The sequence below is a fragment of the Tropicibacter oceani genome (genome assembly GCF_029958925.1).
Lineage (GTDB): Bacteria > Pseudomonadota > Alphaproteobacteria > Rhodobacterales > Rhodobacteraceae > Pacificoceanicola > Pacificoceanicola oceani.
In genome coordinates this window covers 1465451-1579578 of record NZ_CP124616.1, presented here as the reverse complement: position 1 = coordinate 1579578, position 114128 = coordinate 1465451, and the positions used below count along the sequence as shown (strand labels likewise).

General features: G+C 62.5%; 108 protein-coding genes and 1 riboswitch (2 of these 109 running past the window's edge). Of the genes, 52 read left to right on the top strand and 56 right to left on the bottom strand.

Annotated elements, in window-relative coordinates; translation table 11 throughout:
* Positions 1 to 612, bottom strand: partial view of a thiamine ABC transporter substrate binding subunit gene (thiB, locus tag QF118_RS07570; protein WP_282302017.1) — the 5' portion only. 369 nt of this gene lie to the left of the window's left edge; the window shows 612 of its 981 coding nt (coding positions 1-612); its start codon is at positions 610 to 612; its stop codon lies beyond the left edge, outside the window.
* Between the two features lie 40 nt (positions 613 to 652).
* A riboswitch (TPP riboswitch) is annotated at positions 653 to 761 on the bottom strand.
* A gap of 94 nt (positions 762 to 855) precedes the next feature.
* Here thiB and aroC point away from each other — a divergent pair.
* Positions 856 to 1965 (top strand): chorismate synthase, encoded by a 1110-nt coding sequence (gene aroC / locus QF118_RS07565; RefSeq protein WP_282302016.1) that lies wholly within the window; start codon positions 856 to 858, stop codon positions 1963 to 1965.
* Between the two features lie 4 nt (positions 1966 to 1969).
* Here the strand turns inward: aroC and QF118_RS07560 are convergent, their stop codons facing one another.
* Both QF118_RS07560 and QF118_RS07555 read right to left on the bottom strand, forming a co-directional pair.
* Complete coding sequence (locus QF118_RS07560; protein WP_282302015.1) at positions 1970 to 3934, bottom strand: methyl-accepting chemotaxis protein; 1965 nt, start codon at positions 3932 to 3934, stop codon at positions 1970 to 1972.
* Positions 3935 to 4039: 105 nt separating this feature from the next.
* Positions 4040 to 4933, bottom strand: a complete 894-nt coding sequence (locus tag QF118_RS07555; protein WP_282302014.1) for a DMT family transporter — start codon at positions 4931 to 4933, stop codon at positions 4040 to 4042.
* Positions 4934 to 5039: 106 nt separating this feature from the next.
* On the opposite strand from QF118_RS07555, the gene QF118_RS07550 reads away from it, so the two are divergent.
* A complete protein-coding gene (locus tag QF118_RS07550; protein WP_282302013.1) occupies positions 5040 to 5495 on the top strand; it encodes a YbjN domain-containing protein in 456 nt (151 codons plus the stop codon).
* Between the two features lie 139 nt (positions 5496 to 5634).
* On the opposite strand, the gene QF118_RS07545 is transcribed toward QF118_RS07550, so the two are convergent.
* The 4 genes from QF118_RS07545 to QF118_RS07530 all read right to left on the bottom strand — a co-directional run bounded on the left by QF118_RS07545 (position 5635) and on the right by QF118_RS07530 (position 9676).
* Positions 5635 to 6750: a site-specific DNA-methyltransferase gene (locus tag QF118_RS07545; protein ID WP_282302012.1), complete on the bottom strand. Its 1116-nt coding sequence runs from the start codon at positions 6748 to 6750 to the stop codon at positions 5635 to 5637.
* 104 nt (positions 6751 to 6854) lie between these two features.
* Positions 6855 to 7469 (bottom strand): ribonuclease HII, encoded by a 615-nt coding sequence (locus QF118_RS07540; RefSeq protein ID WP_282302011.1) that lies wholly within the window; start codon positions 7467 to 7469, stop codon positions 6855 to 6857.
* Between the two features lie 209 nt (positions 7470 to 7678).
* Positions 7679 to 9325, bottom strand: a complete 1647-nt coding sequence (gene groL, locus QF118_RS07535; RefSeq protein ID WP_282302010.1) for a chaperonin GroEL — start codon at positions 9323 to 9325, stop codon at positions 7679 to 7681.
* 63 nt (positions 9326 to 9388) lie between these two features.
* Positions 9389 to 9676 carry a co-chaperone GroES gene (locus tag QF118_RS07530; protein ID WP_282302009.1) on the bottom strand — a complete coding sequence of 96 codons (288 nt, stop codon included), beginning with the start codon at positions 9674 to 9676 and terminating at the stop codon, positions 9389 to 9391.
* A 265-nt stretch (positions 9677 to 9941) separates the two neighbouring features.
* On the opposite strand from QF118_RS07530, the gene QF118_RS07525 reads away from it, so the two are divergent.
* On the top strand, positions 9942 to 10859 hold the full coding sequence (locus tag QF118_RS07525; RefSeq protein WP_282302008.1) for a DMT family transporter: 918 nt from the start codon (positions 9942 to 9944) through the stop codon (positions 10857 to 10859).
* Here QF118_RS07525 and QF118_RS07520 read toward each other — a convergent pair.
* Positions 10856 to 11527 carry a DUF2161 domain-containing phosphodiesterase gene (locus QF118_RS07520; RefSeq protein ID WP_282302007.1) on the bottom strand — a complete coding sequence of 224 codons (672 nt, stop codon included), beginning with the start codon at positions 11525 to 11527 and terminating at the stop codon, positions 10856 to 10858. The two genes, QF118_RS07525 and QF118_RS07520, sit on opposite strands and share 4 nt — an antisense overlap.
* A gap of 63 nt (positions 11528 to 11590) precedes the next feature.
* On the opposite strand from QF118_RS07520, the gene QF118_RS07515 reads away from it, so the two are divergent.
* Positions 11591 to 12583, top strand: a complete 993-nt coding sequence (locus tag QF118_RS07515; RefSeq protein ID WP_282302006.1) for a TraB/GumN family protein — start codon at positions 11591 to 11593, stop codon at positions 12581 to 12583.
* Positions 12584 to 12585: 2 nt separating this feature from the next.
* Here the strand turns inward: QF118_RS07515 and QF118_RS07510 are convergent, their stop codons facing one another.
* The 6 genes from QF118_RS07510 to QF118_RS07485 all read right to left on the bottom strand — a co-directional run bounded on the left by QF118_RS07510 (position 12586) and on the right by QF118_RS07485 (position 19292).
* Positions 12586 to 14607: a M3 family metallopeptidase gene (locus tag QF118_RS07510; RefSeq protein WP_282302005.1), complete on the bottom strand. Its 2022-nt coding sequence runs from the start codon at positions 14605 to 14607 to the stop codon at positions 12586 to 12588.
* Positions 14608 to 14802: 195 nt separating this feature from the next.
* Positions 14803 to 15840 carry a HesA/MoeB/ThiF family protein gene (locus QF118_RS07505; RefSeq protein ID WP_282302004.1) on the bottom strand — a complete coding sequence of 346 codons (1038 nt, stop codon included), beginning with the start codon at positions 15838 to 15840 and terminating at the stop codon, positions 14803 to 14805.
* Positions 15840 to 16301: a dUTP diphosphatase gene (gene dut, locus QF118_RS07500; RefSeq protein WP_282302003.1), complete on the bottom strand. Its 462-nt coding sequence runs from the start codon at positions 16299 to 16301 to the stop codon at positions 15840 to 15842. Before dut ends, QF118_RS07505 begins: the two co-directional genes overlap by 1 nt.
* Positions 16302 to 16364: 63 nt before the next feature.
* Positions 16365 to 17558 (bottom strand): bifunctional phosphopantothenoylcysteine decarboxylase/phosphopantothenate--cysteine ligase CoaBC, encoded by a 1194-nt coding sequence (coaBC, locus tag QF118_RS07495; RefSeq protein ID WP_282302430.1) that lies wholly within the window; start codon positions 17556 to 17558, stop codon positions 16365 to 16367.
* Between the two features lie 55 nt (positions 17559 to 17613).
* Complete coding sequence (locus tag QF118_RS07490) at positions 17614 to 18417, bottom strand: ChaN family lipoprotein (protein ID WP_282302002.1); 804 nt, start codon at positions 18415 to 18417, stop codon at positions 17614 to 17616.
* Entirely contained in the window at positions 18414 to 19292 is an 879-nt protein-coding gene (locus QF118_RS07485) for an RNA polymerase factor sigma-32 (protein WP_282302001.1), read from the bottom strand. The genes QF118_RS07490 and QF118_RS07485 overlap by 4 nt, the downstream gene beginning before the upstream one ends.
* Positions 19293 to 19516: 224 nt before the next feature.
* Here QF118_RS07485 and QF118_RS07480 point away from each other — a divergent pair, with 224 nt between their 5' ends.
* The 3 genes from QF118_RS07480 to QF118_RS07470 all read left to right on the top strand — a co-directional run bounded on the left by QF118_RS07480 (position 19517) and on the right by QF118_RS07470 (position 23178).
* The gene (locus QF118_RS07480; protein ID WP_282302000.1) at positions 19517 to 20380 is read left to right on the top strand and encodes a glutathione S-transferase; all 864 of its coding nucleotides are present in this window, start codon (positions 19517 to 19519) and stop codon (positions 20378 to 20380) included.
* A 134-nt stretch (positions 20381 to 20514) separates the two neighbouring features.
* The gene (gene arsB, locus QF118_RS07475) at positions 20515 to 21558 is read left to right on the top strand and encodes an ACR3 family arsenite efflux transporter (RefSeq protein ID WP_282301999.1); all 1044 of its coding nucleotides are present in this window, start codon (positions 20515 to 20517) and stop codon (positions 21556 to 21558) included.
* Positions 21559 to 21663: 105 nt separating this feature from the next.
* Positions 21664 to 23178, top strand: a complete 1515-nt coding sequence (locus QF118_RS07470; protein WP_282301998.1) for a YifB family Mg chelatase-like AAA ATPase — start codon at positions 21664 to 21666, stop codon at positions 23176 to 23178.
* Here the strand turns inward: QF118_RS07470 and QF118_RS07465 are convergent.
* From QF118_RS07465 to rsmI, 4 genes are read right to left on the bottom strand one after another with little or no spacing between them, the layout of a single operon-like run.
* Entirely contained in the window at positions 23148 to 24047 is a 900-nt protein-coding gene (locus QF118_RS07465) for an alpha/beta hydrolase (protein WP_282301997.1), read from the bottom strand. The two genes, QF118_RS07470 and QF118_RS07465, sit on opposite strands and share 31 nt — an antisense overlap.
* A complete protein-coding gene (gene gshB, locus QF118_RS07460; protein ID WP_282301996.1) occupies positions 24044 to 24979 on the bottom strand; it encodes a glutathione synthase in 936 nt (311 codons plus the stop codon). Before gshB ends, QF118_RS07465 begins: the two co-directional genes overlap by 4 nt.
* A gap of 58 nt (positions 24980 to 25037) precedes the next feature.
* Entirely contained in the window at positions 25038 to 25439 is a 402-nt protein-coding gene (locus QF118_RS07455) for a YraN family protein (protein WP_282301995.1), read from the bottom strand.
* Complete coding sequence (gene rsmI / locus QF118_RS07450) at positions 25439 to 26287, bottom strand: 16S rRNA (cytidine(1402)-2'-O)-methyltransferase (RefSeq protein ID WP_282301994.1); 849 nt, start codon at positions 26285 to 26287, stop codon at positions 25439 to 25441. The genes QF118_RS07455 and rsmI overlap by 1 nt, the downstream gene beginning before the upstream one ends.
* Positions 26288 to 26403: 116 nt before the next feature.
* Between rsmI and QF118_RS07445 the strand changes: the two genes are divergently transcribed.
* The 4 genes from QF118_RS07445 (at position 26404) to QF118_RS07430 (ending at position 33575) form a co-directional block, all read left to right on the top strand.
* A complete protein-coding gene (locus QF118_RS07445; protein WP_282301993.1) occupies positions 26404 to 27597 on the top strand; it encodes a penicillin-binding protein activator in 1194 nt (397 codons plus the stop codon).
* Entirely contained in the window at positions 27557 to 30370 is a 2814-nt protein-coding gene (locus QF118_RS07440) for a [protein-PII] uridylyltransferase (RefSeq protein WP_394357077.1), read from the top strand. The genes QF118_RS07445 and QF118_RS07440 overlap by 41 nt, the downstream gene beginning before the upstream one ends.
* A 155-nt stretch (positions 30371 to 30525) precedes the next feature.
* Complete coding sequence (gene murJ, locus QF118_RS07435; protein WP_282301991.1) at positions 30526 to 32091, top strand: murein biosynthesis integral membrane protein MurJ; 1566 nt, start codon at positions 30526 to 30528, stop codon at positions 32089 to 32091.
* Positions 32088 to 33575, top strand: a complete 1488-nt coding sequence (locus tag QF118_RS07430) for a phospholipase D-like domain-containing protein (RefSeq protein ID WP_282301990.1) — start codon at positions 32088 to 32090, stop codon at positions 33573 to 33575. Before murJ ends, QF118_RS07430 begins: the two co-directional genes overlap by 4 nt.
* A gap of 3 nt (positions 33576 to 33578) precedes the next feature.
* Here QF118_RS07430 and QF118_RS07425 read toward each other — a convergent pair whose 3' ends face one another.
* Positions 33579 to 34265: a rhomboid family intramembrane serine protease gene (locus QF118_RS07425; protein WP_282301989.1), complete on the bottom strand. Its 687-nt coding sequence runs from the start codon at positions 34263 to 34265 to the stop codon at positions 33579 to 33581.
* Between the two features lie 74 nt (positions 34266 to 34339).
* Here QF118_RS07425 and trpS point away from each other — a divergent pair, with 74 nt between their 5' ends.
* Positions 34340 to 35365, top strand: a complete 1026-nt coding sequence (gene trpS / locus QF118_RS07420; RefSeq protein WP_282301988.1) for a tryptophan--tRNA ligase — start codon at positions 34340 to 34342, stop codon at positions 35363 to 35365.
* Between the two features lie 46 nt (positions 35366 to 35411).
* On the opposite strand, the gene QF118_RS07415 is transcribed toward trpS, so the two are convergent.
* The 5 genes from QF118_RS07415 to ruvC all read right to left on the bottom strand — a co-directional run bounded on the left by QF118_RS07415 (position 35412) and on the right by ruvC (position 38811).
* Positions 35412 to 35774, bottom strand: coding sequence for a SpoIIAA family protein (locus QF118_RS07415; protein ID WP_282301987.1), 363 nt, complete (start codon positions 35772 to 35774; stop codon positions 35412 to 35414).
* A 119-nt stretch (positions 35775 to 35893) separates the two neighbouring features.
* Complete coding sequence (locus tag QF118_RS07410; protein ID WP_282301986.1) at positions 35894 to 36526, bottom strand: hypothetical protein; 633 nt, start codon at positions 36524 to 36526, stop codon at positions 35894 to 35896.
* 93 nt (positions 36527 to 36619) lie between these two features.
* Positions 36620 to 37648 (bottom strand): Holliday junction branch migration DNA helicase RuvB, encoded by a 1029-nt coding sequence (gene ruvB, locus QF118_RS07405; protein WP_282302429.1) that lies wholly within the window; start codon positions 37646 to 37648, stop codon positions 36620 to 36622.
* A gap of 9 nt (positions 37649 to 37657) precedes the next feature.
* Positions 37658 to 38326, bottom strand: coding sequence for a Holliday junction branch migration protein RuvA (gene ruvA, locus QF118_RS07400; protein ID WP_282301985.1), 669 nt, complete (start codon positions 38324 to 38326; stop codon positions 37658 to 37660).
* Positions 38323 to 38811 carry a crossover junction endodeoxyribonuclease RuvC gene (gene ruvC, locus QF118_RS07395; protein ID WP_282302428.1) on the bottom strand — a complete coding sequence of 163 codons (489 nt, stop codon included), beginning with the start codon at positions 38809 to 38811 and terminating at the stop codon, positions 38323 to 38325. The genes ruvA and ruvC overlap by 4 nt, the downstream gene beginning before the upstream one ends.
* Positions 38812 to 39177: 366 nt before the next feature.
* On the opposite strand from ruvC, the gene QF118_RS07390 reads away from it, so the two are divergent.
* The gene (locus QF118_RS07390) at positions 39178 to 39330 is read left to right on the top strand and encodes a DUF1127 domain-containing protein (RefSeq protein ID WP_282302427.1); all 153 of its coding nucleotides are present in this window, start codon (positions 39178 to 39180) and stop codon (positions 39328 to 39330) included.
* Positions 39331 to 39442: 112 nt separating this feature from the next.
* On the opposite strand, the gene QF118_RS07385 is transcribed toward QF118_RS07390, so the two are convergent.
* Positions 39443 to 39787: a hypothetical protein gene (locus tag QF118_RS07385; protein WP_282301984.1), complete on the bottom strand. Its 345-nt coding sequence runs from the start codon at positions 39785 to 39787 to the stop codon at positions 39443 to 39445.
* Positions 39788 to 39894: 107 nt separating this feature from the next.
* Positions 39895 to 40767, bottom strand: coding sequence for a 50S ribosomal protein L11 methyltransferase (locus tag QF118_RS07380; RefSeq protein WP_282301983.1), 873 nt, complete (start codon positions 40765 to 40767; stop codon positions 39895 to 39897).
* Between the two features lie 159 nt (positions 40768 to 40926).
* Here QF118_RS07380 and QF118_RS07375 point away from each other — a divergent pair, with 159 nt between their 5' ends.
* Positions 40927 to 42249: a ferredoxin reductase family protein gene (locus QF118_RS07375; RefSeq protein WP_282301982.1), complete on the top strand. Its 1323-nt coding sequence runs from the start codon at positions 40927 to 40929 to the stop codon at positions 42247 to 42249.
* Between the two features lie 95 nt (positions 42250 to 42344).
* On the opposite strand, the gene QF118_RS07370 is transcribed toward QF118_RS07375, so the two are convergent.
* Complete coding sequence (locus QF118_RS07370) at positions 42345 to 43574, bottom strand: MFS transporter (RefSeq protein ID WP_282301981.1); 1230 nt, start codon at positions 43572 to 43574, stop codon at positions 42345 to 42347.
* 66 nt (positions 43575 to 43640) lie between these two features.
* On the bottom strand, positions 43641 to 44063 hold the full coding sequence (locus QF118_RS07365; RefSeq protein ID WP_282301980.1) for a cupin domain-containing protein: 423 nt from the start codon (positions 44061 to 44063) through the stop codon (positions 43641 to 43643).
* A 227-nt stretch (positions 44064 to 44290) separates the two neighbouring features.
* On the opposite strand from QF118_RS07365, the gene QF118_RS07360 reads away from it, so the two are divergent.
* The gene (locus QF118_RS07360; protein WP_282301979.1) at positions 44291 to 45352 is read left to right on the top strand and encodes a YeeE/YedE family protein; all 1062 of its coding nucleotides are present in this window, start codon (positions 44291 to 44293) and stop codon (positions 45350 to 45352) included.
* 18 nt (positions 45353 to 45370) lie between these two features.
* Here the strand turns inward: QF118_RS07360 and QF118_RS07355 are convergent, their stop codons facing one another.
* From QF118_RS07355 to QF118_RS07345, 3 genes are read right to left on the bottom strand one after another with little or no spacing between them, the layout of a single operon-like run.
* Positions 45371 to 45991, bottom strand: a complete 621-nt coding sequence (locus QF118_RS07355; protein WP_282301978.1) for a YdeI/OmpD-associated family protein — start codon at positions 45989 to 45991, stop codon at positions 45371 to 45373.
* Positions 45992 to 45995: 4 nt separating this feature from the next.
* Positions 45996 to 46757: an ABC transporter permease gene (locus QF118_RS07350; protein WP_282301977.1), complete on the bottom strand. Its 762-nt coding sequence runs from the start codon at positions 46755 to 46757 to the stop codon at positions 45996 to 45998.
* Positions 46754 to 47689: an ABC transporter ATP-binding protein gene (locus QF118_RS07345; RefSeq protein WP_282301976.1), complete on the bottom strand. Its 936-nt coding sequence runs from the start codon at positions 47687 to 47689 to the stop codon at positions 46754 to 46756. Before QF118_RS07345 ends, QF118_RS07350 begins: the two co-directional genes overlap by 4 nt.
* A gap of 131 nt (positions 47690 to 47820) precedes the next feature.
* Here QF118_RS07345 and QF118_RS07340 point away from each other — a divergent pair, with 131 nt between their 5' ends.
* On the top strand, positions 47821 to 48798 hold the full coding sequence (locus QF118_RS07340) for a DMT family transporter (protein ID WP_282301975.1): 978 nt from the start codon (positions 47821 to 47823) through the stop codon (positions 48796 to 48798).
* Between the two features lie 21 nt (positions 48799 to 48819).
* Here QF118_RS07340 and hemE read toward each other — a convergent pair whose 3' ends face one another.
* Positions 48820 to 49851, bottom strand: a complete 1032-nt coding sequence (gene hemE, locus QF118_RS07335) for a uroporphyrinogen decarboxylase (protein WP_282301974.1) — start codon at positions 49849 to 49851, stop codon at positions 48820 to 48822.
* Between the two features lie 87 nt (positions 49852 to 49938).
* Here hemE and hemC point away from each other — a divergent pair, with 87 nt between their 5' ends.
* A complete protein-coding gene (gene hemC, locus QF118_RS07330; RefSeq protein WP_282301973.1) occupies positions 49939 to 50889 on the top strand; it encodes a hydroxymethylbilane synthase in 951 nt (316 codons plus the stop codon).
* A 44-nt stretch (positions 50890 to 50933) separates the two neighbouring features.
* On the opposite strand, the gene QF118_RS07325 is transcribed toward hemC, so the two are convergent.
* Positions 50934 to 51917, bottom strand: a complete 984-nt coding sequence (locus QF118_RS07325) for an NAD(P)H-quinone oxidoreductase (protein ID WP_282301972.1) — start codon at positions 51915 to 51917, stop codon at positions 50934 to 50936.
* 60 nt (positions 51918 to 51977) lie between these two features.
* Positions 51978 to 52649, bottom strand: coding sequence for a COQ9 family protein (locus tag QF118_RS07320; RefSeq protein WP_282301971.1), 672 nt, complete (start codon positions 52647 to 52649; stop codon positions 51978 to 51980).
* A 161-nt stretch (positions 52650 to 52810) separates the two neighbouring features.
* Between QF118_RS07320 and rpsU the strand changes: the two genes are divergently transcribed.
* Positions 52811 to 53017: a 30S ribosomal protein S21 gene (gene rpsU / locus QF118_RS07315; protein ID WP_066602373.1), complete on the top strand. Its 207-nt coding sequence runs from the start codon at positions 52811 to 52813 to the stop codon at positions 53015 to 53017.
* A gap of 189 nt (positions 53018 to 53206) precedes the next feature.
* Here the strand turns inward: rpsU and QF118_RS07310 are convergent, their stop codons facing one another.
* Positions 53207 to 54631, bottom strand: coding sequence for a D-alanyl-D-alanine carboxypeptidase family protein (locus tag QF118_RS07310; RefSeq protein ID WP_282301970.1), 1425 nt, complete (start codon positions 54629 to 54631; stop codon positions 53207 to 53209).
* Between the two features lie 307 nt (positions 54632 to 54938).
* Complete coding sequence (locus tag QF118_RS07305) at positions 54939 to 55637, bottom strand: HAD family hydrolase (protein ID WP_282301969.1); 699 nt, start codon at positions 55635 to 55637, stop codon at positions 54939 to 54941.
* Positions 55638 to 55763: 126 nt separating this feature from the next.
* Here QF118_RS07305 and clpS point away from each other — a divergent pair, with 126 nt between their 5' ends.
* From clpS to hemF, 4 genes are read left to right on the top strand one after another with little or no spacing between them, the layout of a single operon-like run.
* Entirely contained in the window at positions 55764 to 56093 is a 330-nt protein-coding gene (clpS, locus tag QF118_RS07300; protein ID WP_282302426.1) for an ATP-dependent Clp protease adapter ClpS, read from the top strand.
* A gap of 18 nt (positions 56094 to 56111) precedes the next feature.
* A complete protein-coding gene (locus QF118_RS07295) occupies positions 56112 to 57104 on the top strand; it encodes a class I SAM-dependent methyltransferase (protein ID WP_282301968.1) in 993 nt (330 codons plus the stop codon).
* Between the two features lie 47 nt (positions 57105 to 57151).
* Complete coding sequence (locus tag QF118_RS07290) at positions 57152 to 57952, top strand: SDR family NAD(P)-dependent oxidoreductase (protein ID WP_282301967.1); 801 nt, start codon at positions 57152 to 57154, stop codon at positions 57950 to 57952.
* Between the two features lie 38 nt (positions 57953 to 57990).
* The gene (hemF, locus tag QF118_RS07285) at positions 57991 to 58881 is read left to right on the top strand and encodes an oxygen-dependent coproporphyrinogen oxidase (protein ID WP_282301966.1); all 891 of its coding nucleotides are present in this window, start codon (positions 57991 to 57993) and stop codon (positions 58879 to 58881) included.
* A 58-nt stretch (positions 58882 to 58939) separates the two neighbouring features.
* Here hemF and QF118_RS07280 read toward each other — a convergent pair whose 3' ends face one another.
* Positions 58940 to 59497, bottom strand: a complete 558-nt coding sequence (locus QF118_RS07280) for an rRNA large subunit pseudouridine synthase E (protein WP_282301965.1) — start codon at positions 59495 to 59497, stop codon at positions 58940 to 58942.
* Between the two features lies 1 nt (position 59498).
* Entirely contained in the window at positions 59499 to 59948 is a 450-nt protein-coding gene (locus QF118_RS07275; RefSeq protein ID WP_282301964.1) for a nucleoside deaminase, read from the bottom strand.
* Between the two features lie 87 nt (positions 59949 to 60035).
* Between QF118_RS07275 and QF118_RS07270 the strand changes: the two genes are divergently transcribed.
* From QF118_RS07270 to QF118_RS07240, 7 genes are all read left to right on the top strand, one after another.
* Positions 60036 to 60854, top strand: coding sequence for a pseudouridine synthase (locus tag QF118_RS07270; RefSeq protein WP_282301963.1), 819 nt, complete (start codon positions 60036 to 60038; stop codon positions 60852 to 60854).
* Between the two features lie 87 nt (positions 60855 to 60941).
* On the top strand, positions 60942 to 61139 hold the full coding sequence (locus QF118_RS07265; RefSeq protein WP_282301962.1) for a hypothetical protein: 198 nt from the start codon (positions 60942 to 60944) through the stop codon (positions 61137 to 61139).
* A 12-nt stretch (positions 61140 to 61151) separates the two neighbouring features.
* A complete protein-coding gene (locus QF118_RS07260) occupies positions 61152 to 61982 on the top strand; it encodes a hypothetical protein (RefSeq protein ID WP_282301961.1) in 831 nt (276 codons plus the stop codon).
* A gap of 174 nt (positions 61983 to 62156) precedes the next feature.
* Positions 62157 to 63053 carry a 5-bromo-4-chloroindolyl phosphate hydrolysis family protein gene (locus tag QF118_RS07255; protein ID WP_282301960.1) on the top strand — a complete coding sequence of 299 codons (897 nt, stop codon included), beginning with the start codon at positions 62157 to 62159 and terminating at the stop codon, positions 63051 to 63053.
* A 25-nt stretch (positions 63054 to 63078) separates the two neighbouring features.
* Positions 63079 to 64278 carry a toxic anion resistance protein gene (locus tag QF118_RS07250; protein WP_282301959.1) on the top strand — a complete coding sequence of 400 codons (1200 nt, stop codon included), beginning with the start codon at positions 63079 to 63081 and terminating at the stop codon, positions 64276 to 64278.
* A gap of 2 nt (positions 64279 to 64280) precedes the next feature.
* Complete coding sequence (locus tag QF118_RS07245) at positions 64281 to 65258, top strand: DUF2927 domain-containing protein (protein ID WP_282302425.1); 978 nt, start codon at positions 64281 to 64283, stop codon at positions 65256 to 65258.
* Positions 65259 to 65280: 22 nt separating this feature from the next.
* Complete coding sequence (locus QF118_RS07240; protein WP_282301958.1) at positions 65281 to 66375, top strand: SPFH domain-containing protein; 1095 nt, start codon at positions 65281 to 65283, stop codon at positions 66373 to 66375.
* A gap of 267 nt (positions 66376 to 66642) precedes the next feature.
* Here QF118_RS07240 and QF118_RS07235 read toward each other — a convergent pair whose 3' ends face one another.
* Both QF118_RS07235 and QF118_RS07230 read right to left on the bottom strand, forming a co-directional pair.
* Positions 66643 to 67704 carry an ATP-binding protein gene (locus QF118_RS07235; protein ID WP_282301957.1) on the bottom strand — a complete coding sequence of 354 codons (1062 nt, stop codon included), beginning with the start codon at positions 67702 to 67704 and terminating at the stop codon, positions 66643 to 66645.
* 1121 nt (positions 67705 to 68825) lie between these two features.
* Positions 68826 to 69329, bottom strand: a complete 504-nt coding sequence (locus QF118_RS07230) for a DUF6634 family protein (protein WP_282301956.1) — start codon at positions 69327 to 69329, stop codon at positions 68826 to 68828.
* Positions 69330 to 69924: 595 nt separating this feature from the next.
* Here QF118_RS07230 and QF118_RS07225 point away from each other — a divergent pair.
* Both QF118_RS07225 and QF118_RS07220 read left to right on the top strand, forming a co-directional pair.
* On the top strand, positions 69925 to 70560 hold the full coding sequence (locus QF118_RS07225) for a hypothetical protein (protein WP_282301955.1): 636 nt from the start codon (positions 69925 to 69927) through the stop codon (positions 70558 to 70560).
* A 10-nt stretch (positions 70561 to 70570) separates the two neighbouring features.
* A complete protein-coding gene (locus QF118_RS07220) occupies positions 70571 to 71179 on the top strand; it encodes a hypothetical protein (RefSeq protein WP_282301954.1) in 609 nt (202 codons plus the stop codon).
* Between the two features lie 2 nt (positions 71180 to 71181).
* Here the strand turns inward: QF118_RS07220 and QF118_RS07215 are convergent, their stop codons facing one another.
* Positions 71182 to 72246, bottom strand: coding sequence for a hypothetical protein (locus QF118_RS07215; protein WP_282301953.1), 1065 nt, complete (start codon positions 72244 to 72246; stop codon positions 71182 to 71184).
* A 12-nt stretch (positions 72247 to 72258) separates the two neighbouring features.
* Here QF118_RS07215 and QF118_RS07210 point away from each other — a divergent pair, with 12 nt between their 5' ends.
* From QF118_RS07210 to QF118_RS07190, 5 genes are all read left to right on the top strand, one after another.
* A complete protein-coding gene (locus tag QF118_RS07210) occupies positions 72259 to 72948 on the top strand; it encodes a hypothetical protein (RefSeq protein WP_282301952.1) in 690 nt (229 codons plus the stop codon).
* A 2-nt stretch (positions 72949 to 72950) separates the two neighbouring features.
* Positions 72951 to 73823, top strand: coding sequence for a hypothetical protein (locus QF118_RS07205; RefSeq protein WP_282301951.1), 873 nt, complete (start codon positions 72951 to 72953; stop codon positions 73821 to 73823).
* Between the two features lie 693 nt (positions 73824 to 74516).
* Positions 74517 to 74678: a hypothetical protein gene (locus tag QF118_RS07200; RefSeq protein ID WP_282301950.1), complete on the top strand. Its 162-nt coding sequence runs from the start codon at positions 74517 to 74519 to the stop codon at positions 74676 to 74678.
* 18 nt (positions 74679 to 74696) lie between these two features.
* A complete protein-coding gene (locus QF118_RS07195) occupies positions 74697 to 76583 on the top strand; it encodes an AAA family ATPase (RefSeq protein WP_282301949.1) in 1887 nt (628 codons plus the stop codon).
* A 412-nt stretch (positions 76584 to 76995) separates the two neighbouring features.
* On the top strand, positions 76996 to 77241 hold the full coding sequence (locus QF118_RS07190; RefSeq protein ID WP_282301948.1) for a hypothetical protein: 246 nt from the start codon (positions 76996 to 76998) through the stop codon (positions 77239 to 77241).
* 101 nt (positions 77242 to 77342) lie between these two features.
* Here the strand turns inward: QF118_RS07190 and QF118_RS07185 are convergent, their stop codons facing one another.
* From QF118_RS07185 to QF118_RS19820, 3 genes are all read right to left on the bottom strand, one after another.
* On the bottom strand, positions 77343 to 79553 hold the full coding sequence (locus tag QF118_RS07185; protein WP_282301947.1) for a TnsB C-terminal domain-containing protein: 2211 nt from the start codon (positions 79551 to 79553) through the stop codon (positions 77343 to 77345).
* The gene (locus QF118_RS07180) at positions 79550 to 80338 is read right to left on the bottom strand and encodes a hypothetical protein (RefSeq protein WP_282301946.1); all 789 of its coding nucleotides are present in this window, start codon (positions 80336 to 80338) and stop codon (positions 79550 to 79552) included. The genes QF118_RS07185 and QF118_RS07180 overlap by 4 nt, the downstream gene beginning before the upstream one ends.
* An 813-nt stretch (positions 80339 to 81151) precedes the next feature.
* A complete protein-coding gene (locus QF118_RS19820) occupies positions 81152 to 81523 on the bottom strand; it encodes a transposase (RefSeq protein ID WP_394357086.1) in 372 nt (123 codons plus the stop codon).
* A gap of 93 nt (positions 81524 to 81616) precedes the next feature.
* On the opposite strand from QF118_RS19820, the gene QF118_RS19815 reads away from it, so the two are divergent.
* The 6 genes from QF118_RS19815 (at position 81617) to QF118_RS07150 (ending at position 88076) form a co-directional block, all read left to right on the top strand.
* Positions 81617 to 81799: a hypothetical protein gene (locus QF118_RS19815; protein ID WP_394357076.1), complete on the top strand. Its 183-nt coding sequence runs from the start codon at positions 81617 to 81619 to the stop codon at positions 81797 to 81799.
* Positions 81800 to 82188: 389 nt separating this feature from the next.
* Positions 82189 to 82590 carry a hypothetical protein gene (locus QF118_RS07170; protein WP_282301944.1) on the top strand — a complete coding sequence of 134 codons (402 nt, stop codon included), beginning with the start codon at positions 82189 to 82191 and terminating at the stop codon, positions 82588 to 82590.
* A gap of 47 nt (positions 82591 to 82637) precedes the next feature.
* Positions 82638 to 83390, top strand: coding sequence for a sulfite exporter TauE/SafE family protein (locus tag QF118_RS07165; RefSeq protein ID WP_282301943.1), 753 nt, complete (start codon positions 82638 to 82640; stop codon positions 83388 to 83390).
* A 222-nt stretch (positions 83391 to 83612) separates the two neighbouring features.
* Entirely contained in the window at positions 83613 to 84998 is a 1386-nt protein-coding gene (locus tag QF118_RS07160; RefSeq protein ID WP_282301718.1) for an IS1182 family transposase, read from the top strand.
* 153 nt (positions 84999 to 85151) lie between these two features.
* Entirely contained in the window at positions 85152 to 86537 is a 1386-nt protein-coding gene (locus QF118_RS07155; RefSeq protein WP_282301718.1) for an IS1182 family transposase, read from the top strand.
* 153 nt (positions 86538 to 86690) lie between these two features.
* Positions 86691 to 88076: an IS1182 family transposase gene (locus QF118_RS07150; protein WP_282301718.1), complete on the top strand. Its 1386-nt coding sequence runs from the start codon at positions 86691 to 86693 to the stop codon at positions 88074 to 88076.
* 267 nt (positions 88077 to 88343) lie between these two features.
* Here the strand turns inward: QF118_RS07150 and QF118_RS07145 are convergent, their stop codons facing one another.
* Positions 88344 to 89237 (bottom strand): LysR family transcriptional regulator, encoded by an 894-nt coding sequence (locus QF118_RS07145; protein WP_282301942.1) that lies wholly within the window; start codon positions 89235 to 89237, stop codon positions 88344 to 88346.
* 103 nt (positions 89238 to 89340) lie between these two features.
* Between QF118_RS07145 and QF118_RS07140 the strand changes: the two genes are divergently transcribed.
* From QF118_RS07140 to QF118_RS07125, 4 genes are all read left to right on the top strand, one after another.
* Positions 89341 to 90234, top strand: coding sequence for a pirin family protein (locus tag QF118_RS07140; protein WP_282301941.1), 894 nt, complete (start codon positions 89341 to 89343; stop codon positions 90232 to 90234).
* Positions 90235 to 90270: 36 nt separating this feature from the next.
* Entirely contained in the window at positions 90271 to 91356 is a 1086-nt protein-coding gene (locus QF118_RS07135; protein ID WP_282301940.1) for an NAD(P)/FAD-dependent oxidoreductase, read from the top strand.
* A 40-nt stretch (positions 91357 to 91396) separates the two neighbouring features.
* A complete protein-coding gene (locus QF118_RS07130; protein WP_282301939.1) occupies positions 91397 to 92410 on the top strand; it encodes a hypothetical protein in 1014 nt (337 codons plus the stop codon).
* A 159-nt stretch (positions 92411 to 92569) separates the two neighbouring features.
* Entirely contained in the window at positions 92570 to 93739 is a 1170-nt protein-coding gene (locus tag QF118_RS07125; protein ID WP_282301938.1) for a hypothetical protein, read from the top strand.
* Positions 93740 to 94245: 506 nt separating this feature from the next.
* Here the strand turns inward: QF118_RS07125 and QF118_RS07120 are convergent.
* The 7 genes from QF118_RS07120 to QF118_RS07090 form a co-directional block, all read right to left on the bottom strand.
* Complete coding sequence (locus QF118_RS07120) at positions 94246 to 94773, bottom strand: TRAP transporter small permease (protein ID WP_282301937.1); 528 nt, start codon at positions 94771 to 94773, stop codon at positions 94246 to 94248.
* A gap of 57 nt (positions 94774 to 94830) precedes the next feature.
* On the bottom strand, positions 94831 to 95805 hold the full coding sequence (locus QF118_RS07115; protein ID WP_282301936.1) for a TRAP transporter substrate-binding protein: 975 nt from the start codon (positions 95803 to 95805) through the stop codon (positions 94831 to 94833).
* 28 nt (positions 95806 to 95833) lie between these two features.
* Entirely contained in the window at positions 95834 to 97117 is a 1284-nt protein-coding gene (locus QF118_RS07110) for a TRAP transporter large permease (RefSeq protein ID WP_282301935.1), read from the bottom strand.
* 3 nt (positions 97118 to 97120) lie between these two features.
* Positions 97121 to 98638, bottom strand: coding sequence for an amidase (locus QF118_RS07105; RefSeq protein WP_282301934.1), 1518 nt, complete (start codon positions 98636 to 98638; stop codon positions 97121 to 97123).
* Positions 98639 to 98756: 118 nt separating this feature from the next.
* Entirely contained in the window at positions 98757 to 99704 is a 948-nt protein-coding gene (locus tag QF118_RS07100; RefSeq protein WP_282301933.1) for a LysR substrate-binding domain-containing protein, read from the bottom strand.
* A gap of 113 nt (positions 99705 to 99817) precedes the next feature.
* Positions 99818 to 101434 (bottom strand): thiamine pyrophosphate-dependent enzyme, encoded by a 1617-nt coding sequence (locus QF118_RS07095; RefSeq protein WP_282301932.1) that lies wholly within the window; start codon positions 101432 to 101434, stop codon positions 99818 to 99820.
* Between the two features lie 23 nt (positions 101435 to 101457).
* The gene (locus tag QF118_RS07090; RefSeq protein ID WP_282301931.1) at positions 101458 to 102144 is read right to left on the bottom strand and encodes a GntR family transcriptional regulator; all 687 of its coding nucleotides are present in this window, start codon (positions 102142 to 102144) and stop codon (positions 101458 to 101460) included.
* A gap of 148 nt (positions 102145 to 102292) precedes the next feature.
* On the opposite strand from QF118_RS07090, the gene QF118_RS07085 reads away from it, so the two are divergent.
* On the top strand, positions 102293 to 103756 hold the full coding sequence (locus QF118_RS07085) for an FAD-binding oxidoreductase (RefSeq protein WP_282301930.1): 1464 nt from the start codon (positions 102293 to 102295) through the stop codon (positions 103754 to 103756).
* A gap of 49 nt (positions 103757 to 103805) precedes the next feature.
* A complete protein-coding gene (locus tag QF118_RS07080) occupies positions 103806 to 104021 on the top strand; it encodes a hypothetical protein (protein WP_282301929.1) in 216 nt (71 codons plus the stop codon).
* Positions 104022 to 104166: 145 nt separating this feature from the next.
* Here QF118_RS07080 and QF118_RS07075 read toward each other — a convergent pair whose 3' ends face one another.
* A complete protein-coding gene (locus QF118_RS07075) occupies positions 104167 to 105075 on the bottom strand; it encodes a LysR family transcriptional regulator (protein WP_282301927.1) in 909 nt (302 codons plus the stop codon).
* Positions 105076 to 105170: 95 nt separating this feature from the next.
* Here QF118_RS07075 and QF118_RS07070 point away from each other — a divergent pair, with 95 nt between their 5' ends.
* From QF118_RS07070 to QF118_RS07060, 3 genes are all read left to right on the top strand, one after another.
* Entirely contained in the window at positions 105171 to 105362 is a 192-nt protein-coding gene (locus QF118_RS07070) for a hypothetical protein (RefSeq protein WP_282301926.1), read from the top strand.
* 87 nt (positions 105363 to 105449) lie between these two features.
* Entirely contained in the window at positions 105450 to 105812 is a 363-nt protein-coding gene (locus tag QF118_RS07065) for a hypothetical protein (protein WP_282301925.1), read from the top strand.
* Between the two features lie 27 nt (positions 105813 to 105839).
* Positions 105840 to 106733: an MBL fold metallo-hydrolase gene (locus QF118_RS07060; protein ID WP_282301924.1), complete on the top strand. Its 894-nt coding sequence runs from the start codon at positions 105840 to 105842 to the stop codon at positions 106731 to 106733.
* Positions 106734 to 107481: 748 nt separating this feature from the next.
* On the opposite strand, the gene QF118_RS07055 is transcribed toward QF118_RS07060, so the two are convergent.
* A complete protein-coding gene (locus tag QF118_RS07055) occupies positions 107482 to 108522 on the bottom strand; it encodes a phospholipase D-like domain-containing protein (protein ID WP_282301923.1) in 1041 nt (346 codons plus the stop codon).
* A 494-nt stretch (positions 108523 to 109016) separates the two neighbouring features.
* Between QF118_RS07055 and QF118_RS07050 the strand changes: the two genes are divergently transcribed.
* Complete coding sequence (locus QF118_RS07050; RefSeq protein ID WP_282301922.1) at positions 109017 to 111560, top strand: SEL1-like repeat protein; 2544 nt, start codon at positions 109017 to 109019, stop codon at positions 111558 to 111560.
* A 549-nt stretch (positions 111561 to 112109) separates the two neighbouring features.
* Here the strand turns inward: QF118_RS07050 and QF118_RS07045 are convergent.
* Complete coding sequence (locus QF118_RS07045; protein WP_282301921.1) at positions 112110 to 113399, bottom strand: MFS transporter; 1290 nt, start codon at positions 113397 to 113399, stop codon at positions 112110 to 112112.
* Positions 113400 to 113722: 323 nt separating this feature from the next.
* Positions 113723 to 114128, bottom strand: the 3' end of a protein-coding gene (locus QF118_RS07040; RefSeq protein WP_282301718.1) for an IS1182 family transposase. Its footprint extends 980 nt past the window's final position; 406 of the gene's 1386 nt are visible here — the last part of the coding sequence; its start codon lies off the right edge, out of view — the gene reads right to left on this strand; the stop codon is at positions 113723 to 113725.

The following is a 114128-nucleotide window of genomic DNA, read 5'->3' as shown; positions in this document are numbered from 1 at the left end:
GCCATCGGTGAACAGGCCGTAACTTTCCGACCACCCGCGCGTCACGGTAACAATCTTGGGTGCGAGTTTTTCCCAAGCCGCCTGCGCGCCGTCGCCATAAACCGCCTGCACCCACAGCACCAGGGCCAGCCCGGAAATCGACGACCGCGGGTCCTGAATCACCAGCCGCAGATCGTCCGGCGCGTTCAGCAGTTCGTCAAAGGAGGCGGGCGGGTTGGCCACCTTGGTCGTGTCATAAATGAACGCCGTGTGGCCATAGTTGAACGGCAGGAACGTGTCGTCCGTCCAGTCGATCGGCAGGGTCAGCGGCGAAAGATCCTGCCCATGCGGCGCGAACAGCCCGCTTTCGCGCGCCTTCTTGGTCACATCGGTGTTCAAGCCGATGACAACGTCGGCCTCGGTCTTGTCGCCTTCCAGCAGGATACGCGGCAGCAGATCGCCGGGTTTGAACTGCAGGTCACAGGCGCAGCGCGCCTCGAACAGCTCTTCGATCTTGGGGCCCGGGCCCCATTCGGAAACGAAATAATCCGGTGCATAGACCGTCAGTACGGCATCGTCCGCCAGCGCCGTGCTGGCCGCAAACAATCCCGCTGCAAAAGTGAGTGCCTTCATGGGCCAATCTCCAAATCTGCGGCGAGAGGGCAAGATTGGAGTGTCGCCACCTAACCTTCCCTCCGCCGGTGTTAACCGGTTCAGGTTCAACGGGTTGATGCGATCGCGCAAATCTCAGCAGGTCAGACCCTGCACCCCGAGGTAAGCGCGAACCTAGGGCGCGGCGACAGGGCCTTCAAGAGGGAAATGGCTTGAGGGTGCGGGCGCGCTGGCCTAAGTCAGCAATCAAAGGAGACAACGCCCATGAGCCTTAACACATTTGGTCATCTCTTCCGCGTCACCACATGGGGCGAAAGCCACGGGCCCGCCCTGGGCGCGACGGTGGATGGCTGCCCCCCGGGCGTTGCGATCGACGAGGCGATGATCCAGCAGTGGCTGGACAAGCGCAAGCCGGGGCAGAACAAGTTCACCACCCAGCGTCAGGAACCTGACGCGGTGCGCATCCTGTCGGGCGTCTTCGAAGGCAAGACCACCGGCACCCCGGTGCAGCTGATGATCGAGAACACCGACCAGCGGTCAAAAGACTATGGCGATATCGCCGAGAAATTCCGCCCCGGTCACGCCGATATCACCTATTGGCAGAAATACGGCATTCGCGATTATCGCGGCGGCGGGCGGTCTTCGGCGCGTGAAACGGCGGCGCGGGTTGCGGCGGGCGGCCTGGCCCGCGCGGCGCTGGCAGCGGCTGTGCCTGGGATCGAGATCAAGGGCTACATGGTCCAGATCGGCCCGCACAAGATTGATCGCAGCCGTTTTGACTGGGGCCAGATTGACCAGAACCCGTTCTGGACGCCGGATGCGCAGGCCGCCGAGGATTGGGCCGACTACCTGGGCCAGTTGCGCAAAAGCGGCGACAGCGTCGGCGCGGTGATCGAGGTCGTCGCGCGCGGCGTGCCTGCCGGGCTTGGCGCGCCAGTCTATGGCAAGCTGGATACCGATCTGGCCGCCGCGATGATGTCGATCAACGCCGTCAAGGCGGTCGAGATTGGCGATGGCATGGACAGCGCCGCCCTGACCGGATCGGAAAACGCGGACGAGATCACCATGGGGCCGGATGGCCCGGTCTACAGCTCGAACCACGCGGGCGGCATCCTGGGCGGCATTTCCACCGGGCAGGACGTGGTGCTGCGTTTTGCGGTCAAACCGACTTCGTCGATCCTGAACCCGCGCCGCACCATCACCAAGTCGGGCGAGGAAACGACCATCATCACCAAGGGCCGTCACGATCCCTGCGTCGGCATCCGCGCCGTCCCGGTGGGCGAGGCGATGATGGCCTGTGTCATCCTTGACCACCTGCTGTTGCATCGCGGGCAGATCGGTCAGGCCGGGGGCAAGATCGGCCCCGCATCCTGACCGCCTAGAAATCTTTCCAGATCTCTCCCCCGGTGCCGGTGGACTGAAAGTGACCCGCCGCCGGTTTTGCCACCGCAGGCTCTATCACCGCCTTGTCCCAATCGGATTGGGCTTTGGTCTGGCGTTCCAGGGGTTCAGGCTCGACCTCGAGGTCAGCGGCGCCATGCATGACAACCGAATGCTGCCTGGTCGCCTGCGCCGGTCTGGCGGCCTCGGGCTGTGATGGCGCAAGGTTTGCCCGCGCTTTCCCGCCCGAGAATTGCGCCAGCAGGGCCGACAGGCGCTCGGCCTCTTGGTTCAACTGGCGGCTGGCCGAGGTCGTCTGGTTCACCATCGCGGCGTTCTGTTGCGTGGCCTTGTCCAGCTCTGCCACCCCGACGTTGATTTCCTGCACACCGCTGGCCTGCTCTTTCGCGGAAACCGCGATGTCCGACACCATGACCGAAACCTCGTTCACGCTGTCAACGATGTCTTTCAGCGTGACCGAGGTTTCCTCGACCAGCCGTTCGCCATCCTCGACCTGGGCCGAGCTGTTGGACACCAGTTCCTTGATCTCGCGGGCCGATTCCGACGCCCGCTGCGCAAGCGAGCGGACTTCGGATGCGACGACGGAAAAACCCTTGCCGGATTCGCCGGCGCGCGCGGCCTCGACCCCGGCGTTCAGCGCCAGCAGGTTTGTCTGAAAGGCGATGTCGTCGATGACGCCGATGATCTGGGTGATCTGTTCGGACGACCGGGCGATCGAACCCATGGCCGCCTGCGCCCGGGCCATGACCTCGCCGCCCCGCTCGGCGCGTTCGCGCCCCTTGACCACCATCGCGTCGGCGCTTTGCGCGCGCTCCGAGGCAGATTTTACGCTGCTGGCCAGTTCCTCCAGCGCCGCTGCGCTTTGCTCCAGCGTGGCCGCCTGCATTTCCGCCCGGCGCGACATTTCCGAGGACATGTTGGACAGTTCATGCGAATTCGACTGCACCATTTCGCCGCTGTGCCGAAGCTGCCCCACCAGATCCTGAAGCCCGCTGGCAAGGGCGTTGAAATCGCCGCAAAGGGCGACATAGTCTTGTCCCAGGTCCGACCACTCTGCCGCCGACATGGTCTGCGCCAGGTCACCACCCTTAAGGCGGTTCATTGCCTGCCCCAGTTGGTGGAACAGGGCAGTGCGGCGTTCGCCTGTCTTTTTCTGGGTGGTTGCGGCAGTCTGCGCCAAGGCAAGTTTGGTCTTCAACTCGGCCAGATTGCGGGCAATGCCGCCGATTTCATCGCTGCGCCCGGTGCCTTGGATATCGCTGTCATAGTCCTGTTCAACCAGCTTTTTCACCGAGCGTTCAAGGCTGAGGATAGGCGCCGTCAACAGCCGCCCGAACACAATGGCCACGATCAGGCCGAAGACCAGGGCCGCAAGACCGACACCAAGGAAAACCCTGTCAGCGCGGACCTCGGTGGATCGAACCTGGTCCGCCGCCTGCACGATGGCCCGATCGGCTTGCTTCGTGACCGCCGACAGGTGGAACAAAGCAGTTCTGATCGCCGAATCCGCAATGCCAGAAAGTTCGGCGCGCCGTTCGGGCGTTTGCGCGTCCTTTGCGTCCGCCGCAAGCGGTTCAAGTCCCAAAAGACCCGCCGCGATGCTTTCCAGTTCCTGCGCAAGGTTATCTGTGCCCCAGGGCTGCGCCTTGACCGTTGTCAGCGTTTGCGTGACCGCGTTCAGGGTGTTCTGAACCGCGGCCCAGCCCGCGTCCGGTTGCAACGCAAAATAGGCTGCGTTCCTGCTGGCCGAGGACAGCTCAAGCTCGGCCCGCTTGAGGACGTTGGCTTTTTCGGCGTTTGTGTTCAGTTCGGCGACGCTGGTCGCCATGGAATCCTTGACTGCCCAAGCCATGGCAGTGACCGCAACAAGCGCGACCAGAAGAACCGCAGCGGAAAACAGCACCTGTGTGCGCACGGAAAAGCGACTCAGAAAAACACTCATCTTTGACCCCAAGTTCATTTGGCGGGCGCTTTCTGCACCTATCAATCCCGGGGTGTTCTAAGGGAACAGTGTTAACAACATCAGGACAAGGTCCCGACGAAGTTCCTACAATTTCTGCTGTTTGCTTTGTGTCTGCGCGGGCAGTTTTGACAGTTGGACGGCCAGGATGCCCGCAGCGATCACAGCAACGCCCAAGATATCAAGCAGCCCAAGCGTTTCGCCCAGGATGGCCGCGGCAATCGCCACCCCGAAAAAGGGGTTGAGAAAGTGGAACGTCGCGGCGCGCACGGCACCGATCCGGTTGACCAGAAGGAACCAGACCAGCGTCGCCGCCAGACCGGGAACCACGGTGGTATAAAGGAAGGCAAGGACCAGTTTCGTCGACCAGACAATCTGGACAGTCTCGAACCCCAGCGCAAAGGGCCAAAGCACGACGCTTCCGACCATCATTTGCAGCCCCACGACCATCAACAGGTTGCCCCCCGTCATGGCCCCGCGCAAGGCCAGCGTCGCCACCGCAAGGGCCAGCGCCCCGACCACGCAAAGCGCAACACCGTAGGGATCGAAGGCACCGCCAAACCGCGCGCCCATGATCAGCGCCACCCCGGCCACACCGGCCAGAAGCCCGATCAGGCTGAGCGGGCGCAGCCTGTCGCCCAGGAACAGCCATCCGGCCAGCGCCACCAGCAGCGGCATGGTCGAGGCGATGATCGCCGCCAGCGAGGCTTCGACCGTTTGCATGGCAACGAAATTCAGCCCCAGGTACAAGGCGTTCTGGCAGATCCCGAAGATGATCGTCGCCCGCCATTGCGCCCGCGTCAGGCGCCAGCTTTGCCCCAGCATCCGCGCGATCACGATCGCCAACAGCCCCGAGATCAGGAACCGAAGCGCCAGAGCCGACAACGGCGGCGCCGCCGCGACGATAATCCGGGCCGAGGTGAAAGCCGAGGACCACATGGCCGCAAAGGCGAGTCCCATCAAGAGCGAGCGTATATCCATCCAAAACCAGTAACTGCGGAAATGATCGGTGTGAAGGCTGCGCGTTGCCCGACAAACCGGTTCTTGCTAGGCTTTCACCAGAAAGATCATTTGAGGACTTTTTGAAATGAAGATTTCCCTTATTTCCGCTGCGCTTGTTCTGGTCAGCAGCGCCGCGCTGGCCGAAGTGGACGCGTCCAATCCCGCACGGCTTCTGGACCTCTTGCGCTCAGAAGGCTTTGCCGTCGACTTGGGCGCCGACGGGGTTGGCGACCCCAAGATCACCGGCAAGCACAATGGCACGCAGTTTCAGGTGTTCTTTTACGATTGTTCGGAAAACGTCGATTGCCGGACCTTGCAGTTCCAGGTCGGCTATAACCTGACGGACGGTATGGACTTTGCCCAGGCCAACAAATGGAACGCCGAAATGCGGTATGGCGCGGTCTATCTGGACGACGAGATGGACCCATACCTGCAAATGGACGTGAACATCGACCACGGCGTAAGCGAAGACAACTTTGTCGACAACTACAAGATGTGGACCAAGGTGATGGGCGAGTTCGAAGAGTTCATCGACTGGTAGTCAAAGGCCGCCGTGGACCTGCGCGCCCCGGGGGTGCGAACGCCAAAAAGCCCCGCCTGACACGCAGGCGGGGAAAGTTGATGCCTTGGATGACACTCACAAGGCACCGGCGGTGTAACCTGTTTGAGTGGGGGAGCCCCTAGTTGGGGCGCTCATCCATTTCCGAGCGGATCTGCTGGCGCAGCACGTCGATCGGCACGGTCTTGCCTTCGCGCTTGAAGCACCAGTAGGTCCAACCGTTGCAGCTGGGCGCGCCTTCCAGCGCGGCGCCGACCTGATGAATGCTGCCCTTGACGTCATCGCCGATCAGCGTGCCGTCGGCGCGCACCTTGGCCTTGTGACGGCCGTTCATCGACCACAGCTGTTCGCCCGGGCGCAGCATGCCGCGTTCGACCAGCTGTCCAAAGGGCACACGCGGTTCGGCGCGCTTGGAGGTGCTGACCTGCAGGGCGGATTTGTCAAAGGGACGGATGTCGTCGATGCGCTTGGTCGCCACTTCGCGATAGGCCGCCTCGCGCTCGATGCCGATCCAGTCGCGGCCCAGCATCTTGGCGACGGCGCCGGTGGTGCCGGTGCCAAAGAAGGGGTCAAGCACGACGTCGCCGGGGTTGGTGCTGCCCACCAGGACGCGGTGCAGCAGGCTGGTCGGTTTCTGCGTCGGATGCGCCTTGTCGCCGTTGGCGTCCTTCAGGCGTTCGCCGCCGTTGCAGATCGGCAGAACCCAGTCGCTGCGCATCTGGATGCCTTCGTTCAGCGCCTTGAGCGCCTCGTAGTTGAAGGTGTACTTGGCGCCTTCGGATTTCGAGGCCCAGATCATCGTCTCATGGGCGTTGGTGAACCGCTTGCCGCGAAAGTTCGGCATTGGGTTCGACTTGCGCCAGACCACATCGTTCAGGATCCAGAAGCCTTCGTTCTGAAGCGCCGTTCCGACCCGAAAGATGTTGTGATATGAGCCGATTACCCAGATTGCCCCGTCGGGCTTGAGCAATCGGCGTGCCGCCTTCAACCAGTCTTGGGTAAACTTATCATAGACGGCGAAACTGGAAAATTGGTCCCAATGATCGTCGACGGCGTCGACGCGGGAATTGTCGGGGCGGTGCAGGTCACCCTTGAGCTGAAGATTGTACGGCGGGTCCGCGAAAATCAGGTCCACCGACGCCTCGGGCAGACTGTTCATCACCTCGATGCAGTCCCCGTTCAGGATCGTGTTGAGAGGGAGCGCCTCGGCGCTCTTCAGCTTGGTCATCTTCGTCATTCTCTGCCTCTGTCCCCGGCGCTTGTTGCGCTCTGTGCTTGGCATTGAATCTGAATCTTAACCGATTCGCGGTCAATTTCTTTTTTAAATCAGCGACTTGCGATTTAGTCTTGATACAAGATATTGTGGACCGGTTTGAACGAACGTCTATGGTGTGGGGTTACCCCAAGATTTTGAAGGGCAGATTTGTGACACTTTGTCGGATAACCGGCGTTTGTTTCCCAACCATATCCCGGGAACTGTGTCGCGATCATTTTCATGACATTATCCCGCCACGTTTTGGCCACAATTGAGGCCGCCGCGATGGATGGTGATTTGCTGTCGCCCCTCACAATCGTCGTCGCCGGGCAGGGCAAATCGGGCGGCAGGCGGTTGCCGTCGATCAGCAGATGGTCCGGTTGATGGGGCAGCGCGGCCACGGCGCGGCGCATCGCAAGATAGGTCGCCTGCAGGATGTTGACCTGGTCAATCTCCTCGACTGTCGCCTCTCCGATACCGACCAGCGCCTGCTGGCGGATCAACAGCGTCATGGCTTCGCGCCGCTTGGGCGACACCTTCTTTGAATCGTTCAGCCCGTCAGGAAAGGCCTCGGGGTTCAGGATGACGGCGGCGGCCACCACGGGGCCCGCCAAAGGACCCCTGCCGACCTCGTCAACCCCTGCCACGCGCAGGCCCCGATCCCAGAAGGGCGACTCGTAATTCGTGTTCAATGCGATCATGGGACAGGTGAAACAGCAAACGCCGCCCGTGGGCAAGGGCCAGGCGCGCACAGGCGACGCCCCTGGCCGCAGCCCAGCCCCCTGCCCCGGACATGACAAAGGCGCCCCAAGGGGCGCCTTTGCTGTGGGTCTGTGCGGTGCGGCGTCGGGCCAGTCTTGCCGGGCAATCGGCCCGCCGCCGCCATCACACCTCGCAAAGCGAAGCGTGATTACATCATGCCGCCCATGCCGCCCATGCCGCCCATGTCGGGCATGCCGCCACCGGCGCCTTCCTTGGCGGGCTTGTCGGCAACCATGGCTTCGGTGGTGATCAGCAGACCAGCAACCGAGGACGCGTCTTCCAGTGCGGTACGCACAACCTTGGCCGGGTCAATGACGCCGAACTTGAACATGTCGCCATATTCATCGGTCTGGGCGTTGTAGCCGAACTTGGGGTCGGTCGACTCGCGGACCTTGCCTGCAACGACCGAACCGTCAACACCGGCGTTCTCGGCGATCTGGCGCATCGGAGCTTCGAGCGCGCGGCGCACGATGGCGATACCGGCGTTCTGATCCGAGTTGGCGCCCGTCAGACCTTCGAGAACCTTGGCAGCCTGCACCAGGGCAGTACCACCACCAACAACGATGCCTTCCTGAACGGCAGCGCGGGTTGCGTTCAGAGCGTCGTCGACGCGGTCCTTGCGCTCTTTGACTTCGATTTCGGTCATGCCGCCAACGCGGATGACAGCCACACCGCCGGCCAGTTTGGCGACGCGTTCCTGCAGCTTTTCACGATCGTAGTCGCTGGTGGTTTCTTCGATCTGGGTGCGGATCTGGGCCACACGTGCCTGGATCTCGGCCTTTTCACCGTGACCGTCGACGATGGTGGTTTCGTCCTTGGTGATGTTCACGGTCTTGGCGCTGCCCAGCATGTCCATGGTCACGGACTCGAGCTTCATGCCCAGATCTTCCGAGATCACCTGGCCGCCGGTCAGGATCGCGATGTCCTGCAGCATGGCCTTGCGGCGATCGCCAAAGCCCGGTGCCTTGACGGCAGCAATCTTCAGGCCGCCACGCAGCTTGTTGACCACGAGGGTCGCCAGCGCTTCGCCTTCGACGTCTTCCGCGATGATCAGCAGCGGCTTTTGCGACTGGATCACCTGCTCGAGCAGCGGAACCATCGGCTGAAGCGACGACAGTTTCTTTTCGTGCAGCAGGATCATGCAGTCATCCAGCTCGGCAATCATCTTGTCCGGGTTGGTGACGAAATAGGGCGACAGGTAGCCGCGGTCGAACTGCATGCCTTCGACGACTTCGGTCTCGGTCTCGAGGCCCTTGTTCTCTTCGACGGTGATCACGCCTTCGTTGCCGACTTTCTGCATGGCGTCAGCAATCTGCTGGCCAATCTCGGCTTCGCCGTTGGCGGAAATGGTGCCAACCTGGGCAACTTCTGCGCTGTCGGACACCGGGCGGGCCGCGTCCTTGATCGCCTGCACGACCTTCGAGGTCGCCAGATCGATGCCGCGCTTCAGGTCCATCGGGTTCAGACCGGCTGCAACCTGCTTGAGACCTTCCTTGACGATGGCCTGGGCCAGAACCGTCGCGGTGGTGGTGCCGTCACCGGCTTCGTCGTTGGTGCGGGAAGCAACTTCCTTCACCATCTGGGCGCCCATGTTCTCGAACTTGTCCTCAAGCTCGATCTCTTTGGCAACCGAAACGCCGTCCTTGGTGATGCGCGGTGCGCCAAAGGACTTGTCCAGGATCACGTTGCGGCCTTTGGGGCCAAGGGTGACCTTGACCGCGTCGGCAAGGATGTTCACGCCGCGCAGCATCTTGTTGCGGGCATCGGTATCGAATTTCACGTCTTTTGCGGACATATCGATCTCTCCTGTGAATGGGTTGGGTTAAGAAAGCGTCGGACCGGGTTTCCCCGCCGATCCTCAGGCGATGATGCCGAGGATGTCGCTTTCTTTCATGATCAGCAGCTCTTCGCCGTCGATCGTCACTTCGGTGCCGGACCACTTGCCGAACAGGACTTTGTCGCCCTGCTTGACGGCCATCGCGATCAGCTCGCCGCTGTCCTTGCGCGCGCCTTCACCACAAGCGACAATCTCGCCCTCGGCGGGCTTTTCCTTGGCGCTTTCGGGGATGATCAGACCACCCTTGGTCTTTTCGTCGCTCTCTACGCGGCGAACCAGCACACGGTCATGAAGCGGTTTAAATGCCATCTTCGAGTCTCCTTGCTCAAAGTTACGTCCCTTTGCCTCCTCGTTTCCGAGAGGCGTTATCACTCACCCTGGTCGAGTGCTAACGACGCATAGCTAGGCACCTGCCCGACCCGAGTCAACAGCCCAGTTGCCAAAAAAATTCATCGTCCGGCGGCCCGGCCCCGCGCCTTGGGCAAACAAGGCGCCCGCCCGGCTTGACGCGCCCGCCACAATGCCCCACCCCTTGCAGGGAAGGACCACACGCGTCCGCCATCCGGAACCCGACATGCCCGTACAACCCGCCTCGCCGATCCATTCGGCGCCCGCCCCTTCGCATCCCGACAACACGCGCGGGATCGTGCTGATGGCGCTTGGCTTTGCCTTCTTCGCCGCCGGGGACGTGCAGGCCAAACTGCTGACCGAAAGTTTCAACCCGCTGCAGATCACCTGGATGCGGATGACGGGGCTGTTCCTGGGGGTGATGATCATGCTGTCGTTTCGCGGGCTGCACCTGTTGCGGACCGTCAACCGCCCCGTGCAGATCCTGCGCGGCGTGGCGGCGGCGGGGTCGGCCTCGCTTTTCATCTTTGCCATCCAGCATGTGCCGCTGGCCGATGCGGTGGCGGTGTCCTTTGTCGCGCCCTTCGTCGTGACCGTCTTTGGCGCAATCCTGCTGCGCGAACCGGTCGGGCCACGGCGTTGGGTGGCGGTGGCCATCGGCTTTGGCGGCATGCTGATCGTGATCCGCCCGGGGCTGGGTGTGTTTCACCCGGCGATCCTGCTGGTGGTTCTGGCTGCCTCGCTGTTCGCCTCGCGGCAGATCCTGTCACGGATGCTGGCCGGGACCGATGGCGCCATGACGACCGTCGCCTATACCTCGATCACCGCGACCGGCCTGCTGACGCTGACCTTACCCTTTGTCTGGCAGACCCCGCAGGGCTGGCAGACCTGGGCGCTGATCTTCGGGCTGGCGGGCACCTCGGCAATCGGCGAAGTCCTTGTGATCCGGGCGCTGGACATCGCGCAGGCGGTGGTGCTGGCGCCGCTGCATTATTCGCTGATCCTGTGGGGCACCTTTTATGGATACATCGCCTTTGCGCAGCTGCCCGATGGCTGGACCCTGCTGGGCTGCGGCATCATCATGGCCTCGGGGCTGTATACGCTGCACCGCGAAAGGCTGGCCAACCGCAAGGCGCGCGGCTAGTCCAGCGGCGCGCTGAAGGCCCAGTCCTTCAGGCCCTGCCGCCCGGCCCGGGTCAGGCCATAGACCCCGGTTTCGACCTTTTCGAACCAGCCATAGTGGTTGTCGCGCATGATCGTCGTGGCATTGGCCACCTTGGTCGATTTTGCCACGATCGCCCCCTTTTCAGGCCCGGTGTTGGCCAGGTAGGCGGCGCAGGCCAGCGCGTCCTGCCGGTAGCCCGTGACGATCCCGTGGCGCGTTGCCCCGCCATCGTTGGGATCGCCGCGCAAGCGTTGGAATTCGCGCAGCAGCCGTTCCTGTTTCTTCTTGCTCTTGCGCGGGGCGTAGGGGCCGGGATCGCACTGCACCTCGACCGTGCCATCCTCGCGCACGGTGATAAAGCCCAGCCCGATCCGGCGGCACAGTGCCAGGTTGTCCTTCAGCGCGCGCCGCGCGGTTTTGCCCTTGGGCCTGGGCACGGCAACATAGACGTGGTCCGTCACCGTCAGCCGGGCAATCGCCTGGTGAAACAGCGACAGAGTGATGCGCAATTTCAACTCGATGATCAGCGGCGCCTCGTCTTTGCGCAGGGCAACCACATCGGCGGCGCCCACCTCGCCCTTGACCTCGTACCCCTGAGCCTCAAGGTAGGACTTGAGCGGTGCATAAAGATCGCTTTCCCGCTGCATGCTGTGCCGTGTTCCTTGTGCTACCCACGGGCGACAATGCCCAAACTGACCCGAAAGGCCAAGATGCTCCGTCTGATTGCCCCCCTCATCGCCCTGACCGTCCTTGCCGCGCCGGCCTTTGCCGCCTGTCAGGGCAACGACCTGCGCCCCGCGATGGACATGGACCAACAGGCCCGGCTGGCCGAGCGGCTTGACGGCCGCCCCTACAGCACGGGAAACCACTGGACCGCCGAAAAGGATGGCGAACGACTGCACCTGATCGGCACCGTCCACCTGCAGGACCCGCGCCTTGACGCCCCCGTGGCGCGGCTGACCCCGCTGATCGAAAGCGCGGCAATGGTTCTTGTGGAACTGACCACGCAGGGGCGCGACGCGCTGACCGCCAGCATGGCCCGCGAACCCGGGATCATGATCTTGCAGGACACGACCCTGCCCGAATTGATGACCGAGGATGACTGGCAGCTTTTGTCCAGCGCCGTTACGGCCCGGGGCGTGCCGCCCTTTGTCGCCGCGAAATTCCAGCCCTGGTACGTTTCGATGCTGCTGAGCATGCCGGCCTGCCTCGCGCAGGACCTGGCCACGCAACAGGGGCTGGATTTCCAGATCGAAACCCGGGCCGATGCCGCAGGCGTGCCCACGCGCGCGCTGGAAGACTTCGATGCTGCCATCAGGATCTTTGGCGAAATTCCGATCGAGGTTCAGATCACCATGCTGCGCGCCGCCCTGATCGCCCCCGAAGGGGCAGAGGACCTGCTGGAAACGCTGATGGCGGCCTATGCCGAGGAACGCCATGCCGAAAGCTGGCTGGTCACCACGTTGCTGGCCGCCGGCGCCGATGGCGTCTCTGACACCCAAAACGATGCGGCCGAGGCGGCCTTTGAACAACGGCTGCTGACGGAACGCAACATCGCCTGGATACCGGTGATCGAACAGGCCCTGGCCGATACCGACGGCCCGGTGATCGCCGCCTTTGGCGCCGCCCACCTGTCAGGCGAGAACGGCGTGCTCAACCTGCTTGCGCAAAAGGGCTACCGCCTGACGCGGCAGCCCTTCTAGGATCACGCCGCCAGGCCGCGCCCTTTCAGCAGCGCCTCGACCCCCGGCATCTTGCCACGGAACTGCATGTACAGATCCGCCGCCTCTTCGGAACCGCCGCGCGACAGGATGAACCGTTCCAGACGTTCGGCCATCGCCCGGTCAAAGGCCCCGCCCGCCTCTTCAAAGGCGGCAAAGGCGTCGGCGTCCATCACTTCGGACCACATGTAGCTGTAGTAGCCGCTGGAATAGCCGTCGCCGGCAAAGACATGGGCAAAGTGCGGCGTTGCGTGGCGCATGCCGATCGCCCGGGGCATTCCGATGCTCTCCAACACCTCGGCCTGTTTCTGCATCGGGTCAGCCGTGGCCGCGCCGATATGGAACTCCAGATCCACCAGCGCCGAGGCGACGTATTCCACCGTCTGGAACCCCATGTCAAAGGTCGCAGCCTTCAGCACCTTGTCCAGCAGTGCCTGCGGCATCGCCTCTGCGGTGTCGGCATGGGTGGCGAATTCGCTCAGAACCTCGGGCACCTCCAGCCAATGTTCGTACAGTTGGCTGGGCAGCTCGACGAAATCACGCGCCACCGAGGTGCCTGAGATCGACCCAAAGTCCACATCCGACAACATCTGGTGCAGCGCATGGCCGAATTCATGGAACAGCGTGCGCGCATCGTCATAGGACAGCAGCGCAGGCTTGCCCAAGGACGGTTTGGCAAAGTTGCACACATTCACCACGATGGGCGTTTCCAGCCGCGGCCGGCGCGCTTGCGACCGCATGGCCGAACACCAGGCCCCCGACCGTTTGGAGGCGCGGGCAAAGTAATCCCCGATGAACACCGCCAGGTGCGCGCCATCGCGCGTGACCTCCCAGGCGCGGCAATCGGCATGGTACAGCGGGACGTCCAGCGGCGTGAACTCCAGCCCGAACAGGCGCTGCGCACAGGCAAAGGCGGCTTCGATCATCCGATCCAGCTGCAGATAGGGCTTCAGCTCGGCCTCGTCCAGGTCATGCAGCGCCTTGCGCCGCCGTTCCGCGTAATAGCGCCAGTCCCAGGGCTCCAGCGGGCCGGCAATCCCGTCCGCCTGCAGCATCTTTTCCATCTCGGCCGCGTCCGCCATGGCGGCGGCCTTGGCAGGCCCCCAGACATCCATCAGCAACCCGCGCACCCGGTCCGGCGTACCGGCCATCTCGGTTTCCAGCTTGTAGTCCGCGAAATCACGATAGCCCAACAGGCGCGCACGCTCTTCGCGCAGCTTCAGCGTTTCGGCGGCAATCTCGCGGTTGTCCGTCTCGCCGCCATTGGCGCCGCGCGCGGTCCAGGCGCGCCAGGCCTTCTCGCGCAGCGCACGGTTCGGCGAAAACTGCAGGAACGGCACGATGATCGACCGCGAAAGGGTGACAACCGGCCCGGCCTTGCCCGCCGCCTCACCGGCCGAACGGGCGGCGTCGACGACAAAATCGGGCAGCCCCTCAAGATCCGTCTCATCCAGCTCCATCAACCAGTCGGCCTCGTCCTTGAGCAGGTTCTGCGTGAACTGCGTTCCCAGCACCGCAAGCCGCGACTTGACCTCGGCCATGCGCTCGGCCTGCGCCCCTTCCAGCGCCGCCCCCGCCCGGACAAAACCGCGATGGGTCAGCATCAGAACCCGCGCTTCCTGATCGTCCAACCCCAACGCCTCGCGCCCGTCCCACAGGGTGCGGACCCGCGCAAACAGGGCCTTGTTGGCATAGATCGCCGAACTGTGCGCCGCCAGCTTTGGGGAAAACGCCCGCTGCAAAGCCTGGCGCGCCGGATTGCTGTCCGCCCCCGCAACGTTGAAAAAGGTGCCCAGAACCTTGTCCAGCGCTCGTCCCGCCCCTTCCATCGCCTCGATGGTATTGGCAAAACTCGGCGCCTCTTCGTTGTTGGCGATCGCCTCGATCTCGGCCATGTGCTCGGCCAGCCCCACCTCAAGCGCGGGTGCGAAATCCTCGTCCGAAATCCGGTCGAACGGTGCCAGGCCGAAGGGCGTATCCCAATCGGCAAGAAGCGGGTTTGTCATGCAATTCTCCTGTCTGCTCATCCAAAGCTAGGCGCCCGGCGCCCCCGCTTCAATCACCGTCACCGCCCCATCCGACCTGCGGGGGACCAAAACCCCCCGAAAAACCCGGACATCGCGGTTTCTTTGTGCATCAAATATCCCCGCCGGAGGCTCCTGCCCCATCCGCGCGCGCCGCGGCCCGGCGGGCAGCGCGCCCTAGCCGCACACCGGGCAGTCCGCGCGGCGTTTCAGACCGATCTTGCGGGTCTCGCCCCACAGCGCATCGTAGATCAGCATCTGTGATCGCAGCACCTGCCCCGCCCCGGTGATCTGCTTGATCGCTTCCACCGCCATCATCGACCCGACAACCCCGGGCAAGGGCCCCAGCACGCCGGCCTCGGCGCAGGATGGCGCCAGGCCCGCCGCCGGTGCCTGCGGGAAAATGCACTGGTAACACGGCCCGCCCGCCTTGGCGTCAAAGACGCTGATCTGCCCTTCCCACTGGCTCAGCGCCCCCGAGATCAGCGGTTTGCCCTGCGCCACGGCCACCTTGTTGGCCAGGTAGCGGGTGTCGAAATTGTCGGTCCCGTCCAGCAGCAGATCATAGTCGGCCACCAGGTCCTCCGCGATCTGCTCGGTCAGCTTGCGGTGATAGGGGCGCAACTCGATATAGGGATTCAGGGCCTTCATCGCGGCTTCGGCGGAAAACACCTTGGGCATGCCGATGGTCGCGTCGCGGTGGATCACCTGGCGTTGCAGATTGCCGCTGTCGACCACGTCATCGTCGATCACGCCGATGCGCCCGACGCCCGCCGCCGCCAGGTACAGCAGCGCAGGCGATCCAAGCCCCCCCGCCCCGATCACCAGCACCTTTGCCTCTTTCAGCTTTTTCTGACCGGGGCCGCCCAATTCGCGCAGCACGATGTGCCGGGCATAGCGCTCCAGCTCGCCCTCGGCGAACAGCCCGGTTTTGGGCGCGGCCTCGCGCGCCTCTCGCTGGCTGGCTCGTGCTTTCAGCCGCTTGACCCCCACGGCGTAGAGCAGACCCAGCCCGGCCAGACCGCCCAGGATCAACCAGGGCGCGGCCGTGCCGCCCGTCGCCAGCCGCAGGGCATGCCCGCCCGGCAGGACAAGATGCAGCAGCACCACGCCTAGGTACAAGACCCCGATCATCGTCAGCCGGGCCCGCCTTGGCGCGCCCATCAGATAGCCTATCGCCCAAAGCGCGGCGGCCAGTGCCAGAACCAGTCCCATCAGTGCCTCCCGGTCGACCCAAAGCCACCGGCCCCGCGCGCCGTTTCCGGCAGGGCCTCGACGCTGCGAAATCCGGCCTGCACCACCGGCGCGACCACCATCTGAGCGATCCGGTCACCGTGGCTGATGGCAAAGGGTTCGGAGCCGGCATTCATCACGATCACCCCAAGCGGCCCGCGGTAGTCGGCGTCGATCGTGCCCGGCGCGTTGGGCAGGGTGATGCCATGCTTCAGCGCCAGGCCCGACCGCGGCCTGATCTGCACTTCGTACCCTTCCGGGATCGCCAGGCGCAGGCCGGTCGGCACCAGCGCGCGCGCGCCGGGGTCCAGCACCAGCCTTCCGCGATCGGCCAGGTTGGCGCGCAGGTCGGCCCCCGCCGCCATGGCGGTGGCATAAAACGGCAGCCCAAGCGACCGGTCCGCCCCGTCCTCCCACATGATCGCAATCTCGACCTGGCTCATGCTGCTTGTTCTTTCTGTTTGGGTCCAATGCCTGCGCCAGGCGGCGCAAGGTTCGTGTGGGGATCAGCCCAGGGTCTCGGCGATCCTTTGCGCCAGGCGGCGGGCGACCTCGGGTTTGGCCATGCGCGGCCAGTCCTCTGCGCCATCCTGGGAAATCAGCACGATCGCGTTTTCGGACCCGCCCATGATCCCTGTCGCCGGGCTGACGTCATTGGCAACGATCCAGTCACAGCCCTTGCGCTTGCGCTTGGCCGTGGCATTGGCCAGCACGTCATCGGTTTCGGCGGCGAAACCGACCACCAGCGCCGGGCGATTGTCCTTCAGCTGCGACACCTCGGCCAGGATATCCGGGTTTTCCGCGAATTCCAGCACCGGCAGCGCGCCCTTGTCCTTCTTGATCTTGCTGCCGCTTTCACGCGCCACGCGCCAGTCGGCGACGGCGGCGGCAAAGACCCCGGCATCGACCGGCAAGGCGCCCAGCACGGCCGCGCGCATTTCGCGGGCGGTTTCGACTTCGACCACTTCGACCCCTGCGGGGCGCGCCACTTCGGCCGGGCCGGTGACAAAGACCACATGCGCCCCAAGATCGCGCAGCGCCTCGGCGATCGCCGTGCCCTGCGCCCCCGAGGACCGGTTGGCGATATAGCGCACCGGGTCGATGGGTTCATGCGTGGGGCCCGAGGTGACAAGCACCCGCTTGCCCTGCAACGGCCCACCGGCAAGCGCCGTTTCCAGCGCCGCGACGATTTCCAGCGGTTCGGACATGCGCCCCGGCCCGTATTCGCCGCAGGCCATGTCGCCGCTGTTGGGGCCGATCACCCGGACCCCGTCGCCCTGCAGAACCGCAAGGTTGCGCTGGGTCGCGGGATGGTCCCACATCCGCACGTTCATTGCCGGGGCGATCATCACCGGCGTATCGGTCGCCATCAAAAGCGTCGTGGCCAGGTCGTTGGCATGGCCCCCGGCCATTTTGGCCATCAGGTCCGCCGTGGCCGGGGCCACCAGCACCATGTCCGCCACGCGGCTTAGCTGGATATGGCCCATCTCGGCCTCTTTGGTCAGGTCGAACAGGTCCTGGTGCACCTCTTCGCCCGCCAGCGCCGACAGGCTGAGCGGAGTGACGAATTGCGTCGCCGCGCGGGTCATCACCGGGGTGACCATTGCGCCGCGTTCACGCAGCCTGCGGATCAGGTCGAGGCATTTGTAGGCGGCGATCCCGCCCCCGACGATCAACAAAATGCGTTTGCCGGTCAGCATGTCGCGCTCCCAGATGGACAAGTCTGCCAAGTGTTAGGGCGTCACGCGGGGAAACTCAATTGCCGCGCTGCTCAAGAAACGCCTTGCAGGGATCTTCGCGCTGGATCGGCGCGCTCAGCTCGGTGACGTCAAAGACACCGTCCGGCGCGCCGACATCGGTTTCACCCTGCCCCAGCGCCACCACCCGAACCCCGGGCGCGGCAAGCGCCAGCGCCGCAGGCGCGCCCCAGTCCTTTCGGGCATGGCCGTTGCCCGTGATCACCGCCACCGGGCCGCCGGTCTGTTCAAAGGCCTGCAGCGCCGCCTCGGCCAGCCTGGCGTCGCGCAGGCGCTGGATCGACACCATCAGCGGCAGCATTTCCTTGGGAAGGGCATCGCAATGGGCGGCCATTTGCAGCGCTTCGCGTGTCGCCTGCTGGTCCTCTGACAAGGGTTCCGTCAGGCCGAAATCCGCTGCGGCCGGGCCGAACACCTGTGCCACGTCCTGCTCCATGACCTCGCGCGCCGCCTCGCGCGGGACCGCCGCGCCGACGATCATGGCGCCCGGCGCGGATGTGAAGATCGGGTGATACCAGGAAAAATCCGGCCATCCGCTTTGCTGCCATTGCAGGGCATCGCCCAGCGCCTTGGCGTCGCTCAGGATGTCCGGGGTGGCCTTGGAGGCCTGCTCTGGCGTCAACATCTCGAAAACAAGGGCCTTGGGTGCCAGCTCTGCCACCAACTGGGCCTGCCGCGCGTGATGCGCCGGATTGTCGTGCTGTTCGCCCAGGAACACGATGTCAGCGCTCAGGTCCAATGCCTGCGCCCCGGCCGACAGGGCCGAGGCGAGACAGAAAAGGACGGCCAGAAAAGGTTTCATGCGAGAAAGTGTTGCACTTCGCCGGACTGCGCTTCAAGCGATTTGCGCATTTTCACAAAGGCCGCCGCCTCGAGCTGGCGCACGCGCTCTTTCGACAGTCCCAACTCTTCTCCCAGGCTTTCCAGGGTCCGCGGCTCGTCGCGCAGCTTGCGTTCGCGCACGATGAACCGTTCGCGATCGTTCAGCGCATTCATCGCCTTGATCAACCAGTCTCGCAGCTGTTCGCGGTCATGGCTGTTTTCGACCAGCTCTTCGGCCTGCGCACTGTCGTCTTCCAGCGTGTCGATCCATTCGCGGCCCTCGTCCTCGACCGACTGGGTTGCGTTCAGCGAAAAGTCGGACCCTGACAGGCGCCCTTCCATCATCTCGACATCCCGCAGCGGCACGCCGATTTCCTTTGAAATCATTTCCCGCAGCTGGTGGCGATCCAGTGTCTCGCCCGCCGCCGATGCCTCACGCTCCAGCCGCGATTGCACCCGACGCATGTTGAAGAACAGCGACTTTTGAGACGACGTGGACCCTGTGCGCACCATCGACCAGTTGCGCATCACGTAGTCCTGAATGCTGGCCTTGATCCACCACACCGCATAGGTCGAAAAACGCACGCCGCGATCGGGGTCGAATTTGTCCGCGGCCTTCATCAGGCCCAGCCCGGCCTCCTGGATCAGGTCATTCATCGGCGCGCCATAGCGGCGGAACTTGGACGCCATCGAAATCGCCAACCGCATGTAGGCCGTGATCAGCCGGTGAAGGGCCTGTTCATCGCGGTGGTCGCGCCATGCATAGGCCAGCTCCCGCTCGGTTTCCGCGTCCAGAAGCTCGGCCTTCATGGCCCGGCGGGATAGCGTCTGGTCGTTCAGTCCATCAAGTGCCATGGTTGCCCCCTTGAGGTCTTCCCTGCTGTTGTCGCCTGTCGGCTCTCGTGTTTGATCAGTGTACGCAGCGCAGGCCGAACCGGATCACTTTTCGCGCAAACCAGATGCGCCAATGACCCCCGGGGCACCCATCAGCATCGGTGATGCAAGGCGCGCAATTTTGAATTTCCCTGCCCGCAAAGGCGGCCCTATCGTGGTCAACGCAGCAAACAGGAAAGGGTTCCATGGCTTACGCTCTCTTTATCGGTGATTATTCTTATTCCAGCTGGTCCTTGCGCGGCTGGCTGCTGTTCCGTCGCTTTGGCATCGACGCCGACATCCACAACGTCGATTTTCAGGACAAGGACGTGGCCCAGCAGATGGCGCGCCATGCTCCGGCCCGGACTGTGCCGACACTTGTGATGGACGACGCGGTGGTCTGGGACAGCCTGGCCATTGCCGAGGAGCTTGCCTCGCGCCACCCCGAGGCCGGTCTTTGGCCTGCCGATCCTGGCCTGCGCGCCCTGGCCCGCAGCCTGGCCGCCGAAATGCATTCGGGCTTTGGTGCCTTGCGCAATGAATGCCCGATGAACCTGCGCACGGCCTATGCCGATTTCACCCCGTCGGATGCGACCAAGGCCGATATCGCCCGGATCGAGGAGCTTTGGGCCCATGCGCAAAAGCGGTCAGACGGGCCCTGGCTGTGCGGGGACTACAGCGCAGCCGATGCCTTTTATGCCCCGGTTGCCGCGCGGATCGCGGGTTATGGCATTGCCGTTTCGGCCCCTGCTCAGGCCTATGTCGATCAGCATCTGAACGACCCGGCCTTCCGCCGCTGGCGCGCCATGGGCTTTGCCAAGGGGGCGACACTACCCTGGTATGCCCGCGACCATGCGCAGAAACCCTGGCCCGGCCCCGCGCCCATCCCGGCCGAGGCCACCGACACAGGCACCCCCGAAAACCAGACCTGCCCCTATTCCGGCGATCCGGTCACGCATCTGATGCGGATGCAGGGCCGCACCTTTGGGTTCTGCAACGCCTTTTGCCGCGACAAGACCGTCGCCGACCCCGAGGCATGGCCCGCCTTCATGCAATTGCTGGAGGCATGAAACCCTGCCCCCACCCGGGTGCGCGGCGCGCCCGGGTGGGGGTACCGTGCCACTCCGGCGTTTTCTGCCGCGACGAACGGGGCTATGCCTGCCCAAAGCAAGGATTCGACAACAAGACCCGGAAAGCCGCAGCCATGACCACCAGCACGCCCAAACCAGACCAGGCCATCGGTTTCTTTGAACGCTACCTGTCGGTCTGGATCGCCCTCGCCATGCTGGCGGGGATGGGGATCGGGAGCGTGGCGCCGGGCCTGGTCAAGGCCGTGGCCGCGGCCGAGGTTGCCTCGATCAACCTTGTGGTTGCGGTGCTGATCTGGGCCATGGTCTATCCGATGATGGTCGGCGTGGATTTCCGCGCTGTCGCGGGGGTTGCCCGGCAACCCAAGGGGCTGATCGTCACGCTGGTGGTGAACTGGCTGATCAAGCCCTTTACCATGGCGCTGCTTGCGGTGCTGTTCTTCGAGCATGTCTTTGCCCCCTGGATCGCCCCCGAGGACGCGGCGCAATACATTGCCGGGCTGATCCTTCTGGGGGCGGCGCCCTGTACGGCCATGGTCTTTGTCTGGTCGCAACTGACGCGCGGCGATGCCACCTATACGCTGGTCCAGGTCTCGGTGAACGATCTGATCATGGTCGTCGCCTTTGCCCCCATCGTCGCCTTTCTACTGGGCGTCACCGACATCGTCGTGCCATGGGAAACGCTGGTTCTGGCGACAGTGCTTTATGTCGTGCTGCCGCTGATCGCCGGGCTGATCACCCGGCGCATGCTGGGGTCGAAAACCGCGATCGAGGCCTTTTCCGCACGGGTCAAACCGCTGTCGGTCATCGGCCTGATCGCCACGGTGATGATCCTGTTCGGCCTTCAGGGCGAAGTGATCCTGGAGCGCCCGATGGTGATCGCCCTGATCGCCGTTCCGATCCTGATCCAAAGCTACGGCATCTTTGCCCTGGCCTATGGCGCGGCCTGGGCCCTGAAGGTGCCCCACCGCATCGCCGCCCCCTGCGCCATGATCGGGACATCGAACTTTTTCGAACTGGCCGTGGCCGTCGCGATCAGCCTGTTCGGCCTGCATTCAGGCGCGGCGCTGGCCACAGTCGTCGGCGTGCTGGTCGAAGTGCCGGTGATGCTGTCGCTGGTCGCCTTTGCCAACCGCACGCGCGCTCGCTTTGCGACATAAACGCCGCGCCCTGCATCCCCGCCGCCCAAACAGGGCGGCGTTAACACTTCTCTAACCATGCTTGCCGCAGTCTCACCCCGTTAACCAATTTCGAAAGTTCGGGGAATGGTCGCGCACGCCTATACAGTCGCCTTCGAAGGGGTCGAGGCCCGCCCGGTCGAAGTGCAATGCGCCATCACGCCCGGCCTGCCGGCCTTTTCCATCGTCGGCCTGCCCGACAAGGCCGTGTCCGAAGCGCGCGACAGGGTGCGCACCGCGCTGTCGTCGATGGCCATCGCCCTGCCGTCGAAACGCATCACGATCAACCTGTCGCCCGCCGACCTGCCAAAAGAGGGGTCGCATTTCGACCTGCCCATCGCGCTTGGCCTTTTGGCCGCACTGGACGTCATCCCGCGCGACGCCGTGGCGCAGACCGTGGCGCTGGGGGAATTATCGCTCGATGGCTCGCTTGTGCCGGTGATCGGAGCCTTGCCGGCCGCCATGGCCGCGGCGCAGGACGACCGGTCGCTCTTGTGCCCGCGCGCCTCGGGGGCCGAGGCGGCCTGGGTCGCCGCCTGCAATGTCATCGGGGCAAGCACGCTGCTGGACGTGGTCCAGCATTTCACCGGCAAGGCGGTGTTGGACCCGGCCACCCCCGGCGAGGTCGACATGGGCAACAGCACCCGCGACCTGCGCGACGTCAAGGGCCAGGAACGCGCCAAACGCGCGATGGAAATCGCCGCGGCGGGGCGTCACCACATGTTGCTTGTGGGCACGCCCGGGTCGGGCAAATCCATGCTGGCCAAGCGTTCGCCCGGCATCCTGCCGCCCCTGTCCCCCGTCGAGGCACTGGAAACCTCGATGATCCATTCGCTGGCAGGTTTGCTGGACGAAGGCGGCATTTCCCGCGCCCGCCCGTTTCGCGAACCGCATCACACGGCCTCGATGGCGGCCATCGTGGGCGGCGGGCGCAATGCCAAACCCGGAGAGATCAGCCTGGCCCACAACGGCGTGCTGTTCCTGGACGAATTCCCCGAATTCGCCCGCGCAACGCTGGAAACCCTGCGCCAGCCAATCGAAACCGGCGAGGTGATGATCGCCCGGGCCAATGCCCATATCCGCTATCCCAGCCGCTTCATGCTGATGGCGGCGGCCAACCCCTGCAAATGCGGCTACCTGTCAGACCCTGCGCGCGCCTGTTCCCGCGCCCCGATCTGCGGCGAAGACTACCTTGGCCGCATTTCCGGCCCCCTGATGGACCGGTTCGATTTACGGATCGAGGTGCCTCCGGTCGGGTTTTCCGATCTCGACCTGCCGCCGTCCGGGGATACATCGGCAACCGTGGCGGCCCGCGTCGCCGCCGCGCGCGCCATCCAGGACGTGCGCTTTGCCGGCGCCCCGGGGATGCGCACCAATGCCGACGCCGAAGGCCAGCACCTGGAAGAGATCGCCACGCTGGACAGCGAAACCCGCGATTTGATGAACAAGGCAGCCGAGCGGTTCGGCCTGTCGGCGCGCGGCTATCACAGGGTGTTGCGCGTCGCCCGGACCATCGCCGATCTGGATGGCGCAAAGGCCATCCAACGCCCCCACCTGGCCGAGGCGCTAAGCTATCGGCTCGTGTCCTCGAAAGAGACCTGAACAAACCGCGCGATGCGCCGCAGGCTGTCCCGCGCCTCGGGTATCCAGCCGTCAAACAGGTGCCAGACGTGCGGCGCATCTTCTTGTGCCTCGACGTCGACCTCGGCGCCCTGCGCCTGCAAGTGCTTTTCCATGCGCAATGTGTCGTCGCGCAGAACTTCGGACATCGAATAATGCAGCAAGACGGGCGGACAGCCCGGGAAATCCGCAAACAAGGGGGATGCACGCGGGTCATCCGCATCCGCGCCCTGCAGATAGTATTCACGCAACTCTTCGATCCGGCCGACGGGCAACATCGCATCACGTTTGGCGTTTTCCGAAAGGCTGGCGCCGGACAGGGTCAGATCGGTCCAGGGCGACATGGCAAAGATTGCGCGCGGCGGCTCGCCCCGGGCGCAAAGCTGCGCCAAAAGCGCCAAGGCCAGACCGCCGCCAGCCGAATCGCCACCAAGCACGATGTCGCCGGGCGCATACCCCATGGCCTGCAGTTGGTCCCAAGCGGCCAAGGCATCGTCGTGCGCGCCGGGAAAGGGCGTATCAGGGGCCAAGCGATACTGCGGGGCGCACACCTCGATACCGGACAGGCGGGCGATGCGCGCGATCATGCCCTCGTGTGTCGAGGGGCTGCCGGCAATATAGCCACCGCCATGAAAATACAGGATCACCCGCCCCGCCTGGGCCGGGCCCGACCCGATCCAGTGCAGATCCCCGGGGCGCACGAAATGCCGGGTCAAGGGCGTCGGGCGAAAGCTCCAGCGCGCGCCCGCGTCCAGGCGCCGCCGCGCGGTCGCCACGTCGGGCAAGCGCGCCAAGGTGCGCTTTGCCACCAGCCGAAGCTGCACGTTCAGCAGCCTCAGCTGCCAGCTCATGTCAGCTTGGCCTCGATCGCCTGCCAGATCTTTTCGGCGACGTTGATGCCGTCAAACCGCTCCAGTTCCTGAATGCCGGTGGGCGAAGTCACGTTGATCTCGGTCAGGTAGTTGCCGATCACGTCGATGCCCACGAACACCTGCCCCCGATCGCGCAGGGTGGGTCCGATGGCGGCGCAGATCTCGCGGTCGCGGGCGGTCAGGTCGATTTTTTCCGGGCGCCCGCCCACGTGCATGTTCGAGCGGACCTCGCCTGCTGCGGGCACGCGGTTGATCGCGCCGACCGGTTCGCCGTCGACAAGGATCACGCGTTTGTCACCCGCCGTCACGTCCGGCAGGTATTTCTGCGCGATCAGCGGTTCGCGCGAAAAACCGGTGAACAATTCGTGCAGCGACGACAGGTTCTTGTCGTTGGCATCCAGCCGGAACACCCCGGCGCCGCCATTGCCGTAAAGCGGTTTGAGGATGATATCGCCGTGCTTGGCCTTGAATTCGCGGATGGTCTGCAGATCGCGCGCGATGGTGGTCGGCGGCGTCAGGTCGGGGAAATCCAGAACCAGCAGTTTTTCCGGGAAATTGCGCACCCAGAACGGGTCGTTCACCACCAGCGCCTGCCCTTTGAGCCGGTCCAGAAGGTGGGTCGATGTGATGTAATGCATGTCAAAGGGCGGGTCCTGGCGCAGCCAGACCACGTCCATCTCGGCAAGGTCGACCTTGACCTCGTCGCCCAGAATGGCGGGTGTCCCGGCGACGCGCTGAACGGTCATCCAGTGCCCGCGCGCGGTGATGCGCCCCTCTTCATAGGCCAGGTGGTCCGGGCCGTAGTAAAACAGCTCGTGCCCGCGGTTCTGCGCCTCTTCGGCCAGGCGAAAGGAACTGTCGGCGTTGATATTGACCCCTGTGATCGGGTCCATCTGAAAGGCGATTTTCATGGGCAGTCTCCGGTTGCCTTGCATAGATGGCGCAACCGGCGCGCAGGTTCAATGCCGCTCAGAACTGACCAAAGGCATTCTCGATGACCCGAATATCGCCGCGCCCGTCCACCAGGGCCACATCAAAGCGCACGTCGGTCAGCGCGCCAAGGGGCTGAGAGCCCAGAAATTCCTCGGCCGCGGTCTGCAATCGGAGCATCTGCCGCGGGCTGACATGGGACGCGGCGCGGTCGAAAGAGCGGCTTTGCTTGACCTCGACAAAGACAAAACCCGCGCCATCCTGCGCGATCAGGTCGATCTCACCGCCCTTGCCGCGCCAGCGGCGGTGCACGATGGGGTATCCGCGCCCCTCGTAGTCACGCGCGATGTTTTCCTCGGCGGCATGGCCGGCAAAGTGGCTGGTTTGCCCGCGCGATTGCCGGTTCCTTGGGTCGCGCGCCACCCCTTGCGGTGTTGCCATCAGGCATCCCCCTGCTCCGATTCCATCTGCATGGCCAGCTGATACACCGCACGTCGTTTCACCCCCAGCCGGGCCGAGACATAGTCCGCCGCATCACGCACCGACATGGTTTCCAGCGCCTTGCGCACCTCGGACTCTAGGTCGGTTTCGCTAACAGAGTCTGAATCGCCCTTGCCGATCAGCACGACGATTTCGCCGCGCGCCTGCGCGTCCGAATAGTGATCGGCCAGTTCGGTCAGGGTACCGCGCCGGACCTCTTCGAATTTCTTGGTCAACTCGCGGCAGACGGCGGCGGGGCGTTCGGCGCCCAGCACCTCGGCCGCGTCGCGCAGCATGGCGCCCAGCCGTTTGGGGGATTCGTAGGTTACCAGCGTGGCCGGAACGCCGCGCAATTCGGTCAGCGCCTTCTTGCGCGCCCCCGAAGCATTGGGCAGGAATCCGGCAAACAGAAACCGGTCGGTCGGCAATCCGGCCAGGGTCAGCGCCGTCACGACCGCCGAGGGCCCCGGCGCACTGGTTGCCGGATACCCGGCCAATTGTGCGGCGCGCATCAGATCAAAGCCGGGATCGGAAATCATCGGCGTGCCCGCCTCGGAGGCATAGGCCACCGATTGCCCTGCCTCCAGCGCCGCGATGATCCGGTCGCGCACCTTTGCACTGCTGTGATCATGGTAGGAAACCAGCGGGCGATCGCCCAAAGCGACCCCGTGGATGTCCAACAATCGCCGAAGGCTGCGCGTGTCCTCGGCGGTCAGCACATCGGCGTCCCGCAAAATGTCCAGCGTTCTCAGGGTGATATCGCGTGCATTCCCGATGGGCGTCGCGACAAGATACAACCCCGGCGTCAAAGCGCCTTTTTTCCCCTCAATCGTCACTGGACCCCTCACATGGCTTGGTTATATTCGCACGCAATCTCGCACGGGCGATCCACGCCCGCGCCCGACAACGAGGGAGTTCGCCGTCCATGTTTGCTGTTTTGTCCCCCATGCGCAAGGCGTTACGCCCCGCAGCAGCCATTCTTGCCGCTGTCTGGCTATCCGCCTGTGATGCCACGATGATTCCCTCGGCGGGGGGCGGCGCATCAACCGGCGGTCCCAAGATCGACCCGAACAAGCCGATCCAGGTCGCGCTGCTGGTGCCCAAATCCGACCCCGGTGCAGGCCCGGTGGCGCAGGCCCTGGAAAACGCCACGCGCCTTGCGATCTCGGAACTCAAAGGCGCCAAGGTCGACCTGCGGGTCTATGACACGGCCGGCAATTCCAGCACGGCCGCCGCGCAGGCGCAGCGCGCCGTCGATGAGGGTGCCAAGATCATCCTTGGTCCGCTGTTCGGCGAAGCGGCAAACGCTGCCGGCCTTGCCGTCGCCGACGAAGGCGTCAACGTCCTGAGCTTTTCCAACAACCCCTCGATCGCGGGCGGCAACGTCTTTGTTCTTGGGCCGACATTTGCCAACACCGCGCAGCGCCTGATGAAATACGCCAAGGGGCAAGGCAAGGACAGCGTCGTGATCGTCCATTCCGACGACGTGCCGGGCCAGTTCGGCAAGGTCGCGATCCAGCAGGCCGCAACCTCGGCCGGAGTTCAGGTGCTCAGCTCGGAAGCCTATACCCTTTCGGTCGAAGGCGTGACCGCCGCGGCACAATCTGCGGGCGCAGTTGCCAAGCAGGCCGGGGCCGAGTCGATCTTTATCACCACGGATGCCACCAACGCTGCGATGCCGATGCTGCTGAGCATGCTGCCGGAAAACGGCGCCGCCCCCGGTTCGGTCCAGTATATCGGGCTGACCCGGTTCGACGTGCGCCCCGATCTTTTCGATCTGCCCGGTGCCGAAGGCGCCTGGTTCACGCTGCCCAACCAGGCGGCGCAGGACGCGTTCAACAGCCGCTATGCCGCCGCCTATGGCAGCGCGCCGCACCCGCTGGCGGGCCTGGCCTATGACGGTGTCGCCGCCATCGGCGCGCTGGCCGCGCAAGGCAGGGGTGACGCTTTGACCGGCGCGGCCCTGACCCGCAGCACTGGTTTTACCGGCGTGAGCGGTGTATTCCGTCTGATGTCGGACGGTACCAACCAGCGTGGGCTGGCCGTTGCGACCGTGCGCAACAAACAGGTGGTGATCCTTGACCCTGCCCCAAGCAACTTCGGCGGCGCCGGCTTCTGAGCCTGACCTCGAAAACCAAACAGACCGGATGCCGGACGATCTGATCGCGCCGGCATCCGATATCTTCGACCTTCCGGCCCTGCGCGCAAGCCTGTTCGGCGCCTTTCCCGCCGACGCAGCCGAGGCCGACATTCGCAAGATCACAGTCCAGATCCTGTCCGAAGCCCAGAAAAAGGGGCGCGAAAAGATCGCTGCCGCCTTTGAAAAGGAACCCTTTGGATCGCGGCGGACCACCCGGTCCTATACCTGGCTGACCGACGGCATCGTGCGCCTGACCTTCGAGGTCGCGACCCAGCAACTGCACCGCCTGCCCGTCCCCACCGAAGGCGAACGGCTGGCCGTGATGGCGGTGGGTGGCTATGGCCGGGGCGAAATGGCGCCCTTTTCCGATGTCGACCTGCTGTTCCTGACCCCCTACAAGATCACCCCCTGGGCCGAAAGCGTCATTGAATCGATGCTGTATATCCTGTGGGATCTGCGGCTGAAGGTTGGTCATTCGTCCCGCACGGTAAAGGATTGCCTGCGCCTTGGCGCCGAGGATTTCACCATCCGCACCGCCATGCTGGAACACCGCTTTGTGATCGGGCACGCGCCGCTGGCCAAGGATCTGGACACCCGCCTTTGGCGCGACCTGTTCGAAGGCACCGAGCGCGAGTTCGTCGAGGCCAAGCTGGAGGAACGCGACGCCCGCCACGAAAAGCAGGGCCAGCGCTACATGGTCGAACCCAACGTCAAGGAAGGCAAGGGCGGCCTGCGTGACCTGCAATCGCTGTTCTGGATCATCAAGTACGTCCACCACACCGACGATGTGTCCGAACTGGTCGCCAAGGGCGTGTTCCGCCCCGAGGAATACGACGGCTTTTGCCAGGCCGAACGGTTCTTGTGGGCGGTGCGCTGTCACCTGCACCTGGCCTCGGGCCGCGCGAACGAGGTGCTCAGCTTTGACATGCAGGTCGAGATGGCGGCACGCATGGGATACAACGACCGCGGCGGGCGGCGGGCCGTGGAATGGTTCATGCAGGACTATTTCCGCAACGCCACGGCGGTGGGCGATGTGACACGCATCCTGCTGACCTCGCTCGAGGCGGACCATACCAAGGGCGCGCCGCTGTTCCAGCGCATCTTCAAACGCCAGCCCAAGGTCAAGCAGGGTTACAAGGTGGTGAACAATCGCCTGGCCATCAGCGACAACAAGGCCTTTCTGGCGGACAAGCTGAACCTGCTCAGCATCTTCGAAGAGGCGCTGCGCACCGGGCTTTTGATCCATCCCGGCGCCATGCGGCTGGTCAAGGCCAACCTGAACCTGATCGACGAAGGGATGCGCAACGACAAGGAGGCGCAAAAGCTGTTCCTTGGGCTGCTGCTCAAGCATGGCAACCCGGACCGCGCCCTGCGCCGGATGAACGAACTGGGCGTGCTGGCCGCCTTCATCCCCGAATTCGCGCCCATCGTGGCGATGATGCAGTTCAACATGTACCACCACTACACGGTGGACGAACACATCATCCAATGTATCTGGAACCTGTCCGAGATCGAGCTGGGCCACCTGAAGGAAGAGCTGCCCGTTGCCTCGACCATCCTGGCCGAAGGCATCAACCGCAGGGTGCTGTATGTCGCCCTGCTGTTGCATGACATCGGCAAGGGCCAGGACGAGGATCATTCGATCCTGGGCGCGCGCATCACCCGCAAGGTCGCGCCGCGCCTTGGCCTGAACAAGAAAGAGGCCGAAACCGCCGAATGGCTGGTGCGCCATCACCTGCTGATGTCCGACATGGCGCAGAAACGCGACATCGCCGATCCGCGCACCGTGCGCGACTTTGCCAAGGCGGTGAAAACCCGCGAACGGCTAGACCTTTTGTGTGTGCTGACGGTCTGCGACATTCGCGGCGTCGGGCCGGGCACCTGGAACAACTGGAAGGCCGCGCTGCTGCGTGCGCTTTATCGCCAGACACGCCGCGCGCTCGAAGGCGGGATGGAGGATCTCAACCGCGAAATGCGCGGCACAGAGGCCAAGAAGCTGCTGCGCGACAGGCTGACCAACTGGTCCGCCGCCGATCTGCGCGTGGAAACCGGGCGCCATTACCCGCCCTACTGGCAGGGTCTGCACGTCACCGCCCATGAAATCTTTGCCGATCTTCTGCGCGACATCAAAGATGACGAGATCAAGATCGACATCCACCCAGACGAAGACCGCGACGCCACCCGCGTCTGCTTTGCCCTGCAGGACCATCCCGGCATTTTTTCGCGGCTGGCCGGGGCCGTGGCGCTGGTCGGGGCCAATGTCGTCGACGCGCGGACCTTTACCACCAAGGACGGCTATGCCACCGCCGCCTTCTGGATCCAGGACGCCGAAGGCCACCCCTACGAATCGTCCCGCATCCCGCGCCTGCGCGACATGATCCGCAAGACGCTGCGCGGCGAAATCGTCGCCCGCGACGCGATCAAACCCAAGGACAAGCTGAAGAAGCGCGAAAAAGCCTTCAAGGTGCCGACGCATATCACCTTTGACAACGACGGGTCCGAAATCTTCACGATCATCGAGGTCGATACCCGCGACCGCCCCGGATTGCTGTTCGACCTGGCGCGGACCCTGGCGAACCAGAACATCTATATCGCTTCGGCGCTGATCGCGACCTATGGCGAACAGGTGGTCGACACCTTCTATGTCAAGGACATGTTCGGGCTGAAGCTGCACTCAAAGACCAAGCGCGACCAGATCGAGAAGAAGCTGCGCGATGCCATCGCCGCCGGCAGCGAAAGCGCCCATGGCTGACACTTGGGGGGGCAGGCCCGCGTCTGCCCCCGCCGCTGTCTGCGCGCACCGGACCGGGCCGTGACCGGCCCTGCACGATCCCTGCGAAAAACCTGCATTCCGTCTGCCCGGGGATTGCGGTAGGTCAGGGAACCAACCCCGGGGCATAGGCAAACATGAAACCCATCAAATTGATCTCTGGCGTCCTGACCGTCGGATTCTGGACCCTGATGAGCCGCGTCCTTGGCGTGGTGCGCGAAATGATGATCCTGGCCTTTGTCGGGCCCGGTCCCTTGATGGATGCCTTTGTGGCCGCGTTCCGCCTGCCCAACATGTTCCGCCGCTTCTTTGCCGAAGGCGCCTTCAACGCGGCCTTCGTGCCGATCTTTTCCAAGAAATACGAAGGCGAGGAAGACCCCCTGGTCTTTGCCCGCGACGCGCTGAATGGTCTGGCCTTCGTGTTGTTGATCCTCAGCGCGCTGGCGCTGATCTTCATGCCGGCGCTGGTCTATGCCACCGCCGGTGGTTTTGCCGGTGATGTCCGGTTTGACCTGACCGTCGGCTACGGGCGCGTCGTCTTTCCCTATATCCTGCTGATTTCCCTGGCGGCGCTGTTTTCCGGCGCGCTGAACGCGACGGGCCATTTCGCCGCCGCTGCCGCCGCCCCTGTGCTGCTGAACGTCTTTGTCATCGCCTTCATGGTGATCGGCACCACCCTGGGCGGAGAGGCGATCTTTTGGCTGATCTGGGCCGTGCCGTTTGCCGGAATCGGCCAGCTGGCAGTGGTCTGGGTCGCGGCCGAACGCGCCGGCATTCGCCTGCGCCCGGCCCGCCCGCGCCTGACGCCGGACATGCGCCACCTGGTCATCACCGCCATTCCCGCCGCTTTGGCGGGGGGCGTCATGCAGATCAACCTGCTGGTCGGGCAGTTCGTCGCCTCGGGCTATGAAAAGGCGGTTGGGTGGCTTTATGCCGCCGACCGGCTGTACCAATTGCCGCTGGGCGTGGTGGGCATCGCCGTCACTGTCGTGCTGTTGCCGGACCTGTCGCGCAAACTGAAGGCGCAGGATCACAACGGCGGGCGCGCGGCGCTGTCGCGGTCGGGTGAACTGGCGCTGGCGCTGACGATCCCCGCCTCGGTCGCACTGGTGGTGATCCCGCTGCCCCTGGTTTCGGTGCTGTTCCAGCGCGGCGCAACCGGGGCCGATGACACGGCGGCAATTGCGCTGGCGGTGGCGATCTATGGGCTGGGGCTGCCGTCCTTCGTGCTGCAAAAGGTGTTTCAGCCGCTGTATTTCGCCCGCGAAGACACCCGCAGCCCGTTTCGCTATGCCTTTGCCTCGATGCTGGTGAACGCGGCGCTGGCCATTGGCCTTGCCCCCTTTATCGGCTGGATCGCGCCCGCCATCGCCACCACCGTCGCCGGTTGGAGCATGGCGCTGCAACTGTTCCTTGGGTCGCGCAAGATGGGCGAAGTGGCCAGCTTTGACGCCCGGTTCTACACCCGGTTCTGGCGGATCTGCGTTGCCTCGGCATTGATGGGGCTGGCGCTTTGGGCCGGGCACCTGCTGCTGGCGCCGCTGCTGGCGCAGCCCTGGGTCCGTGGCCTTGCCCTTGTGCTTCTGATCGGGATCGGCATTCTGGCTTACGGGATCGCGGGGCAGCTTTTGGGTGCCTTCCGCCTGTCCGAAATCCGCAGCCTGCTGCGGCGCAGAGGCAAGAAGGATACCGCCGAGACATGACGCTGACACCGCTGATCACCGCCGCCAAGGGCTTTCCCGCCCTCGAACGGCTTGCGGCCAAGGCGCAGGATGAACTGATCCTTTCCTTTCGCATTCTCGACCCGGAAACCCGGCTGCGGGAACCGGCGCTGACCGAACGCGGGCTGGAAACCTGGGCCGACCTGATCGCCTTTCTGTCGCGGCGCGGGGTGCGGATACGGATGCTGTTGGCGGATTTCGATCCGCTGTTCACCTCGGACCTGCACCGCAAGGCCTGGGCTTCGGCCTCGGGGTTTGCCGATGTGGTGCAGGGCGACACCCAGATCCTGTGCGCCCCGCATGGCCAGCGCGCCGGGGCGATCTGGAAAACCCTGATGCGCGGCAAGCTGCGCCGCGAAATCAAGCGCCTGAAGGCCGAGGACCCGACCCGCCTGACCCCGATCCAACGCGAGGTTCTGGCCAGGGGCCCGGTGCTGCGCCCGGCCACCATCCACCAGAAATTCGCCATCGCCGACGGCAGGACATGCATCATCGGCGGGCTGGACGTGGACGAACGGCGCTATGACGATGCCGATCACGACCGGCCGCCCGAAGACACCTGGCACGACATTTCCGTCGAGGTCGCCGATGACGATTTCGCCGGGGCCCTGCGCGGGCATTTCGCCGAATGCTGGAACGCGGCGCTGGATTGCGGCACCAGTTCACTGGCGCAGCGGGCCGAACGGTTCGACACCGCCATCAAACCGCAAAGCCGGGCCGACCTGCGGCTGGTCCGCACCTTTTCGGCGCCTTGCACCGGGGCTGTGCGGCTGGCGCCGAAACCGCATGTGACAGACCACGAAAAGACGCTGATCCGCCTGTTCTCCGAAGCCGATGAGCTGGTTTATATCGAAACCCAGTTCCTGCGCCACGCGCCGCTGGTCGATGCGCTGTGCACCGCTGCCGCCAGGGCCAAGGCCCTGCAGCTGGTCGTCATCATGCCCGCCGCACCCGAACGGGTGATGTTCGATGGTGATCATGGCTGGAACGCGCGCCATGCCCACGGCTTGCAAATCCGGGCGCTGGACCGGCTGCGCGCCGCTTTCGAGGACCGGCTGGCGCTGCTGTCGCCCGCCCAGCCGCGCAAGGCACCCGAAGGCGCGCCAAGGCTGCATGGCGCCGGCCCGGTCTACCTGCATTCAAAGGTGACCATCGTCGACGGGCTGCACAGCATGATCGGATCGGCCAACCTGAACGGGCGCTCGATGCGCTGGGACAGCGAAGCCTCGGTCCTGATCCGCGATGGGGATTTCGCCAAGGGATTGCTGGCCGATCTGGGGTCTTACTGGATGGGCGACACAGCCAAAGAACGGCCGCTGACACAGGCCGCCACTTGGCGCGCGATGGCCGAGACTGACGCACAGCGCCCGCCCGAGGGGCGCGACAGCTATCTGCTGCCCTTTCCGCTGGAACCCGGACGCCGGTTCAGCCGCTTTCTACCCTTTCTGCCGGACGACATGTTCTAGGCGTCAGTCGCGGCGCATCCTTGCCAGCAGCCGCGAAAAGCCCCCCGGCACCAGAACGATCGACAGCGCAAAGCCGGTGGCAAAGCCCGCGATGTCTGGCAGCCACAGGTTGCTGCCGCCAAACAACAGTCCAAAGACCAGTTGCAACGCCATCAAAACCCCGATCAGCGAAAAAGCCCGCGTCTGGTTGGCCCCGACCCGCCCAAGCCGGACCCACAGCAAATAGGTAAAGCCACCGATCAGCCCGTAATCGCCCGGAAAGGCCCCGACCAGCGGCGTCGGATCGTTCAGGATCAGCGCATAGGCCAGCGCGCCGCCGATACTGGACGCAAAGAACAGGATCAGCATCCGGACACTGCCCATCACCTCGGCGACGATCTTGCCCATGGCCAGCAGGATGACGGCGGCAAACAGCGCCTGGGTAAAGCTCCAGTGCAGGAACGGGTACGAGGCAAAGCGCAAAAGTTGTTCCAGCGGCCATTCGCCGGTGTCGCGCATCCACTCGAACACCCGGTCGGAAAAGGCGAACTTCTGCACGTATTCGGCGCGCCAGCCAACCGCAGCCGGGCCGCCGATCAACCCTCGGGCGCCCATGCCAAAGGCCAGCTCGATCCCGATCAGCACCAGCGACAGGGCCACCACCACGGGCGGCAGCGGGTTTACCGGGCTTTCATTATGCGGGTTTGACATTGGGGCACTTCCTTGACGGCATCTATGGGCATGGGTAAGCCAGCCGCAACAAAACATCCAGACGGAGTAGCATCATGTCTTCGGGCCAGACAGACCCCGCCTTCACGCCGCGCATCTTTTCCGGCATCCAGCCTTCGGGCGGGCTGACCCTTGGCAACTATCTTGGCGCGCTGAAACGCTTTGCCGCCGAGCAGGACAAGATGCAGACCGTCTATTGCATGGTCGATCAGCACGCGATCACCGTCTGGCAGGACCCCGAGGCGTTGCGCCGCCAGACCCGCGAACTGGCGGCCGGGTTCATCGCTTCGGGGATCGATCCGCAGCGGTCGATCCTGTTCAACCAAAGCCAGGTGGCCGAGCACGCGCAGCTGGGCTGGATCTTCAACTGCGTCGCCCGCATGGGCTGGATGCAGCGCATGACCCAGTGGAAGGACAAGGCCGGCAAGAATGCGCAGAACGCATCGCTTGGGTTGTTCGCCTATCCGGCGCTGATGGCCGCCGACATCCTTGTGTATCACGCCACCCACGTCCCGGTGGGCGAGGACCAGAAACAGCACGTGGAACTGACCCGCGACATCGCGCAAAAGTTCAACCACGATTTCGGCGTCGATTTCTTTCCCGAACCCGAACCGGTGATCGAAGGGGCGGCCACCCGCGTCATGTCGCTGCGCGACGGATCGAAAAAGATGTCGAAATCCGACCCGTCGGATATGAGCCGGATCAACATGACCGACGATGCCGATGCCATCGCCAGCAAGATCCGCAAGGCCCGCACCGACCCCGACGCCCTGCCCTCCGAGGTCAAGGGACTGGAAGGCCGCCCCGAGGCGCGCAACCTGATCAACATCTACGCCGCCCTCGCTGACATGAGCGTTGATCAGGTGCTGGCCGAGGTGGGCGGCAAGCAGTTTTCGGAGTTCAAACCGATGCTGTCGGATCTGGCCGTCGACAAACTGGCCCCGATCGGGCAGGAAATGGCGCGCCTGATGGCCAACCCGGACGAAATCGACGCCATCCTGCGCAAAGGCGCGGACCAGGCCCGCGAGATCGCCGCGCCGATCCTGAAAAAGACCTACGACATCGTCGGCATGGTGCGCTGACGCTATTTGTGATCGCGGCAGGGGCGCAGCACGGCGCCCCGCCCTTTCAGCCCTTTGGACAGGCGACCCAATCGCGCGCCGTGTCCAGATCCCCAAGCAGGAACGAGCGGATTTTCATCCCCCCGACCGGGGCGGCGCTTGACAGGATGGGGCAATACCATCCGATGTCCGACACAAGCGCCACGCGTGCCACACGGCGCAGCATGCGCGTCACGCCTTCGTCCTCGCCTTCGGGAAACTCTCCGACAAAGCCCGAAAAACTCTCGACGACTTCGATGACCGATATTTCGCCGCAGGTGTCGATCAGGTCGCACATGGGCCCCATGATGTTGGCATAGTCTTCAAAGGTCAGCTGACCCCGGATCGTCAGCTCGGCTGTCCGGGTTTCGGTATTTGCGGCAAAGGCCAAGGGCATCGGCAGTCTCGGAAATTGTGCAGGCGTTTCTGACGTTCCTTGCCACGTGCACCCCTCAGGAACCACCCAATAATTTACGCTAGGTAAGTTATTTTGAGACAGCGCCCGGCGCCCTACGCCTTTGGCGCGATCTGGGTGCGGGCAAACAACCGCAGGGCATGACTTTTGTCCTGCGTCGCGGCCGGCAGAATCGGATCATAGGCTGCCCGGATGACCGCGGCGATATCGGGCCGCAGCACCACCTGCCCCTGACCCAGCTGCCCCAGCGGGGATCGGTCACGAAAGGCCGTGTCCGACCACAGCAGCATGATCTGAACCACCTGCGACAAGGCCAGGGTTTCCGCCGGGATCTGCGCCATCGCCTCGTCCATCCGGACAAAGACGAAACCCGCCATGATCGCGCCCTGCCGGTCAAACCGAAAGACGCGGTACTGGTTGGCGCCGCCTTGCTTGAGCCGTTCAACCATGGGGGCAAGCCCGTCGATCAACCGGTTAAGGTCAGGCACTTCAAGCAGTTCGTCCCAATCGCGAAAGAAAAACACCATGGTGTTGGCGCCCAGTTCCGGGTCTGTCTCGGCCATCTTGTGACCGGACAGCACGCACAGCGCCTCGAAGGCGCCTTTGACCACCTCCAGCGTCTTGTCCTTGACGCCAAAGACGATGGGCACGATGGGGCGGCCCCAGCGGGCAAACTGAAAGCTGTCGTCGCTGCGGGTGAACAGCGCCTCGATGTCTTCGGGTGTCATGGCGGCATCCATGGCCGATCCCCCAGCTAGTGGCCTTTTTCGCGCCCGCTTATGCCGCAGCGCGGGGCCAAGGACCAGCCCTGCAATGCCCCGCTATTTGCCGAACAGATCGCTTTGGCCCGGGGCCTTTGGCGCAGCCATGCCCAGGTGGTCCCAGGCCTTCTGCGCCAGCATCCGGCCGCGCGGCGTGCGCTGGATCAGGCCCTGTTGCAGCAGGTAGGGTTCGACCACTTCCTCCAACGCATCGCGGCTTTCGGACAGGGCGGCGGACAGGGTTTCGATGCCCACCGGGCCGCCGGCATAATTCTCGGCGATCAGCCGCAGGTAACGCCTGTCGGCACCATCCAGGCCCAGGCTGTCGACCCCCAGCCGCGTCAGCGCATTGTCGGCCAGTTTCTGCGTTACCACGCCGCCGCCTTCGACCACGGCGAAATCCACCACCCGGCGCAACAGGCGCCCGGCGATCCGAGGGGTCCCGCGCGACCGTTTGGCGATTTCCATCGCTCCGTCGCCTTCGACCGTAACACCCAGTTTGCGGGCATTGCCCGAAACGATGATCTCAAGCTCGTCTATCGTATAGAAGTTCAACCGGGTGGGAATGCCGAAACGATCGCGCAGCGGCGTCGTCAAAAGGCCCAGCCGCGTCGTGGCGCCAACCAGCGTGAAAGGCTGCAATTCGATGCGGACAGTGCGCGCGGCCGGGCCTTCGCCGATCACCAGGTCCAGCTCGAAATCCTCCATCGCCGGGTACAGCACCTCTTCGACCGCCGGGTTCAGGCGGTGGATTTCGTCGATGAACAGAACGTCGTTGCGTTCGAGATTGGTCAGGATGGCCGCCAGGTCCCCGGCCTTGGCCAGCACCGGCCCCGAGGTCATGCGGAACCCGACCCCCAGTTCGCGCGACATGATCTGCGCCAGCGTCGTCTTGCCCAGCCCCGGCGGGCCGTGGAACAGCGTGTGGTCCATCGCCTCGGCCCGTGTGCGGGCCGACTGGATGAACACGCGCAGGTTCGAACGCGCTTCGGCCTGCCCGACAAAATCCTCGAGCATCTGGGGCCGCAGGGCGCGGTCGAAATCCTCGGGCATGGTTTCGGGCCGCAGCGTCGGATCGGGTTCGGTGATCATCCGCGATTACCCCTTGGGCGCCAGCAGTTTCAGCGCGGCGCGGATCAGGGCGGCGGTGTCGGCTTCGGGATCGTCGCCAGCGGCCTGTGCCACGGCGCCTGCCGCCTCGCCCGGGGCATAGCCCAGGTTGCCAAGGGCCGACAGCGCCTCGGCCTGCGCCGAAGCATTTGGTTTGGCCGCCGGGGCCGCCTTTGGTTTGGGGGACGCAGGTTCGATCACGTCAAAGTCGTCCAGCGACGGGGTGCTTTGCCCTGCCGCGCCCATGGCCATGACGGTCGGCGCCTTGTCCTTCAGCTCGATGACAACGCGCTGCGCGGTCTTGGGACCGATGCCCTTGGCCGCCTTGACCGCGTTCCAGTCGCCCAGCGCAATCGCCCGGCTGACCCCGTCTGGCCCAAGCGTGCCAAGGATCGCAAGCGACGCCTTGGCCCCCACTCCCTGAACGCTCATCAACAGCCGGTGCCATTCCTTTTCGACCATCGTCGGAAAGCCGAACAGTTGCAGCAGGTCCTCGCGCACCAGAAGATCGGTCCACAGCGCCACCGCCTCGCCCACGCCGGGCAGCCCGGCCAGCGTCCGGTCAGAGCAATGCACGACATAGCCCACGCCGCGCACGTCGATCAGCACGCTGTCCAGCCCCTTGTATTCGATGCGTCCTGCGATGCGTCCGATCATGCCCGTACCTTCAACTGCTGCGCCCCGAAATAATGCCCGTGACAAATGGCAATCGCCAGCGCGTCCGCCGCATCCGGCCCGTTCAACACCGCCGTAGGCAGCTGGATCTTGACCATGTGCTGGATCTGGTTCTTGTCCGCGTGACCGACGCCAACGACGGTCTTCTTGACCTTGTTGGGGGCGTATTCGCCGACTTCCAATCCGAACTGCGCGGGCACCAACAGCGCAATCGCCCGCGCCTGCCCCAGTTTCAGTGTCGCCACCGCGTCCTTGTTCACAAAGGTCTGTTCGACCGCCGCCGTATCCGGCTGAAACCGGGTGAAAACTTCGGTCAATTGCTGGTGCAGATACAACAGGCGCGGCGCCAATTCCCCCGCCGGAGAGTGAATCACCCCATTCGCAACATGACGGAATCGCCCACGCTCGCCTTCGATGACGCCCCATCCAAGGTTTCTAAGCCCCGGATCTATGCCCAATATCCGCATCCTGCCCGCCATTGTTGTTTTGCAGCCACGGTTAGCACGAAAGGCGAACATTGGCCAAGCAAAAAGGCGCCAACGCCCGTTTGCGACACCGGTTATCCACAAGCGACCCGCAAGGTCTGAAACCGCCACTTTGAATGCCGTGAGCGACAGCAATAATGGCGAAATTATGGCAGCATTTACCATGCCTTAACCAACAATGCCGCTATGCAGAAACTGCATAAAACCCATGCGTTTTCCGGCCTTGCCCGGTGTTCTTTTTCTGCCTACTTGCCGGGCAGAAAATAGATTCCCTTCCCTCCCAGGAGCCCGCCAATGTCCACCTATGACGTGAACCGCCACTACGCCACCGCCCACACCGCGAACCGCATGGGCCATTTCGTTGTCAACATCGTCTCCATGCTGTCCGCATGGAACGATGCGCGCCTGACCCGCAAAAGCCTGGGCGCCCTGACCGACCGCGAACTGGACGATATCGGCCTGTGCCGTGGCGACATCGAAGAGGTTGCGCGCCGCTTCTGAGCCGCACCCCAAGTCACCCTGAACGATCAAGGCCGCGCCCGAAACCGGAGCGCGGCCTTTTTCATTGCATGAGCCAACAAAGAGAGAGGACTCGTTACCCGGAACCAATCCTTCAATTCAGTATCAAGGCGACCCCTTCGGCGACCTTTGCGGTCACCGGATCTATCTGCATCAGCCAGGCACCGGCCTGTTCGGCCGTACCGCCAGCTTGCAGGTTTGTGAGATGGGTCAGATAGGCCTCTTGGCCAAGGGCGGCCAGCAACAGGATCTTGCTGACCACGATGGCCAGCACGACCAGCATCACCAGTTTGAACAGGATGCCGCCCAGCTTGCTGTCGGGGCGCTGGGTGATCAGACCGTTGCGATCCAGCTTGTTCACGTAACCGCGCGCCATGCGCTCGTGCTTGCGGCGCAGGGCCTTTTGGCGTTTTTCGAAAGTTTGAAGCGCGCTGTCCATGGCAGCCTCCGAATAACCGGCCCCCACCGGATATTCGACACAATTACCCATAGATTATGGCGCAAATGGGGCAGACGTCTCGACTTTTCCCCAAATCTGACCTGAAATCACTTTGATTTCTGCAAGGTCAGCGTCACCCAGTCACCAATCACATCGCGGCGCACCTGATTGATGCCGTTTTGTGCATAAACCTCGACGACCTCGTCGGCCTGACGGGTCAGGATGCCGGACAGAATCGCATAGCCGCCCGGCGACAGGTGGCTGGCCATGTCCGGCGCCAGGTCGATCAACGGCTGCTTGAGGATATTGGCAAAGACCAGATCATAGGGCGCACGCGCCGCCAGATCGGGGTGACCAAAGCCGGCGGCCTCGACGCAGGCGACCTTGCCGGTCAGGTCATTGGCGCGCACGTTCGCTTCGGCAACCTCGACGGCGACCTCGTCGATGTCCGAGGCAATCACCGCATCCGGCCAGATGCTGGCCGCGCCCATGGCCAGAACGGCAGTGCCACAGCCGATGTCCGCCACGGATTTGCCGACAAAGCCCTGACCCGCCAGGCGATCAAGCGCCTCGAGGCAGCCCTGGGTGGTGCCGTGATGACCGGTGCCAAAGGCCATCGCCGCCTCGATCAACAGCGGGACGCTGCCGTCGGGGATCTTGTCGGCATCGTGCGAGCCATAGACAAAAAAGCGCCCTGCCACGACCGGCGTCAATTCGCGCCGCACCTTGTCGACCCAATCGGTATCGGGCACCTCAGAGACGACAAAGGGCTGCGCGCCATAGGCCGCGGCCAGCAGCGCCAGTTCGATGTCGTCGGGTTCCTCAAGGAAATAGCCGCCCACTTCCCAGGTTTCCGAACCGTCCTCGATTTCAAAGACGCCAACGCCCGTGGGCTCGGGGTCCAACCCTTCCATGGCTTCGCCCAGCGCCTCGGCAAGGTCTTTGGAAGGCAGCTTGGTGAATGCGGTAAAGGTGGCCATAGTGCATGTCCCTGACAATGGATGCCGACAGATCGGGCGGGTTGCGGTGGTTTGGCACGGAAACGGCGGCCCCGCAAGTCAGGCCAAAGGACCACAGGCAATGCATCTTTGTGGCAAGGCCCGCGCGTGTTACGCAGGGACAAACCATCCGGGACGACCATGCCAGCCAGCCTGCTTTCCATCCTTTACCTTGTCGTGGTCTGCGCCCCCATGGCGCTGGCGGTGCTTTTCGGCCCCCCGGCGCGCAGTCTGTGGAACGAATTGGCCACCGGCCTGGGCCTGACGGGCCTGGCCATCATCCTTGTCGAATTCGTGCTGTCGGGCCGGTTCCGCGTCATATCGGGGCGGATGGGCATGGATGTGACCATGCGGATGCACCAGCTGCTGGCGCGCGCCGCCACCGTGATGATCCTGCTGCACCCGTTCCTGTATCGCGGCCCGCATCGCTATCGCCATGGCCAGACGCCCCCGGGCAGCGAAGCGCTGGATTTCGGCTTTGCCGGGTTGTGGCCGGGTATCCTGGCGTGGTTGTTGCTGGGCGCGGTCATGGTGATGGCGCTGCAACGCGATGCGCTGTACCGGCACGAAATCTGGCGGTTTTTTCACGGCGTCATGGCGCTGGCCCTTGCCGGTTTTGGCGTGCTGCATGCCCTGCGCGCCGGGCGCTACAGCGAAGCGCCGCAGCTAGCCTGGCTGTGGATCGGGCTGTTCGCCATCGCCGTGCTGTCGCTGGCCTGGGTCTACCTGGCCAAACCGCTGTACAAACTGGCCCATCCCTGGACCGTCACCGGCGTCACCCCGCTGGCCGACCGCATATGGGAGCTGCGCCTGGCCCCGAACGGGCACAAGGGCCTGCGCTACAAGCCCGGGCACTTTGCCTGGATCAGCCTTGGGCGCAGCGCCTTTTCGCTGAACGAAAACCCGTTCTCGATCGCCTCTGCCCCGGCCGCGGATGGGACCGAGCTGCGCTTTGTGATCAAGGAACTGGGGGATTTCACCAACCGCATCGGGCAAATCACCCCCGGCACCCGCGCCTATGTCGACGCGCCCTTTGGCGCGCTGACGCTGGATCGCCACCCAAGCGCCGAGGGGATCGCGCTGGTGGCAGGCGGTGTCGGCATCGCGCCCATGCTGTCGCACCTGCGCCAACTGAAGGCGGACGGCGATCCCCGCCCGCGCACCTTGTTCTATGGCAACCGCGAAACCGCGCAGATCGCCTGCGGCCCCGAACTGGACGCCATGGCACAGGCCGGCGATCTGGATCTTGTCCACGTGCTGTCAGACCCGCCCAAGGGCTGGACCGGCGAGGCTGGGTTTGTCACGCAGGCACTGCTGCTGCGCCACCTTCCACCCGAGGCGCTGACACGCTGGGTCTTTGTGCTGTGCGGACCGCCCCCCATGCTGGAGGCCGTGGAAACCGCGCTGATGGAGATGGGCGTGCCGTCCCGCAACATCCTGTTGGAGCAATTCAGCTATGACTAGCCGCCGCCGTATCGGGTTTGCCTTTTGGGCGCTGACCGCCGTGATCGTCATCGCCATCACGGTTTTTGCCCTGCGGGGGGCCTTGCTTTGACGGGCTATTCCGCTGGCGCCGGGGCCAACACGGAAAACACCGTTTCGTTCCCCGGTTCGGGGTGGCGCGGGATCAGCAGGGCAAGCCCCAGACTGACCGAGGCCATCGCCGCCGCCAGCCCGAACACCGCCCCCGGCGATACCAGCCACAGATAGCCCAGCAGCGCCGGCAGCACCACGGCGGCAATATGGTTGATGGTAAAGGCCACGGCGGCCGTGGGGGCAATGTCGCCGGGGTCGGCGATCTTCTGGAAATAGGTCTTCAGCGCCAGGGCAAGCGCGAAAAAGATATGGTCCAGAACATAAAGCGTCGCGGCCAGGACCACGCCCCAGCCAAACCAGTAGACCCCGCCGTAAAGCAGGAACACGATCACCAGGCCGATGTATTCAAAGGCCAGCGAATTGCGCTCTCCATAGCGGTGCACGACGCGGCCAAAGACCGGGGCGATCAGCATGTTGGCCACAAGGTTGATCAAATACAGCCCGGTGACATGGTGTACCTCGAAGCCAAAGCGCTCGACCATCATGAACCCCGCAAAGACGACAAAGATCTGCCGCCGCGCGCCCGCCATGAACTGCAGCGCATAATACAGCCAGTAGCGGCGGCGCAGGATGAACTTCTTGACCTGGGGGTTCGGGCTTTCGAATTGTGGAAAGGCCAGGGCGCAATAGGCCACGATGATCAACGTCAGGCTGCCCGACACCAGGTAGACGAAATTGTAGGACAGCTCCAAGGCCTGCCACGTCATGACGATCAGCACATAGGCCACAAGCGTCGCGGCAGACCCGGCGGCGATCATCAGGCCCAGGATCTGCGGGGCGCGGTCCTTGGGCAACCACTGCAACTGCAGGCTTTGGTTCACCGTTTCGTAATAGTGAAACCCGATCGAGCTGAGCAGCGTGATGGTCAGCAGCCCTCCCATCGTCGGGAACCAGGCTGTGACACCGGTGGCGACCCCCAGCAAGGCCAGCGAGACCAGCGCAAGCACCTGTTCGCGCATCACGAACAACACAAGGATCACGCCGATGGCCAGAAATCCGGGGATTTCGCGGACGGTGTGCAGCCAGCCAATGTCGCTGCCGTCGAACTGCGCCGCCTCGATGACAAAGTTGTTCAGCAGCGCCGACCAGGTCGCAAAGCTGAGAGGCATGGCAATCGCCATGAGAAAGAGAAGCGTCACGGGCCTGCGCCAGATCGGCAGGCTTTGGGCATCGGCAAGCTGGATCGGTGTCATGAAAGCGGCTTTACGCCCTTTCATGACACTTGGCGAGCAAAACGACCCTGCGCAAATGCACAGGTGTCATGCAGGCGAAAACCGATATTCGACATCGGCAAACCGGGCGCGCGGAAAGACATAGAGAAAGCGCAGCCCCTCTTCGCCCGCAAGGGTGTGATGCTCGGCGTCAGAAGGAATATAAAGCGCGACGTTGGGTTGCAGATCATGGGCCACGCCATCAATGGTGACGATGCCGCTGCCCGACAGGCCGAAATAGATTTCGGCGGGGGCATGGCGATGCGCGTTCAGCGTGCCAAAGGGGCCAAATTCCGCAACGCCCAGAACCATGTCATTGGTGCCGTTCCTTTCGGCATCGAACAAGGTGCGCCAGCGGACGGTGCCGAATGCCGGGTCTTCACCGCCCTCCAGCGGAGCATGGTCGGCGTTGGCCACGACGGGCATCTTGATCATTGCGGCGCCCAGCATCTGGGCCATCTGCATTTCCATGGCGTGTCTCCTTCTATCACGCGACGGTCGATTTCCCCTTTTGCGGCGAATCGCAGTGCAGGGCTGACCCAAATGCGACTATGCCGCTTCGCAATCGCGCGGCCTGTTTCCGACACCCAAGTCGCGAACACGCTATTCACGGGCCCGGCAGGGATGATCTGAATCAAGGCAAAAGCATTCCACCCGCGGCATGTATGCGCGCATCCCAAGGGATCAGGAGAACGCGCATGGACATCATCCCCCTTATCGAACGCATCGGAGAGGGCCCGACGGCAGCCCTGTTCGGAATGATCGCCGGCATCACCTTTGGCATCGCGGCGCAGCGGTCGCGGTTCTGCCTGCGGGCGGCCACGGTCGAATTCGCGCGTGGCATGATGCAGGACAAGGTCGCCGTCTGGCTGCTGACCTTTTCGACCGCCGTGGTCTGGGTACAGGGCGCGCGGATGCTGGGGTTCATCGACACGACCGAGGCCCGGATGATGGCCGTTCCGGGCAGTTGGTCCGGCGCGATCATCGGCGGGCTATTGTTCGGGGCGGGCATGGTTCTGGCGCGCGGCTGTTCGGGCCGATTGCTGGTGCTGGCCGCCACCGGAAACCTGCGATCCGTCGTGTCCGGCCTGATCTTTGCCGTCGTCGCCCAGATGAGCCTGACCGGCTGGCTTGGTCCGATCCGCGATTACCTTGCCTCGCTCTGGATCACCTCTGGCGGGCGCAACATGAACCTGCTGACGGCGCTGCACCTGCCGCAATCGACGGGGCTGGTTCTGGGCCTCTTGATCGCCCTGATCGCGCTCGAGCTTTCGCGCCGCAACAACATCGGCTGGTCACGGCTAGTCTTTGCCTCGGGCGTCGGGTTTGCCGTCGCCCTGGGCTGGGGCCTGACCTATGCGCTGGCGCAGGTCGCCTTTGAGCCGGTGCAGATCGAAAGCCTGACCTTTACCGGCCCTTCGGCCAACACGCTGATGTTCTTTCTGGATCGCAACGCCTTGCTGGAATTCGACGTCGGGCTAGTGCCGGGCGTGGTGATCGGCAGCTTTCTGTCCGCCTTCTTCGCCAAAGAACTGAAGTTCCAGGGCTTTGAAGGGTCCAGCCCGATGCGCAATGCAATGATCGGCGCGGCGATGATGGGCTTTGGCGGAATGCTGGCCGGGGGCTGTGCGATTGGCGCGGGCGTCACCGGCGGGTCGATCTTTGCGGGCACCGCCTGGCTGGCGCTGTTCTGCATGTGGATCGGCGGCATGACGATGGATCTGCTGCTGGGCGGACGGGGCGAACCGGCCCTGGTTTAACCGGTCAAGGCGCGGCGGCTAACGCTCGGTCGCGCCTTTTCCGGCCAGTATCTTGCCTCGAAACGCGGCGATCCGGGACCGCCGCGTTTCAGGCTTTTTCGCGCCGTTCAGATTGATCACATAGCTTTTCTGACGCCCCGGGGTCAGGGCGTGAAACGCCTCGGCCAGTTCGGGATCGCCGTCAAGGGCTTCGACCAACTCATCCGGCAGGTCCAGCGTGGTTTCGACTTTCGGGGGTTTCAGGCCCGCCTCGGCATAGCCCATCGCCTCGGCCAGGTAGGCGGTGATGATGGGCGCCTTGTCGGCGACCTGCGCGGCCTGCTCAAAGCGGATCATGCCGGGGTTTTGTGTGTTTGGTCCCTGCCGTTCCAGCACGCCTTGCGGGTCTTTCATCAGGGCCGCGTTGAAAAACGTCAGGCGGAAATCGCCGCGAAAGGCGCCCAGGATCGCGATGTTGCGCCCGGCATGCATGTAAACCGGGTGCCCCCACTTCGCGGTTTCCTCCAGCCCGGCATCCAGACACAGCTGGCGCAAGGCCGCCAGCCCCGCGCCCCAGACCATAGCGGAGCATGCGGGCGTGTCGAACCGGTCACAACGCCCGCAACCTTTGGTGAAAAACGCCTTCGGATCGGTGATCATGGGATTACGTCCTGATCCGCCAGCCGGTCTTGAATATCCACCAGACCACGGCCAGGCACAGCGCCGTGAACCCGGCGATGGCGAGAAGGCTCAGGCCGATGGGTACGTCCGCCGTACCAAAGAACGCCCAGCGAAAGCCCGAGATCAGGTAGACCACCGGGTTGAACAGGGTGATCGTCTGCCACACCGGCGGCAGCATCGAGATCGAATAGAACGACCCGCCAAGAAAGATCAGCGGCGTGACGATCAGCAGCGGCACCAGTTGCAGCTGTTCGAAATTGCCCGCCCAGATGCCGATGATGAACCCCATCAGGGAAAAGCTGATGCAGGTCAGGACCAGAAAGGCCACCATGGCAAAGGGGTGCATGATCGAAATGTCGACGAACAGCGACGCGGTGCCCAGGATGACGACACCAATGAACAGCGCCTTGGTCGCCGCTGCTCCCACATAGCCGATGACGATTTCCAGAAAGTTCACCGGGGCCGACAGCAGTTCGTAAATCGTGCCGATGAATTTCGGGAAATAGATGCCGAAAGAGGCGTTGGAAATGGCCTGCGTGATAACGCTGAGCATGATCAGCCCGGGCACGATAAAGGCGCCATAGCTGACGCCTTCGACCTGGTCGATCCGGCTGCCGATGGCCGCGCCGAAGACAACGAAATACAGCGAGGTCGAGATCACCGGCGAGATGAAGCTTTGCGCCAGCGTGCGGAAAAAGCGGGCCATTTCGTTGCGGTAGATGGCCTTGATGGCTCCGACGTTCATGCCGCGCCCTCCTGCTGGTCGGCGACAAGGCCGACAAAGATTTCCTCGAGCGAGCTTTGCGCAGTGGACACGTCGCGCACCACGATCCCCTGCTCGCCAAGCGCGGTCATCAGCCGGGCGATGCCGGTGCGCTGCGCCCCGGTGTCGTAGACATAGACCAGATGGCGGCCTTCATCCTCGATCGTCAGGGCAAAGCTGGACAGGGCTTCGGGAAGGGTTTCGATCGGATCGTCCAGTTCGATGCGCAGCTCTTTGCGGCCCATGCGGGCCATCAGGCTGGCCTTGTCCTCAACCAGCAGGATCTGGCCCTTGTTGATCACGCCGATGCGGTCGGCGATGGCCTCGGCCTCTTCGATGTAATGGGTGGTCAGGATGATGGTGACACCGTCGCGGCGCAGCTCTTCGACGATTTCCCACATGTCGCGGCGCAATTCGACGTCGACCCCGGCGGTGGGTTCGTCCAGGAACAGCACGCGCGGCTCGTGGCTCAGCGCCTTGGCGATCAGCACGCGCCGCTTCATGCCACCCGACAGGGCCCGCACCGGCGTGTCGCGTTTGTCCCACAGCGACAGCTTGCGCAGCACCTGTTCGATCAACGCATCATTGCGCGGCAGTCCAAAAAGCCCGCGTGAAAAGCGCACGGTGTTGAACACCTTCTCAAAGGGCTCAAGGTTGATTTCCTGCGGCACCAACCCGATCAGGCGGCGCGCGGCGCGGTAGTCGCGCACGACATCATGCCCCCCCACCTCGATCGTGCCCGAGGTCGGCTGCGTGATGCCGCAGATCGCCGAGATCAGCGTCGTCTTGCCCGCGCCGTTGGGGCCAAGCAAGGCAAGGATTTCGCCCTGCTCGATGGTCAGATCGACGCCTTTGAGCGCCTCGAAACCGCCGTCATAGATTTTCCGCGCCTCGCGGATGGATACCATGGACATGGTGTGCCTTTCCTGTTCGTCGCTCATATCTAGACTGATCGGTTCACAAAACAAAGCTGCAGAAATGCACAAGGGTCATGCATGTCGCTTTTGGGATGGTCCGGGTCTGCGCGCAGGACTAAGGCTGGGGCATGCAACCTTCATCGCTCAATCAGGCCGGCCTTGGCATTCTTTTGATTTGCCTTGGCGTTGTCGCCATTTCGATCAACGATCTTCTGATCAAGGTGCTGTCGGGTGGCTATCCGCTGCACCAGATGGTCTTTGCCCGCTCGGCCATCGGGTTGGTGTTCACCTTTGGCTTTGTCTTTTACGAAGGCGGGCTGGGCATCCTGCGCAGCAAGACCCCGTTCCTGCACATGCTGCGCGGGGGTCTGGTGGTCTTTGCCAACATGACTTTTTACGCGGCGGTGGCGGTTCTGCCGCTGGGCCAGGCGACGGCGCTGTTTTTCGTCGCGCCCCTGTTCATCACCCTGCTGTCGATCCCGATGCTGGGGGAAAAGGTCGGGCCCTTGCGGATGGGCGCGGTGATCGTCGGCTTTGCCGGCGTGGTGATCATGCAGCAGCCGTGGAAAACCGATCTGGAGGTGTCGCGCCTTGTGCTGCTGCTGCCGGTGATCGCGGCGGCGCTGTATGCGCTGATGCAGGTGATGACCCGGCGGCTGGGGGTGACAACGCGGGCCTCGGCGCTGGCGGTCTATATCCAGACGACCTTTCTGGTGGTGTCGACGGGGTTCTACCTGGTCGCCGGGGACGGCCGCTATGCGGAAGGGGTCACCAACGAAAGCCTGATTTTCCTGCTGCGCGCCTGGGTCTGGCCCGCGCCGGGCGACTGGCCGGTGTTCATCGGGCTGGGGATCTGTTCGGGCGTTGTGGGCTATTGTCTAAGCGCGGCCTACCGCATGGCCAATGCCGCCACGATTGCGCCGTTTGAATACATCGGCCTGCCGATGGCGATCTTTTGGGGCTGGCTGATCTTTGGTGAATGGCCGACCGTGTCGACATGGATCGGCTGCGCGCTGATCATCGGTGCGGGCCTGTTCGTGTTCCTGCGTGAGCAGGCCAAGGCGCGCCCGATGCCGGGACGGCGCGGGCGCTGGGGGCGGCGTTGAACCGCCCCTGCGCCCAAAAGGTCAGACCTTGCCGCGCACCGTGTCGATCATCAGCTGCACGTTTTCCGGATCGGCGTCCGGCGTGATGCCATGCCCCAGATTGAAGATATGCGGGCCCTTGGAAAACGCCTGAACCACGCGCTTTGTCTCGTCGATCAGGGCCTGGCCACCGGTGACCATATGGCTGCTGGCCAGGTTGCCCTGCACGCAGCCGTGGGGCTGGACATGCTCGGCCGCCCACTCGGGCGTCACGCTGTCGTCCAGCGCCACGCAGTCGGCGCCCGTCGCCTGATGAAAGCCGATATAATTGTCGCCCGCCTGACGCGGAAAGGCGATGATCGGCAGGCCCGGAAAGCGCGACTTGAGCTCCTGCACGATGGTGCGGGTCGGCTGCATGGCGTAGCGGTCGAAATCCTCGCCTTTCAGCGAGCCGGCCCAGCTGTCGAAAATCTTGATGACCTCGGCGCCCGCTTTCACCTGTTCGGACAGATAGTCGATGGTGGATTCGGTCAGCCGGTCGATGATCGCATCGAACACCGGACGGTTTTCCGCCTTCAGCGCATGGGCCGGGCCCTGATCCGGCGTGCCGCGCCCGGCGATCATGTAGGTTGCCACGGTCCAGGGCGCGCCTGCGAAGCCGATCAGGGTGGTTTCCTCGGGCAGCGCCTTGCGCAGGCGGCGCACGGTTTCATAGATCGGCGACAGGGTGTCGTGGATCATCTCGCCCCGGCCCAGCTTGTCGAATTCGTCCATCGTGGTGATCGTGGACAGGCGCGGGCCTTCGCCGGTGACAAACCACAGATCCGCCCCCAGCGCCTGCGGCAACAGCAGGATGTCGGCAAACAGGATCGCCGCGTCAAAGCCGTAGCGGCGGATCGGCTGCAACGTCACCTCGGTCGCCAGTTCCGGGTTGTAGCACAGCGACAGGAAATCCCCGGCTTGCGCCCGCGTGGCCTTGTATTCCGGCAGATAGCGGCCCGCCTGACGCATCATCCAGATCGGCGGTGTGGGCAGGGTTTCGCCCGCCAGGGCGCGCAGGATCGTTTTGGTCATCGGGGCCTCCTATTCTTGTCTTGGGCGGCAATATGTCAAATCAGATGCCATTGCCACCGCCCAAAGCGCCGCATAAAGATTTGCCCCATGACATATGAGCTTCCCAGCCCCGCTGCACCCTTGAAAATCGGCACCCGTGGATCGCCCCTGGCGCTTGCCCAGGCCTACGAAACACGCGCGCGCCTTGGCGCGGCCTTTGACCTGCCCGAGGCGGCATTCGAGATCGTGGTGATCAAGACGACCGGCGATGACCGTTCGATGATCCAGGCGGATCGGCCGCTCAAGGAAATCGGCAACAAGGGTCTGTTCACCAAGGAAATCGAAGAGGCCATGCTGGCGGGCGGGATCGACATCGCCGTGCATTCGATGAAGGACATGCCGACCGAGCAGCCCGACGGCCTGATGCTGGATTGCTATCTGCCGCGCGAGGATACGCGCGACGCCTTCATCAGTCCGGCCTTCAGCAGCCTGCATGATCTGCCGCAGGGCGCAGTCGTGGGCACCTCGTCCTTGCGGCGCCGCGCGCAACTGCTGGCGCGGCGGCCTGACCTGCAGGTGGTGGAATTTCGCGGCAACGTGCAGACCCGGCTGAAAAAGCTGGGCGATGGCGTGGCGACGGCGACCTTTCTGGCCATGGCCGGGCTGAACCGGATGCACATGGACGACGTTCCAAAGTCCGCGATCGAGCCCGAGGACATGCTGCCCGCCGTGGCCCAAGGCGCCATCGGGATCGAAAGGCGGGTCGATGACACGCGCGCAAGGGACATGCTGGCCGCGATCCACGACACCCCTACCGGCCAGCGTCTGGCGGCGGAACGGTCCTTTCTTGCAGCGCTGGACGGGTCGTGCGAGACACCGATTGCCGCGCTGGCGGAACTGGACGGCGACATCCTGCGGCTGCGCGGAGAGATCCTGCGCCCCGATGGGTCCGCCAGCCATGCCGACGAGATTACCGGCCGCATCGCCGACGGCCCACAACTGGGGCACGAACTGGCCAACCGGCTGCTGACCGCCGCCGGTCCCGGTTTCTTTGACTGAACACAGGCGCGGCACGGTGTAGGGCGGGGCCAAGCCCCGACCCCTCAGCCGATCTTGAGAACGATTTTCCCGATATGACCTGAGCTTTCCATGCGGGCATGGGCCTTTGCGGCGTCTACCAGCGGGAATTCGGAATCCATCACCGGGGCGATTTTCCCGGCGTCCAGCAGCGGCCAGACTTTTTCGCGCAACTGATCGGCAATCCGCGCCTTGGCCAGATCGCTTTGCGGACGCAGCGTGCTGCCGGTTATGGTCAGGCGGCGCATCATGACCTCGGCAAAGTTCAGCTCGACCTTGGGGCCGGTCAGAAAGGCGATCTGCACCAGTCGCCCGTCATTGGCCAGCGCCCGCACGTTGCGTGGCAGGTAGGACCCGCCGACCATGTCGAGGATCAGGTTCGCGCCGCCCTCGGCCCTCAGGATTTCAAGGAAATCCTCGTCGCGGTAATTGATCGCGCGTTCGGCCCCCAGATCGGTGCAGGCCTTGCATTTGTCATCCGACCCGGCGGTGGTAAAGACCCGCGCGCCGAATTCGCGCGCCAGCTGGATCGCGGTCGTGCCGATCCCGGACGATCCGCCATGAACCAGAAAACGTTCACCCGCCTGCAACCCGCCACGCATGAAGACATTGGACCAGACGGTATAGAAGGTCTCGGGCAGGCAGGCGGCCTGTTTCAGGTCCAGCCCCTGCGGCACCGGCAGGCAGTGCGCCGCAGGTGTGGCGACGTATTCGGCATAGCCGCCGCCGGGCAGCAGGGCACAGACCTGATCGCCGATCTTCAGCTCGTCAACGCCAGCACCGATGGCCACCACCTCGCCCGCGCCTTCAAGTCCCGGCAGGTCCGAGGCGGTGGGCGGCGGCGCATAGCTGCCCGCGCGTTGCAGCGCGTCGGGGCGGTTCACACCGGCATAGGCCAGCTTGATCACCACCTGCCCGTGGCCGGACTGCGGCACGGGACGCTCGCAAAGTTTCAGGACTTCGGGGCCACCGGCTTCGGTGATCTCCACGGCGCGCATTGTGTCTGTCATCTTTGTCTCCGTCATTTGACGGGCAAAGTGACCGATCCGCGCGGCGGGGGCAACAGCGCGTCAGCCGCCGCCGGGCAGGTCGCTGGCCGCGCCGTCGGGCGCCTTGATCCGTTCGGCCAGCTTGCCCGGCCCCGCCATCAGCCGCGACAGCAAGGGGTTGTCGCGCATCTGGGCCTTGGTCTTTTCAAAGCGCATCACATCTTCGATCCGGCGATCGAGAAACTCCCAGGTTGCGGTGTTTTCCGGCGATTCGTCGCCCAGCCAGTACAGCACGGTGGACGAATAGACCGCCGACAGCGTCGCGCGCTTGGTGTACCAGTTGAAATCGCGCGAGCTGTCGCCCAGCGCATTCCAGATCGCATCGGCGGTGCCCCAAATCAGCTTGGCCCCATCGACCGCATGCATCGGCAGGGCAAACAGCGCGGTTCCCCGGCGCACGACTTCGCGGTCATCGACCGCCTCGATCCGGGCGCGCACGGCAAAGGCCACCTTGTCGCGAAAGCGCATCTCGGACAGGTCCGCGGCCTCGATCCGGCGCAGCATCTCGGCATCCCCGGCCTTGTGATAGGCCACGGCCAGATCGACCGCGCCGCGCGGAAACAGGCTGCGCGCCACGACGGGATCAACGCCTGCATCCTCGATCGCGGCGGCAAAGCTGGGCTCGGACCAGCCGTCAAACGGCACATGCATCAGGATGGCGTCCAGCAGGCGGGTTTGCAGAGTGTCAGGCATCAATGCCTCCTTGATAACTTGCTTGGTCACGTTAGACCCGCACAGCGTCCGAGAAAACCGGACAAATCGCGCGCGCCCCTTTGACAAATAGGGCGAAGGCGGCTATCAGGCCACTTCCTGCAAATCCTTGCAACTCTATCTAGAAAGGTGGTGACAACCACATGCAGGTCAGTGTTCGTGATAACAACGTCGATCAGGCGCTTCGTGCCCTGAAGAAAAAGCTCCAGCGCGAAGGCGTGTTCCGCGAAATGAAGCTCAAGCAGCATTTCGAGAAACCGTCGGTCAAGAAAGCCCGTGAAAAGGCCGAGGCCATCCGCCGCGCGCGCAAGCTGGCACGTAAAAAGGCCCAGCGCGAAGGTATGCTCTAAGCACACCCCGCACGATCGACTTTATACACTGAAGTCACAAGACGACCCCCGGGGCATCCGCCTTTCGGGGGTTTGTCGTTTTCTGGGGGCAGCGCATGGCGTGATCCGGGTCCTCCGCGCCGCATCCGGCACGAAAAAGCCGACGGCGGGGCCATCGGCTGATTTCGCGAGGTCCGGGGGCGTTGGATGTCAGCTGGGCCCGATCATGAAGCAGGTGATCTGCCGGGCCTGAAGCCTGCGGCAGGCCAGATCCGCCTGATCGCGCGTCAGTCCCATGAAATTCGCATCAAAGCCGCGCTTGCCCTGGTTCACCTTGCGCAGGGCGCCGTCCAGCGTCGCGGTTTCAATCAGCGCGGTTTTCAGCATGACCTTTTCCGCCTCGAAGCGGCTGGAATAGCGGCCCACGTTGATGCCCCAGTGCCGCCCGCCGGACGTCGACAGGCGCGTGACCACCTCGGCCTTGAGCGCGGGGGTCGCCTCGGCGCGCGGCGGGTTCGACGCCAACACCACGCCCTGCGGACGCCGCGCCGGTTTGATCGAAGCCGCAGGCGCGACACTGACGGTCTTGGGTTCGGGTTTTGCCGGGGCGCTGGGGGCCACGGCGGCCACCGACTGCACCTCTTTGAGCATGTTCTCGATATCGTCCTGGACCCCGGCCACCAGCGGCGCGACATCTGCCGGCGACACAAGGCTGGGGCGAACCTGCGGGCGCAGGCTGCGCGTGACTGCCGCGCTGGCCACGCGAATCGACTTGGCCCGCGCGCCGGGCGCGGGGCTGTTGTTGTCGGCGATCAGATCGCTTGCGCCCTGCCCCTGGTATTCAGGCTTGCCCGGGGCGCGGACCCCGCCCCCCGAAGGCGACTTGCGGAATCCAAGATCAAGCAATTCGGCCACCTTGGCATTGCGCGACGCGGTCGAGCTGCCGCCAAAGACTGTGGCGATCACCCGTTCGTTGCCCCGCTGCGCCGAGGCAACAAGGTTGAAACCCGCCGCCCGGGTATAGCCGGTCTTGATCCCGTCCGCGCCCTGATAGCTGCTGAGCAGGCGGCGGTTGGTATGGCTGACCGTGCCCACCCCGGCATCGGCGGTGATGCGCGAGAACAGGTTATAATACTGCGGGTAGTCGTAGATCACGTGACGGCCCAGAATGGTCATGTCGCGTGCGGTCGACAGGTGCCCGTTTTCCGTCAGGCCGTGGGCGTTCTTGAAGCTGGTGCGGGTCATCCCCATCGCCTTGGCCGTGCGGTTCATGCGCCGGGCAAAAGCGGCTTCGGAGCCGGAGATCGCCTCGCCGATGGCGGTGGCGGCGTCGTTGGCCGATTTGACAGCGGCGGCGCGCACCAGGTAGCGCAGCTTGATTTTCTGACCTTCGCGCAGGCCCAGCTTGGAGGGCGGTTCGGACGCTGCATTGCGCGATACGGTGACAAGGGTGTCCATTGTCAGCTCGCCGTTTTCGACCGCCTCAAAGGCGATATACAGCGTCATCATCTTGGTCAAAGAGGCGGGGTGCAGGCGCGTGTCAGCGTTGTCCGTATGCAGGACCTTGCCGGTTCGTGCGTCCATCACCATCGCCGCATAGGGTGCGGCCATGGCGCTGAGCGGCACCAAAAGCATGAGCCAAATCAACGTGATGATATACAGGCCAATACGGCCTGTGTGCTGCCTGCGACGTCCCGTCTGCATGTTCCGCCTATTTACTGCCTCTGGCCCCCGATTTTTCGGTGAGCTCGTTTTTTGGTTACCCAAATGCTAGCACAGGCCCTGCGTCAAGAAAACCCTGCAATGCCTTGATATTCAGAGATTTTCGTTAACGCGCCTTGGCATATCTTGGGGGTGACACCCGCCGCGGACCCTATACAGGCGATTGTGGTCGGAATGTGGCGAAATGTGGCAGGAATAAGGCAGCGTTTGGGGCCCCGGATCAGCCGATCCGCGCGACCAGATCCGCAAGACCCGACAGGTCGTGAAGGGCGCGATACCGCGGCGCTTCGGGCGGTTCGGCATGTTCGAGATCCCAGGCCAGATCATGGGGCACAAAGACGCCCCAACCGCCGGCTTCGATGGCGGGAATCACGTCGGATTTCATCGAATTGCCCACCATCATCGCCGCCCCGGCCCCGCCGGGCGCAGCCCCGAAGATGCGCGCATAGGTCGCCGCCTGCTTGTCCGACACGATCTCGACCCCGTCGAACAGATCGCCCAGCCCCGATTGCGCCAGCTTGCGTTCCTGGTGCAGCAGGTCGCCCTTGGTGATCAACAAGACGTGGTACTGACCGGCCACCGCCTCGACCGCCTGGCGCGCATGGGGCAACAGTTCCATCGGATGATCCAGCATTTCGCGCCCCGCCAGAAGCAGTTTCGAGATGACCTCGGCGGGCACCCGCCCTTCGGTCACCTCGATGGCGGTTTCGATCATCGACAGGGTAAAGCCCTTTACCCCGAATCCATAGTGTCCGATGTTGCGCCGTTCCGCAGCCAGCAGCCGGGCATCCAGGTGATCACGCGGCGCATGGTCGGCCAGCAATTCCGCGAATCGCTGCTGGGTCAGGTGAAAGAAACGTTCGTTGTGCCAAAGGGTATCGTCCGCATCAAAGCCGATTGTCTGCAATTTCTGCGCCATTCTGCCCCCTACTGGCCGCCCCCCCTTTTCCCGGACGACTTACAGGTTATATACACCCCCCTGATGATGGAACGCAAAAGCGTGGCAGACGTAATGATGCAGGCCCAGTTTTCGAGGACCTCTGGCATGGCCTCCGACAGCGACCAGCCCGGCGACGGGCAGGGCGATCTTGGCGTTGTGCTGCAGACCAGACCCAAGACAAAGCGCCCACCGTTGTACAAGGTGCTGCTGCTGAACGACGACTATACCCCGATGGAATTCGTGGTGCATGTACTGGAACGGTTCTTTGGCATGACCCATGCCCAGGCCTTCGAGGTGATGCTGACGGTCCACAAGAAAGGCGTCGCCGTGGTCGGCGTCTTTTCCCACGAAATTGCCGAAACAAAGGTAAGCCAGGTCATGGATTTCGCCCGTCGCCACCAGCACCCGCTGCAATGCACCATGGAAAAGGAATAGGGCGCGGCCCGTTTCGTCATGAACGCCGAACGCCTCCGTTTCGCCATTGATAAGGGCGGATTGACCCTGCCCTCCGAGGGCCGCATCGCCTTGATGGGCGCGCTGGCCGAAGACGGGCTTCCGATCAAAGCCGAGCGCTGCGAGATCATCCAGACCTTCCGCCCCGAAGTCGACGCCTGGCAGTCGCAGGGCGCCGCGCTGGCAACGGCGCTGAACGGTCCCTATGCCGCCGTCATCGTCACCCTGCCGCGCGCCCGTGACCTGGCCGAAACCTGGATCGCCCGCGCCGAGGAAGCCGCCGCCCCCGGAGGCTTGGTGGTGGTCAATGGCGCCAAGACCGATGGGATCGAATCCATTGCCAAGGCCCTCAAGGGCAAGGTCGCGGTGCAGGGTCAGGTGTCAAAGGCGCATGGAAAATGCCTGTGGTTCACCGCCGGCGCGGCGCTGGCCGACTGGGCCCGCCCGGCCATGGCCCGCAACGCCAGCGGCGACATGACCGCGCCCGGCGTGTTCTCCGCCGACGGCCCGGACCCGGCCTCGCAGGCGCTGGCCGAGGTCCTGCCCGACACCCTGAAAGGCGTCGTCGCCGACCTGGGCGCCGGATGGGGCTGGCTGTCGCGCGAGATCCTCAAACGCCCCGCGGTCAAACACCTGCACCTGGTCGAGGCCGAGCAGACCGCGCTGGACTGCGCCCGCCTGAACGTCAGCGACCCGCGCGCCGAGTTTCATTGGGCCGACGCAACCCGCTGGGCGCCGCAGCGCGGCCTGGATGTTGTCGTGATGAACCCGCCGTTTCACGTCGGCCGCAAGGCTGACCCCAAGCTGGGGCAGGCCTTTGTCGCCGCCGCCGCACGGATCCTGGCCCCGCACGGCCAGCTTTGGATGGTCGCCAACCGCCACCTGCCCTACGAGGTGGCCCTGGCCCATCTGTTCCGCGAACATTCCGAAATCGCGGGCAATTCGAAATTCAAGATTCTGCACGCCGCGCGGCCGACGCGCCAGCGGCGATAGGGATCGGATATTCCCGCTGCTTTGCACCTGACAAAAGGGCCTTTCCCATGAGTTTCAGCATCGAAGGCAAGACCGCCATCGTGACCGGGGCCGCAAATGGCGTCGGACTGGCCATCGCGCGGCATTTCGTCGACAAGGGTGCCAATGTGGTCTTTGCCGACATGGACGAAACCCGCCTGGTCAAGGAATGCGGCGAGGTCTGCGAAGACGGCAACATGCGGTATTTCGCCGGCGACCTGCGCGAACGCCTGACCCTGGCCAACCTGCTGTCGGCCACGCTGGACGCCTTTGACCGCGTCGACATCCTGGTCAACGGCTCGCGCCAGATGCTGCATTCGGACCCCCTGGACCTGGATGATGGTTCGATGGACCAGATGCTGTCCCAGAACCTGATGACGGCGCTGCGGCTCAGCCAGATTGTGGCCAAGCGGATGATCAAGCAGGCCGAAGGCCAGACCGAAGGTCAGGTTGGCGCCATCGTCAACCTGTCGTCGATCGCCGGGCAGCGTGTGCATCCCGACCTGCTGGGCTATTCGGTGTCCTGCGCGGCCCTGGACCAGATGACCCGGGGCCTGGCCGTGGCGCTGGCGCCCCAGCGCATCCGGGTCAACGGGCTGGCCTTCGGGTCGGTCATGTCCGCCAGCCTCAAGGACACGCTGAAGGAACACTCGGAATTTCGCACCGAGATCGAGGCCCACACCCCCCTGGGCCGCATCGCCGCACCGGGCGAGTTGACCGAAGCGGTTCAATTCCTTGCCAGCGAGGCGGCCGGCTTTGTCACCGGGCAGATCATGACAATCGATGGCGGGCGCACCCTGCTGGACCCGGTGGCCGCCCCCGCCCACTGACCCGCGGCACCACATCTCACCAACACTGGAGGGCACCGATGTCCAACGCCATGGAAACCGAAAAACAACAGGCCAGCGCGTGGTTCCGCCAGTTGCGCGACGAAATCGTCGCCGCCTTCGAAGGGCTTGAGGACAGCCACGCCAGCGGCCCCTTCGCCAGCGCCGACGCGGGCCGCTTTGAGGTCACGCAAACCAAACGCCAGTCCGATGATGGCAGCGACGCCGGCGGCGGATTGATGAGCGTGATGCGCGGCGGGCGGGTGTTCGAAAAGGTCGGGGTCAATGTCTCGACCGTCTACGGTACCCTGGGCGAGGCCGCGCAAAAGGCCATGGCCGCCCGCGGCGTTCCCGGCATCGCCGAAAACCCGCAGTTCTGGGCCAGCGGCATCAGCCTCGTGGCGCATATGCAAAACCCGCATTGCCCCGCCGTGCACATGAACACCCGGATGTTCTGGACGCCCGGCGCATGGTGGTTCGGCGGCGGCTCTGACCTCAACCCCTGCATCGAATACGACGAGGACACCGCGCATTTCCACGCCGCGCAAAAAACCCATCTCGACCCGCACGGCGATGACCTCTACCCTAGGCTCAAGGCGTGGGCCGACGAATATTTCTACATCCCGCACCGCAACCGTGCCCGCGGCGTCGGCGGCATCTTCATGGATGACCGCAACAGCGGCGACTGGGCCGCCGATTTCGCCCTGACCCGGGACATCGGCCGCGCCTTCCTGCCCGCCTTCCTGCCGCTGGTGGAAAAGCGCCGCGTCCAGGACTTCTCCGAGGCCGACAAGGACACGCAATTGGTCCACCGCGGCCTTTATGCCGAATATAACCTTGTCTACGACCGGGGCACCAAGTTCGGCCTCGCCACCGGCCACGACGCCAACGCCGTGCTGATGAGCCTGCCGCCCCTGGCCAAATGGGTCTGAAGACCCCTTGCGCTTCTTCTTGGTGAAAATACTCCGGGGAGTGTGAGGGGCTGGCCCCTCACACCGACGCCTGAACCGCGCGCCACACCCCTGGGGCCAATCCGTCCAGCGTCCAGTCCCCCACCGACCAACGCACCAGACGCAAGCAAGGCAGGCCGACATGGGCCGTCATCCGGCGCACCTGGCGGTTGCGTCCTTCCGTGATGGTCAGGCGCAGCCAAGCATCCGGCACCGATTTGCGGAACCGCACGGGCGGGTCACGCTCCCAAAGCGCGGGCTCGGAGATCAATTCGGCCTTGGCGGGGCGGGTCAAACCGTCTTTCAGCGTCACGCCCCCGCGCAGCGCCTCCAGTTGCGCCTGCTCTGGCTGGCCTTCGACCTGCACCAGGTAGGTCTTGGGTCGCTTGAATTTGGGGCTGGAAATCCGGGCCTGCAGGCGGCCATCGTCGGTCAGCACCATCAACCCTTCGCTGTCGCGGTCCAGCCGCCCGGCGGGATAGACGCCGGGAAGGTCGATATAGGCCGACAAGGTCGGGCGCGGGCTGGCCTCGGTGCCCTTGTCGGTGAATTGCGACAGCACCCCGTAGGGTTTGTTGAACAGGATCACCTGCGCCATCTCAGCGCTTTCCTTCGAAAAAATCGCGCAGCAGCGCGGCACAGCGGTCTTCGGACAGCCCGTCATAAACTTCGGGCCTGTGATGGCACTGCGGATGCGCATAGACCCGCGCCCCATGCGCCACCCCGCCCGATTTGGGATCCTGCGCGCCATAATACAGGCGGCGGATCCGGGCAAAGGAAATGGCCGCGGCGCACATCGGGCAAGGCTCCAGCGTGACGTAAAGATCGTGATCGGGCAGGCGTTCCACCCCCAGCGCCGCGCAGGCTGCGCGGATCGCCAGAATCTCGGCATGGGCGGTGGGATCGTTGCATTCGCGCGTGCGGTTGCCCGCCTCGGCGACCACCGCGCCCGACGGCGACACCACGACGGCGCCAACCGGCACCTCGCCGCGCTCGGCGGCGGCACGGGCCTGCGCCAGGGCGCGATCCATATGGCTGGTGAACGTCATGGCCCCTCATACAAGTCTGCGCATCAAACCCCAAGGGGGATCGAACGAGCGCTTTGACAGCCCCGCGATTTGCGGTAGAGGGGCGGCATGGCTCAGAACCCTTCCTCCCCCCCGCCCGGCGACCGGATCGCCAAGGTCATCGCCCGCGCCGGCATTGCATCGCGCCGCGAAGTGGAACGCATGATCGAAGCGGGCCGGATCGAGGTCAACGGCAAGGTCATCGACCGCGCCGCCCTGAACGTCACCGACAAGGACAGGATCGTCGTCGACGGCAAACCGCTGGACGCCCCCGAGGAACCCAAGCTGTGGCTGTATCACAAGCCCACCGGCCTTGTGACCACCAACAAGGACGAACAGGGCCGCCCGACGATCTATGACGACCTGCCCGAGGACATGCCCCGCGTGATGAGCGTCGGACGGCTTGACCTGAACTCCGAAGGGCTGTTGCTGCTGACCAACGACGGCGCCCTCAAGCGCAAGATGGAACTGCCCTCGACCGGCTGGCTGCGCCGCTACCGCGTGCGCGTCAACGGCCGCCCGACCGACGCCACGCTGGAACCGCTGCGCAAGGGCATCGAGGTGGACGGGCAGAAATTCCAGCCGATGATCGTCAGCATCGACCGCCAGCAAGGGGCCAATGCCTGGCTGACCGTCGGCCTGCGAGAAGGCAAGAACCGCGAAATCCGCCGCGCCATGATCGACATCGGGTTGACCGTGAACCGGCTGATCCGGGTTTCTTATGGCCCCTTCCAGCTGGGCCAGCTGAAACCGGGCGAAGTCGAGCCCGTGCGCCGCAAGATACTGCGCGACCAGCTGGGGCTCGAGATGGACACGCCCAACACCGGCACCGCCAAGGCCAAGCCCAAGGTGCAGCGCAACCGCGCCCCCAAACGTGGCAAACCCTGACCGCCCGGCTTAGGATTGCCTTAACTATTCTTTGAATCTCCCGAGCCTTGCCCCCTTTTTGCCCGGTTTCGCGACCAGCTTGGAAGCATGATGATCACGCTTCTGACACTCGCGATTCTTGTTGGCTCCTTGCTGATGGCCCTGGGTGGCCTGCGCATGGTCCTTCAGGACACCTATGCCACCCTCAGTGCGGCTGCGATGCGGGCCCATAAGTCCGGCGAACTGATCCCGCGCGCCTCGTTTGCGATGTTGTGGCTGCTGATCTTTGCGCTTTGCTACATGTAACGGACTGGCGACATGAAACACCGACTGCAAGCACTGGCACAAATGGGCAAGACGTCGTTCGACCCTGGTTTGAACGTTCTGTTGCTTGCTGCCTTTCCTCTTGTCTTGTGGCTGTTTCAGGATTCGGCCGTCAGCATCGTCATCGCCGTGATCGAAATGGCCCTGCTGGCCACCGCCCTGCGCCTGATCGCCACCGGTCAGAAAGAGCAACGTGACTATGACGCCGCCGCGGTCGCAATAAAACCGCGCCTGCCGCGCAAAACCCTGGGCAGCCTGCTGATTGGCGTCATGGTCTTGATCCTGGCGGGAATGCACTTCGACTCGCTGCTGCTGCCGCTGCTGCTGGGCCTCATCGCCTTTGGCCTGGGGGTGATGGCCTTTGGGCTGGACCCGATGCAGGACAAGGGTCTGGACGACCCCGACGTTCTGGCCCGGCTTGAGGCCGCGGATTACGTGGACCTGGTGGAGGAAATCCTGATCGAGCTGTCCGAACGCGTGGCCGTGCTGGGCGATACCGAACTGACCCTGCGCACCGATGCCGCGCGCAACATGGCCACCCGGATCACCCGGGCGCTGTCTTCGGACCTTCGCGTTCTGGCGCGCCTGCGCAAGCCGATCAGCAAGTTCATCGAGATTTTCGGTAACGAAGTGGACCGCCTCGAGGCGTCGCGCAATGCACTCGATTTTGCCTTTGCCCGCCGCCGCTATCTGGCGAAAATCCAGGTTCTGGCCGAAAGCTTCGAAGACCGCGCCCGCCGCGGCGGCGTGAAATCCGGGCGCGATGTCTTTGACATGGAGGCTGATATGCTTCTGGGCCGGATGCCGCGAGAAAGCGCCGCCTGACAAAGGCTTTGTCCAGTTCCCCCTAGCAAGTGCAGCATTTTGCCCTTAAGTTTTGGGCAAAGTCGAAGTGCCTTGGGGGTTCCATGTCCACAACAGCCTTGCAAAAAGTGACCTATGTCCTTTTGATCGTACTCCTTTTCGGGGTCGTCACCGGCTGGCTTGGGGGCGTCTGACATGGCACAGCGTTTTGGCGGAAAATACAGCCCCGATGGCAGCACGACCACCGCCGAGGATCGCCCCGAAACCCCCGCCTACAAGGGGGCCAAGGTCGATCCGGTCGGCGCGCGGTCGAACGTTCTGTTTGTCCCGCCGATCGTTCTGGCGGCGATGTCGCTGAACGATGGCGCCACCGGGCTGGCCATCGGATTGATCGGCGCGGGCACCTTGTTGCTGGGCGCTTGGTTGCTGCGCGACGGGCTGCGGGCGCAGGCCGCCTTTGACGAACGCCGCGTGGCGCGCCGCCCCGGCATTCCGCGCAAGATTTTCGCCGCCGCGCTTTGCGCCGTGGGGGCCGGGATCGCCGTCTACAAGAACGAACCGGGCCTGTTCGCCCCCGTGATCTTTGGCGCCGCCGCTGGCGCGCTGCATATCGGCGCCTTTGGCATCGACCCACTGAAGGACAAGGGCATGGAAGGTGTCGACACCTTTCAGCAGGACCGCGTCGCGCGGGTCGTGGACGAGGCCGAAAAGCACCTGACCGCCATGAGTGACGCCATCAAGCGCGCCGGCGACCGGCAGGTCGAGGCGCGGGTTGAACGGTTTCAGATCAAGGTGCGCGAATTGACCCGCACGGTCGAAGAAGATCCGCGTGATCTGTCCGCCGCGCGCAAGTTCCTGGGCGTCTACCTGATGGGCGCCAAGGATGCGGCGATCAAGTTTGCCGACATCTATGCGCGCACCCAGGACCGCAGCGCAAAGTCGGACTTCATGATGCTGCTGACCGATCTGGAAGAAACCTTTGGCAAGAAAACGCAAAAGCTCTTGCTGGACAACAACGCCGACCTGACCGTCGAAATAGATGTGCTGCGCGACCGCTTGCAGCGCGAAGGTGTGCATCTCGATCCGAGATGAGTGAAGTATAAAAACGGGGGACCCCATGTCCGAAAACGTACGTCAAAAAGCCCAGGCCGCATTGGCCGAAGTCGAAGAAGTCAACGCCATCATCCTGCCCGAACCGGCAGCCGCAAATGCCATCGTGCCGCTGGCCGAGGCCCCGGCCGAAGTGGGCGAGGAAATCCGCACACGGATGGACGAAATCGACATGGGCGACACCCAGTCGATCGTGTCCTTCGGCTCGGCCGCGCAGGCGGAATTGCAGGAAATCTCTCAGGCGATGCTGACCGACGTGCGCAACAAGGACGTCGGCCCGGCGGGCGATTCCTTGCGCGGGATCGTCACCACGATCCGCGGCTTCAGCGTGTCGGAACTGGACGTGCGCCGCGAACGCAGCTGGTGGGAAAAGCTGATCGGCCGCGCCGCGCCCTTCGCCAAGTTCACCGCCCGTTTCGAAGAAGTGCAAAGCCAGATCGACCGCGTGACGGACAACCTGCTGGAGCACGAGCACAAGCTGCTGAAAGACATCAAGTCGCTGGACCTGCTCTATGAAAAGACCCTGCAGTTCTATGACGAGCTGGCGCTTTACATCGCCGCCGGCGAGGAAAAGCTGAAAGAGCTGGACAGCAAGGACATCCCCGCCGCCGAAGCCGCGGTGCAGGCCGCGCCCGAGGGCGACCAGATGATCAAGGCGCAGGAACTGCGCGACCTGCGCGCCGCGCGCGACGATCTGGAACGCCGGGTGCATGACCTGAAACTGACCCGCCAGGTGACGATGCAGTCGCTGCCCTCGATCCGTCTGGTTCAGGAAAACGACAAGTCGCTGGTGACCAAGATCAACTCGACCCTCGTGAACACCGTGCCGCTGTGGGAAACCCAGCTGGCGCAGGCCGTCACCATCCAGCGCAGCGCCGAAGCCGCCGCCGCCGTGCGCGACGCCAACGACCTGACGAACGAGCTGCTGACCTCGAACGCCAAGAACCTGCGCGACAGCAACAAGATGATCCGCGAAGAAATGGAACGCGGCGTCTTTGACATCGAGGCAGTCAAGCAGGCCAATGCCGATCTGATCGGCACCATCCAGGAAAGCCTGCAGATCGCCGACGAAGGCAAGAAGCGCCGCGCCGAGGCAGAGGCCGAGCTGAAAAAGATGGAAGCGGAACTGCGCGACACCCTGGCCAGCGCCAAGGCGCGCAAGACCGGGACCGGCGACAACGCCGCGACCTCGGTTCCGGCCAGCTGATGATGCGACGGGGCAGCAAAGCGGTGGCCCTGGCTGCCGGCCTTGCCATCATGGGTCTTGCGGCCTGTGACAGCACGGCGCTTGCCCCGCGCACAACCGAAGTCACGCCGCAGGTCCGCCCTGCCGCCGTGGTCAAACCTGCGGCCCCGGCGCCGGAACCCGGCCCCTCGGCGGCCAGCCTGGACCTGCAGCGTTATTACGCGCGCATCCAGAAAGATCTGTTGGTGCGCGGGCTTTTGCGCACCGATGGCGGCGGGCCGGACACGCAGTTCACCGACACCATGCTGGCGCGCAATTTCGAGCGCATCGCCCTGGCCGAAGAATACGAACGCGGCGCGGGCCTGACCCCGTCGCGCGGCGATCTGGGCGCCATCAAGAAATGGACCAAGCCGATCCGCATCTCGGTCGAATTCGGCCCGCGCGTCCCCAGAGACCAGATCGCCGAGGACCGCGCCTGGCTGGCCGAATACGCCGCCAAGCTGGGCCGGATCACAGGCCACCCGATTTCCATGGGCACAAGCGGCGCGAATTTCCACGTGCTGTTCATGTCCGAGGATGACAAGGACCGGATCAAGCCGCGCATTCAGCAGCTGGTGCCGGACGTCAACCTTGCCTCGCTGGACCTGTTCGACAACCTGCCCCGCTCGATCCACTGCCTTGTGATCGCCTTTTCCGAAACCCAGGGCGGCTATGAATACGGCGAAGCCATCGCGGTGATCCGGTCGGAACACCCCGACCTGCTGCGCCGGTCCTGCATCCACGAAGAAGTGGCGCAGGGGTTGGGGCTGGGTAACGACGATCCGCGCGCGCGGCCGTCGATCTTCAACGACGACGACGAATTCGCGCTTTTGACCGTACATGACGAGATGCTGCTGAAAATCCTCTATGACCCGCGCCTGCGCCCCGGAATGAGCGCAGACGAGGCCCGTCCGATTGTCGTCGAAAGGGCGGCAGAGCTGGCAGGCGCCGGGTCAAGCTGACAAAACCAAGGAGATTACTGACATGGGCATTCTGGATTTCCTCTCGGGCCAGTTTATCGACGTCATCGAATGGACCGATGACACCCGCGACACCATGGTCTGGCGCTTTGAGCGTGAAGGCCATGAAATCAAATACGGCGCCAAGCTGACGGTCCGCGAAGGACAGGCGGCGGTTTTCGTGCACGAAGGGCAGTTGGCGGATGTCTTCACGCCCGGCCTGTACATGCTTGAAACCAACAACATGCCGATCATGACGTCGCTGCAGCACTGGGACCACGGCTTCAAATCGCCGTTCAAGTCCGAGATCTACTTTGTCAGCACCAACCGCTTTACTGATCTCAAGTGGGGCACCAAGAACCCGATCATGCTGCGCGATCCCGAATTCGGGCCGACGCGGATCCGGGCCTTTGGCACCTATACGGTCAAGGTGGGCGATCCGGCCCTGTTCATGCGCGAAATCGTCGGCACCGACGGCGAATTCACCATGGACGAGATCAGCAGCCAGATCCGCAACATCATCGTTCAGGACTTCAGCAAGGCGATCGCCCAAAGCGGCATCCCGGTGCTGGACATGGCGGCCAACACCGGCGAGGTCGGCAAGCTGATCGCGCAGGCGATCGACCCGACCATCGCGCAATACGGGCTGACCATTCCCGAGCTGTACATCGAGAACATCAGCCTGCCTCCGGCGGTCGAAAAGGCGCTGGACGATCGCACCAGCCGCGGGATCACCGGCAATCTGGACGATTACATGAAATACAAGGCCGCCGATGCCATGGGTGCCGGTGGCGGCATGGCCGAAGGTGTGGGCATGGGCATGGGTGCAGCCATGGGCATGCAGATGGGTAACCAGATGGGCGCCGCCATGGCGCCTGCGCAGGCAGGCATGGCGCCCCCGCCCCCGCCGGTCGAACATGTCTGGCACATCGCCGAAAACGGCCAGACCAAGGGCCCGTTTTCCAAGGCCGATCTGGGCCGCATGGCCAGCAGCGGCGAGTTGAAGCGCGGCACCCATGTCTGGACACCCGGTCAGGACGGCTGGAAAACCGCCGAGGACGTGGACGAGTTGGCGCAGCTGTTCACCGTGATGCCGCCCCCGCCCCCGCCAGCGGGCTGATCTGAAACATAAAGACGCCGGGCCATTGGTCAGTGTCGTCCGACAGCAAGATTGGGGTTTTCTCCGAATTCGGCATTAGTAAAATCAATGACTTAGCGGCGCAAGCGACAATTGGCACTAAAGTCTCCGACGTGAAATCCAGAGTCCGCGACGCCCAAAAGTCACTCCAGATCGGACGCTTCCAGCCCCCGGGCAAGCCCGGAAACGGGAAAAGCCGCCCAGAGGGGCGGCCTTTCGACGGGTTGTCGCCATGTTGGCGAGACAGGTTTATGCCTTGGGGCGGCGTTTGACCTGACGCTCTTCTTCGTACCGCTGCAGCGCAGTCAAGGTGTCGATAAGCTTCCAATTGACGGAAACGAACGGGTTCATTTCGTCGTCGCAGTCCATCCGCATTTCGTAAGCATCCGCGAAATGTGCCATGTCGATTTCGGCACCCCCCTCCCCCAGGCACGCGCCGATCGCCTCGATGCTCATCTCGACCGCGACGCCGAAACGACCGGCAGAGGCATGGATCAGGATCTTGATGAACTCGTCGAGCGACAAGATGCCAGGATCTGCAAGGCCCGCGTCCTCGAAAAGCTGCTTCAGTGCATTGCGAAGTGCTTGACTATCGTTAGCGAACGTCATCGGACGCATCTGCATGGGCCTCATTCTACGCAGCAGGGTCTTGTCTCCGTTCAGAAAATCCGTGGCTTCCGGTGTCGCGGTCATGATCAGGCAGACGGGCCATTCCTTGTCCTGCATCATGTTGCGGAAGATCTTCAGAAACGCTTTCACGCTGTCCTTCGTCTGGTAACGGCCACTGTCCTGGACCTCGTCGAGATGGACGGCGGCAACCCCGCATTCCCTGAGATAAGTCATGACCATGCTTGCCAGGTAGTCTTCGCCCCTACGACCCTTGGCAGGATGGCCCAATGCCCTCAGGATGGCGTTCAGCGTCTCCTTGACTGTCGAACGACCGGGGACAACAACGCTCAGGATCCGCGTGCCGTACTGCCAGTTGCCGACATGGCTCGTAAGTGCGTTGTGCTCCTTGATGATCTCCTCGACCATACGGGTCTTACCCGCGCCTGCCGGCCCGATAAGCATGGCGCCCTTCAATTCGCTCTTGCCCTTCCCCATGCGGGCCTCGCGGCGCGCGAGGATACTGAAGACCCGTTCCCGGAACAGGTGGTAGGTTGCGGTCTTTTCGAACCGCTCTTCGAGGCGCACCAGCCGTGCCGCCAGCGCGCTTTGCGCGGTGAAAGCCTCCAGGGCCTCAGCACTGACACCGGGCACGGGCGCGGCATCGGTGATGTCGTCATCGTTGTCGATACTGGCGTAGATCATGGCAATTTTCTCTCGTTCGCGCTCATCACTGGATGGCGCAGGGTTTCGGCTTCGTGGGTGTTGGGCCGACCCGCTGGACAAGCGGGCCGATAAGGTTTCGTCTCTGGCTGTTGCCAGGTGGCGCCTGTCGCCCCGGTCTCCGGCGTGCGTCATCTCCGAATGGCAACGTTCGGAAATGACGCCGTCGAAAAACCGGCGGCAGGTTTGTGATAAGCGGCCCAATCTGGCGGTCAGGCCGGCTTGATTTCGTCAGATCAGTCGGTTGCAGCCATGGCTCCCTGATGATCCCCAGGGCGATGCCCTCCATCTGGTAAACTGCATCATCGCAAAGGCGGTCAATCGCCTGACGCAGCTTCCGCGGACGCCCTTCTCAGCCTTGCGACAGACCGGAAGAACACAGAGGTCATTTTCGACCATGCGACCACAACGCATGAGATTCGTCAATTCATGATTCAAAATCAATGCCTTACGCGGATTTTTTGCGGGCCGGATTTCTCGCAACCGGTACGCTTCACCTTCCTTTCTGCAGGCATCGCCTGCTCGGAAATCTCTCGTTGAGCTCAACTTCGAATTCGCAGCTATGCCAGTCCGTTCGAAAATTCAGGAATCCGGCCCCATATTTTATATAGAAAACTCAGCAAGCCCCGTACTTGCGTTGGGAGATTCAAGCCAAGGCCCGAGGCGAGGCAGCAATGATCATGAAACCCGTTGGCGTTTTCGCAGCCTTGGCGGTGCCGTGAATCCCAAGTATTGCATGATGTCCTGTCTCGGGTATCCGTGACCGGTATGGCGTCATACTGCGCAGGACAAAATGGCATGACGCCATCTCGTGCGGCAGTTTCTTGGGGCCGTCGCCAACACCAACGCTGCACGCATTCCCATGCTGATCCCTCCAGAACCATCGCCGCTTTGTCCCGTGGTGCCCCCTCGGGCCGGGGCTTTCCCCATCAGCATCAGGTATCAGTTTGGATGAGGCCGTGCGGGGGCAGTTCCTGAAAACGTTTGACATGCCGTGCGAAGCGACCACCGCCGACCTGTTACAGATGGCCTGCATTTCGCGTTCAAGCCGACCGGCGCCGCGGCAAGCAGTTCTCAAATGCCACTTCCGGAGGTTACCTGGATCAGCCTTGATGCGCACCCAAGGTCCATTCCTGTCGGATCTGTTCGAAATATTCCGCGTGGCTGCACATGCTGTATTCACGCGCCATCTCCGTCAATTGCCCAGGGCGAAGTGCCAAGAGCTTCTGTGTAACCGCAACTGTCAGCCCGAACCCGCCGTCCTCGAACTTGCACACTACGTCTTGGCGCGCCGAAGGATTGACGAACAACAACGGCATCTCGAAGGGGGCGTTCAGATAATACCAGCGGGACAACGTCCGCGCCCAGACAGTATCGGAAGTTAAGTAGACCAACGCCGAGGTCTCAATATAGCGGTTGCCAAGATTTGGATGATCTGCGGCAACGCCGCGGAGGTTGAGGAACTTTCCCCTCACCACCGGGATCCAGTCTGTCATTCCGGCCGTATCGGGGTCGTGCCTGTCAACAGGCGGTCCAAGCTTCACCGCATCGTAAGCGTTCCGGTATTTGTAGAGCGTGATCCGAGCAGTAGCTGTCTTGTTCATCATGGGGCCCCGGTGGGATGCATGTACCCATCGCCCGAGAGGCATCTCGAGCGGCATTTGGTGAATCGGTTTGGATTCGAAGCGGACCTCACGGCCCGACTACATGCCTAACACACACGCAATCAATTGTAATCACTTACTTTTTGCGAGAAATGGGGCGTTGAGGTAATTCGCAACGGCCTTTTCCGGGCCCATATCGATCCGCGCCATGCGAATACCGTCTTTTCGCAAGCCCCACGCCGAAGGCTTTTCAGAAAGTCGGCGAACATTCCGTGACGATGCTGTGCTTTCCTGCCGTTCCGTGTCGGACGATGCCCCGTGAGCTTCCCGGAAGCCGACATCGATCAAGATGGTCCTGGCGTCAGCTGTCAGCCCTTTTTTGCGGCGTTCCCCCGCTCACTGCTGTGGACGAATGTCCTGCGCATGGACTCAAGCGTATGTGCCCGTAAAGTAAAAATCTGCTCTCTGGTCGAAGGTTGTCGCTTGAGAAACACCTCACTATTTCCTAGCCTTGCCGTATCGTTGGCAGGAGGTAACTTTGTTTTCATCGACCCCACGAATAGGGAATTTCGTCCGACGTCTGGGTAGTTGCCTTTGGATGTTTTTCATTGTCTCGGCGAATGATGCGGCGGCTCAGACCATTTCGCTCCAAGATTTCGAGGCGCAGGTCAACCAGCGCGCCGGTACACTCTCGGGATACCAGTCTTATCTGACCGATCCCGACCCGCAGCGCGCCATGGCTGCACTGCAGATCATGTTGGAGTCGGGCGATTCAACCCTTGTCCAGATGGCACTGTCCGTCGGTATTTACAGTGCGGATCCCAACATTCGCCAAGCCGCGCTCAAAGCTTTCCTTGCAGGTAAGCCCGCGTTGGATATCTTTTTCGATGGTTCGGAGACCGTGAAAGAGGACCAGGTCGAAGCTTATAATGCCTTGATGCGCGGGTATCGCGGATCGGTGGGCGCAAACAATCGTGCGAGCCTGAGTTTGAAGGTGGGGGAGTGGAGCGAGGAAAGCGGCTGTTTTGTCAATCTGGATGCACCCGAGCATTGCTTGCTTCGCGTGAACGCAACGACGGTCAGCCTGTATCTTGTCAGTTGGGATGGAAACACCCCGCACCAATGGGTAGTGCTCGAACTCGACGACGACGGCGCGCTCACGGGGACTATGACAGCACGACACTACAGGACCGACTTGGGGCCGCTTGTGTTGACGATGCGGCTGAGCGAGTGAGGACCATGACATGAAAGCGGTCGTCGCTCTTTTCATGGCCGCGTCGGCAACAATGGCTGGCGCTCAATCCTTGTCGGTGGCCGATATAACCAGCCAGATCGACGCAGAGATGGCCGCGCTCGACGAATATTCCGCGCTGCTCAATAACCCTGATCCTCGCCGGGCACTCAAGGCCATGGAGATCATGCTGGGCTCCGGCGACCCGGATCTGGAGCGTCTGGCATTGGATTTCGGGATTTACAGTACGGATGCACACGTCAAGCGGACAGCCTTCGAGACGTGGGTCAAGACGGAGCCAAACCTCGTCTTCAGATTCATGGCTGGCAAAGATCGCGCTGACGAGGTTGCCCGATACATAGGGGTCTTCAACGGCACGATGAGTTCCGACGGCGTCGCGACCACCAGTTACGTGCTCGGAGCCTTCGATAAAGACCGCGGTTGCTACATCTGGAAGGGGTATTCAGAGTGCGCGATTTCAGTGTCTGACGATGCGATCATGATCAATTTTGACAGTGTTTGGAGCGAGTTGACCATTTCGGACGACGGAAAGCTGGTCGGCGAAATCCAGCTCAACCGTAATATCGCCCCTGTGCCGGTGGAAGTTCCGATATCGCGCTGACCCTATTTAACGGTCACACTGTCGACTCGCACGGGGCCCGATGACCAAGCGCTGGCAATGGTGATCCGCAGCCGACGGGCCGACGTGGCAAGCCGGGCACCAGTATCAAGCACACCATCCGGCGGCATTTCGCCGGACCAGAAGGTGCGCCAGCGCCCGCCTTCGGAACTGGCGTTGACCTGTACCAGCACGCGGCGTGGCACGGCTTGCCCATCTTTGGCCTTCGCCAACAGTTCAACTTGCGACAGTGCAGCCGCATCCTTCAGCGCCAGCTCGATGACAGCCGGGCCCTGTGGCTCAAAGACGTAGGCCGCATCAGGCAAGAGAATGTTCTCGGCCATTTGATCCGGACCAATGGCAACCGCCGTCGCGGAAACGACGCTTAACTCCAGTCCGGACTGCAAAGGCGCCGCGTTTGGGTTCATGTCGGAGGCGATGCTGAAAACCGCTTGCGTCGACAAGAGCCGCGACAGGTTCATGTGGATCTCTTCAACGCGCATGAAACGCAACGTCTCGCCGCCCTGCGTATCGATCGCCATGCCCACGGGCACCCCATCGACCAGCAGGAATCCCCCGCTCATACCCTGTCTGGCCGATGCTTCCTCGGCTGAAGAAAACCTTGCGCTGATGTCGAGGTAGCCGATCTGGGTGATGATCATCGGCAGACGCTCTATCCGACCATCCGTGCCGACCAGCACAAGCACGGCCGATGCCTTGTGCGCGACAGCCCCGCGCGGACCTGCAAGGTCATCCAGCTGTGCCTCACACAGATCCCCCCCGCGACTTAGAATACCAAGGGCAAGGTCAATTCCGGGCCAAAACGGGGTGCGGATGCTGGCCCGCGCGGAACGCCCTTGTTCTGCGATCACCTGGGCGCGGAATGCGCCCTTGGCGACGTGGCTCGGCAGGACCGCGTAACAGATGCCCCCATGTGTAAACAGGAAACCCTGGCCGGTTTCGCCTGACCGCACGGCGACCGGCTGCGCCGAGAGACCGCTTCCCATCCAGAAAAGACATGCTATCGTCAACAACATACGGCAAAGCGCATGTTTCGGGCGATTGAACATGGGGGTATTTCGATGCGGCATTTTTCACTCCTCGGCATTGCCATAGTTGCGGCTCTGGGTTCGCCAAGCAAGGCTGAAACGGTCGTGTTGAAAGACTGGCAGGAAACGCTGCGCGAAGCTGCGACCGTCTCTGGTGTCGTGGTAGTGGGGGCCGTCCTGTTGCCGGAGAGCAAGGACCCTGAACCGAGGCTTGCCGCTGCGCTCGATCCGGCCTGGAAAGGCCGCTCGTTGTGCGTGGAAGTCATAAGCGCCGACGGACTTTACCAGTCGCGCAGGCTGTATGATCTTGCAGAGGTGACTGCAGGTCTGACAGTCTTGCCATACCCCACCGGTTATCCGGAACGTCTGCGCGCCGCGGGTGCGGGCGAGATATCGGTCAGGGCGCGGCTCGACGGGTGTGACGTGGATGCGGGCCTCGTGCCGGTTGCGTGGCGCCCGGCAACCGATCAGACGCCAGCCGCGATCGCCCTGCAGATCAATGCGTTTCGCGCCGACAGTGTGCATATTTTCGTGGGCGACGATCCGATGGCGGAAGCAGTCGCCTGCCAACCAGTCGATGCAGACGTCCGCACGGCGTTTGATACGATTTGCAGTTTTGAATTGCCAACGCCTACTCCAAGCACGCTGCGCATCGAAATTCTTCGCGTGTCGAGTGGTGTGGCGGCGCCGCCCGAATTCGTCGACCTTATGCTGGTGCAATGAAAATGCGGTGGCTTGACGGTATTGCAGCCAGCCTGATCCTGTTCATTCTCTTGGGCCTGCTGTGGCTCAATCAAGGGGTCTCGCGCACTTATATCCTGTCGGCGGAAACCCTTGGCGCCGACATCACCTTTGATGGTCGCAACACATGGTTTCTGGGCGCAGCAACGCTGTGCAAACCGCGTCAGGCGGCTCTGCGGCGGTCTCCGGATCAGACAGTCGACGCAAAATGCGATGGTCGGATTTACGAGGAGACCGAGGAGCCGTCGCTGACTTTGGAATGGAAAGGTGGGAACCGGATTTCATTGCGCCATGAAGACGACCGGGTTCTTTTCGTAATCTCGGAGGCCGTGGGCCAATATCCAGAAGGCACGATTATTGTTCTTCCGGCTGCGTCACTCTCCCAACTCGGCGCCATGACTTTTGCCGGAACGATGCAGATTGGCGAAGCGATGGCACCTGGTGCGCGCGGTATCCTGCTGTCGGGGGACTACACGGTCAGGGAAAGCAACCGTCTTTCAGCGTGGTTCGGTCGCCGGTCCGATGTCGTTCGAAGGGGGACGTTGACCTACGGCGATACCGCCACGATTGTCTCAGGCGCGCGCGACAGACAGATGGCCCAGGGGTTCGGTCAGATCATTTTGATCGACGGCGCGCGTTTCCAAGCCGTATTCCGCAGCGCGCAGGATGATGCCGCCATCCGTATCGACGCGCTGGGTGTCACTGAGGCGATTGTCAAACCTGACTTCATCGACACATTGCTCGCCAGTCCTTATCTCATCGTGATCGGCGGTATCTTTGGTGTCTTTGCCAACCTTATTTCCTTGAGTTTTCAGTTTATCGACCGGTCTCGGAGAAATGGCGAGGACAATGCTTGATCTCGAGGCAGAGTATTTCAGCAGTTATTGCAGTTGAGGATAGGTTGGCTTGGTGAAGTGGCCCGACGTTTGCCAGTGGTCGGCTTCCTGCGCATTACCGACATCCGTGGATCGCGCAACGAAAGGCGTAACGCGCGTTCTGCCGTCTATTGCGGTCCGAGTTGAGGTCCACTCGTCTCCACGACCTCCAGGGGCAATTCTGCGGACCGCACCACCGAATCGGTTATTGCATGAGACCGCCGTCAGGGGCTTGTAATTCGCCTCCGAGCATCGCCGGTCGAACTTGAAAACGGCGCCGCAGGTGCCCCGAAACGGGTACTCGCGGCGCGTCCAAGGTGAGTGCAAGAGGCCGGCTTTCAGGCTGTGAAGCCTCCCTTGCGAAAAAAACCACCTCTGCCCCTCCCTCGGACCTGCGCCCAGCTCCCGGGAAACACAGGAAATCCGGCTCAAAGGATGCCTTGCGAAAAAGTCCCATTTTCAGGGTGCGAATACTCGCACGCGCAGGAAATTCGCAAACCAGGCAACGACTTACAGGAAATCCACCTAAGAACAGGACTTCCGGGAAACAAATGTTCATGCTATGTTCCAAGGGTGGATGGCTCAGTCATCCACGCCTCGAGCTTTCGAAATCACCGCGCCCTTGAAACACGGCAAATCCGTGAACGATGGCCCTTTGCCAAAAGGAACCTGACCATGCCGGAACATCAGACGAATTCGACCTGGATGCCGAACGCGTTCGATCTCATCCGGGCCTACAATGCCGATGGGGGAACCCCGCCCGACGACAAGGAACCAGCAGCCGTGCTGGCGCTGACCGGGACATGCGCCGAAGACTTCGCGGCTCTTCAGTCCTAGAGCCTCAAGCTCGGCCCGATGTTGGCCACCCTGATGATCTGCCGCGAGGTGGAGGCCCTGTCCGCCAACATGTTCCGTCCGCGTGCCGTGACCGTGATACGTTCTCGGCTCTCCACCAAGGATATTGCGACGGCCCTCTCCGTGATCTGTCCGAAGGACCTTTACCTCATGCAAGGCGGCTTCCGCTCTGGAGACAAGGGCAAGGCGGTGCATTACCGTGGCCTGCGTCGCAAAGGGCTTTACGAACCGGACATCGAAGAAATCGCGGCGTTGATCTCCATCGGTGAGCGCATAATCTTCCTGGATGATATGGGAGCTGAAGACGCGGATGACGACGCCCCCTTCCCTCCCGTGCCCTGTGAGGTCATAACTCTTCGGCCGATCGACGCCGAGGTCATCGCGATCCTTCTAGCGATCGCATTTCCCGGGACGCCACCCGAGATTTCCTCTGCAGCGCTGGCTCTCCTGCCGTCTTCGGAAGGCTGCCACCAGCTGACCTCCCGTGACGTCGTCTGCGCCACTTGCGCCGCCGACTACAACGGCGCGATCCAGCATCTGCTCGCGCAACTCAGTCACGAAGATGAGAAACTTGAAGTAGACGTTCCGGCAGTTGCCAAACCTGTCGCCCCTTTGGAGCGCCTCGTTGGATACGGCGGAGCAATACAAGCTGCGCAGGACATGCTTTCGGCACTGCGGCTTCATTCCGAAGGGAAGATCAGTTGGGAAGATGTACCGAGAGGTATGCTTCTGATTGGCGCCCCGGGCACCGGGAAAACCGAGCTCGCACGTGCCATGGCGCACTCTCTCGGGATATCCTTCATGCCGGTCTCCTATTCGAAATGGCAGAGCAAAGGTCACTTGGGTGACATGCAAAGAGACATGGCCCGAGATTTCGAGAAGGCGATCCAGCGTGCCCCCTGCCTCATGTTGATCGACGAGATGGATGCATTCCGGGCTTCAGCCTCAGGTCACAATTCCAGCTATGACGACAAGGTGGTCAAGAGCCTCATCGAGCACCTCGATGGTATCAAGGGCCGGGAGGGCGTCGTAATCGTTGGCACGGCGAATGACCTTGAGAAGATTCCGGCCGTCATCTGGCGCTCGGGTCGTTTCGACGAGGTCATCCACATCCCATTGCCGACCCGGGAGGAGCTCGCCATCATCCTTCAGCAGCACCTCAAGGCGGAAGACGGCGAGATCGATACCGAAGCCTGTTCCGTGCATGCGCTTGGCCAGACCGGTGCCGACTGTGCCGCGGCCCTGCGCAGGGCCCGCGCCGCCGCGCGAAGGCATAATCGTGCAATTACCACGAGCGACGTCATAGGCGCGTTGAATGGCGATCTCCGGCACGTGAACCCGGACATGTTGTGGCGCATGGCCGTCCATGAATGCGGACATGCATTGGTGGCAAGTTCTTACCCGGAACTGACCGTGAACTTCTTGCGCCTCACGGGGACCGGAGGTTTCTGCCACGTCTGCGGATACGGCGGCCTGCATACAGCATTCATGTTGCAGCGTGACCGGGCAATCATGCTTGCAGGTCGCATGGCGGAAATCCTGGTCTTGGGCGCACCGTCGAGCGGATCAGGAGGCGAGATCGACTCCGATCTTGGCAATGCCATGATGTCGGCGGCAAACCAGATCGGCGCCTACGGCTTAGGCCAGCTCGGACCGATCTGGCTCGGCGCCCACAACACAGGCAACCTGCTGCGCGAGGTGATGAACGGCAATCTCCCGGAAGTCGCCGAAATGATCTCCGAGGCCGGCGAGACTGCCCGCCAGCTGCTCGAACCGCAAATCTCGCGCCTGACCGAAATGGCACAGGCGCTTGCAGAAACCGGCGTCCTGACCGGGCAGCGCCTGGCACATTTCCTGCCACCCCCGCCGGCGTGCGAGGATCCATGACCAATCACTTGAAGCGGGCCGTACTCCTTGCGTGGCCCGCCTACATTCGGTTTCCTACAGGGTGCGGAGCGTATCATCCCTTCGTTCATCTGCGACTTCACCTGCGTCATCCTCCGGTGGGGTTTCTGGCTCGTCAAACCTTTCCGAATTCAGGCGGTCTATCGGCGCGCTCTCTATGAAACGGCGCAGGCGCTCAGGATCCAGCTTCACGTGTCGAACGGAGCGAAGGTAAACCGATAACGAAAAACCTATTGTACATGCGCCGATCGGGATCCCCCATGACCGCAAACAGAATGTCAGCGCTCTTGTCATACCCATGCGTGTGGATCACACTCAGACCAGGTTCCTGCCCTGTTCCCGCCCGCAGGCAGCGGAACCGCTTGCCAAACTCATCCGATCAGCGAGGCGCGCCGTGACATTTTCCTGGGAAGAACGTGCAAAGCAAAAAGCCGCGGCGCGTGCTCACGACGAGGAACGGTTGGCACGCGGGGAAATATCTGCTGCAGACCTTCAACGCGAGAACGCCCACATCGCCAGGCACATCAGAAGCCAGACCGACACGATAACCATACGGAAGCCAAAGCATGTCGATCCTGAGCAAAAATGGTCGATGACGATCAAGTTGAAGAACCGCAAAGGTCAGAGGGATACTGAATAGTTTGACGGGCGCCGCCCTGTTTTCCTCAGCCCCCTGAAGGCCGCCATGACCGTTCAATCCAAAAGAAAACGCCGCGGCACCTGGTGCCGCGGCGAATGTGATCACTTCTTTTTGGACTTCCGGTTGCGGGATTTGGACCGGAGCCTGTCCATGTCGGTCTTAGGCTCATCGTCGACCGTATCCGGGTCGACCACATCGTCATCGACCTGTGGCTCGGCGGTCTCGTAGCCGCCTTCGGTCAGCGGATCCACGTACTCGTCCCGGCCGACGAAGGGCTTATCGAACTGCCCCTTGCCGTACTCGGCCTCCTTCTTGGCGCGGTCGACTTCTGCCTGAGTGTAGCCGAAAATCCCGATGTCGGATGCGCGCATGATGGATTGCGAGAGCGACTGCCAGAGAGCCCGGGCTTCCCGGCGCGCATCGTCCTGCTCAAGGTTCTCGGCGTCGCGCTTCATACGCTCAAGCTGGCGCTCGGCCTGCCATTCGCGCAAGGACTTGCCGCCTACCCCCTCGGTGATGGCTTTAACGCTGATCAGATCGCCGTTCGCCACCACTGAGATCGATCCAAGATCGTGTGGATCCACCATGATCTCGATACGGTCACCCGGCGCAGCAATACGATCGACCATGCGCTCCATGCGCTGCTGGCGAATGAACTTGTTGGAATAAACAACTCCGGCGTACTTGATGCCCTCCTCGCTGACGGTTGCAGAGGTATGGAATCCGCAGGCCTGCCGGAACTGCGCCGGGGACGGCATCTGCGTCGGATCGTACTCGGCACCTGCGGACAGCTCTTTCCAGACTGCCGCCGGGGTACGTCCGTTGAGACCGCGATGCGGCGTCTTGTGATACTCGGCGATAAACAGCAGGAATAGCGTCTGGAATTCATCCCAGCAAATGCAAGCTTCCGAAAGGTACTTGCGGTCGTTTCGGGCTTGCGGGTTCTCGGCAGTGTAACCTGGCAGAAACCGCGCCCACTTCAGGTCACAGGTCCAGAAGAACCGCTCCATTGCCCCACGGAGCTTGGAAACTCCTGCCGCGCCGTTCATCTGGGTACTTCCGAGCAGCCGCACCGCGGTCGAGAACAGGGCTCCACCGAACGGGTCCGCACCATATTCTCGGCCGTTGTCGTTGCTCGCTTCCCGCATGTAACAGATCATGTTGTAGTCGGAATCCTTGATGCCTGCATTCCGGAAAAGATGGGTCTTGTCCCGGTAGATCATGCGCAGGCATTCCAAGGACGCTTCCTGGTTCGGTGTCTGGCTGAAGGTGACACCGACGATTCCGCGGGTTGCCAGGTCCTCTGCCGAGGTGATCCACGGGCTTACCAACTTGACCGCCTTCCGCTGCTCCTCGGTCATCATGTTGTATTCTTCCCGAGTGCAGTTGCGCACTTTCATATGCGCCTGCCAGGCATCGAAGATGACGATCTGACCGATGGAGGTAGCTTTCCTGCCGGGTTCCACCGAACCGAATTTCTTTAAGGCAGCAGCCAGGCCCTCGCGCTGCATGGTCACTTCGAACGGATCCAGATACTTGTCGATCCAGCGCTCGTACTGGCGCTGGGACAGGATCGTCATCCGGGTCTTGCCAATTGAGGCACGGTAGGCGTTCTCCTTCTTCATGTCCCCGATCAGATCATCGATGACCTCGTTCTTGGAAATCGGCGCGGCCGAGGCGTAGCGTCCCAAGCGCTCCATCACGAAGCAGAAGTCTTCGCTGGCCTGCAGATCCAGATCGATAGGGTCCGATTTCACCGGCAAGAATGCCTTCGGGTTTCCGTTCACACGGCGATACTTCCGGAACTTTTCCAGCAGGTTGCTGTTCGAGGGCAGACGCTTCAGGAGCTGGGCCTGGTTGGCCTTCAGCGTGCCGTACTTCTTGCGCGCCTGATAGGTCTCGTAATCACTAATCATCTCGGACCGGAACTGGGCGACGCCATCTTTGGTCAGCTTCATGCCCAAGGCGTAATAGCGCTCCATCAGGCGGCACTGCTGCATGACCAGATCAATCCGCTCCCGCTGTTGGGCAGAGGAGCCGTTTACTTCACGGGAGCCGTAGAGTTCGCGGTCGCGGACCCGTGCAGGGTTGTAATACCCCCGCTCGACTTCCATGGTTTCAGCATCGACCAGGTGGCGGATTTCCTCAGGAGTGAACATGCGAATGTCGATAGTACCCTCGGGCGAGGGGATCGACAGACGGTAGTGCGTGATCTCCTTCGAATGCTTGTCGATGACGACTTCGATGTTCGACACTTCGCGACCCTCGAAGGTCACGCGATCATTGGGGTTGAGGTTCTGAAAATAGCTCATGCTGCTGCACTCCAAAGCTGGGTTTCGGGAGAGAATGGATCGAGAAGGTGCTTGCCGATGTCGCCGTCGCCCACGAGGCGGATGACGGCGCGCTGACCACGATGGCCGAGGCCGGATGCATCGACGATTTCCTGAAAGGTGAACCGCTCGCCGAGATGTCCGGCGAGTTCGAGCACTTGGTCGTCGGCCTCCGGGTCCCAGCCGCCACGCGCCTTGTGGATCGCCAATGCGCAGTCCCTGTAGGTCGGGTGAAACAGGTAGCGCGAGGTCACCGTGAACCGATCAGCCACCTCGTAGGGCGTCTGAGCAGCGGTGTTTGCGATTTCAGCCAGATAAGATGGGCGACGCGCCTTTTCGTCGTACTTGATCGAGACCAGTACCTCTTCGCCATTGCGAAGCAGCACATGGGCATCGACGCGCGTGAAGGTGTCATTTCCCGACAAGTCGGTGAACGGCACAGACGTCCGCTGCTCCATGAAGTTGATGACCTCAGGATGGCCCGCAATGTTGAGGAACACCTGCGACTCCTCAAAGGAGGCACACCAGAACTCCTGCCGAACCGCGCGCCGATGCAGGCGCGTTACGAGGGCGACCCGGCAAGTGCTGCCAGACTTCCAGATCCTCTTCGGCTTGTTGCTCTTCATGTCCGCCTTGCTCAGGCGCGTGGGGCTCAGCCTGTTCGGATCATCGGGATCCGCCAGCATAGGAGGCGCAATATTGGCCGCCCAGAGGTGCGGCAAGTGGGCGTGCGGGTGGTTGTCCGCGATTTCCATGACGGTCTGCATGGGATGACTTTCCTGTTCACGCCGAACCAATCGGCGCATTTGGTGAAAACGGTTCGCCCGGCCGGGCGACGGTTAGGGATGGGTGCAGGACACAAAGCCGTTGCGCGAACCGCGCACGGGGGCTTTTCGCTGTCGAAATTTTCCGACTACGGGCTTGTCCAGGAATGTCAGCTCGACTAATTCATCGGTGTCTTACATCGATCAGTAGTGCTGCTTTCCTTGCAGGCGGGATGATGACCGCCTTGTTCTTTGGTTCACGGTTCAGGCAGCATTTCTGACCCCTCTCTCTTTCGCATGCGGAGCACCCTGCGTGATGCTCCTTCAGAACTGTCTTCGTGCGGATGTCGCCGTTTTCGACGACTGATTGTTCTGCTCGATGCGGTCGGGCGTGAGATCATCTCTCACCCGTATGGAAAGGCTCTTGGTGAAAACGACGTCGCAACCGGATGCGACTCGCAATTCGATCACCAATTGAGCACAGCCCCCGCGCTGAGTCAATTTTATCATACATATCAATAACTTGCGAAAATTCGGGCTTCCGCGATGTTCGATATGCGCTCCTGTCTCCTTCACTCTCCGAGCTCGCAGCCCTGCTCGACCTTGCGCCAGCGTTGCCTCTGACATTTCGCAGGTAGGCGCAAAGATTCAGCAGCGATACGTCTGGGCGAGGCAACTTTGTATAGAAAGCTCAACAGCCCATCGTCATGATCTTGCTCCGCAGAGAAGCGGCCAAAGCTTGTGTCCGAACTGCCATGCAGTTCCGCCCTCGCGCGGCGGCGCGATCAAATTTCAGTTGAAAAACAGGAAGATCACCTAGGTGTCGTTGCAGATGCACCGGACCAGCAAGCCCTCGCCATCAGGCCCGAGATCGCTCTCCAAGATCTTCCGAGCGCGGTGGGCGGTTGGGTATGCCACACCAAGGATATCCGCGAACGCGTGCAGACCGTAGTTGTGTTTCCCATGCCTGGCCCGCCACTTGATGTACTCCTCTGCAGCTTCGAACCACAGTTGAGGGGAGAGCTTGCTCGACCGCAGGACAGACTTGGTCAGGACCGTGAATTGATACCTACATTTTCTGCAGTGGTAAGTTTTTCGCTTCTCCATGAACCCAAAGTCATGACTCTTGCACCTGAGGCACGCGATCCCATCAGGCCAACGCACTGCCGCCAGGCGATCGCGGCACATTGCATCGGTGCCCAGCACCGAAGCGACGCCCTCTTTCGGCAATCGATCCGCCAACCCTTTCCAGTGGGCCTCGCCTTCCGGGTCCTGAACGGCATGCGTCTTGGTCATTGCGCCATGTACCCCGGCGGGGCCGTTGGCTTCAATAATGACATGCCGGAAAGACGCGACATCGAGGCAACGTCCGTGACGTTTCTCATGGGCCTTGCGACGGTCGGTATCCGACCCGCCCCCCTGCGCAAGAAGCTTGATCTGGACCTCACGGATGCCGATCCATGAAAGTCGCAGACACAGCTTGCGATTGATCCGCAGGAATTTTGACGTGCAGATTGCCCAAACATCGGCAACGCAAGCCTGCCCCGTCTATCCATTTTTTCGCAGAGTTGCCGACGATGACCGCACTTGTCGACCTCTTCCAGTCCTGCCGGGATGCAGCGAAAAGCCTCGAAACGATGGAGATCGTCCACACCTTGCCGAAGCTGGATCTGCCAAAATGAGCCAAGTCGCCGTCCTGCCACACATGACCCATGTCCAACTGGTCAAGACGATCAGGAGAATGTCCGGCGTTTAGGTTTCCCCCGAGGCTGCCGAGGCACTTGCCCGCTCCCAGCATTTCGACATCGACGTCGACCTACATCGCTGCGGGCCGGTTCGCCTTTCAGACCTTCATGGACCACGAGTTCTTCGTCGACAGCGTCGCCATCCCGCCGTCGGTCCCGGCGACCTTCCGCCTCGGTGACGAGCCGTTTCTGTATGTGATGGTTCATGACGGCAAGATCGTCAGGATCGACCAGATAGCGGTCAACGGCGCCACCTATCGCCAGTTCATGTGGGAACCTGGAAGCGCGGAAGTAGGCGTACGAACGCCCGAGGAGCATGAAAGTGAATTTTCAGCGAATCCGTGTCGAGGGCCCGCGGATAGCAAAAGATGTCTTTGGAACTCCGGGCAGCCGGTCATTGTGCTGTTTTGGCATCCAGAATCAGCTCTGTGCGCAATTGTAGGGAAGATCGGAACATCCGCGACCCTAAACTATATGACACATCGTTCCGAATGTGCTGGCATGCTTTAAATGGGCGTCCGGATTGGGCATTCCCGGAATAAATCAAGGACAGACGAATGCTCGGCGACTCCTTTCTTGACCTATCGCCGATAGCTCTCTTGATTTTCATGTCCGTAGTCTTCGTGGCTGCCTTTGTGCGCGGCTACTCCGGTTTTGGCTTTTCGACGATCCTGATGATCGGAGCGATGCCTGTCATCCCACCAGCACAACTCGTCCCCCTGTCCATAGCACTAGAAATTCTGGCATCGGCGAGTCAGGCCCCCAAAATCTTGTCGGGGATAAATCGTCGATACCTTGCCATTCTGCTTGCGGCCAGTCTCTTGGGCGTTCCGGTCGGGGTGTATTTACTCACCTACGCGGTCGAAGAACTCATCCGCATGGCAATCTATGTCATTGTCCTGTCGATGACTTTTCTGCTGCTAGTCTGGAGGCCCAAACCCCTTTCGCCCTCCGATACCCACCTTGTTGTGGCGGGGTTCATCGCTGGCGCTGTAAATGGCGCGACTGCGTTGAGCGGTTTGGTTCTGGCGCTCTTCTTCACGGCATCAACGGCTTCGTCTCGCACCATGCGCGCCACGATGATCGGCTATATGTTCTTCACCGATGTTATCACCGGAGGGTTGTTGCTCGCAGCGGACCATTACGACGCAAACACCGTGTGGCGAGGTCTCGCCGCGTTGCCGTTACTGCTCGCAGGGGTATGGCTTGGATCTTGGAGGTTCTTCGCGACGCCTTCAGGTTCCTTCAAGACGGTGGTGATATGGCTTGTGATGTTGTTCTGCGCTGCAGGTTTGCTGCAATTCATCTGAGTTTTGATGGGAAGTGACTAATCCTGAAAATGTCGAGCTAACGAGGCGAGAAGACCAGTGACGCTCGCTTTGGTGTGGGAAAGAACATCGGACATTTTCGACTGTACGTCTTCGGTTCCAATGTCGTGAATGTCTGCGTCGGGCTTATTTTGTTGAAAAACTCGCCCTTGATCGAAGGGCTCTCGGCTGATTCAATTCCCGCAATGGTTGGGAGGATTGGTGATGATGGGACCGCGGCAAGAGGCGCAACCGGTGCTGTTCTACGAGTTCTCGCTCGAGGATCATGTGCCCCAGAGCCACCTCCTGCGATCGATTGACCGGTTCGTGGACCTGTCCGGCATCCGTCGCTACCTCGCCGATTTCTACAGCCATACCGGGCGGCCTTCCGTCGATCCCGAGCTCCTCATCCGCATGCTGCTGGTGGGATATTGCTTCGGCATCCGGTCCGAACGGCGGCTGTGTGAAGAGGTGCATCTGAACCTGGCGTATCGGTGGTTTTGCCGCCTGGACCTCAGCGACCGCGTCCCTGACCATTCCACGTTCTCGAAGAACCGGCATGGGCGTTTCCGCGACAGCGAACTGCTCCGCCACTTGTTCGAGACGACCGTCGCGCGGTGCATCGAAGAGGGCTTGGTCAGCGGACAGCGCATGGCGGTGGATGCCAGTCTGATCGAGGCTGATGCCAACAAGCAGAACTCGACGCCCAAGGAGGAGTGGGATGCCGGCGCGATCGATCCCGCCGACGCGCCCCGGGCGGTTCGCGAGTATCTTGATACCCTGGACGAGGCAGCGTTCGGTGCCGCCAGCGAGGTCGAGCCCAAGTTCACATCACATTCAGACCCGGCCAGCCAATGGACTGCGGCCCGTAAGGGACCGGCATTCTTCAGTTATTCCGACAACTACCTGATCGATACGGACTATGGCGTCATCGTAGATGTCGAAGCGACACGGTCGATCCGGCAGGCCGAGGTCGGTTCCACGAAAACGATGCTCAAGCGGGTCAAGGCCAGGTTCGACCTGCACCCTGAACGTCTGATCGCGGACACGGCCTACGGCACCGCCCCCATGCTCGGCTGGTTGGTCGATCAGCAGATCGCGCCGCACATCCCGGTCATCGACAAGTCAGGGCGCAGCGACGGGACCTGGACCCGCGCCGACTTCGAATGGGACGCGGAGAACGATCAATACATCTGCCCAGAAGGACAGGAGCTGAAGCAATTCCGCCGGAATTATTCCGACCCGAACCGGGGTCCGACTGGCAAGGGAACAGCCCGGTATCGGGCTTTGAAAGAGGTCTGCCAGGCTTGCCCCTCCAAGGCAAAGTGCTGCCCGAACGCTGATGCCCGCAAGATCACCCGTGAGGAACATGAGGACGCCCGACAGGTTGCCCGCGACATTTCCAAGACCGAGCAATACGTAATCTCGATGAAGCTGCGGAAGAAGGTCGAGATGCTCTTTGCCCATCTCAAACGGATCCTTGGCCTGAACCGGCTCCGACTACGCGGCCCATGCGGTGCAAACGACGAATTCCTCCTCGCCGCAACCGCCCAAAACCTCCGCAAGATGGCCAAGGTCCTTCCCGCACCGCAGCAACCGCGGAAAGCCTGACAGGAAAGGCCCCCGCGCGCACTGCACAAGGCTACATTCTGCGCCAGCGAATGGGTGTTTTTCCACGGAATCGGCGTATTTTGTTGAAAAACTCGCCCTTGATCGAAGGGCTCTCGGCTGATTCAATTCCCGCAATGGTTGGGAGGATTGGTGATGATGGGACCGCGGCAAGAGGCGCAACCGGTGCTGTTCTACGAGTTCTCGCTCGAGGATCATGTGCCCCAGAGCCACCTCCTGCGATCGATTGACCGGTTCGTGGACCTGTCCGGCATCCGTCGCTACCTCGCCGATTTCTACAGCCATACCGGGCGGCCTTCCGTCGATCCCGAGCTCCTCATCCGCATGCTGCTGGTGGGATATTGCTTCGGCATCCGGTCCGAACGGCGGCTGTGTGAAGAGGTGCATCTGAACCTGGCGTATCGGTGGTTTTGCCGCCTGGACCTCAGCGACCGCGTCCCTGACCATTCCACGTTCTCGAAGAACCGGCATGGGCGTTTCCGCGACAGCGAACTGCTCCGCCACTTGTTCGAGACGACCGTCGCGCGGTGCATCGAAGAGGGCTTGGTCAGCGGACAGCGCATGGCGGTGGATGCCAGTCTGATCGAGGCTGATGCCAACAAGCAGAACTCGACGCCCAAGGAGGAGTGGGATGCCGGCGCGATCGATCCCGCCGACGCGCCCCGGGCGGTTCGCGAGTATCTTGATACCCTGGACGAGGCAGCGTTCGGTGCCGCCAGCGAGGTCGAGCCCAAGTTCACATCACATTCAGACCCGGCCAGCCAATGGACTGCGGCCCGTAAGGGACCGGCATTCTTCAGTTATTCCGACAACTACCTGATCGATACGGACTATGGCGTCATCGTAGATGTCGAAGCGACACGGTCGATCCGGCAGGCCGAGGTCGGTTCCACGAAAACGATGCTCAAGCGGGTCAAGGCCAGGTTCGACCTGCACCCTGAACGTCTGATCGCGGACACGGCCTACGGCACCGCCCCCATGCTCGGCTGGTTGGTCGATCAGCAGATCGCGCCGCACATCCCGGTCATCGACAAGTCAGGGCGCAGCGACGGGACCTGGACCCGCGCCGACTTCGAATGGGACGCGGAGAACGATCAATACATCTGCCCAGAAGGACAGGAGCTGAAGCAATTCCGCCGGAATTATTCCGACCCGAACCGGGGTCCGACTGGCAAGGGAACAGCCCGGTATCGGGCTTTGAAAGAGGTCTGCCAGGCTTGCCCCTCCAAGGCAAAGTGCTGCCCGAACGCTGATGCCCGCAAGATCACCCGTGAGGAACATGAGGACGCCCGACAGGTTGCCCGCGACATTTCCAAGACCGAGCAATACGTAATCTCGATGAAGCTGCGGAAGAAGGTCGAGATGCTCTTTGCCCATCTCAAACGGATCCTTGGCCTGAACCGGCTCCGACTACGCGGCCCATGCGGTGCAAACGACGAATTCCTCCTCGCCGCAACCGCCCAAAACCTCCGCAAGATGGCCAAGGTCCTTCCCGCACCGCAGCAACCGCGGAAAGCCTGACAGGAAAGGCCCCCGCGCGCACTGCACAAGGCTACATTCTGCGCCAGCGAATGGGTGTTTTTCCACGGAATCGGCGTATTTTGTTGAAAAACTCGCCCTTGATCGAAGGGCTCTCGGCTGATTCAATTCCCGCAATGGTTGGGAGGATTGGTGATGATGGGACCGCGGCAAGAGGCGCAACCGGTGCTGTTCTACGAGTTCTCGCTCGAGGATCATGTGCCCCAGAGCCACCTCCTGCGATCGATTGACCGGTTCGTGGACCTGTCCGGCATCCGTCGCTACCTCGCCGATTTCTACAGCCATACCGGGCGGCCTTCCGTCGATCCCGAGCTCCTCATCCGCATGCTGCTGGTGGGATATTGCTTCGGCATCCGGTCCGAACGGCGGCTGTGTGAAGAGGTGCATCTGAACCTGGCGTATCGGTGGTTTTGCCGCCTGGACCTCAGCGACCGCGTCCCTGACCATTCCACGTTCTCGAAGAACCGGCATGGGCGTTTCCGCGACAGCGAACTGCTCCGCCACTTGTTCGAGACGACCGTCGCGCGGTGCATCGAAGAGGGCTTGGTCAGCGGACAGCGCATGGCGGTGGATGCCAGTCTGATCGAGGCTGATGCCAACAAGCAGAACTCGACGCCCAAGGAGGAGTGGGATGCCGGCGCGATCGATCCCGCCGACGCGCCCCGGGCGGTTCGCGAGTATCTTGATACCCTGGACGAGGCAGCGTTCGGTGCCGCCAGCGAGGTCGAGCCCAAGTTCACATCACATTCAGACCCGGCCAGCCAATGGACTGCGGCCCGTAAGGGACCGGCATTCTTCAGTTATTCCGACAACTACCTGATCGATACGGACTATGGCGTCATCGTAGATGTCGAAGCGACACGGTCGATCCGGCAGGCCGAGGTCGGTTCCACGAAAACGATGCTCAAGCGGGTCAAGGCCAGGTTCGACCTGCACCCTGAACGTCTGATCGCGGACACGGCCTACGGCACCGCCCCCATGCTCGGCTGGTTGGTCGATCAGCAGATCGCGCCGCACATCCCGGTCATCGACAAGTCAGGGCGCAGCGACGGGACCTGGACCCGCGCCGACTTCGAATGGGACGCGGAGAACGATCAATACATCTGCCCAGAAGGACAGGAGCTGAAGCAATTCCGCCGGAATTATTCCGACCCGAACCGGGGTCCGACTGGCAAGGGAACAGCCCGGTATCGGGCTTTGAAAGAGGTCTGCCAGGCTTGCCCCTCCAAGGCAAAGTGCTGCCCGAACGCTGATGCCCGCAAGATCACCCGTGAGGAACATGAGGACGCCCGACAGGTTGCCCGCGACATTTCCAAGACCGAGCAATACGTAATCTCGATGAAGCTGCGGAAGAAGGTCGAGATGCTCTTTGCCCATCTCAAACGGATCCTTGGCCTGAACCGGCTCCGACTACGCGGCCCATGCGGTGCAAACGACGAATTCCTCCTCGCCGCAACCGCCCAAAACCTCCGCAAGATGGCCAAGGTCCTTCCCGCACCGCAGCAACCGCGGAAAGCCTGACAGGAAAGGCCCCCGCGCGCACTGCACAAGGCTACATTCTGCGCCAGCGAATGGGTGTTTTTCCACGGAATCGGCGGGAAGCCGACGTTCGCTGCGACTGCGAAATCGCGTTTGGAATTCGCCGAAGCTGCCATTCGACTGTCAGGGTTTCCATGATGCATTTGTCGGCATCACGGGGATAGCCGGAGCCCTATTTTCATAAAGGATCAGGAGCAGAAACGCGTCGCGAAATCGGCTATCAAAGCCGACTTCCACGATACACATGCCTTACGCAGCATGGGCTTCAAATTCTCTCCAAAGCAATTCCGCTACGGCGCGGACGATTGGTTTGGGCTGGCGAAACGCATAGATGGTGACGTCGAAGGCAAGATGCGTGTGTGGCAAGTCTATCTCGCACAGCCGCCCTTGCTTCAACTCTTGTGCGATCATGTGTTCTGGCAGGCGGCCCCAGCCGAGGCCCGCGATCAGAAGGTGCTTCTTTGTGTGGAGGTCGCTGACGTACCAGCGGCGCTGGCCTTTCTGGACGCCGATTTCGCGGTCGAACAGCCCTCCGGCTTGCCCGCTGTCGCTTGCGATGACCTGATGGAAGCGCCGCAAGTCCGAGAGCCGCTTGGGATTGTCCATCTCAGCCCAAAGGGATGGTGACGTAACATTGCGCAACGTCGATGTCCCGAGGGGGATATAGTCGAAACCCTCTTCCTCGAGCATGATCGAGGACATTGGCGAAATCGCGATTGCCGCGGTTTCCGTTTCTACGGCCTCGATGGCGCCGGACAGAACCTCGGGGCGCAAGACCACGCGGGTCTCGGGAAAGTCCGTTTGCAGTTTGCATAAGACGGGGGTCAGCGCGTTGAGGTCGGTGCTGGCATCCACCGCGATCGTGATCGTTTCTTCCTGCCCTTTCTCGAAATGCCGGACCAACTGACCCAGATCCTCAGCCTCGGTCAAAACGCGCAAGGATTGAAGATAGACCCGTTTGCCGACGGGTGTGAGTTCAAGCCGATACCCCGACCGGTCAAACAATTCGGTTCCGGTCTGGAATTCCAGGGCCTTCAACGCCTGGCTGATCGCTGGCTGCGTCCGGTTGAGGCGTTCGGCGGCCGCTTTGACCGAGCCGGTTTCAACAACGGCGCGCAAGACGTTCAGTTGATCGAGTTTCATCAGGCACCACAACTTAATAATACCTTATGTAGATACTAAAAAAGTATAAATATCAATCAAGTTTGACTTCACCTATCACCGGATCAACAACCGGAGCAATCCAATGAAACACGTTTCTTTCCAAGAGCCAGCGCAGCCTGATCGGGTCGGCACATTTATCATCGCACGAGCCCTTCCGAACCGGGCTGTGAACGCGGTCGGCCCGTTCCTGCTTCTCGATCATCTGCCCAGGCGCGACATCGCTGCCGGTGAGTTGCCCGAGCCTGATGGCAGCTTTGCCCATCCCCATGCGGGGATCGTGACCTTCACCTATGTCATGGAAGGCGCGATGACCCATTTCGACAGCCTTGGAAACAACAGCACCGTCACGGCGGGAGGCGTGCAATGGATGAACGCGGGCAACGGCATCGTTCATGACGAAATGCTCGCGACGCCCCTGCGCCGTGATGGCGGGGTGCTGCATTCCTTTCAATTCTGGATCAACCTGCCCGCGCCGAACAAGATCGAGCCTGCGCAATACAGGCCCGTCCCATCCCCGGACCTTCCCGTTGTCATGCTCGCGGGGGGGCGTGGGGAGGTCAAAGTTCTGCTTGGCGTTTATGATGGGCAATCCTCGCCCATCCCCACCTATGCGGGCGAATTTATCTGGCACGTCAGGATCGAGCCGCTTGCGACGGTCGATATCGCCTTGCACGCCGGTCTGCCTGTTGCGGGATTCCTGCCGACGCAGGGGGCCGTGGTCGGTGATGCCAGGATCGACGCTCATACCCTCATCGGATTGGACGCCCGGGGTGGGACGTTGGAGATAACCAATCCGGCTGTTGAACCGCTCGATCTGCTGCTGTTTGGCGGTGAGGCGATCACCGACCCCATCGCCATGCGCGGCCCCTTTGTCATGAACAGCGACGGCGCGCTGACCGAGGCTTTCCGCGAGTATCGCGCCGGGAAATTCGGACAGATCACCTATCCCGCCGATCACGCCGCCCACAAATCATAGAATAACGCCGCAAGGCCCCCAGGAAGGTTGGAAATCATGTCACAGAAAATTGCCATTGTCGGCGGCGGTTACATAGGCGCCGAACTCGCGAAGTCTCTCGACGACACCGCAGACGTCACATTGATCGAGCCGCGCAGTCACTTCGTTCACGCGCCGGCCATGATCCGCGCGGTTGTCGACCCTTCGCTGCTGGATCGCGCTCTCATTCCCTATGATCGGCTGCTTACGAACGGCAGGGTCATCGCGTCCAAGGTAAAAGCCATCGACGCAAAGGGTGTCACGTTGGAGGACGGCACTCGGGTAGAGGCGGATCAAATCGTTGTTGCCACCGGTTCCGGCAACGCCATGCCCTTCAAGCCTAAGGGCGCCGATATCGCTGGCCTCAAGGCGGACAACCAGCGCATTCACCAGCAACTCAAAGCGGCGCGGAGCATCGGCATTGTCGGGGCGGGTGCCGTTGGCACCGAGCTTGCAGGCGAAATTGCCTATGCCATGCCGGACAAGAAGGTGACGTTGATCTCGAGCGACGAGGCGTTGTTCGGGGCGATGCCGTCAAAGCTGGGCACCTCTTTGGCTGCGAAACTACGCAAGGCTGGCGTCACGCTCATTCTTGGCCAGAGGGCGGAGAACCTGCAAAGCTTGACCGAGCCTTATGCGGGAACCCTGCAACTTGCCGATGGGTCACAGCACGATTTTGACCTGATCTTTCCGGCTATCGGATCGCGCGCGAATTCCGAGGTGCTTGAAACACTTGCCGGTGTCCAGAAAACGACGGCAAACCGGATCAAGGTCGACCCGTGGATGCGCCCATCGTCGCTGCCCAATGTTTTCGCGGCCGGCGATGTCGCGGATGCAGGCGACGCGATGACCATCGTCGCCATCAGCCGCCAACTGCCTTGGCTCAAGGCGACGCTGTCCGGATTGGGGCAGGGCAAAACCGTCGAAGACATGAAGCCTTACAAGCCATGGGGCAGCAAGGCGCCGATCCTTGTGCCGCTTGGCCCCAAACAGGGGAATTCCTTCCTCGCCTTCTTCACCGCTGGCGACTTCCTGACCAGCAAGATGAAAGGCGCGGACCTGTTTTTGTCCAAATACAACAAACTCTTGGGCCGAAAGAGCTGATCAAGCCAACTCGAGAGGTTCATTGAATATGGAGACCAGTATGACTGAGTTCTTGAAACACGACGCAATGCATTTGCCGTTCCCAATGGAAAACCGGGAAATGGATTTCGAATGGTGGTATTTCGATGCAGAGCTGCACACTGGCGACCATGTCGTCGTGATGTGGTCCACCAACGACACCCGCGTGTCGCCGCGACAGCCAACGGTTCGCCTGAATATTTACGTGCCTGACGGTCGTGAAATCAGCGAGCTTGTTCGCTACTCCGAGGATAAAGTCAGCCTGTCGTATGAAAAATGCGACGTCCGCATTGGCGATGATTTTTGCATAGACCAAGGGGATCACTTTGAAGTCAAAGCGCTGTGCAATGGCCACGGGGTCCACCTGAAACTCTACAAAGACTTCCCATCTTGGGTGGTTGGCAAAACGCCCGAAGAAATGGCAATGGCGGCGATGGGATGGACCATCGCAGTGCCGCAAGGGCGCGTCGAAGGGACGCTGATCAAAGATGGTGTTGAAACAGCCGTCACAGGAAGCGGTTACCGAGATCACAACTGGGGCAAAGTCCCTGTGTCCGCCGGAAAACGCAATTGGTATTGGGGCAAACTGCACACACCTGACTATTCCGTCGATTACTCGGTTATGATCCCGCGTGATGGCGGTGATCCACAGCCAATGTGCTTGGTGTTCTCGAAAGATGGCGCTGTTATTGATCCGATTTTCAATCGTGACGGTCTGACGATGACCGGTTCGGTCGAAAATATGGTTCCCGCAAGCGAGAGCCAGCTTGGATTGCCTTATGGCAAAACGCTCAAAATGAAGGCCTCTCAAGGTGATTTCGAGATCGAATTCCAGATCGACCAAGACCACCTTGTGATGGTCGAGCGACCCTTGAAAGAATGTGCTCCCAACGGGGAACCTGCCTACCGCTACCTTGGCCGCGAAACCATTCGGATCACCAAGGCGGGCGAAACGCAGGAGTTCAAGACGCAAGCCCTTCACGAGATCGTTTTCACCATCCGTGAAGACGATCATTATGACGGATACGAGGGCTAAAAGAGCCTCCGCCGGGGCGAAAAAAGCCCCGGCATCTCGCCGTCCTCTCGGCCCCCCCAAAATCAATGATGCTATGCCTTGCGATTTATACAAAACCGCTGCTTCGGCCAGAGGGCTGTCTGGTTTCCAAGGCATTCAACTCTTTCAAAAGGAAAGACCATGGAAATCTCCCGAAGATCCTTTTTGACATCGACCGCGCTCGGCGCGGGCTTCCTGCTTGTACCGGGCCTTCGCTCGCCGGTCGTGGCACAGACGCCCAAATTCGTCATTGGCAACTACGAGGCACCGGGCCTGTACGATCAGGCCGCCCAGGAAATCGTGACAGACCGCGACGACGCCTATCACAATGACGGAAACCCGCGCCATTACGAGTGGTGGTATTTTGATCTGTTCACCCGGTCAGGCCTCAAGGCCGCGGTGATCCTGATGGACCGCCCGTTGATCATGTTGGACAATCCCGACCTGCCGCCGATGTTGATGTTGAACGTCGAACTCCCCGACGGCACCAACCGCGATTTCCAGGTGCCGTTCCCCGGTATGGACTTCATCGCGTCCGAGGAGCATTGCGACGTAAAGCTGGGCAACAACTGGTGCAAAGGCCGCTACCCGAATTGGCAGCTACACGCCGAGCATGATGATGTGGTCGTCGACCTTGAGCTTGTCGCGACCGTTGACTCCTGGCGTGCCGGATCAGGGGCGATGTATTTCGACGAAGCCCTGACGGTGTTTAACGCGCATGTCGTGCCGGCCCCGCGCGCCGTTGTAAACGGCACAATTCAGGTCGCGGGCGAAACCATCGCGATCGAGGATGGTCACGGCTATCACGACCACAATTGGGGCAATGCCGGTATCGAAGGTGTTCTCAAGGCGTGGCACTGGGGCCGTGCCGAATGCGGAGATTTCACGCTGAACTTCTCGTATATTCAACACAACGCGGATTACGGCAACAAGGTCGTCTGCAAGTTCATGTTGGCAAAAGACAGTGAAATCCTGCTCAGCACGGGTGAATTCGAGGACAGTTTCGTTGGTGAAATCCATGTCGGCCCGCAGTCTGGCAACGGCTGGCCTGACGGCTTCCTGATCGAAGCACCCTACAACGGCGACATGATCCGTATCGAGATTTCGGGCAATCACCTCTTGAGCGACGCGCTCAATTCCGACCAGCACCCCGATGACGATACCGCACGGCCAGGCTATATCCGTCTTGGCGGCGACATCAGGGTGACGGTGCCACTCGCAGGTGGCACAGAGGTCGCAACCGGCAACATCATCCACGAAATGTCCTTCTCGGAAAGTATCCCCAAAGCGGAAGCAAACTGGCTTTTGTAGGTCCAAGCTCGCCCCCCTTGCGAGCAGTCGCCCCAAGGGGGGGCGGTACCGGAAGTCTGGACTGAAGCTCTCCAAAAACAAACATTTCGGCGCGATGTGTGGAACGTCTGGTTTGGCGATGCTGTGCTGCAGCAATGCGCAGCTGCGCCAACAACAGCTTCGGGCCGGGAGCGACGTATCCCGCAGGTCATCACAGCCTCCTGTTGCTGCGTTGCCGCAAGTCCGCTCCCAGCCCATTCTCCCCGAAGGCCAATCGCCTGTTTCAATCCAAGACAGACCCATAGCGGTGGAAGCCGGACATTCGTTGTGCTGCAGAGCTGAGCATGACATGCGGCGCGAAGCCGTCATTACGATGGCGTGAAGCCGGATGAACAGGGCAAGTCCGTATGCCTTCCCCGGCCCTTCCGGCATGGTTGATCGATCTGTCGTTTCAAAACGCTCTTGGCGACTGGATGTCGGTCATGCGTTGCTGGCACCCATGGAAGACAGCGCCGATCCTTTGACGGTCAATCCAGCTGACTTTGGGCTACGGCCTCGGGCTGATCGCCAGCCCAACGGGCCGCCAGATGGAGAAGGATGATGATCATGGCCAACGGAACGGAAACGGAGATCCACACCATGGGAATGCCCAGCGTGTCCGCCGTCAGACCGGATTGCCGGGCCAGATAGCCTTTGGCGAACCCACCCCTGAGGCCGATGAAACAAAAATAGAGGACAGGCAGCACAAATGTCAGTACGGCGGCAGACTGGATCGCCTCCGACACCAGCCCCAGGACATTGGGCCGGGGCGGAAGCACGCTTTGCATCAGTACGGCGTCCGACCGGGTCTTGAACGACAGTGTCGCGCCCAGCAGGCCGGTCCAGACCATCGCATAGCGCGCGACATCTTCGGTCCAGATGGGGGGCGAAGAAAACACGTAGCGTGCAACGATCTGGATCATCACGGTGAAAAACATCACGCAAACCGCCAGCACGGCGATGCGGCGCACAGCCTGATGCAGTCCGTTGCTGAGGCTGAGGATCAGGTTGCGCATCCTGTGTCTCCGGTCAAAGGGAACAGACGGGCCAGTGAAATGGCCCGTCCTTGGGACTTAGCGGTTGGCGTCGGACAGGTCGGTCCAGATCTTGACGTCGTCGCTGGGCATGAGGTCAGAGTCGTAGACCGCCTTGGATGCTTCGCGGAACACCCCACGCTCTTCTGTCGTCAGTCGCTGAACGGTCACGCCTTTTTCCTCCAGCGCGGTCAGACCGGATTCCGACGCGCGGGCCAGCCAGTCGCGATTGGCCGCATCGGCCGCGACCACCGCGGCATCGACAGTCGCGCGATCGGCATCGGACAGGCCGTCATACCACATCTTCGACATGATCACGGCGCGCATGGGAATGATCACCCCGGCATCGGAAAAGTTGCGGACAAAGTCGGTCTGACCGAACATCACCGGCACAAAGGGCGAATTCAGATAGCCGTCGATCACGCCGGTCTGCAGGCCGGCGGGTACTTCGCCCCAGGGCACGACCGTCCCGCTGGACCCCCACGCCTGGTACATCGCGATCTGCGCATCATCCAGCGCGCGCATCCGCAGGCTGGACATATCGGCGGGGCTGCGCACGGCCTGCGTGGTGGTGATGATGCCCGACGACGGACCGATCGGCACCAGCGCCGCGACGCGCACATCCTGCGCCGCAAGGGTTTCGTTCAGGCGGTCGAACACCTGTCCCGCGGCCACGGCGCGATCCATGTGGGCCGCGTCGTCAAAAATATAGGGCAGACGCACGCCATAGATGAACGGGTCCACCTGTGCCACGGCACGCACATCCGACAGCGACACTTCGAGCAGCCCGGTCGAGACCTGATCGAATTTCTCGGCCTCGTTGCCGACAGAACCCGCAGGCATTTCGCGCGGTTCCATGCCGCCAGCCTTCAGCGCGTTGCCAAAGGCAAAGGCCCAGTTGTACGAGCCGGATTGCTCCATGTCCGGCTTGCCGTCCAGGGCGATCTTCACTTCGGCTGTGGCGGCTGTGGACATCGCCAGCAGCGCCATGATCGTCAGGGCTTTGAGTTTCATCAGGTACCTCCCAGTTACCAGTTCGTTGTCAATTCACGGAAAATCCGAACATGCCCGGCAATGCGAGGCTGAGGCCCGGCCAATAGACCAGCGCCAGCAGCACGATCACCTGCACGACGATGAAAGGCAGCGCCGCGTAGGCCAGCCGCCAGTAGTTCAGGTTGGTCAGCGCCGAGACGACGACCAGGCATTTCCCCAAGGGCGGCGTGATCAACCCGACGCACAGGTTGAAACACAGCACGATACCCAGATGGACGGGGCTGATGCCTTGCTCCAACGCTTGTGGGGCGAACAGCGGGATCAGCAGGGTCAGCGCCACCGGCGTGTCCATGAACATGCCCGCGATCAGGAAAATCCCCACAAGGAAAAACAGGTATTTCGTCCCGGTCAGGCCAAAGCTTTCGACCCAATCGGCCAGAGCCTGCGACCAGCCCAATTGACCCGCCAGATAGCCCAGAACGGATATCGCCGCGAGGATGATGAAGATCGTCCCGGTCATCTTGGCCGTTGCCTCAACCGCGTCAAAGATCATCCGCAGGGACAGACCTTTGTAGAACTGTCCCGCGAGCAGCGCGAACAGGACCGCGATGGCCGAACCTTCGGTCGGCGTGGCCAATCCGAACACCAGCGCGCCCAGAATGATGACGGGCAGGGACAATGCCGGGGCGGCATTCAACAGGCTGGGCCAGAACCTCGGCAGATCGTCCGAGGCACCGCCCGGATGGTTTCTGGCGACAGCAATACCAGCGTTCAACGCCATGAGGCTGGCCGCCAGCAGCAGCCCGGGCACCACGCCTGCGATGAACAGGGCCGCAACCGATGTGCCGGTCAGGCCGCCATAGATGATCATGATGATCGACGGCGGAATGATCGGTCCGATCATCGACGACGCGGCGGTGATCGCGCCAGCATAATAGGGATTGTACCCGCGCGCGGTCATCTCGGGGACAAAAGTACGCGACAACGCCGCGCTGTCCGCGATGGCCGACCCCGAGATGCCGGCAAAGAACACGCTGGTCAGGATGTTCACATGCCCCAGCCCGCCCTTGAATCGTCCGACTATGGACATGGCGAAATCAATCAGGCTGCGGGTGACGCCAGCGCGGCTCATGATTTCGGCGGTCAGGATGAACAGCGGCATCGCCATGAAGGCGAACACATCCAGCTGCGCAAAGATCCGCTGCGGCAGGACCGACAGGTATTGCGCCTTGTCGGTCGCAATGAAGGCCAGGACCGACACGGCCCCCATCAGGTAGGCAAAGGCGGTGCCAGAGATCAGAAGAATGATGAAGACGACGGGAACGTAATACATGGGTCAGACCGCCGTGCTTATCTGGTTGGTATCAAGCGTGCCGCCGTTCAGGATCGGCGGATGTGTCACGATAGAACGCGGATCGATCCTTGGGGACGGGGTGGCCTCCAGGTCGGCGCGCGGACGGGCGGTCGTCTCGGATTGCGCGAACAGGGTTTCGAACGCCCGGGCATTCGCCAGCAGCGCGTCATCCCCGCGCACGGCCCCCAGCATCTGCATTCCAAAGGGCATGCCATGCGGATCACGCCCACAGGGCAGCGTGATCGCCGGTCCACCGGCCAGCGACCCGCGATAGGCGAGCGCAAGCCAGCGGTAGTATATGTCACTCGTCTGCCCGTCGATCACATGTGCGTAGGGTTGGGACCAGGGGAAGGGCGAAACCGGTGAGGTCGGCAACAGGATCACGTCGAACTCCTGCATCACCGTGTTGAATTTGCGCAGGATGCGGGTCTGTTCCAGATGCGCCCAGGCCCGGTCGGACAGTGTCATGGTCTGACCAAGGGCGACATTGCCCGCGATGTGCGGCCCAAGCGACTCGGGCGCGGTTTGCAAGGCCTCGGCAAAGGCCGCGACAAAGCTCTCGGCGCGTAGAATGTCGAAACAGCGGTCCATGTCGCCCAGGGCCAGGTCCGCAGGGCGACACTCCCTGACATGCGGCGCGATCAGATCAATCCGGGACAGGAACGTCTGCCGGATCCCGGGATCGACAGCCGCACCGCCGAAATCGGGGCTGTAGCCAACCCGCAGGTCCTTCAGGTCGACCGCTGCCAGGGTCGCAAAACGGTCCGGCGGGGCGGCACAGGACAGCGGGTCGTCGGCGTCATGTCCCTGGCAGACGCTCAGCATCAGGATCAGGTCATCCATGGTGCGCGCCATCGGGCCCAGCACCGACAGGCCGGACCATCCAAGCGGCCGCGTCGGGTGGGCAATCACATCGACTGAGGGGCGATACCCCACGACCCCACACAGCGCGGCGGGAATCCGCAGCGATCCGCCGGTATCGGACCCGGTACAAAGCGGCAGCATGTCTGCCGCAAGTGCCGCGGCAGATCCCCCCGATGACCCGCCTGCTATCAGGTTGGGATCGAACGGATTGCCTGTCGCGCCCCAGACCGGATTGCGGCTGTTGCCGCCTGCCCCCAGTTCGGGGACGTTGGTCTTGGCCAGAACGATGGCCCCCGCGTCCCGCAGGCGCGCCACCATCGGCAGGTCCGTCGTAGACAGGTTGCCGCGCGCGCGGATGCTGCCGTGGGTTGTCAAAAGGCCCTTGGCATCTTGCAAGTCCTTGACCCCGATGGGAAGGCCATCCAGCGGCCCCTTTGGTTGCCCGGCCTGCCAGCGCGCAGTTGCCTCCTGCGCTTCGGCTCGGGCGGTCCCAAAATCCGTTGCGGCCAAGGCGTTGATCTTTGGATTGACCAGCACGATGCGGGCAAGACAGCAGGCCAGGTACTCGGTTGGCGTCAGGGTCTTGGTCCTGAAGGCTGCCAACACGTCGCAGGCGGACCATGCCGTCAAGGACATGACGGAGTCCAAGCCAAGGATTTAATGCGAATCGACACCACTGCCCTCCCAAACAACGTGCTGACTTAAGGTAAAATTATAGTCTGCCGGAAAATAGAGTCTGATATCGCATCAAACCTTAACCAAACGGAATGGTTTTCGGATCACTCGGCCCTTGCCGGAGGCACTTCAGGAACAGCGACACCGTCCCGTTCTGCATCGCCTGGCTGCCCCGCCAAAAGCAGCGCACTTCTGACAACAGACCCTGCGTGTCGAGGGGCAGCGTCGCCAGTTCGCCGCGCGCGGTATGGGTCTGGGCCAGACGCTGCGGCATGAAGCAAAGCGCGGGCATGACCTGCAACAGTTCGATGTTCAGCGCCAGCGACAGCGAGGCAATCGAGTTGCCGGGGGGCGGCAATCCGTGCCTTGCGAACAACGCATCTATGGCCTGCCGCGCGACGGAATGCGCCTGCGGAAGGATCCAGGGGACCGCACCCACATCCTGCCATTCCACGGTCGGCGTCTGTGCCAAGGGGTGATCCCGACCGGCGACGACCTGGATAGGTTCGGAAAACAGCGCCATCTGTTCAATGCCGGGAATTTCCTGCGGTTGCCAGATCCGCGCGATCAGGACGTCGATCCGCCCGGCTTCCAGCTCTGGATACAGCTCAACAAAGTGCCCCTCCATGACCGACAGGGTGGCCTGGGGCGCGCTGCGCTTGAACATCGCGATGGCCCCCGGCAAGAGCGTCGGCGCGACCGAGCTGACAACCCCGATCGACACCGATCCTGACAGGCCGCTGGCCATCGCTTCCATGTCGAACGCCGCGCGATCCAGTTGGACCAGGACCTGACGGGCATGGTCCGCCAGACTGCGCCCGATCGGGGTCAGATGCAGCCGGTTGCGCTCTCGCGTGACCACGGGCACGCCGACGATCCGTTCCAGTTCGGCTATCTGCTTGGATACGGCCGGTTGCGAGACATTCAACGCCTCGGACACGCGGGCGACCAGTTTCAGATCGGCCAGAGCCGCGATCACCCGAAGATGTCGCAGCGTCATGGATTGCAGGAAATCATTGGCCGACATTGCCCCGCCCCCCGAACTGTCGTGCCCATTTAAATGTCACAGATGACGAGCCGCGACCAGCTTTGGGCGCGCGGTGGACCGCCGTTTCTCAGCCGGGGAAGCCAACCGGCAACTCAGCCATGCGGGGCCGGATGCAGGAAGGTCCAGGGCGATGTCTCGGACCCGCGTTCGACCGGCACCTCGATCAGGGCCGGGCCACCGCTGGCGATGGCCTTGTCTAGGGCTTCGGCCAGGGCGGCGGGCGTTTCGGCCCGTTCGGCAGCCATGCCAAAACTGCGCGCCAAGGCCACGAAATCCGGGTTCGTCAGGTCCGAACCAAGCAAGCGCCCGTCGAAAACGGTCATCTGGTCGCGGCGCACGTTGCCATAGGCGTTGTTGTTGAACACCACGGCGATCACGCCGATGCCGTGCTGCATGGCGGTGGCCATTTCCTGCATCCCGAACATGAAACCACCATCGCCCGAGACCGACACCACCACCTTGTCGGGGTTGGCGACCTTGACGCCAAGCGCCGTGTTGTAGCCAAAGCCGAGGTTGTCCTGATAGGCGCAGGTGACATATTGGCGCGGGCTGAAGACCGGAAATCCGAACCGCGCGGTAAAGCCCATCTGGCTGACCTCTTCGACAAAGAACCCGTCGCGCGGCAAGGCCCCCCGGATCGCATCCAGGTAGCCCATCTGCGGCTGCACTTGTTCACTGGCCTTGCGGGCGCGTGCCTTGATTTCCTGAAATTCGGCGGTCCGGTCCGGTGCCTGATGCCCGTCCAGCGCCACCGACAGCGCGGCGCTGATTTCTGCCGCATCGCCCACGAGGCCCAGATCGGGTTTCAGGCGCACCATTTCGGTGGGGTCGATGTCGATCCGTATGACCTTCAGACCGGCAGGCCGCCACTGCCAGCGCATGAACTGCAATTCCAGCCTGCTGCCGATGCCGATCAGCAAGTCGCAGTCGCGGAAATAGTCGTAGGACGCGATCAGGTTCATCGCGTGCGGGTCATCATCGGACACAATCCCCTTGCCTGAACGGTGCGACGCCACCGGCGCCCCGATCTGTCGCGCAAGGGCCAGCACCTCTGCCGCGGCGTCCAGCGCGCCACCACCGACCATGATCATCGGGTTCTGCGCCTCTGCGATCATCTGCGCGGCGCGGGCATTGGCATCAGGATCCGGCGCGATATGACGGCGCGGCGCGGGGCCTTGTTGCGGGGCGACGCCCTTTTGGCCGAACACATCCCAGGGCACTTCCACGGCGACGGGGCGCTGGCGGCCCGACAGCATCTCGGTAAAGGCGGTGGCCATCTTGTCTGCCGCCTGTCCGGGATGGTCGATCCGGTCGGCGTGTTTGGTCAGGCCTTTCAGGGTCGCCAGCTGATCGGGCAACTCGTGCAACTGCCCCCGCCCCTGACCAATCAGGTGCGACATGATGTTGCCGGTCAGGCACATGACCGGGGCGTTGCCCCCATAGGCCGTACACATCGCCGCCCCCGCGTTCAGGACACCGGGGCCCGGCACCACCGTAAAGACGCCCGGCCTGCCGGTCGACTTGGCATAGCCATAGGCCATGTAGGCGGCCCCCTGTTCGTGCCGCGTGTGAATGAAGCGGATGTCATTCGACCGACGGGCCAGTGCGTCCGACAGTTCGTAGGAATGCGCGCCGGGAATGCCGAAGACAGTGTCCACGCCATTTTGGACAAGCGCATCGACCATGATGTCGGCGGTGGTTTTGGTCATGTGAGGGATCTCCTTGGCGCCAGTCAACGGACACGCCGAAGCGGTTGCGGCGATGATTTCGGGGCAGCACTGCGATAGGCCTCGGCCAAGTGCTGGACATGTTCGGTGACGATTGCCTGGGCGCGACCCAGGTCGCGCTGTTCGCAGGCCTCCAGAAGGTGGGCATGTTCCGCCATCGACCGATCGAGATGCGCGTTCATCTCGGTGAACAGATGCGTCCGAAGCGCCATGAGCGGGCCGATGGTGCTGTCGTGGACGCGGGCAATCGACTGGTTTCCGCTGCTGTCCACGATCGCGGAATGGAACCGCATGTCGCCCTGGGAATAGGCGCGAGAGTCGTTGCGGGCAATGGCGCGCTGCATCTGGTCGACCCCTTGGCGCAGACCGCCGACCAGCGCCTCGGGGTTACGTTCCAGCGCAAAGCCCAGGCAGGCGGCCTCGAGGATGGCGCGATGGTCACACAGGTCGGCCACCGATTTGTCATCGGGGGTGAACACGAAGGATCCCCGCTTGGGCAGGACGCGGATCAGCCCCTCGATCTGCAGCAATGCCAGCGCTTCGCGCACGGGGGATCGGCTGACCCCCAACTGATCGGCAAGCCGTTGCTCCGACACCTTGGAACCCAGTGCAAGCTCGCCGCGAATGATCGCCTCGCGGATGCGCTGTGCGGTCAGTTCCATCAGGGATTGCGGGGGCGAGATTGGCTGCACTGGGGTAACTTTCGACGCTACGTTCGGAATTGCGGCAAAACTACCATGTTACATGTCACTTGACAAGAAAATACGGTATGTAACATGGTAGCTTTAGGCCGGATGCACAGGCGTCGGATCACAGGACACGTTTGCGAGGGGGATGAACTTGGCAGAGCTTTCCGCGCCGGGGCGCAGCGATAGACAGGGGTTTTCCGAGACCTGCGCAGGCATCGTCGGCGAGGCCAATGTCCTGACCGATCCAGCCGCCCTGTCTGTCTATGGCACGGATTGGACCGGCCAGTACACGGCCACGCCCCTTGCGGTGGCGCGGCCCGGTTCCACCTCCGAGGTTGCCGCGCTGGTCCGGGCCTGCGCCGATGCCGGGGTCGCCATCGTGCCCCAGGGCGGGCGCACCGGGCTGTGCGGCGGCGGCGTCCCGCTTGCGGGTCAGGCCAGCCTGGTCCTTTCGATGGGCCGCATGAACCGCGTGCGAACAGTGGACGAGGCCGCCCGGACGATGACGGTCGAGGCCGGCGTCATCCTGGAAAGCGCGCAGGATGCCGCGGAGCAACACGGGCTGACATTTCCGCTGACATTCGGCGCCAAGGGCAGCTGCATGATCGGCGGCGCCCTGTCCACCAACGCGGGCGGCATGAACGTCCTGCGCTACGGCACGGCACGGGAACTGTGCGTCGGCATCGAAGCGGTCCTGCCGGACGGGTCCATCGTGAACGCGCTGACCGGCCTGCGCAAGGACAACACCGGCTATGACATCAAGGACTTGCTGATCGGCGCCGAGGGCACGTTGGGCATCATCACCGCCGCTGTCTTCAAGCTGTATCCCCAGCCCCGGGCGCGCACGACCGCGTTCCTGTCGATCGCATCGCTTGCACAGGCACACACCGTCCTGAACCGCCTGCAGGACCAGACCGGCGGCGCGGTCGAGGTCTTTGAATTCATGCCACGGCCCGCGGTCGACGTGATCTGCCGGACCTTTCCGAACATTCGACATCCCCTGTCCCGCCCTGCCGAAACCGGCCTCTTGATCGAGGTGGCCACGTCGCGCGCCGACGACGCCGAGGGTCTGCCGGACGGCAGCCTGCGCCTGAACGGTCAGGTTCTCGACCTGCTGGCCGAGCTGATGGAGGACGGCGTCGTGCTGGATGCCATGGTCGCCCAATCCGAGCAGCAGCGCACCGACCTGTGGCACCTGCGCGAGTCCATCCTGGAGGCGATCACCGCGAACGGCCCCGCCTATCACACCGACATTTCGCTGCCCCTCGCCCGGATCGCCGAGTTCGTCACCGCGATGGATGACCTTTCCGCCGAGCTGGGGTTCCAGCCCCTCACCGTCGGGCACCTGGGCGACGGCAACCTGCATTACGCACTGACCGCAGCCCAAGGGCGGCGCTGGAACGACCTGCCGCTGGACACAATGCGCCAGTCACTGTTCGACAACCTCATGGCCCTCGGTGGCTCCTTCAGCGCGGAACACGGCATCGGCCAAAGCAAGCTCGACGTCATGCGCGCCCGCAAAGAGCCCGCCCAACTGGCCGCCATGCGGGCGATCAAACGGGCGCTCGATCCCAAAGGCGTGATGAACCCCGGAAAGCTTCTGCCGACAGACTGAAACAGGCCGCACGGGCCACCCGGCGCGACAAGACAGGAGGAGACCCAGGATGACAAACGGACCAAAAGCGACCGCCCTGGGGATTGCGGCGGGCGCGCTGCTCTCGGGACTGCTCGGCACACCCGGGACGGCGCAATCGCTGTTCGACGGCTGCCCCTCGGACGAGATTCTGGCACGTTTCAAAGACTTCGGCCGCACCGGCCAGATGCCGCCCGACCTGGGGAAATGGCTGAACACGCCCGATGCGCAATATATCGAACCGTGAAAACCCTTCGAAAACGTCGATTTCGTCGGCGTCTGCTGGGTTTCTGCCTGGCTGGTCCATACCACCGAAGGCAGCCCCGTGATCAGTCGTGCAAGGAATCCGCGCCTTTGAAACGGGCTGACAGAGGGGCACGCCACGTGATGGCTCAATCGCTGGTCCGGGTCTTTTCAGCCAGTCGGAGCATTTCCGTAAACGCAGACACCTTTGCGGCGCGGAACCGCGACGCGGGAAGGACCACGAAGATGCCCCCTTCGGGCAGGTGCCAATGGGGCAGCACGTGATCCAGCGCACCGGATGCAAGATGCTTGCGCACCAGGTAGTCCGGCAAGATCGCCAGACCTGCGCCCTCTTTCACGGCGGCCATGATCGCGGGCGCGCTGTCGATGGACAGATCGCTTTGCAATTTGACGGAAACCGTTTCGCCCGCTGCATTTTCGAACCGCCAGTGCAGCGGATTGGACAGCGCCCTGTTTGCAATGAATGGCGCAGCAGACAGATCGTCCGGGTGCTGGATGTGATCGAACGCACTTGGGTTGCCGCCCGCGCCAACAAGTAGTTGTTTGAACCCGCCCACCCTGCGCGCCAACAGCGTGGAATCCCGAAGCCACCCGACCCGGATGGCCAGGTCCAGATCACCCGCCATGAGATCGCTGTGATCGTCGCCGAGGTGCAGCTCCACCCGACAATCGGGGTACTTGCGTCGGAACGCAGCAGCCAGCGGGGCCACGATCGCAGTGCCGTAATCGTTTGGGGCGGTCATTCGCAGCGTACCCACGGGCTGCTCTGACAGTTGCGACAACTCGCTGAAGGCTTCTTGCGCCTCGTTCAGGATCGACGCGCAGCGCGTGTAGAACAGGTGACCCGCTTCGGTCGTGCTGACCTTTCGCGTGTTACGCACCAGCAGCGTCGCCTTGAGCTCGGCCTCCAACTGCGTCACCTGGCTGCTGACCACGGCCTTTGTCACGCCGAGGCGGTCTGCGGCCCTGGTGAAGGAACCAGTTTCGACCACCGCCGCGAAATAGGCCAGCCGGTTGAGGTTGTGGGCTTTCGACATGCCTGGCTGTTAGCCTTTGGCATACGCATTGTCAAAAATGTTAGCCTTATCACGCATAATGAATCCGCCTATGTCCCTGTCCAAGGAGACAGGACATGACACGGATAACAATACTGCACTACCTCTTCGATCCCCTCTGCGGCTGGTGCTACGGGGCCTCCGCGACCATCGGCAAGCTTGCGAAGCATCCGCACATCGACCTTCGGCCACATGCCACCGGGCTGTTCGCCGGCAGAGGCGCGCGGCCGATGAAAAGCTTCGCCGCGCAGGCGTGGGCGAACGACTAACGCATTGCGGCGTTGACGGGCCAGCCGTTCACCGAAGCGTATCGCCGAGACGTTCTGTCGGCCAACGATACCTCCCTCGATTCCACCGTGGCAACGCTGGCTGTCACGGCGGTGGCCGAGACAGCCCCCGATCGCGTGATCGACGCCCTCTCCGCCATTCAGTCGGCGCGATATGTCGACGGCAAGGATGTGACCTCTCCCACGGTTGTCGCGGAACTGCTGGCCGAACTGGGCCTTGCAGATGCCGCTGCGCGTATACGGGCCCCCGATGCGGCTCTCGCCGATCTGGTCCGCAATCGCACCGCAGAGGCGCGCAACCTGATGGCGACCTTCGGACTGCAAGGCGTGCCCGCCCTGATTTCGGAGATCAAAGGCACCCGCCGCGTGATCGACTCCAGCACGCTGTATTCCGGACCCGATGCGATGCTCGCCACGCTTGGGCTGGCCTGACCCCGCACATACAGAAAGGACAAGACAATGAACCGCAGAGATATCCTGAAAATGACCACCGCTGCCGGCGCAACCGCCCTGATGTCCCCCGGCATCACCCTTGCAGATACCAACGGCCTGACCTGGACGCACTTCCCCGCCGGTGAAAACGGCTTTTTCCGCGCGCCTGTCCTGATCCAGGGCAACACAGAGGCCGTGCTGATCGACGGCGGCTTCACCCTGCCCGATGGTCGCGCCCTGGCCGCGGAAATCAAGGCGACGGGCAAGACCCTGACCACGATCTACATCAGCCAGAGCGACCCTGATTTTTACTTCAGTCTGCGCCCGATCGTCGAAACCTTTCCCGATGCCCGCGTCATCGCAGCCAGCGAAACCGTCGCGGCCATCAACGCGAACGTGGCGAAAAAGGTCGAAACCTGGGGCCCGCAACTGGGTGAAAACGGTCCGGCCTCCGTGGCAGAGGTGATCATTCCCGCAGCCCATGACAGCAAGACCCTGACCGTCGATGGCCATGCGATCGAGATTATGCCTGGCGAAGGACTGGCCAACCGCCGTTACCTGTGGGTCGAAGATCTTCAGGCGGTGTTCGGCGGCGTGATGGTGTTTTCCGGCACGCACGTCTGGACCGCAGATACGCCGACCAAGGAACAGCGCGCGGCCTGGATCGCAAATCTGGACGCCATCATCGCCCGCAATCCGCAGGTCGTCGTTCCCGGTCACATGACGCTGGATGCGCCCATGGGGCTCGACGCCGTGAAATTTACGAAGGACTACCTTCTTGCTCTGGAAGAGGAACTCGACCAAGCCGATGGGTCCGAAGATCTGATCGCCGCAATGACAGCCCGCTTTCCCGATCTGGGTATGGGCGTGGCCTTGAACGTCGGGGCCAAGGTTTTGACCGGCGAGATGAAGTGGGGCTGACGCGCGCCTGATCCCCAATCACGGCGCGCCACTCGAAAGACGACAAAGAACCGAGAGCGGTCAGGTTTGCCTGGCCGCTTTCCGTCCGTCTCTGGTCAAGACTTCTTGCCTGAGGCCTCTTTTGCCGCTTCGCTGCCAGCAGTGAATATCGCAAATGGGCCAAGAGATGACGGCATCGTCAGCGCGACGGGCCTCGACATGCGAGACGACGTCGCACGCCGCTTCGAAAGACCGCTTCGGGGCCGCCGCCGTTATGTTGATCATATTGGCTGACGTCCAGTAGCGACGACGGTCATGGCTGCAGCGCTCGTCGCTATCCACAAGGGTGCAGAGGTCGCTAACTGCGCATCGCTGACGTCGGCTTGTCCGACAATGCTACGCGACACCACGAACGGCAAGTTCAGGGAAAATGCGCCGCGGCGATGACCGTCATGACGAAAGCCCGGTGAGGGCCGGGAGCGGCGCGATGCCCGAGGTGACCAGGCGCGAGCCCATAGAGCACCGCCGAAGGTCTGTTGCGAGCCCCAAAGTACTTGATGCTGCGGCACGCTCGAACGGCGGTTTCACGGATACCGTATTGCTGTGGTAGTGCCGTTGCATTGGGTTTTAGTCACTCACGTCGGGGTGTTCTCGAAGACATGAAGGACCAAAGTGCAACGGAGGAACCGTTTCGCACGCCCCCTCGCAGAGGCGCACTTGAGGAACGTATCCACACTGAAGCCCGCCTTTAGGCCTTATCCAATAGTAGCTATGTCAGTTTCAAAACCTTGCGAGCACCTACGGCGTCGAGCACCTTCCCGGCGACACGATCAAATGTGCGTTCGTTCTGGAACAATACCTTCAGCTCAGTCTCGCACTGCAAGACCGTTGCGAGCTTTCGCAGGTCTCCGAACGCAGCTCCGCCGGTGTTCCACCGAACTTTGGCTGCAACGAACACTTCCTCCGTCTCACCTTCTCCATTGGAAACCTCCGGGATAAACCGTAGATGACGATACATGCCAAGGAAGATTTTGCCGTTCGACCCACGGTAGACGGAGATGAACAGCACGGGCCAGTCACTCTCCTTCCTTTCCCAGTTGGCGAAGCAATGGTATTTGAGTGGGCCAGACCCCCAGCCTTCCGCAGCGCCTCCATCCTTCGCCACCTCTTCGTCCATAATCGCCTTGGCACCCGCCTTGACCGCCTCGGTAACGTCCTCATTCGAGAAGACAAAGCGGATGCCCTTAAATGCTTCAGGGTCGTAGCGAAGAAGTTGCAAAAGCGTTGGCGAATTCCCGAGATCAACCGCCTCATTTGCACCGACCGCAGCGGCGCCGAGGCCCCCCAAGTGCTCTGGCGCTCTTGCGAGAGCATCAGCGTCCACACGCACGGCGTTGCTGTAACGCGTCTCGAAGGTCGCTTCGGCTTCACAGTGCGCTTTGCCTCCGGGGGGCAACCACACTCCATCCTCGATCCTGTCAACTGAGGATAGAGCGGCGTGAGAGGCATTGGCCGAGCAGACGACCGCGCCCTCGTCCGACGCGTAGATCTTCGCGTGCATTTGCTGATCGGGGAGGTGGCGTAGGCGTTCGTTGTCCGGCGCTCCACCTAAGCGAAGTGCCGTCTGCACGGTCATACCCATACGTAGGTCGCACACAACGCGCAGGTTCTCGGGCGTTACCCCGCCATCGAACAGTTCCTCCGCCCAGGTTGGACCGAGAAAAGCGACGCACATCCAGGGATTGTCTCCTGCCATAACCTTGCGGATGCGCTTCGCCAGTCCTTCGCCAGTCAGGTATTTCACACCCATGGTTGTATTGCTCTACACATTTGGAATTTTTCTACTCTATAGCAAGGTGCATCGTACCTATCCAACCGAGCTGTTCCGCTTGCTGATAGCCAAGGAGAATTGCATTCACGCCAGTCGCAGCGAAAGCCAGCTTTGCCCGCAGACTTCCAGTTCAGAAAACACTTGATTTCGCGCCTGCGGCGAATGTCTGCAAAGCGGGCTGCGGGTGCAGTATCTTGACCGGTTGGTGAAAGGCAGGTTTGGGCCGGTCGCTACGTTCCGGCAGGCTGGGCGGAAACCGGAAGTTCGCTGCAAGCGCGAACTATCGTTTTCGGACCAGCCACAGCGGACATTCTGGCCAAGGAATACTGCTTCAAGAAGTGACGCCGGATTGAACTCCGGACTTTGCGGGGTAAGGCAGAGGACATGGCAGTTTCACTATTGTGTCCGCGCCCGGTCACAACTTTGCCGGAAATCAGGGCTATACTCGGCCCGTAAAAGCGGAGGTTTTGGTGATGCGCGGCTTGTTTCTTTTGGTCTTGGTCCTCCTGGGGGGCACCGCTCATGCTCAGGAATACTGGACTGCAGATCAAGTTCACGCCGGTCGGCAAGCGGCCCTCGCTGCCAAAAGCGCACAAGCTGCGCGAGATTTTGAAACTCAGCGTGCCAGGTTTCAGCACGTCCGCGACATGGCGCTGTCGCCTGACGCAGCCGCAGAGGCGCCCCCTGCACATCGCGCTCGTGTCGAGGGTTTCCAGCACGGCTGCCGCAATGGCGATCTTGATGCCTGCATCAGGGTTGCACAGGTCTTTGTCGCCGGGCGGATTGTGCCACGCGATGCGCCCGTAGCCGAAGCCATCTATTGGTTGGGTTGCGAAACCGGTCACGATGCGTCTTGTCGATCCTATGACCGCACTGTCGATGAGGTAACGCCTTTCCCGCGGAGCGGGTTTGATCCAACCTGGCCCTGGCGTCAGGAACGCTGCGCAACGGGTGACCCGGAAGCCTGCCTGAAACTGGCCGAGGCCATGGTGAACGGGACGCCTGTTTTTCCACCTATTGAAGACAATCAAGACAAGAAAGAACTGGCTGCGCAATTTCTGGAACGCGCTTGCGTGCTCGGGGCACGCTCGGGCTACTGGTGCGATTCCTTCAAAGGTAATCGCGCGACTCCACCGCAGCCTTCGGCATCGGCGATCGCGGCACTGGATGTGGGCTGCACCAATGGCATTATGGTGGACTGTTTCGACCTCGCATCCGTCCTGCGACCGACCGAGCCGGATCGGGCGATAGCATTGTATGCTCACGCCTGCCGACTGGCTGGGGGCGACCGTTGCGGAATGGTTGAATATGAGATTTTGGTCGGCGCAGACCGGGCCGTCCACCTGGCGCTTCTGATCGAAGAATATGAATTGCAGTGTGGGGGCGGACGAGCCGAGAAATGCCTCGCACTGGCGAACCTGTACCGGGACGTGCCTGAAGCCCCCCGTGACCCGAAATTGGCCCGCCACTGGTTGCTCAAGGCCTGCCAGATCCACGACCCAGAACCGAGCGTCCGCATGGATGACTGTCGCTTGCTTGCGGATGAGGCCTCCGATCCTCTGGCACCAGAGGTTGACGAAATGGTTCTACCCGCTCTGCGTTCCTTTGTGACCGAGGCGCGCAACGGCTGTATCGCGAATGACGCCAGTGCTTGCCACGACCTTGCCACCTTTGCCCAAGCATACCCAGCGGCGCCCCTGCTGCATTTCGCTGCGAAACGACTGTACGCGCGTGCCTGCGAGCTTGGGGCCACCGATGCCTGCGCAATGCCAATGACGACATCCGAGGCTGTTTTCGTCCGTCCCTCCGCTGCGACAGCCTGCGCCAGTGGCGATGCGCAGCTTTGCGCCGAGGCAATCGCCGCGGATGTGACCCAGCCGCCGCAGGACAGGCTACTTGCCCTACAGGCGCGCTGTGCCCAGGGCAACGGTGCGGCCTGCGGACGCGTTGGCGGGCTTTATACAGATCAATTTCTTTTGGACGACGCTGCTGACAATTGGTCGCCGCAAAAAGATATGTATCTGGCGACCGATTTTCACCGCATGGGCTGTGATCTGGACGACGGGCCGTCCTGCGGCAGCTTGGCGGACATCATCGCGCCCAAACGAAACCCGACCCGCACGGAAAAGGCGCTGGAGGGCCCGCCGCAAGAGGTGTTTCGCTTGTACTCTCAGGCCTGCGATTTGGGACACCCGCGATCCTGTTCGATGGCCGCTGGCCTGACCGACGATCCTGATCAGACCCTTCGCTTCAGCCTGCGCGCCTGTCGTCTTGGCGATCGGATGATTGGCTGCGATGGTCTTCTGTATGCTGTATTGCAGCGCGACGTTGCCACACGCATTACGGAACAAGGTGCGCTTGCGGTTGCCCTGACCCCGGCGCTTGAACTCGAAAAGCCACATTCGTCCGGAACCCTGCGCCGCCTTCAACGCGGTTGTGCGGCAACTGTCACCGCAGACTGCATGGAACTTGCTTCGCTGTTTAATGGGCAAAGTCACGGAGTATCGACGATGCATTATGACATGCAATACTGGGGGGGGCTCGTCAAAGCGCTCCACCGTCGTGCCTGCAATCTCGGTCAGGGCGATGGTTGCGCGGAACTGGCAGAGCAGGTCCGATGGGACCGCGCCTCGGATCCGTTGGGCGAAAAAGGGCTGAATGCGCTTGGCTGTGAACAGGGATCAGAGCGAGCCTGCTATCAGGCGGCAGGAAATTGGGATAGATATTCGGCCGCGCCCGATCCCGCCAAAGAGATTGAATTCATTGAAAAAGCCTGCAAGCTGTCTGATCGGCTGGATTGTCACTTGGTCGCTGACGTGATGCGCGGCAATGCCGTCGCCGAATATGATCAGAAGGTCATTCGCTGCCTCAGCGGCGAAGCGAACAATTGCTATCTCGCCGGTCGCTACGGGGTGGAAGGCGCGTCACCCCCTTACGAAGTTAAACAAGCATTGTACGACTACGGATGCCGCTTTGGCTACAGCGATGCCTGTCAGGCGCGCGCGTCTATGCAATGAACATCTTGTCAAAACACTCTCAGATCGACCAAACCGAATGGCAGCTTCCGGCCAGCGCAATGTGGCCCCAGAGCTTAGGCACAATGACGGCTTTGGGCCGAGCATGCACAAAAGCTTATCTGGACGCTCTCGCGGAAGATGGCAGGTAGAGCCGGAAGGTGGCTTGCGCCTGGCCCTCCGGCCCCCAACCGCCTATGCGGCGGCTTACTCAACGGACATGGTGTCGTCCGCATGGTGTCGGAAATGAATTTCCGAGGTTTTTCTCAGCCACCTATGCGGCGGCTCACGAGATGGAGCCGGAGGGTGGCTTGAGCCGGGCCCTCCGACCCCGGTAATCCCCCCCGATCTTGGGGCACTATCCATTTGCAGCGCACGCGTTTGAAGGCCCGCACTGGGGAATCTGCCCCGCAGCATTCATGGTGGTCTTGTGTGGCAGCTCTGGGCCGGGACTGTCATGGCGCCCTGCCTGGGGGGCCGGCCTGCCGCCGCCGCGCCGCATGACCGCTTCGTAAACCGATAAGGTTGTGCTCCATTCCGCATGGACCTCGACTATTCGACCCCGGTCGCCAACCGCCTGGTCAGGGCCAGGCACAGGATCATCGCAATCAGCAGAAACACGGCACCTGCACCCCAGGCAACGGGCGTGGAATACATCTCGGCCACAGAGCCTGCCATCATCAGTCCTGCCGCTGCCCCCAGTTGCTGGATCAGGGATCGCAGCGACAGCATGGTGGACCTCTGGCGATCCTCCACGCAAAGATGCAAGATGCTGCTCGCGGGCGTCTCGCTTGCCCCGAGAAGCACGGAATACAGCGCGAAGACGCCGAGGAACCCGCCGATCCCTCCCTGCATTGCCAGCGCGACCTGGACGACCGCGAGGCATGCGAAAATCACCGCGAGCGTGAGCGCGTGGCGACGCCGGAACACCCGGCTGACATGGGGCGACAGCCACGCACCAAACGCGATCGCAAAGAAATACCCCGCCGTCACGGCACCGATGACGGTGGCGGCATGGCTCTCGTCCAGCATCGGCCGGGTGTGGGTGGGCCAGATCACCTCGACCGGATTGGTCGCCATCAGGAACAAGGCCAGGGTCAACAGCAGCATCGACAGGGCCGGATGCCGCAACACCAGAAACACGGCATCGGCAATCACCGCCGGGACCCCGGCTATCCCGTCCTTCAGTGCATGCCTGTTCAGGGGACGCGGGTCTTCGGCGATGGCGAACAGCGTGTAGACCATGACCCCGACCATGGCGGCGAAGCTGGCGGCATAGGACACGTCGTAGCGGCTCGCTCCAAATTGCAGGCCCATCGCGCCGACCACGTCCGGAAGCAGCCCGCCAAGGACGGCCCCGACCGCAAGACCCAAGGCATTGGCCCAATGTGCCCTCGCCAGGGCGGGTTGCACGTCGACACCCGGCGCGGCGGCCTTGAAGGTCTCGACGAACCAGGCATCCAGCGTGCCCGACCGGAGCGCACGGCCGAACCCGATCAGCGCGAACGAAACCGCCAGCACGCCAAAGTCGCTCGACGACAGGAACAGCGCCAGCGACACCAGGCTGGCCGCGACCGCCGCGAGGAAGACCGGCTTGCGACCGATAGCGTCGGCCAGCCCGCCGAACGGCAGTTCCAACGCCATGGTCGTCAACGCGTAGACTCCGAACAGCAGCGATATCTGCAAGAGGTCCATGCCCCGGTCCGTCAGCGCCAGCGCGACGACGGCCACCGTGAGGCCCATGGCAAACCGGTCAAGGAACTGGTGGACCTGGAACACCCGGACGTGGCGTCGTGCCGTGTCCGACAAAGTCTTGAGGGAGAACTCGAATTCTGTCACCATGGCAGCAGCATTCACCGTTGCACATCCCTGCGCAACGCCTCATCGTCAAGCTGGGCGCCTGGCATGGCGTGGAGCTGGACATTCGCACCGCCGGGGCAAAACAAGAGCCCTGCTGCTCCCCGGGCTTTGGCTGACAAGGCCATGCCGAACATCGCAACGAAGGGCAGGTTCAGAGAAGCTGCGCCGCAGCGATGACCAGCCTTCCAAAGGTCCGTTGAGGGCCGGTCGCTACGTTCCGGTAGGCAACGGCGGATTCCGTGGAAAAACACCCATTCGCTGGCGCAGAATGTAGCCTTGTGCAGTGCGCGCGGGGGCCTTTCCTGTCAGGCTTTCCGCGGTTGCTGCGGTGCGGGAAGGACCTTGGCCATCTTGCGGAGGTTTTGGGCGGTTGCGGCGAGGAGGAATTCGTCGTTTGCACCGCATGGGCCGCGTAGTCGGAGCCGGTTCAGGCCAAGGATCCGTTTGAGATGGGCAAAGAGCATCTCGACCTTCTTCCGCAGCTTCATCGAGATTACGTATTGCTCGGTCTTGGAAATGTCGCGGGCAACCTGTCGGGCGTCCTCATGTTCCTCACGGGTGATCTTGCGGGCATCAGCGTTCGGGCAGCACTTTGCCTTGGAGGGGCAAGCCTGGCAGACCTCTTTCAAAGCCCGATACCGGGCTGTTCCCTTGCCAGTCGGACCCCGGTTCGGGTCGGAATAATTCCGGCGGAATTGCTTCAGCTCCTGT

Coding starts and splice junctions, on each gene's coding strand:
- QF118_RS07465 (WP_282301997.1), bottom strand. CDS start 24,047: ATGAGCTGGCAGCTGAGGCTGCTGAACGTGCAGCTTCGGCTGGTGGCA.
- QF118_RS07245 (WP_282302425.1), top strand. CDS start 64,281: ATGCGACGGGGCAGCAAAGCGGTGGCCCTGGCTGCCGGCCTTGCCATC.
- QF118_RS07360 (WP_282301979.1), top strand. CDS start 44,291: ATGGACATCATCCCCCTTATCGAACGCATCGGAGAGGGCCCGACGGCA.
- murJ (WP_282301991.1), top strand. CDS start 30,526: ATGAAACCCATCAAATTGATCTCTGGCGTCCTGACCGTCGGATTCTGG.
- QF118_RS07540 (WP_282302011.1), bottom strand. CDS start 7,469: ATGATCGCATTGAACACGAATTACGAGTCGCCCTTCTGGGATCGGGGC.
- QF118_RS07270 (WP_282301963.1), top strand. CDS start 60,036: ATGGCTCAGAACCCTTCCTCCCCCCCGCCCGGCGACCGGATCGCCAAG.
- QF118_RS07560 (WP_282302015.1), bottom strand. CDS start 3,934: ATGAGTGTTTTTCTGAGTCGCTTTTCCGTGCGCACACAGGTGCTGTTT.
- trpS (WP_282301988.1), top strand. CDS start 34,340: ATGTCTTCGGGCCAGACAGACCCCGCCTTCACGCCGCGCATCTTTTCC.
- aroC (WP_282302016.1), top strand. CDS start 856: ATGAGCCTTAACACATTTGGTCATCTCTTCCGCGTCACCACATGGGGC.
- ruvA (WP_282301985.1), bottom strand. CDS start 38,326: ATGATCGGACGCATCGCAGGACGCATCGAATACAAGGGGCTGGACAGC.
- QF118_RS07375 (WP_282301982.1), top strand. CDS start 40,927: ATGCCAGCCAGCCTGCTTTCCATCCTTTACCTTGTCGTGGTCTGCGCC.
- arsB (WP_282301999.1), top strand. CDS start 20,515: ATGACCACCAGCACGCCCAAACCAGACCAGGCCATCGGTTTCTTTGAA.
- QF118_RS07150 (WP_282301718.1), top strand. CDS start 86,691: ATGATGGGACCGCGGCAAGAGGCGCAACCGGTGCTGTTCTACGAGTTC.
- QF118_RS07350 (WP_282301977.1), bottom strand. CDS start 46,757: ATGAACGTCGGAGCCATCAAGGCCATCTACCGCAACGAAATGGCCCGC.
- QF118_RS07100 (WP_282301933.1), bottom strand. CDS start 99,704: ATGTCGGCCAATGATTTCCTGCAATCCATGACGCTGCGACATCTTCGG.
- QF118_RS07525 (WP_282302008.1), top strand. CDS start 9,942: ATGCCCGTACAACCCGCCTCGCCGATCCATTCGGCGCCCGCCCCTTCG.
- QF118_RS07185 (WP_282301947.1), bottom strand. CDS start 79,553: ATGAGCTATTTTCAGAACCTCAACCCCAATGATCGCGTGACCTTCGAG.
- QF118_RS07260 (WP_282301961.1), top strand. CDS start 61,152: ATGAAACACCGACTGCAAGCACTGGCACAAATGGGCAAGACGTCGTTC.
- coaBC (WP_282302430.1), bottom strand. CDS start 17,558: ATGCTGACCGGCAAACGCATTTTGTTGATCGTCGGGGGCGGGATCGCC.
- QF118_RS07385 (WP_282301984.1), bottom strand. CDS start 39,787: ATGGACAGCGCGCTTCAAACTTTCGAAAAACGCCAAAAGGCCCTGCGC.
- QF118_RS07180 (WP_282301946.1), bottom strand. CDS start 80,338: ATGCAGACCGTCATGGAAATCGCGGACAACCACCCGCACGCCCACTTG.
- hemF (WP_282301966.1), top strand. CDS start 57,991: ATGTCCAACGCCATGGAAACCGAAAAACAACAGGCCAGCGCGTGGTTC.
- QF118_RS07060 (WP_282301924.1), top strand. CDS start 105,840: ATGAACCGCAGAGATATCCTGAAAATGACCACCGCTGCCGGCGCAACC.
- QF118_RS07530 (WP_282302009.1), bottom strand. CDS start 9,676: ATGGCATTTAAACCGCTTCATGACCGTGTGCTGGTTCGCCGCGTAGAG.
- QF118_RS07140 (WP_282301941.1), top strand. CDS start 89,341: ATGAAACACGTTTCTTTCCAAGAGCCAGCGCAGCCTGATCGGGTCGGC.
- QF118_RS07305 (WP_282301969.1), bottom strand. CDS start 55,637: ATGGCGCAGAAATTGCAGACAATCGGCTTTGATGCGGACGATACCCTT.
- QF118_RS07310 (WP_282301970.1), bottom strand. CDS start 54,631: ATGCTTTTGGTGCCGCTCAGCGCCATGGCCGCACCCTATGCGGCGATG.
- QF118_RS07325 (WP_282301972.1), bottom strand. CDS start 51,917: ATGACAGACACAATGCGCGCCGTGGAGATCACCGAAGCCGGTGGCCCC.
- clpS (WP_282302426.1), top strand. CDS start 55,764: ATGGCCTCCGACAGCGACCAGCCCGGCGACGGGCAGGGCGATCTTGGC.
- QF118_RS07345 (WP_282301976.1), bottom strand. CDS start 47,689: ATGTCCATGGTATCCATCCGCGAGGCGCGGAAAATCTATGACGGCGGT.
- QF118_RS07510 (WP_282302005.1), bottom strand. CDS start 14,607: ATGACAAACCCGCTTCTTGCCGATTGGGATACGCCCTTCGGCCTGGCA.
- QF118_RS07470 (WP_282301998.1), top strand. CDS start 21,664: ATGGTCGCGCACGCCTATACAGTCGCCTTCGAAGGGGTCGAGGCCCGC.
- QF118_RS07200 (WP_282301950.1), top strand. CDS start 74,517: ATGCCGGAACATCAGACGAATTCGACCTGGATGCCGAACGCGTTCGAT.
- QF118_RS07320 (WP_282301971.1), bottom strand. CDS start 52,649: ATGCCTGACACTCTGCAAACCCGCCTGCTGGACGCCATCCTGATGCAT.
- QF118_RS07230 (WP_282301956.1), bottom strand. CDS start 69,329: ATGATGAACAAGACAGCTACTGCTCGGATCACGCTCTACAAATACCGG.
- QF118_RS19815 (WP_394357076.1), top strand. CDS start 81,617: ATGCGTCTTGGTCATTGCGCCATGTACCCCGGCGGGGCCGTTGGCTTC.
- QF118_RS07365 (WP_282301980.1), bottom strand. CDS start 44,063: ATGGAAATGCAGATGGCCCAGATGCTGGGCGCCGCAATGATCAAGATG.
- QF118_RS07070 (WP_282301926.1), top strand. CDS start 105,171: ATGACACGGATAACAATACTGCACTACCTCTTCGATCCCCTCTGCGGC.
- QF118_RS07105 (WP_282301934.1), bottom strand. CDS start 98,638: ATGTCCTTGACGGCATGGTCCGCCTGCGACGTGTTGGCAGCCTTCAGG.
- QF118_RS07430 (WP_282301990.1), top strand. CDS start 32,088: ATGACGCTGACACCGCTGATCACCGCCGCCAAGGGCTTTCCCGCCCTC.
- QF118_RS07120 (WP_282301937.1), bottom strand. CDS start 94,773: ATGCGCAACCTGATCCTCAGCCTCAGCAACGGACTGCATCAGGCTGTG.
- QF118_RS07265 (WP_282301962.1), top strand. CDS start 60,942: ATGATGATCACGCTTCTGACACTCGCGATTCTTGTTGGCTCCTTGCTG.
- QF118_RS07195 (WP_282301949.1), top strand. CDS start 74,697: ATGTTGGCCACCCTGATGATCTGCCGCGAGGTGGAGGCCCTGTCCGCC.
- QF118_RS07255 (WP_282301960.1), top strand. CDS start 62,157: ATGGCACAGCGTTTTGGCGGAAAATACAGCCCCGATGGCAGCACGACC.
- groL (WP_282302010.1), bottom strand. CDS start 9,325: ATGTCCGCAAAAGACGTGAAATTCGATACCGATGCCCGCAACAAGATG.
- QF118_RS07295 (WP_282301968.1), top strand. CDS start 56,112: ATGAACGCCGAACGCCTCCGTTTCGCCATTGATAAGGGCGGATTGACC.
- QF118_RS07355 (WP_282301978.1), bottom strand. CDS start 45,991: ATGATCACCGATCCGAAGGCGTTTTTCACCAAAGGTTGCGGGCGTTGT.
- QF118_RS07045 (WP_282301921.1), bottom strand. CDS start 113,399: ATGGTGACAGAATTCGAGTTCTCCCTCAAGACTTTGTCGGACACGGCA.
- QF118_RS07505 (WP_282302004.1), bottom strand. CDS start 15,840: ATGGGACTGGTTCTGGCACTGGCCGCCGCGCTTTGGGCGATAGGCTAT.
- QF118_RS07235 (WP_282301957.1), bottom strand. CDS start 67,704: ATGATCTACGCCAGTATCGACAACGATGACGACATCACCGATGCCGCG.
- QF118_RS07115 (WP_282301936.1), bottom strand. CDS start 95,805: ATGAAACTCAAAGCCCTGACGATCATGGCGCTGCTGGCGATGTCCACA.
- ruvC (WP_282302428.1), bottom strand. CDS start 38,811: ATGCGGATATTGGGCATAGATCCGGGGCTTAGAAACCTTGGATGGGGC.
- QF118_RS07290 (WP_282301967.1), top strand. CDS start 57,152: ATGAGTTTCAGCATCGAAGGCAAGACCGCCATCGTGACCGGGGCCGCA.
- hemE (WP_282301974.1), bottom strand. CDS start 49,851: ATGACCAAAACGATCCTGCGCGCCCTGGCGGGCGAAACCCTGCCCACA.
- dut (WP_282302003.1), bottom strand. CDS start 16,301: ATGAGCCAGGTCGAGATTGCGATCATGTGGGAGGACGGGGCGGACCGG.
- QF118_RS07280 (WP_282301965.1), bottom strand. CDS start 59,497: ATGGCGCAGGTGATCCTGTTCAACAAACCCTACGGGGTGCTGTCGCAA.
- gshB (WP_282301996.1), bottom strand. CDS start 24,979: ATGAAAATCGCCTTTCAGATGGACCCGATCACAGGGGTCAATATCAAC.
- QF118_RS07480 (WP_282302000.1), top strand. CDS start 19,517: ATGGCTTACGCTCTCTTTATCGGTGATTATTCTTATTCCAGCTGGTCC.
- QF118_RS07455 (WP_282301995.1), bottom strand. CDS start 25,439: ATGGCAACACCGCAAGGGGTGGCGCGCGACCCAAGGAACCGGCAATCG.
- QF118_RS07275 (WP_282301964.1), bottom strand. CDS start 59,948: ATGACGTTCACCAGCCATATGGATCGCGCCCTGGCGCAGGCCCGTGCC.
- QF118_RS07160 (WP_282301718.1), top strand. CDS start 83,613: ATGATGGGACCGCGGCAAGAGGCGCAACCGGTGCTGTTCTACGAGTTC.
- QF118_RS07380 (WP_282301983.1), bottom strand. CDS start 40,767: ATGGCCACCTTTACCGCATTCACCAAGCTGCCTTCCAAAGACCTTGCC.
- QF118_RS07075 (WP_282301927.1), bottom strand. CDS start 105,075: ATGTCGAAAGCCCACAACCTCAACCGGCTGGCCTATTTCGCGGCGGTG.
- hemC (WP_282301973.1), top strand. CDS start 49,939: ATGACATATGAGCTTCCCAGCCCCGCTGCACCCTTGAAAATCGGCACC.
- QF118_RS07050 (WP_282301922.1), top strand. CDS start 109,017: ATGCGCGGCTTGTTTCTTTTGGTCTTGGTCCTCCTGGGGGGCACCGCT.
- QF118_RS07225 (WP_282301955.1), top strand. CDS start 69,925: ATGTTTTTCATTGTCTCGGCGAATGATGCGGCGGCTCAGACCATTTCG.
- QF118_RS07410 (WP_282301986.1), bottom strand. CDS start 36,526: ATGACACCCGAAGACATCGAGGCGCTGTTCACCCGCAGCGACGACAGC.
- QF118_RS07340 (WP_282301975.1), top strand. CDS start 47,821: ATGCAACCTTCATCGCTCAATCAGGCCGGCCTTGGCATTCTTTTGATT.
- QF118_RS07520 (WP_282302007.1), bottom strand. CDS start 11,527: ATGCAGCGGGAAAGCGATCTTTATGCACCGCTCAAGTCCTACCTTGAG.
- QF118_RS07170 (WP_282301944.1), top strand. CDS start 82,189: ATGGACCACGAGTTCTTCGTCGACAGCGTCGCCATCCCGCCGTCGGTC.
- QF118_RS07145 (WP_282301942.1), bottom strand. CDS start 89,237: ATGAAACTCGATCAACTGAACGTCTTGCGCGCCGTTGTTGAAACCGGC.
- QF118_RS07215 (WP_282301953.1), bottom strand. CDS start 72,246: ATGTTCAATCGCCCGAAACATGCGCTTTGCCGTATGTTGTTGACGATA.
- QF118_RS07485 (WP_282302001.1), bottom strand. CDS start 19,292: ATGGCACTTGATGGACTGAACGACCAGACGCTATCCCGCCGGGCCATG.
- QF118_RS07555 (WP_282302014.1), bottom strand. CDS start 4,933: ATGGATATACGCTCGCTCTTGATGGGACTCGCCTTTGCGGCCATGTGG.
- QF118_RS07135 (WP_282301940.1), top strand. CDS start 90,271: ATGTCACAGAAAATTGCCATTGTCGGCGGCGGTTACATAGGCGCCGAA.
- QF118_RS07550 (WP_282302013.1), top strand. CDS start 5,040: ATGAAGATTTCCCTTATTTCCGCTGCGCTTGTTCTGGTCAGCAGCGCC.
- QF118_RS07130 (WP_282301939.1), top strand. CDS start 91,397: ATGACTGAGTTCTTGAAACACGACGCAATGCATTTGCCGTTCCCAATG.
- QF118_RS07125 (WP_282301938.1), top strand. CDS start 92,570: ATGGAAATCTCCCGAAGATCCTTTTTGACATCGACCGCGCTCGGCGCG.
- QF118_RS19820 (WP_394357086.1), bottom strand. CDS start 81,523: ATGTGCCGCGATCGCCTGGCGGCAGTGCGTTGGCCTGATGGGATCGCG.
- QF118_RS07220 (WP_282301954.1), top strand. CDS start 70,571: ATGAAAGCGGTCGTCGCTCTTTTCATGGCCGCGTCGGCAACAATGGCT.
- QF118_RS07490 (WP_282302002.1), bottom strand. CDS start 18,417: ATGAAACCTTTTCTGGCCGTCCTTTTCTGTCTCGCCTCGGCCCTGTCG.
- QF118_RS07445 (WP_282301993.1), top strand. CDS start 26,404: ATGTTTGCTGTTTTGTCCCCCATGCGCAAGGCGTTACGCCCCGCAGCA.
- QF118_RS07095 (WP_282301932.1), bottom strand. CDS start 101,434: ATGACCAAAACCACCGCCGACATCATGGTCGATGCGCTTGTCCAAAAT.
- QF118_RS07205 (WP_282301951.1), top strand. CDS start 72,951: ATGCGGTGGCTTGACGGTATTGCAGCCAGCCTGATCCTGTTCATTCTC.
- QF118_RS07515 (WP_282302006.1), top strand. CDS start 11,591: ATGCTCCGTCTGATTGCCCCCCTCATCGCCCTGACCGTCCTTGCCGCG.
- QF118_RS07240 (WP_282301958.1), top strand. CDS start 65,281: ATGGGCATTCTGGATTTCCTCTCGGGCCAGTTTATCGACGTCATCGAA.
- QF118_RS07080 (WP_282301929.1), top strand. CDS start 103,806: ATGACAAACGGACCAAAAGCGACCGCCCTGGGGATTGCGGCGGGCGCG.
- QF118_RS07390 (WP_282302427.1), top strand. CDS start 39,178: ATGGGCCATTTCGTTGTCAACATCGTCTCCATGCTGTCCGCATGGAAC.
- QF118_RS07110 (WP_282301935.1), bottom strand. CDS start 97,117: ATGTATTACGTTCCCGTCGTCTTCATCATTCTTCTGATCTCTGGCACC.
- QF118_RS07425 (WP_282301989.1), bottom strand. CDS start 34,265: ATGTCAAACCCGCATAATGAAAGCCCGGTAAACCCGCTGCCGCCCGTG.
- QF118_RS07165 (WP_282301943.1), top strand. CDS start 82,638: ATGCTCGGCGACTCCTTTCTTGACCTATCGCCGATAGCTCTCTTGATT.
- QF118_RS07155 (WP_282301718.1), top strand. CDS start 85,152: ATGATGGGACCGCGGCAAGAGGCGCAACCGGTGCTGTTCTACGAGTTC.
- QF118_RS07210 (WP_282301952.1), top strand. CDS start 72,259: ATGCGGCATTTTTCACTCCTCGGCATTGCCATAGTTGCGGCTCTGGGT.
- rpsU (WP_066602373.1), top strand. CDS start 52,811: ATGCAGGTCAGTGTTCGTGATAACAACGTCGATCAGGCGCTTCGTGCC.
- QF118_RS07545 (WP_282302012.1), bottom strand. CDS start 6,750: ATGACGAAGATGACCAAGCTGAAGAGCGCCGAGGCGCTCCCTCTCAAC.
- QF118_RS07370 (WP_282301981.1), bottom strand. CDS start 43,574: ATGACACCGATCCAGCTTGCCGATGCCCAAAGCCTGCCGATCTGGCGC.
- QF118_RS07250 (WP_282301959.1), top strand. CDS start 63,079: ATGTCCGAAAACGTACGTCAAAAAGCCCAGGCCGCATTGGCCGAAGTC.
- QF118_RS07055 (WP_282301923.1), bottom strand. CDS start 108,522: ATGGGTGTGAAATACCTGACTGGCGAAGGACTGGCGAAGCGCATCCGC.